Origin of the sequence: Streptomyces sp. ISL-11, assembly GCF_018614525.1 — a bacterium.
GTDB lineage: Bacteria > Actinomycetota > Actinomycetes > Streptomycetales > Streptomycetaceae > Streptomyces.
This window is the reverse complement of the sequence record NZ_JAGGOL010000077.1, coordinates 1-94,889: the sequence shown is the minus strand read 5'-3', so window position 1 is coordinate 94,889 and position 94,889 is coordinate 1. Positions and strand designations below refer to the sequence as shown.

Below are 94,889 nucleotides of genomic sequence, written 5' to 3'. Positions count from 1 at the left end.
GAAACAGAACCAAATGCTCAGTTAGACGTCATTTCAGTTGGTGTGATCTTGCGGCAGTCTGGGGTGATGACTGCTGCGCTTGTCGAGCGGATGGCATCGGAGGGACTGTGGGAGTTGTTTCAGCGGGTGGTTCCGCCGGCTCCGGCACGGCCGCAGGGCGGGGGACGGCGTCGGCGAGGTGACCGAGAGGTGCTGGCTGCGATCATCTTCGTGGCCACCTCGGGATGCACCTGAAACCAATTGCCTCCGGGCTTCGGGCTGTCGGGAGTGACCGCCTTTCGCCGGTTCACTGAGTGGACCGAGGCCCTGGTGTGGGCCAAGCTCCATCGCCTGGTCCTGGACGAACTCGGTTCCCGCGGTGACCTGGACTGGTCGCGGTGCGCGATCGACTCCGTGAGCGTCCGTGCTCTCAAAGGGGGCAACTGACGAGACCGAATCCGACCGACCGCGGCAAAAACGGATCGAAAATTCACCTGATCGTCGACCGCCGGGGCCTGCCCCTGTCGATCGGTATCTCCGCCGCGAACCCTCCACGACAGCCAGGCCCTCATTCCACTGGTCCGCGGCATCCCGCCCATCCGCTCCCGCCGTGGCCGCCGACGCCGACGGCCCGGGAAACTGCACGGAGACAAGGGCTACGACTACCAGCACCTTCGACGCTGGCTGTCATCCCGAGGCATCCGGCACCGCATCGCCCGCAAGGGCATCGAGTCCTCCCAACGACTGGGCCGGCACCGCTGGGTCGTGGAACGAACCGCGTCCTGGCTGTCCGGCTGTCGGCGACTGCACCGCCGCTACGAGCGCAAGCCCGAACACTTCCTCGCGTTCACCGCCATCGCCGCCACCCTCATATGCCACCGCAGACTCACCAACTGAAATAGCCTCTTAGTTGTCCAGCTGAGCGTTGGCTGCAGACCTCACGGCGCGGGGGTACGTGTCACCTCCCTGGCGTTCTCCCAGTGCCGGTCGAAGTACGACTGGAAGTACGCGGCGGCCTCGCTGTCCTCAATGCGCATGCCCTGCACTCGGTCGCCGACGGTGAATGCAAGGAACACCGCGCTCGTGTCCATGATGGCCATGCTCATGAGGTCGGCCTTGATGGGCCAGGTCACCTCGCGAATGCTGTAGCTGCGCAGGTGGCGGGTCTGTTCCCGGTGCCGTGCTGTCCAGTCGCCATACGCTCTGGACGAGCCGAGGCAGAACAGGCGCCGCACCGATCCGCCGTTGCGCACCCAGTTGAGTACCGCCTGGAAGTAACTCGAGAAAGCTGCAGAAGATGCGCTGAAGTCATCCGGAGTTTCAAGGCGCATGTACCAGGCGTCCATATGGCTGGGGCAGCGGTTGACGAGATATTCGACCTCCGCCAAAGCGGCACGTGGACTCCGGCGGACGCCTGGATCAAGGGCGCTGCCCAAGATGCCGGATGATCAGCGTCCTTCAGGATCGGGCATTACGCGGTCGATCCACCCCACGCCATCGCCGGCACCGTCCGTACTCCCCAGGTTCTCCCCAGGAAGTGCCGTTGCGGCGAGCCCTTGATGGCACCGGAGGTCAGCTCATTCGAGGCACTGCTTCGGGCACACCGCGTGACTTCTTGTGGCTGTTCAGGCGATGCAGTCGCAGGGCAAGCTGTAGTTCGAGGGCCCTGGTGGGGCTGTTCCAGTCGGGGCCGAGAAGGCGCGCCACTCGGTCCAGCCGCTGCACCACGGTGTTGACGTGCACGTGGAGGGCGTCCTTGGCCTTGGACAGGCTCGCGCCATGGGTGTAGTAGGTGTCGAGGGTGTGGGTCAGATCGGTGCCCCGCTGCCGGTCGTAGGCGAGCACAGGGCCGAGGAAACGCTCGACGAAGCCGTCGATGTCCGTCCGGTCGCCGAGCAGGATGCCGAGGAAACCCAGTCCGGCGATGTCGGCGCCGTCTCCGGTGCGGCCGAGCGCCTGCAGGGCGTCGAGGCAGCGGCAGGCTTCGGCGTACGCGCCCGGAAGCTGTCGGGGGCCGGTGGCCGGCCCGGCGGATCCCACGGTGACCGGCGCCCCGGCTGCCTGCCCGAGGTCCCGGGCCAGCTCCGCGGCGAGTGCACCGGGCTCCGATGACGGTACGAGGACGACGACGTGGCCGTCGCGGGCCCCCGCGAGCCCGCCCAGCGAGCGGGCCCGGCGTACGGCTTCCGCGAACAGCCGCGCACGCGGCTCTTTGCCGGTGTCCAGGGTGAGCACGGCGCAGGGCTGGGAGAGATTGAGGCCGAGCTTACGGGCGCGGATGGCAAGGCTTGCGGTGTCGTGGCGTCCGCCGTGCTGGTCGAAGGTGAGCAGATCGTCGAGGAGTTCCCCGCGGACGCGGTCCTCTGCCTCGGCGACGGTGCGGCGCAGCAGCAACAGCAGGGCGGCGACCAGGGCCGCGCGTTCGAACAGGCGCCGGTCGGCGTCGGCCAGGTCCGCGCGTCCGGTCAGGACGATGCTGCCGAGGAGCTCGGAGCCGGCCAGTACGGCGCATATCCAGGTGCCGTCCACCGGGACGGCATGGCCACCGGTGCGGGAGGCGGTGATGCCCTGGGAGGACGGGGTGAGGGGGCCGGTGCCGGCCCGGGCCATTTCGGTGCCGTCCGAGTCGTGGAGGGCGAGGCCGCCGCCGAGCAGGGCGGCGATCTCGCGCACCAGGTCGTCGACGCTTCCGCCGCGCAGGACGAGGTCGGTGAGCCGGTCGTGGGCGTCGGCGGCACGGCGGAGGGCCGTGCTGTGGGCACGGGCGGTCTCGTTGGCCGTGTTGAGCTCCACGAGGGCGGAACGGGTTTCCTCCAGCAGGCGGGCGCTGTCGATGGCGACGGCGGCGTGGTCGGCGAGCGAGGTGAGCAGCGCGATGGCGTCCGGGGGAAAGCCCCGGGTGGTGCGGTCCGCGGCGAACAGCACGCCGATGACGCGTTTGCCGACACGAAGTGGAACCCCGAGGATGCCGCGCAACCCCTCTTCCAGGACTGCTTCGTCGATGGGGCGCGTGTGGGTGAAGCGGGGGTCGGTGCGGTAATCGGCGCTGGCGTACGGACGGGCGGTCTGGGCGACCAGTCCGCCGAGGCCCTCGCCCATGCCGAGCCGCAGTTGCTGGAAACGGGCGGAGACAGAGCCGTCGGTGACCCGCATGAAGGTGTCTTTGGCGACGGGGTCGTTGAGGGTCAGATAGGCCACGTCGGTGCCGAGCAGGGTTCTGGCCCGGTGGACGATGGCGTGGAGGACCGCGTCCAGGTCACGCAGGGCGGCGAGGTCGCTCGCGGTGTCGAAGAGCGCGGCCAGTTCGGCCTCTCGTTTGCGGTGCTGGTCGAGGGTCCGCCTGATCTCCAGCGCGGCCTGTGTAGCTTCCTCCAGGAGGGACCGCTCCCCGGGCGAGAGCCGCTCGGTGGATGCGTCGGCCGACAGGCGGGTGAACTGCTCCGTGGGTGCTCCGGAGGCCAGCATGGTCAGCAGCCGCCCGAGGGACACCATCGCGCTGTGTGCCGCTGCGCGGGACGTGTGGTCGTTGACGGCGGCCATGTCGGCACTCCTTCCGTCCGGGTGCGGGAAGCCGGACGCGTGAGGGGTGCGGTCCGGTGAGGGGCAGGGCACGGCTTACCGTGTGTCGCCGATTGTCCGCCGCGTACCGTCCTCGGTGCGACGGCGGGGTGCGTCGGCTCACACGGTGTCCGGGCCGACGGCCGTCGGCCCGGGCCGGCGTGTCCGGTCGGGGGAGTCGGCCGCCATGGTGGCGGTGAGGTCCCGGCCGCGGGTTTCCTTGGCGATGGCGACGGTCACGGTGGTGACGATCGCTGCCAGGCAGAGGTACAGGGCGACGGGGACGGCGGAGCCGTACTCCCTGAGGAGTTCGACCGCGATGATCGGTGCCGGCGCGCCGGCGACGATCGAGGCGAGCTGGGAGCCCATCGACGCGCCGGAGTAGCGGACCTTGGTGTCGAACAGTTCCGTGATGAAGGCGGCCTGTGGGCCGTACATGGCGCCGTGCAGCAGCAGGCCGGCCGTCACCGCCAGGGTGATCACGGTGAACGACTCGGAGGCGAGCAGGGCGAAGAAGGCGAAGGCCCACAGTGCCATGCCGGCCGAGCCGATCAGGGTGACCGGCCTGCGGCCGACGCGGTCGGAGAGCGCGCCCCACAGGGGGATGGTGACGAAGTGGACCGCCGAGCCGATCAGTACGGCGTTCAACGCGGTGCTCTTGGGCAGTCCGAGGTGGGTGGTGACATAGACGAGGAGGAAGGCGGTGAGGACGTAGTAGGAGATGTTCTCGCCGAACCGGGTGCCGATCGCCGTGAGGACCTCCTTCCGGTTGCGGCGGAACACCTCGATCACCGGGGCCTGCTCCTTGCTGCCGCGGGCGGTGCCGGCCTGGGCCTCGGCTTGGGCGGCGAGGAAGACGGGGGACTCGGAGACGGAGACGCGGATCCATAGGCCGAGCAGCACCAGGATGCCGGAGAGCAGGAACGGGATGCGCCAGCCCCACGAGATGAAGGTTTCCTCCGACTGGACGGTGGCGAGCAGCGCGAGGACACCGGTGGCCAGGAGGTTGCCGCCCGGGGCTCCGGCCTGCGGCCACGAGGCCCAGAAGCCACGCCGCTCGTCGCCGCCGTGCTCGGAGACGATGAGGACCGCGCCGCCCCATTCGCCGCCCAGCGCGAAGCCTTGGACGAGGCGGAGCACGGTGAGCAGGATCGGTGCGCCTGCGCCGAGTGTTTCGTAGGTGGGCAGCAGGCCCATGGCGAAGGTGGCCCCGCCCATCATGAGCAGGCTGGTGACGAGCAGCTTCTTGCGGCCGATCGTGTCGCCGAAGTGCCCGAAGACCACGCCGCCCAGCGGCCTGGCGGCGAATCCGACGGCGTAGGTGATGAAGGCGATCAGGGTGCCCACGAGCGGGTCGGCGGTGGGGAAGAAGAGGGTGTTGAACACCAGCGCGGCGGCGGAGCCGTAGAGGAAGAAGTCGTACCACTCGATGGTGGTGCCGATGAGGCTCGCGCTGACGATACGGGCGATCCCGGTGGAACGGCCGGTAGTGCCGGGACCGGTGGCCGGTGAGTCGGTCATGTGTCACCAGTTTCATGTGCGGGAAGGGCCGTGTGGGCTGAAGGAAGGGAGGCGCAGGGGCTCAATTCGCTCCCCAGCCGCCGTCCAGGGGCAGGGAGGCGCCGGTGATGTAGCTGGTGTGCGGTCCACACAGCCACAGGGCGGCGGCGGCGACCTCTTCGGCTTCGAGGAGCCGCTTGACCGGGGCGCGTGAGAGCAGGACGTCGGAGAGGACGTCGCCGGCGCTGATGCCGTGGGCCGCGGCCTGATCGTGGATCTGGCTCTCGACCAGAGAGGTACGGACATAGCCGGGATTCACGCAGTTGCTGGTCACACCGTGCGGAGCGCCCTCGATGGCGGTGACCTTGCTCAAGCCCTCCAGGGCGTGCTTGGCCGTGACGTAGGCGGACTTGTACGCGCTGGCGCGAAGTCCGTGGACGCTGGAGATGTTGATCACCCGGCCCCATCCGCCGGCGTACATGTGCGGCAGCACCCGGCGGATCAGCAGGAACGGGGCTGTGACCATCACCTGCTGCATGAGGGAGAAGCGCTCCGGCGGGAATTCGGGGAGCGGAGCGACGTGCTGCAGCCCGGCGTTGTTGACGAGGATGTCGACGTCCTGGGGCAGCGTGTCGATCACGGCAGCATCAGCCAGGTCGGCGATGTGCACCCTCCCTCCGATGGCGTCGGCGACCGCTGCGGCCTTCTCGGCGTCCAGGTCGACCACGTGGACCTCGGCACCGGCCGCCGCGAGGGCGGCGGCGCATGCCAGGCCGATGCCGCTGCCGCCGCCGGTCACCAGTGCGGCGCGGCCCGACAGGTCTGTGCCGTGCGCGGCCGAGAGGGTCGAGGCGGCCGGCCTCGGCGTGTGCGGGAAGGTGAATTCGCTGGTCATGGCCGGAAACAGTAGGGTCACCGCACCGGCTCTCCTATGGGGATGACCACCACAATGACCCGCCTGAGGCTGGCGGACTCTCCTACGGGTGCCCGGAGTGGCAGGCTTTTCCGCACCGGCACACTTCCCTGAAGCCAGCACGGCCCGCCGTGACGTCGCTCGCGGCGGGTCGTGGCGCGTCAGCGGCCGAGCGGACAGGTCGTCAGGAGCGCGGCGGCGTCGGCTGTGGGCGGACGGGGCACGGTGCGACTGGCCGGCGGCATGTGGGAGTGGGCCAGCCACCCCTCCAGGGCGGTGAAGGCCGAGCGGTGGCAGGGAACGAGCGGCCTCAGCCGATCGGGGAAGGCATCCACCAGGGAGTCGGTGTGAGTACCGGCCTCGACGCGGTAGTAGCGGTGAAGCCCGCCGCGGCCCGCCCGGTGAACCATCCGGGCGTACACGTCGGAGTCCTGGCCGATGGGAAGCAGTACGTCCAGGGTGCCGTGGATGGTGATCAAGGGCTTGCCTATGCGTCCGGTCAGCGCGATCCGCTCCACGGCCCGGCGGACTTCCGCGGGGCGGAGGGCGTAGTCGTAGTCCGCGTCGCAGGCCGGGCTTCCCGTCGGGCAGTACGGAGTGCCGGCCTCGGCCGATCCGTCGAAACCGGGGTCCAGCTCCTCGCGGTAGATGCGCTGGGTGAGATCCCAGTACACCTCGTGGTGGTACGGCCACAGGAACTCCGACCCGGCCGGGTAGCCGGCGGCGTGCATCGCCTGGCCTGCCCCCTCGGCGGCGGGCCCTCCGGCCGCGTACACCGGGTAATGGCGCAGCGTGGGAGGAAGGAACGTGAGCGGGTTCGGCCCGTCGGCACGCCACAGGGTGCCTTCCCAGTCGATGCCGCCGTCGTACAGCTCGGGATGGTTCTCCAACTGCCAGCGCACCAGGTAGCCGCCGTTGGACATGCCGGTCGCCAGCGTCCTGGTGGGCGGGCGGTGGTAGCGCTGAGCGACCACGGCGCGGGCCGCGCGGGTGAGTTGGGTGAGGCGCGAGTTCCACTCGGCGATGGCGTCACCCGGCCGGTCACCGTCGCGGTGGAAGGTGAGCCCGGTGTTTCCCTTGTCGGTGGCGGCATAGGCGTAGCCGCGGGAGAGGACCCAGTCGGAGATGGCAGGGTCGTTGGCGTACTGCTCACGGTTGCCGGGGGTGCCCGCCACGACCAGGCCGCCGTTCCAGCGGTCGGGTAGGCGGATGACGAACTGGGCGTCGTGGTTCCAGCCGTGGTTGGTGTTGGTGGCAGAGGTGTCGGGGAAGTAGCCGTCGATCTGGATACCGGGCACGCCGACGGGGGCGGCCAGGGATTTCGGGGTCAGTCCTGCCCAGTCGGCGGGATCGGTGTGGCCGGATTCCACCGTTCCCGCCGTTGTGAGCTCCGCCAGGCAACCCGCCCGCTGGTGTGCGGCACCGGGGACGATGATGTGCCGCGGGCCGGCGCAGTGGCCGCCCGGTGCCGCGCCCGCAGCGGGCGGTGTGGCCGCGGCCGTCGGCACGGCGAGGTTCAGAGAGGCCAGGGACAGGAGGACCGAAGCGGCGCGCTGGCAAGGGCGCGGCCTGGGAGTGAGGTGCGAGAGCATGCAGTACCTCTGGTTCCGAAGGCAGTGACGGGCCGGAGGTTAGGCGGCCACGACAGGCTTTCGACATGGGTGCGCCCACCACGGTCGCGGCGCTCGGAACGGGTTCCACCCCCATGCGGAGCGACGGGCCGATGCTGCCCCTCCCCCGGTCTCGACAGCCTGTGCTTCGGCCAGGTCGCGGGACCCACCAGCGGCAGGATCGCCCCCAAGTGGCGTCGGCCTCCTCGTCGAGTCCCCGCCGGGCGAGGCCGACTCGTTCCGGCGGTCGCTCTGGCCGGCGGCCGGTACAGCGCCGGGTCGGCGGGAGGCGGCGTCCGGAGACTCTGCGCGGTTCAGCGATCGGGTGGGTGGGCAGGAGGGCCCGCGGGTGGAGAGGACACCCGGCAACGTACGTGGACGACACACATGTCGAGCACCCAACCGTGTGGCATCACTACGGCTGAATCGGCGTCGAGCAGCCAGCCGCCTCACCAGGTCCCACGAGGTGTGAGCGGCGGCAGCACCTCTGCACGTGCCTGCCGATGTGTGGGTCGCTTCCATGGCAAAGCGAGGCGACCTCTTCCTAGGGTCGACGCCAATTGGCCGAGCGGACACCGACCGGAGCAGCGGTTCAAGGCGGGTCGAGCCAAGCCGTTGGTGAGGAAGGCGGTCGGTGTCCCCGATGGAGAGGGACCGAATGGGTCTGGACAAGACGGTCGTGGACGCGGCCGAGGCGGTGGCGGACATCCCCGACGGGGCGTCACTAGCCGTCGGCGGATTCGGACTGTGCGGCATACCGAGCGCACTGATCAAGGCCCTGCTGCGCCGGAAGACCTCGAGGCTGGCGGTCGTCTCCAACAACTGCGGTGTGGACGACTGGGGATTGGGACTGCTCCTGCGAGCAGGCCGGATCGCCAGGACGACCAGCTCGTATGTGGGAGAGAACAAGGAGTTCGCCCGGCAGTACCTCAGCGGTGAGCTGGAGGTGGAGCTGGTGCCGCAGGGCACTCTCGCCGAGCGGCTGCGCGCAGGAGGGGCCGGAATTCCCGCCTTCTACACCACGGCGGGGGCCGGGACGCAGATCAGCGAGGGCGGCCTGCCCTGGCGGTACGGGGCGGGCGGGAGCGTCGCGGTCGCCTCACCGCCCAAGGAGACCCGTGTCTTCGGCGGGCGCGAGTACCTGCTGGAGGAGGGCATCACCACCGACTTCGCGCTGGTGCGCGCAACCATCGGCGACCGTCACGGCAACCTGGTCTTCCGTTCCTCGGCCCGTAATTTCAATCCGCTGGCGGCGATGGCCGGCCGCATCACCATCGCGGAGGTCGAGCACCTGGCCGAACCCGGAGAGCTCGACCCCGACGAGGTCCACCTGCCCGGCGTGTTCGTCCAGCGCGTGATCCGTGTGCACCCCGGCGACCCCGCGGCAGAGCGGCGGATCGAACGCCGCACGGTCCGACCCGAGCAGGAAGGCGGCGCCTGATATGGCCCTCACCCGCGAGCAGATGGCTGCCCGGGCGGCCCAGGAGCTGGCGAACGGCACGTACGTCAATCTCGGCATCGGCCTGCCCACTCTGATCCCCAACCACCTGCCGGCCGGAGTCGAGGTGGTGCTCCAATCGGAGAACGGCATTCTCGGAGTAGGGCCCTACCCGACCGAGGCCGAGATCGACAGCGACCTGATCAACGCGGGCAAGGAAACCGTGACCACGCTGCCGGGCGCCTCGTTCTTCGACTCCGCACTGTCCTTCGGCATGATCCGCGGCGGCCACATCGATACCGCCGTCCTCGGCGCCATGCAGGTATCGGCCACAGGCGACCTCGCCAACTGGATGATCCCGGGCAAGATGGTCAAAGGCATGGGCGGCGCCATGGACCTGGTGCACGGAGCCAGACGGGTCATCGTCCTCATGGAACACACGGCCAAGGACGGCAGCCCCAAGCTCGTGCGGGAATGCACCCTGCCGCTCACCGGGCGCGAGGTGGTCCAGCGCGTGATCACCGACCTCGCCGTCCTCGACGTCACACCTGAGGGATTCCGGCTCGCGGAGCTCGCGCCCGGCGTGACGGTCCAGGAAGTCAGGGCGGCCACGGCAGCCCGGCTGACCGTGCCCGACCGGCTCGCTTCGCGGTCGCTCGCCTGAGTCGATAGCACCTGCCAGGCCGGTGACACAACCCCATCGGCGGCCACCGGGAGTTGTCCCGACTGTGGCGATCCGTGCCATGTCGCCGACACTTCGTCGACACCTACGGTTCCGGACACCGGGCCGCTTCCGACCCCCGCGCGCCGGAAGCGTTCCGGGACCCCCACATGTCACCCGAGGGAGCCGCCATGTCATCACATCCCATGAAATCCACCGCAGAGCCCGGGCCCGCGCGCCGAGCCGCCGGCCCGTCGTGGCCCAAGGCCCGACGCCGACCAGCCGCGGCACTCGCCGCAGGAATGGCCGTTCTGCTGCTCGCCGCGCTGTCCGTCGTCACCATGTCCAGTCCGGCCCGCGCGGCGGCGACACCGCTAGAAGTGACGGGCTTCGGCTCCAACCCGGGCAACCTGCGCATGTTCCGTTACGCGCCCCCGGGACTGGCCGACGGACGCCCCGTCGTCGTGGCCATGCACGGCTGCACCCAGAACGCCGCCACCTATGCGGCCAACACCGGCTGGCTGCGGCTGGCCGACACGTACGAGTTCTCCGTGGTCTTCCCGCAGCAGCAGACCGCGAACAACATGAACTCGTGCTTCAACTGGTTCGAAGCCGGTGACACCCGGCGTGACTCCGGAGAAGCGCTGTCGATCAAGCAGATGGTCGACCGCGCCAAACGGGACAACGGTTCGACGAGCGCCTACGTCAGCGGCCTCTCGGCGGGGGGAGGGATGACCTCCGCCATGCTGGCGGCCTACCCCGACGTCTTCTCGGGCGGGGGAATCATCGCAGGTCTGCCCTACGGCTGCGCCAACTCGGTATCCTCCGCCTTCACCTGCATGAGTCCCGGTGTCAGCAAGAGCCCCAAGGAGTGGGGAGACAAGGTCAGGGCGGCTTTCTCGTCGTACTCCGGGCCGCGCCCGAAGGTCTCCATCTGGTACGGCACCACGGACTCGACCGTGAAACCCATGAACGGCACCGAGCTCATGGAGCAGTTCACCAACGCCAACGGCACCGATCAGGCACCCGACACCACGGACACGGTCGGAGGCTATCCCCACCGGGTCTACGGCGGCACCGTGGAGACCTACCAGATCACCGGCATGGGGCACGGCCAGCCCGTCGACCCCGGCACAGGGCCGGCCCAGTGCGGCACCGCAGCCGCCTACATCCTGGACGTGAACATCTGCTCTGCGTACCACCTTGTCCGCTTCTGGGGCATCGGCGGCAGCGCCTCGCCCACGCCGACCCCGACCGGCACGAGCACGCCGACGCCGACCAGCACGATCCCGCCCTATTCCGATACCGTCATCGGCACCGCGACCGACCACTACGTGGCCCAGCGCATCACCGTGGCCGAGTACAACAAGCTGGGCGCCGCCCACGGCTACAACACCCCCTTCCCCCTCCACCGGTGCGAGGCGGGAATGGGCCGATAAGGCCGACTGCTCGCCCATCTGACCCGCGAGGACGGAAGCTCGCGGCAGGGCATGCCGCCCAGGAAACGCCTGCCGGGCGGCATGCCCTGCCGCGTGCCCACCGGCAACAAGCGCATCCCGCCCCCGTCGCCGGGCGATCGGGGCCGGTGCCAAGCAGGTGATTGTCGACCGCCTGCGGGCCAGGCTCGTGCACTTGCGCTACAGCGCCACCCTCCCGCCCGACCGGGGCCTGTCCTTCGTCGCCGAAGGCGGCCCCGGCTACCAGCTGACCGTATCCAGCGCCTCCGGCACGCAGACGTACGTCGGAACGCTGTCGCCCGACCGGCAGACCCTCACCTTCGAGAACGTCGACCCCACACTCACAGCAAACGGCTCGACGTCAACGCTGCGGGTGGCCGTCAGCGCCTCCAGCGACGCCCCGCTGGGCGGCCACGACGGCGGGGTGCTGGTGACCGCCGTCCCGCAGACAGCACGAACGTCCATTACACCCATATCAGCGCCGGTTCCAGCGACGACACGTGATCCTGCACGCCCGCCAGGTCCTCCATGCCCAAGGCGTTGGACCTGTCCGAGCAGGTGAGGAACAGCGTCCTCGCCGTAGGCGGTTTCGGGGCGGCGGTAAGCATCGCGCACGCACGCGGCCGGGCCGGAAAACGCGGTAGCAGCCGACGCCGTGTCAGCGTTCCGGCAATCGAGTCAGGCCGAGCAGGCCACAAGCGATGGCAAAGAAGATCATCCACCCTTCGGTTTCGGCGCAGCTCATCTTGAGCTGCGCCGCGCGGCCTCCAATGAATCCCCAGGTCACGGCACCGAACAACATCAGCAAAATGTTGCCCCGTTCCTGCATCAGCCGCATCCCCGCCCACAACAGCACCGGCATGGGTGCCATCCCCACGAGACCTGTCATGACGATCTGGAAGACCGCCTCGCCGATGGCTTGACCGTAGTTGTCAGTGGTCGAGTCGGTGTTCGCCCAGTCCCGTACGGCCGTCACCGTCCAGTACATGGCGTGGCCGGCTAACGCTCCGACGACAGCGGCCTTCACGCACCGCACGATCCTCTTGCCCATCGCCTCATGCTCCTATCGCGTGACAGCGGATGCATGAGCATCCGTACTCATGCACCCGCTGCTCGCCGCCGTGGGCTTCGGCTACGCCTCCCCCTGCTCCGCTGCCGCCTGGAAGGCCGCCCCAACTGTCGTCCGACCAACCCCTAGGCTGCGACACGATCCACCGCAGAGGCGCGGCAGTCCCACGGACTCGGCCGGAGTGCCGCGCACGTGAGGAGAACGCATGGACTTTGCGTCATTCAAAGACCACCTGGCGGCCCGCGCACCGCGAGCGATGCAAGCCCTGCGTCCTCCAGCTCAGGAGGCCGACATGCAGCGCTTGCGGGGGACGCTGCGCTGCGAACTCAGCGCGGATCTGGCGGCGACCCTTCAGGAGTGTGACGGCGCATCAGAGCCCAACGGTCGATTCCTTCCCGGAAGCTACCGCCTTCTTGGGTGCGACGAAATCGTTGAGCAGTACGTCATGCTGAACACTTTGCTCGACGAGCTCGGCGAGAGCATGGTCGGCTACTGGTGGCATCCGGAATGGGTGCCCTTCGCCACCCATATCGCAAGTGACTGCCTGTTCGTCGACATGCGAGAGGGCGAAGACCATGGACGGATCGGTGAGTTCCGTCATGAAGATCACGCTGACGGCATCTGGTCGAGTTTCGCAGTCATGCTCCATGAAGTGGCGCAGGCATTGCAGTCCGGCAGGGCGGTGCGTGAGTACGTACCGACGGTCGTTGAGGGTGAGCTGGCATGGGAGTGGGCCGATTGACGGAGCATGTCGCCGCCCTCAGCACTCAGGTACTTGTCTTCTTGTAGACGCGCCGTTTTGTAAGAGCTCGTAACGCGATCTTGTTGAGGTGTGCTGGTCGAGCGTGTCGGATGTGATGTTCTGGCCGTTGATGGTCGTGTGAGCACTCGGCCGTGGATCGTGGACGACGACCTTTGGATGCGGATCAAGCCGTTGCTGCCGGCATGGCCCGGGCGATCCCCGGGACCGAAGCCGATGGACGACCGGCTGTGTCTACAAGGCATTCTGTACGTCCTGGTGAACGACATCGCCTGGCAACTTCTGCCGCTGGGCTGGGGTTCGGCTCCGGACAGACCTGCTGGCGCCGCCTGAACCGCTGGCAGCAGGCGGGCGTATTCGATCAGCTGCACCGCGCCCTGCTCGCCGAGATGAACGCGGACGGTGCGCTTGACTGGTCCCGCGCCTGCGTGGACGGTTCCCACGTCCGCGCGAAAAAGGGGGAGCGGCGACCGGTCCGTCACCGGTCGACCGGCGGAAGACGGGCAGCAAGCACCACCTGATCTGTGACGGACACGGCACGCCGCTGAAGGTGATCACCACCGCCGCGAACGTCAACGACATCACCCAGACCCTCGCGCTGGTCGACGGCATCCCGTCCGTGGCCGGACGCCCAGGACATCCGCGGCGACGCCCCGACTGTCTGCTGGGTGACAAGGCGTACGACTCCAAAGCCGTGCGACGCTCACTGCGCAGCCGTCGGATCCCGCCTGTGATATCCCGCAAGGGTGCCCCGAACATCAAGGGTCTGGGAAAGCTCCGCTACGTCGTGGAGCAGACCTTCGCGCTGCTTCACCAGTTCAAACGGCTTACCGTCCGCTGGGAACGACGCCTCGAATTACATGACGCGTTCCTCTCGCTGGCCTGCAGCCTTATCTGCTGGCGACGCCTGAGGAAACAGATAGCGTGATCGTGAGCCGGCCTTGAACAGTCCGCTGACCATGTGCGACGCGGGCGCCGTCCGCGAGGGATCATTGCGGGACCGAGCATGTCACAGGAGCACACGAAAGGACTGCCCCGATGTCGCAAGAGATTCCGAAGGCGAGCGAACTGCTGGAGAAGCATGAGGTTGATCTGCTGCGTCGCGCGCTACTGGAATGGGGCGGGCCAGCACACTGCAGCGATCAGCTCGCCGCCGGCATGGGATTCATCGACTCGCAGGATCTGCTCGACCAGGCCCTCAGGCTGCGGAATGCACTCGGCGAGGACGCCCCGCTCACACCGGCGGACTGGGCCCGGACACTCCTGGCCACAGAGATTGTCTTCGTGAGCGACCTCGCCGGGTCGGGCGTCGAATGGCCGACGACCACCGGGCGTGATGACGAGGCGACGATCACCTTGCTGCGGGTGATCCAGAGGAAGCTGGCCAGGACCGTCAGCCCGTACTACGGAAAACGTCCGAGCGTATAGCTCGGGAGGCAGCGGGACCGCCACCACTCAACCGACATACAAGATCCTGTTATGAGCTCATAGGCACCCGACCCGAGGAAGCTGTCGGGTTGCGAGTCGCGGATGCCGCACTCCCTGAAGAAGGCTGGGGGGAGATCCTCGTTCACACCGCTCGACCAGAGGTAGGTAAGCATTGGACTGACACCGGCGAAGTCCACGAAAGCCGCCACCTCAAGGGCCGGCCTGAGGGGGACACCCGCATAGTGCCCGCCCACCCCGCGCTGGTGGCCGTTCTGCGTGACCTGATCGCGCGGGACGGTCTCCAGCCTGGAGACCTGCTGTTCCCGGGCGAACGGGGTGGGCTGCTGTCCGGAAGTGTGTTCCGGCCTGCCTGGGCCGCAGCTCGCAGGGCGGTACTGGACGAGCACCAGTATCAGTCGCCCGTCGGTAAGCGTGTCTACGACCTTCGGCATCCCTGTCTGACCACCTGGCTGAACAACGGAATCCCACCCGCCCAGGGTGCCGAGTGGGCCGGCAACAGCGTCCCCGTCCTCCTGGCCGTTTACGCTCGATGCGTCACTGGACAGCTTCCGGACCTCCAGAAGCGTGTCGAGACAGCCCAAGCCTTGCCGGACTTGGCGGCCCGAACTTCGGGACCATTTCGGGACGCAGACCCGTAGAGACTCGGCTGAAGTCGGCCGAAACCGGACTCGCGTCACTCTCTGGCCAAGGTCGCGCGCTGCTGGGGAAGGGCCGGCTGAGCGCCGCCGCTGCGGGCGCCCATGCCGGCCCCTGTCGGCGGACAGCCGGATCGCGTCACCCCGCCGCGAGCAGCACCGTTCCCACCAGTGCCAGGCCCGCGCCCGCGGCCTGTACCGTGCGCAGTCGTTCGCTGAGGATGCCGCGGGCGGCGAGTGCGGTGACGACGGGGTAGAGGGAGGCGAGTACCGCGGCGACGGTCACGGGGCCGGTGCGGGCGGCGATGCTGTACGTGCCGTTGGCGGCGACGTCCGCGAGGCCGACGAAGGCGAGTGCGGGCAGCGCGGCCATGATCGCACTCCGGCCGTCGGCGGGCAGTGCCGGGGTGCCGCGGCGCACGGAGGCGTACAGTGCGGCGCCGCCGACCGCGACGTTGCACACGCGCTGGACGAACAGGGCCAGGAACAGGCCGGTCAGCGTGGTCGACGCCTCCGCGATCAGTGCCATCACCGTGCCGAAGCCGAAGGCCGCACCCAGGGTGAGGACCAGCGTCCGGCGCTGGACGGGAGCGCCGCCGCCACCGGCGGGTCCGCTGGCCAGGACGACTCCGGCGATGGCGACGGCGATGCCGGCGAACTGGGTGAGGCCGGGTCGTTCGCCGAGGGCGAGGCCGACGCCGAGGGGTACCGCGACGCCGCCGAGTGCGCCGATCGGGGCGACGACGCCCATCGGGCCGAGGGCCAGTGCGCGGTAGAAGGCGAGCATCGCGGCCGGGCCCACCACGCCCGCGGCCACCGCGAACCACAGCCGGGGCCCGGCCTCGCTCCAGCCGCCGGTGGCCACCACGACGCCGCCCAGCACCACGACGGCCAGCAGCTGCGAGACCACGACCACGGTCAGGGCGGGCAGGCGACGGGTCAGCAACCCACCGCCGAAGTCGGCGAGCCCCCACAGGAGGCTGGTGGTCAGGGCGAAGACCGCTGTCATGGGGGAGACCTCGCAGTACAGTGTGCTCAACAGGTGGTGCAGCGCACTGTAGTGCAGTTCATTGGACTGTGTCGTTAAAAATATTGGACGGAAGCTGTGACGGACCTCGACCAGCTCACCCAGTCACTCGCCCGGAACCTCAAGCGGTGGCGCGGTGAACGCAATTTCACGCTCGATGCCCTGGCGGCCCGCTCCGGGGTCAGCCGCGGCATGATCATCCAGATCGAGCAGGCCCGGACCAATCCCAGCGTCGGCACCACCGTGAAGCTCGCCGACGCGCTCGGCGTCAGCATCACGACGCTGCTCGACCAGGACCAGGGCGCGCGGGTCCGGCTCGTACCCCGGGACCAGGCGGTGCGGATGTGGGCCACGGAGGCCGGCAGCCACACCACCCTGCTCGTCGGGGCCGAGGGCCGGGGGCCGCTGGAGCTGTGGGACTGGCTCCTGGCGCCGGGCGACAGCAAGGACTCCGACCCGCACCCACCCGGCACCGTGGAGATGCTCCGGGTCACGGCCGGCGAGCTCACGCTCGTCGTGGACGGCGAGGAGCTCACCCTGCCCGCCGGCACCTCGGCGACCTTTGACGGCGGCGTCGCCCACACGTACCGCAACAGCGGTCCGGAACCGGTGGAGATGACGATGGCGGTGTCCATCCCGCCGGCGGGCTGAACCCCGGCGGGGCCGCCCGTGGTTCAGCCCGCCGGCGTCCACCGGGAGACGTCGAGGGACAGCGCGAGGGAGTGCTCGGCGAAGCCGAGACCGCGGTACAGGCGCTCGGCGTCCTCCGTCGCGTGCAGATCGACGCGCGTGACACCCTGCGCGGCGAACCACTCCAGCAGCGCCTCCGTCGTCGCCCGCGCGAGGCCGCGCCCCCGATACCGCGCGTCGGTGCATACGGTGAAGACGAACCCGAACCGCCCGGTCGGGTGCCCCGGCGCCGGCAGCCGCTCCTCGACCCGGCCCACGGCACACGCGGCCAGGTGCGGGACGCCCCCGGGGGAGTCCCCGTCGACGACGAACGCCCCGAGCCGCGGCACCGCGGCCGACAGCTGCTCGCGGGCGATCCGCTCCGCGGTGGCCTCCCAGTCGCCGGGGGCATCGGTCCCGCTCATCGTGGCGAACATCAGGCGCCGCAGCCGGACGATCTCAGTGGCGTCCTCGGGCCGCGCGAAACGGGTCGTGATCATGAACCGACGCTAACGCACCCGTCATGACGCACCCGGCGGGCCCCTACCCCAGCGACTTGAGCTCGATCGCCGGGCAGCGGTCCATCACCATGTCCAGCCCGGCCGCGCGCGTCCGCTCGTACGCCTCCTCGTCGACGACGTCCAGCTGGAACCAGACCGCCTTCGCGCCGATCGCCACCGCCTCGTCCGCGACGCCGCCGGCCAGGTCGCTGTTGACGAAGACGTCCACCACGTCGACGGGGAACGGGATCTCGGCCAGCGACGCGTACCCCTTCTCCCCGTGGACCGTCTCGGCCTTCGGGTGGACCGGCACGACCCGCTTGCCGTGGCGCCGGAGCACCTCGGCGACGCCGAAAGCCGCCCGCCGTTCATTGGTCGACAGTCCGACCACCGCCCAGGTGTCGCCGGCCTGCTCGATGATCTTCCGGATGATTCCCGTCTCCGCATACATGCCCGCTCAACGACCGGCCGGCAGGGAGCATTCCCGGCGCTGCGCATAGGGTGGGCCGGATGCAGGACCAATACCGGACGGTCGCGCGCGAAGGCGTGCACGAGATCGAGATCAACAAGTCGCGCTTCCTCTGCGCGCTCGCGCCCGCCGCGACCGAGGAGGAGGCCCAGGCGTTCATCGCGCGTATCCGCAAGGAGCACCCCACCGCCCGGCACCACTGCTTCGCCTACGTCCTCGGCGTCGACGGGTCCGTGCAGAAGGCGAGCGACGACGGCGAACCCGGCGGCACCGCCGGTGTCCCCATGCTCCAGATGCTCCTGCGCCGCGAGGTCCGGTACGTCGTGGCCGTCGTCACCCGGTACTTCGGCGGCGTCAAGCTCGGCGCCGGCGGCCTGATCCGCGCGTACGGCGGAGCCGTCGGCGAGGCGCTCGACACCCTCGGCACCGTCACGCGGCAGCGCTTCCGGCTGGCCACGGTCACCGTCGACCACCAGCGGGCCGGCAAGCTGGAGAACGACCTGCGGGCCACGGGACGGGTGGTGCGGGAGGTGCGCTACGGCGCCGAGGTGCGCATCGAGGTCGGCCTGCCCGAGGCGGATGTCGAGGGCTTCCGGTCCTGGCTCGCGGACGCCACCGCCGGCACGGCCGGCTTCGAACTCGGCGGCGAGGCGTACGGGGACGTCTGAGCGCCGGCCGGGTCAGACGTAGTCCTCCAGGCGGGCCAGCGCGTAGCCCTGCTCCGTCACCTCGTTCAGCACCAGGCGCAGCATGTCCGTCATGGTGCCGCCCCACGCACTGGGCCCGTTGAAGTGGGTGAGGATGATGTCGCCCGGGTGGAACCGCTGGTCGTCGTGGCCGTAGTCGATCCGGTCCGCGAAGGCTTCCTCGTGCCACAGCGGTGCGGCACGGGCGCCGCACTCCTCCGCGACGGCGAGGGTGTCGGCGTCGAAGTCGCCGTAGGGCGGACGGAAGAGGTCCGGCCGGACACCGATCTCCTCCTGGAGGATGCTCTGCTGGACGCAGATCTCGCTGTACTGCTCGTCGGCGTCGAGCGTGGTCATCTGCGGGTGGTGCACGGTGTGGTTGTGGATGGAGACGCCCAGCGCGTGCAGGTCGCGGAAGTAGCCGTAGTCCTCGGCCGCGGACTCGTGGGTGAGGAACGCCGAGAGCGGGACCTTGAGTTCGCGCACCATCTCCAGGAACCGCGGGTCCTTCGCGGCGCCGTCGTCGATGGTCAGGAAGGCTATCTTCTCGGACGTCGGCACATGGGTGAACGCGGGTATGAGCCCCGCCCCCTGGTCGGCCCACTCCGGTGTCGTCAGCCGCGGCTTGTCCTTGGGCGGCGGCGGTGCCACCAGGGGTACGCGATCCAGGCCCCACTTCCTCGCGGCGGCCGCCCGTGCCTCACTGCCCTGTGCCTCACCGACCCGTGCCTCGCCCATCCGCGCCTTCCCGGCCGGCGCCTGTCCGTCGTCGGACCCGGGTTTCAGCACGTCCCAGTTGGCGCAGGACACGGCGCCCGCCAGGACGAGGAGTACGGTCAGCAGCCGGCGGGCGGCGCGGCCGCGCCGTGTTCCGGATCCAGGGCGTATGAGTCGCATATTCCGGATCCTGGCAGCGGGCCGCCGTGCCCGCTCGCCCTGTACACCCACCCGTGGCGGGGAGCCGTCCCGCCACGGGCGTACGGTCAGACGGTCTCGAAGGTGACCCGCGACGAGAGGGAGGCCGCCAGGGCGTCGACGTCCTCGGCGGAGTCGGCGCCGGCCACGAAGACGGCCGAGCGGTTGAAGGAGTCCTTCACCTCTCCGATGACGTCGCCGGGCGCGACCTGGAGGTGCGCGGCGATGACGGCGGGATGGCGGGTGAGCTCCTCCCAGCCGTGCACGGCGCGCAGCCGCCCGGCCGGGGCGAACAGGAACTCGACGCGCGCGGCGCGGGAAGCGTCGGGGACCGGGGCGGGGGCGCGGCCGAGGAGGTCGTCGACGAGCGTGCCGTAGATCTCCAGCCCCGGCCGGGCGTGCTCGACCAGCGCGTGGATGTAGTCACCGCCGCCGCGGATGTGGAACTCGCCCAGCACGACGCCGGCCGCGGTCACCCACAGCTCGATGTGGAAGATGCCGTGGCTGACGCCGACGGCGGTCAGCCCCCGCGCGACGGCGTCGCGGGCCTCGTCGGCCGTCACCTTGTCCAGGCCGGAGGGCACCCGCTGGCTGGTGGAGATGAACCCGTCGGTGACGGTCTTGCGGGTCAGGGCCAGGACCTGCGGCACCCCGTCCAGGACGATGCCCTCCGCCGAGTACTCGTCACCGTCGACGAACGTCTCGACCAGGAAGGACGAGCTCGGGGGCAGCGGACTCATCGCCGGCGCGGTGGTCTCGAACTTCCGCAGCGCTGCGGCCAGTTCGCGGGGTCGTTCGACGAGGGACACGCCGATGCTGGCCAGCCCGTCGCGCGGCTTGACGATCCACGGGCCCGGACCGGTCTCCCGCATGAAGCGCTCGGCCTCCTCCGCGTTCCGGCACACGGCCGAACCCGGCTGCGGGAACCCGCTCTCGCGCAGCCGCTGCCGGCACAGGTCCTTCGTACGGATCCGCAGCACCGCCTCGGGGTCGTTGCCGGCGAGCCCCAGCTCCCGGGCGAGCACGGCCGTCGGATGCGCCGACAGCTCCCGCACCGTCAGGACCGCGTCGATCCGGGGCGGCCCGGAGGCGGCCCAGGCCCGGCAGGCCCGCGCGTCGTGCACGTCCAGCGCGACGACGTCGTCGACGAGACCAAGCTCTTCCGCCGGCGACGCCCGCAGGCTCTCGGGGGTGTCGGCGCCCAGCAGCCGCACCCCCCGCGCGCGTGCCTGCTCGCTCAGCCGCCGGATCTGGTCCCGGCCCCAGGCCGGCATCCCGGCGTGGCCCATGACGAGGAGCGTCGGATCTGCCATGTCGGCGCACTCACTTCCTCTGGTCCTTCGGCTGCCCGGCAGCCGCTCGGGTAACGAAGAGTAGCGGCTGGTGGCCGTCCACAGAGGTAGCCGGGCGCCGGTGTCGGTCGAGCGGGATCCCCGGCCGGATATTGCCCCAAGGCACACCGTGATTTCCGGCCGCGGACGTTCCTGACGGCGAATTGACGCCGGGTTACTCCGGCGCCCATTGACAACGGCAACTCCGCGCACTGACTCTGGCATTGGGTGCCCGCGCACACGTACCGTGATTCGGCGGCACACGACCCGATCATTTCCGGCGCGCACACCGGATGATCGGCACGCCGGATCGGCCCGGACCGGCACGAAGAAATCCACGCCCGGCTTCGACACTCCGATGAGTCGCGCTCTGGAGGCGCCATATGGCACTGCCGATCTCGCCGCGCTCCCGCCCGGAATTCTCCGAGGCAGCCGAGACCGAGTTGGCCGGAGTCGAGAGAGACCTGTTCCGCCGGCTGACCATGCTGACCGACGACGGCGATCTCATCGTGGTGGCCGGCATGGTCGCCGCGGGTCGGGCCGACGTCGCGGTCATCGAGAAAATCACCGCCGGCCCGGCCCCGTGGAAGGAGCGGCTCGATCCGGAGCGGCACGGTATTCCGGCCGAGGAATTCTCCCGCTTCCAGAGGCTCTGGTACCACTTCAAGGTTCCCCACGCCCGGGCGTCCCTCGTCTGGTGGTACCTCTTCTGCCTGGCACTGGGCCGCGACGACGGCGTGGACCGTGCCCTGCTGAGGATGACCGAGTGGCTCGGTCCGCCGGACGGCGACCTGAAGTCGGTCCTCGTCGGGGCCGGGGCGTCGCTCGGCCTCCCGTCGGAGGCCGTGGTCGTCACGGACGCGGAGTGCGACGACCTCGGTGCCCTGATCGCGGCGGTCCGGCTGAGGGCCCCGCTAGTCGCCGTGACGGACGTCCCGGCGGCGCTCGGCGCGGGCCGCGCGAACGGACATGACATCGTTGGCGGATATGACTTCGTTGGCGGACATGACTTCGGTGTCGGACATGACATCGTTGTCGCCGAGCGGTCCGGCGACCGGCCCCGGGGCCGCCCGGAGGACGACCGCGCGCTGTGGCTCGGCCCGGCCCCCGCGCTGCGCCCGCTGCCGGTCGCCGCCCGGCGGGCCTGGGAAGCCCTGCCCGACCAGGAGCGCGACGACCTGCTCGCGGGCTTCGAGCGGCGGGTCTCCTCCATCGAACGGGTGCGGCTCCTGCCCGATGAAACCGTCCTCGACAACCGCGGCGTCGTCCACCTGGTCGGCGCGTGTCGCGGGACACCGGTCGCCCACTGGCCGGAATCGCGTCTCCTCCTGGCGACCCTGCTGTGGTGCTGGCACGAGGCCGGCTTCGTCCTCCAGGAGCTGAACCAGTCCTTCCTCTCCTTCCCGGCGCTCGCCCTCTTCCTGGTGCGCAAGAGCAGGGAGTACGCCGCCCGCCTGCCCGGACACCCCGCGGCCGGCCCCGGGCCGACGGACCCGGCGGCCGACGGGGTGCTGGGGCTCGCCCGGCGGCTGGGCCGGCTGCGCCGGGCCGTCGAGGAGCGGTACGAGCGGTGCCTGCACTTCGACGGCAGCAACTGGGAGCGCCGCGAGTTCCTGCTGCCCCTGTCCGTCTACCGCCGCGAGCGGCCCGTTCCGGAAGGGCTCCGCGCCCATCTGTACGACCGGTTCGGCGTCGAGCTGCCCGGCCGTACGGGCGTGGCGCCCGACTGGGACCGCTTCCTGGAACTGTGCCTGGCGGCCGGCGGCACCCCGACCCGGATCATGCAGGAACTCGCCCACTGGGCGGCGAACGCCGGGGATCTGCCGGTGGACCTCGCCATTTTCACGGTGCCGCACGGCCGGAAACTGGACGAGCCGTGGACCATGGAGTTCACGGACCTGTTCTGCTACACGGGATTCCGGGACGGATTCCGGCCGGAGGACTTCGGAATCACCGCCGACCGCGTGATGATGTACAACGTCATCGCCCAGCGCATGCGCTACAACGCGGTGAAGAAGGCGCAGAATTATGCACCGGTGATGCGGTTCCCGCCGCAGGGTTTCAACCTCCCCGACATCGCCGTGGCCGAGGACGCCAATCATGGCGGTCACACCGCGGCCGGAATCCGGCTGGCCTGCCGGCTCCCCATCGCCATCACCCATCGGGGAACCGACTGGAACGGCCTCGCGGACGTCCGGCTCAATCGTGCCGCCTACAGCCGTGACAATCGTTTCCTGCCCCGCGACATGGTCATCGGCCACCGCTATACGCAATGGGCCAAGGGCATCGCGGACGCGACCTACCGGAGGGGCCTCGGCTTCGATGAGAAGTGGACGGACAAGGTCAAGGATCTCGAAATCTGATCGAGGTTTCGCATGAGCGACAAGAATTCCCGAACGGTCCGCGGCGGAACGGCCCGCGGCCGGCCGGACAGCACGTCGGCGACCGGCGCGACGGCGACCGGCGGCAGCATCGAGGAACTGCCGGGCGAAGCCGCCCTGGTGGTGCGGTGGGGCGATCGCGCCGTGAAGGTGCCGGCCCGGTGCCCGCACCGCGGCGCCCCCCTGGCCCAGGGGACCGTCAACGGCACGTTCCTGGAGTGCCCCTGGCACGGCGCGACCTTCGACCTGCGCACCGGCAGCCGGCTGCGCGGGCCGCAGTGCGCCGATCTGGCCGTCGTCGAGGACGGGCCGGGCACGGCCGGGTGAACGGCCGGCGGCCGCGCGGCCGGGCGGCACCCCCCATGAGCGACTCACGAGGAGAGGACCGCACGTGACCTACGTGATAACGCAGCCATGCGTGGACATCAAGGACGGCGCCTGCGTCGACGTCTGTCCCGTCGACTGCATCGAGGGCGAGGCCGAGGACCGGCAGCTGTTCATCGACCCCGCCCGGTGCGTCGACTGCGACCTCTGCGCCACGGTCTGCCCGGTCGACGCGATCTACCGCGAGGAGGAACTCCCCCCGGAGTGGGAGCACTTCACGGACGTCAACGCCGCGTACTTCACCGGCGGGAAGGACGAGGCGTCGTGAAACCGGAACACGCGCCGCAGGACGAGCTCTCGATCGTCCGGTGGGCGGCGGCCACCATCGGCGCGAGGACCACCTCGCTCGACATCCCGCACGGCAGAAGGCCCGTGGACATGCACGGCGCCGCCGCCAGCGGCCGCGGCCTGGTCGGCAACGGCACCATCGGCGCCGACATCATCCGCCTCCCCGCCGGCGCCGGATTCCCCCCGCACACCCACCCCGGCCACCACGTCCTCATCGTGCTCGGCGGCCTCGGCACGATCACCTACAACGGCCGGGTCCACGGCACGGAGGCCGGCGAGATCTACCTCGTCGAGGGGTCCGTCTCGCACGCCGTCGGCGCCATCACCGACCATGTGATCCTCGCCGTCGGCGCGCCGCACATGCCCGTCTCCTCCGACCGGCGCATGGAGGTCGTGGCCTACGAGGAGGTGCTGAGCGAGATCGGCAGCCTGCACTGCCTCATCTGCGACTCCAAGTCGCAGCCGCCCGACTACCTGCACGACGTCGGGTGCGCGCACTGCCCGTGCGAGGCGTGCGCGGACGTCGACGGGGCGCGGCACTGACCCCGCGGCACCCCGAGCCGCCCGCGCCACCGCGACGACGCGGCCGCGTACCGACACCGGGAGCAGCCCATGGCACCGTCCCGCTACCACGCCCATGTCACCCACCCGGGCCTGACCGCCCTCAAGGAACGGATCGGACCCGTCCGCGACGACGTCGTCGGACACCCCGTGTACCGCGGCATCACCACCCCCGGCGCCGCCCGGATCTTCATGGAACACCACGTCTTCGCCGTCTGGGACTTCATGTCCCTGCTCACCAGCCTGCAGCGGCGGCTCACGTGCGTACGGGTGCCCTGGGTGCCCGAGGGCACGGGAGCCGGCCGGCGGCTGATCAACGAGATCGTCCTGGTGGAGGAGAGCGACGAGCTCGACGACGGCTACCTCAGCCACTTCGAGCTCTACCGCGCCGCCATGGCCGACGCGGGCGCGGACACCGGCCCCGTCGACACCTTCGTCCGGGCGCTGCGCGAGGGCGTTCCGGTCACCAAGGCGCTGGAAGTCGCGCACGTGCCCCGGCCCTCCGCCGACTTCCTCACCGCCACCTGGACCGTGCTGGAGTCGGAGCCCGTGCACTGCCAGGCCGCCGTCTTCGCCTTCGGCCGCGAGGACCTGATCCCGGACATGTTCGCGCAGGTCGTCCGCATCGAGGACCCGCACGGCACGCTGACCCGTTTCAAGGACTACCTCGCCCGCCACATCGAGGTCGACGCCGACGAACACACGCCCATGGCCATGCATCTGCTCGTCGACCTGTGCGGTGACGACACCGGCAAGTGGCGGCAGTGCGCGTCCGTCGTCGAATCGGCCCTCCGTGCCCGCGCCGCCCTGTGGACGGCCGTCCTGGAAGCCGTCACCGCCTCTTCCGCCTGACCCGCCGGGTGGGGCGTGCCCGGCCGCCGGCCGAGGCAGGCCCCACCCCTGTTCGTGGAGGTCGCCACCGTCAACCTGGATAGCCGGCGCCGTCACCGCGGAGCGGCCGCCGCGGCCGCTCCGCCGAAGCGTGCCAGGACGTACAGCGCCTCCCCGGTCAGCTCGCTCTCGGCGGCGGCGGTGTTGTCGTACATGCCCAGGACATCGAACCCGTGCCCCGTCAGGTACGCCTCCAGCTCCTTGGGGAACAGCAGGCGGAAGCGGACGTGGTCGCGCAGTGGCGGCCGGCCGTCGATGTGCCAGTCGCGGGTGCGGACCAGGAGCTGGTTGCGGCGGTCGAGGCGGTAGGCGGCCTCGGCGGTGGCCGTGAAGGCGGGGGTGTCGATGGTGAAGCGCCGCTGGAGGTCCCGGCCGTCGGGGGTGGCGATGGCGTTGGGCACGTGCAGGAACAGCAGGGTGCCGGGCGCGGAGTGCGCCGCGTACGTCTCCATCACCGCGTGCAGGTCGTCGTTTCCGTGGATGTTGGAGAGCGCCCAGCCCAGGCAGGTGATCGCGGCGAAGGCGCGGCCCAGGCGGAAGGCGCGCATGTCGCCGACGCGGAAGTCGAGGCCCGGCCGCCTGTCGCGGGCGAAGGAGACCATGGCGTCCTGGTAGTCGACGCCGACGCAGTCGTAGCCGGCCCCGGTGAAGTACTCCACGTGGCGGCCGGTGCCGCAGCCGATGTCGAGCAGTGTCGTCGCACCGCCGGCCGCCGCGCCGTGCTCGGCGAAGAGCCGCCGGCACATCCCGGGGATGTCCGTCTCGGAGCTGGGGTAGATCTCCTCGTACAGCTCGGGCTGGTCGTACAGCAGGTTGCTCAGCATGGGGTCCATGGGGTTCCTTCGCCTGGCCGGGGTGCCGTCCTCGTCAGTCGGTGTCGAAGATGATCCGTGATGCCAGGGCGGTGGCCAGCGCGTCGGCGCCGTCGGGAGTGTCGGCGCCGACGACGAGGACCCCCGAGCGGCTGTAGGAGTCCCTCGCCCGCCCGATGACGTCGCCGGGGGCGACCTGGAGGTGCGCGGCGACGACGGCGGGGTGGCGGACGAGCTCCGGCCAGCCGCGGACGGCGCGCAGCCGGCCGGGCGGGGCGAGGAGGAACTCGGCGCGGGCGCTGCCGGTGGCGGCGGGCACCGGCGGGGGCACACGGCCGAGGAGGTCGTCGACGAGGGTGCCGTAGAACTCCAGTCCGGGCCGGGTGTGTTCGACCAGGGCGTGGATGTAGTCGCCGCCGCCGCGGTCGTGGAGTTCGCCCAGGACGATGCCGGAGGCCGTCAACCAGAACTCGACGTGGAAGATGCCGTGGGTGACGCCGACGGTGGTCAGCGCCCGGGCGACCGCGGTGCGGGCCTCGTCGGCGAGCGGTTCCCCCAGACCGGCCGGGACCCGCTGGCTGGTCTCGACGAACCCCGGCCCCGTGCCCTTGCGGGTCAGGGCCAGGACGTGCGGCACGCCGCCGGTCATGACGCCCTCGGCGGAGTACTCCTCGCCGTCGACGAAGGTCTCGATCAGGAAGTACGGGGACGGGGGAAGCGGGCCCAGGGCCGGCGGGGGAGAGGCGAACGCCTCCAGCGCTGCCGGGAGTTGACCGGGTCCGTCGACCAGGGAGACGCCGATGCCGGCCAGACCGTCGCGCGGCTTGACGATCCACGGGCCCGGCCCGGTCCCCCGCATGAAGCGCCCGGCCTCACCGGCGTCGCGGCACAGGGCGGTGAGCGGCTGGGGGAACCCCGCCTCGCGCAGCCGCTGCCGGCACAGGTCCTTGTTGCGGATCCGCAGGACCGCCTCCGGGTCGTTGCCGGCGAGCTTGAGCTCGGCGGCGATCAGCGCGGTGGAGTGGACGGCGAGCTCGCGGATGGTGACGACCGCGTCGACGGGCGGCCGGGTGGCCGCGGCCCACGCCCGGCATGCCTCGCCGTCGTGGACGTCGAGCACCAGCGCGTCGTCGACGAGGGCCAGGTCACGCGCCGTCGCCCTGCGGAGGTTGTCGGCGGTGTCGGCGCCCAGCAGGCGCACCCCGCGCCGCCGGGTCTGTTCGCTCAGGCGCCGTAGCTGGTCCCGGGCCCAGGGTGTCGCCGCGGTGTTGCCCATGACGAGGAGCGTTCCGTTCGACACGCCGCCCCAACTCCCTCCGCACGCGCTTCCGGACCGGGCACCCACCGAGTATGGCCCAGCCGTTCTCCCTCCGGGAGGGCCGCGGTGGTCCGGCATCCGCCAAAGCTAAACTAGTCCAAATGGCGCGTATTTGGACATATCGATTGCTGTGGATCTTCAGTCCGCCGAGCATGGTGCTCCGTGACCCCCGCAACCGACACCCGCAACCGCCATGTCTGACCGACCCGATGCCGAGGCCGGCCGCCTCGCGTTCAGCCCCCTCGACCCCCGCCGCATGCGCGCGCTCCTGCCCGACCTCGCCCCCTGGCACTCCTCCCGCGACTTCCGTCTCCTGTGGCTGGCGGGGCTGGTGACGGTCTTCGGCAGCTTCCTGACCTTCGTCGCCGTGCCGCTCCAGCTCAAGGAACTGACCGGCTCCACCTTCGCCGTCGGTGCGGTCGGCGCCGCCGAGCTCGTACCGCTGATCATCTGCGGGCTCTACGGCGGCGCGCTCGCCGATGCCCTCGACCGCCGCACCCTCATCCTGTGGACCGAGGGCGGCCTCGGTGTCCTGACCGGCGTGCTGTTCCTCAACGCCGCGCTGCCGCACCCGCCGACGTGGCCCCTGTACGTGGTCGCCGCGCTGGTCAGCGCCCTGACCGGACTCCAGCGCCCGGCCCTGCAGGCCATGGTGCCGCGCATCGTTCCGCACGAACAGCTGCCCGCCGCCACCACCTTGAACCACATGCGCTGGCAGGTCGGCGCCATCGCCGGCCCCTCCCTGGCCGGCGTGCTCATCACCTTCGCCGGTGTGCGGTGCGCCTACCTCCTCGACACCGCCTCCTACGCCGCCTCCCTCGCCCTCACCCTGGGACTGCGCCCCTCGCCCCCGTCCCCCGGCGCCCAACGGCCCTCCCTGAGCGGGGTCCTGGAGGGCGCGCGCTACGCGTGGAGTCGCAAGGAACTGCTGGGTACGTACGTGATCGACCTCGCGGCGATGTTCTTCGCCTTCCCCACCGCGATCTTCCCCTTCCTCGCCGACGACCTCGGCGCGCCCTGGTCGCTGGGCCTGATGTACGCGGCGGGCGCGGTCGGTTCCCTGCTGGTGAGCGTGACCGCCGGCTGGGCACCGCGCGTCCACCACCACGGCCGGATGGTCGTGGGCGCGGCGGCCGGCTGGGGCGCGGCGATGACCATGGCGGGCTGGATGACCGACGTCTGGCTCGTGCTGCTGTTCCTGGCCGTCGCCGGCGGCTGCGACATGGTGAGCGGCCTGTTCCGTTCGACCCTGTGGGACCAGACCATCCCCGACGAACTGCGCGGCCGTCTCGCGGGCATCGAACTGCTCTCCTACTCCGTCGGCCCTCAACTCGGCCAGGTCCGCGTGGGCGCCATGGCCGCGCTCACCGGAGTCCGCGCCTCCGTCTGGGCGGGCGGCCTGGCCTGCCTCGCCTCGGTGGGCCTGCTGGCACTCGCCCTGCCGAAACTGCTGTCCTACGACCGGCGGACCGACGAACACGCCGTCCGGATGCGCGAACGCGAGGCGGCCGTGGCCGAAGCGGCCTGAGTGCGCATCAGCGTGTGACGCCGGAGCGATGAGCCGCAACTGCCGCTCTGGGCGGGGGAAGTTACGCGGTCTGCCGCCGCATGCCGATCGTGAAGGGCTGCCGGAGGTGGTGTGGGTGCGAGGCGTTGGAGACGCCACCCGACCCGGACGGTGCTCCGGTGTGCGGTGGCGATCACGATCACGCCGGGGGTCAGCGGCGTGTGGGCCTACGCCCGCGTCGGCGCGTCGTCCGCCGACGCGAAAGCCTCGCTGCCGCGACGGCCACCGTGGCACCCGGCCGGCGCGCGCAGGGCCAGGATGGCCATGTCGTCGTGGCCGTCACTGGGCCGGGCCTCGGCGACCGCCTTGCCCAGCGCCTCCAACGACCGCCCGGCATGGGCGACCGCGACATCCGCGACCGCACCCAAGCCCTCGTCCAGGCCATGGCCCGGATGCTCGACCAGGCCGTCCGTGAACATCAGCACCGTGGCACCCGGCGGCAGCGGACACGCGTGGTCGCGCCGGGCCAGGCCCGCGTCGACCCCGATCGGCACGTCCGGCTCGGCGTCGAGCGGGCACTGCCGGCCGTCGGCGGTCACCACCACGGGCGGCGGGTGGCCGGCGCTGCTCCACAGCAGGGACCAGCCGCCCTCGCGCGGTGCGATCCGCACCACGCACACGGTCGCCATCGTCGGTTCCGTGACCGCCTCCAGGGTGCGGTCCAGGCGGCTCAGCAGGTCGCTCGGCAGCGCGCCGGAGTCGTAGGCCAGGGCGCGCAGCATGTTGCGGATCTGCGCCATCGCGGCGGCGGCCCGCACATCGTGGCCGACGACGTCGCCGACGATCAGCACTCGGACCCCGCCGGGCAGCACCAGCGCGTCGTACCAGTCGCCGCCCAGCAGCGCGGGGTCCGCCGCCGGCTGGTACATCGCCCACGACTCGAAGGGCGCGACGTCGGGCAGGCTCGGCAGCAGCAGCCGCTGGAACTGCTCGGCCCCGGCGCGCACCTGGCCGTAGAGCCGGGCGTTGTCGATGGCGACGCCCGCCGCCCCGGCCAGCGCGATCACCACCGACTCGTCGTCGGCGTCGAAGGACTCGCCGTCCCGCCGGTCGGTGAGGTACAGATTGCCGTAGACCCTGCCGCGCACGGTGATGGCGACCCCCAGCAGGGAGCGCATCGGCGGGTGGCCGGGCGGGAACCGCGCGGCCTTGGGGTGCCGGTCGATGGCCTCGACGCGCAGCGGCCGGGGGTCGCTGATGAGCAGCCCCAGAAGCCCCCGCCCGTGCGGCAGCGCGACGTCCCGCAGCCGCTCCGTCTCCTTCTCGCACAGGCCGACGGGTATGAACTCGGCCAGCTCCGTGCCCTCTTCGTCGAGCACGCCCAGAGCGCCGTAGCGGGCGCCGACCAGCTCCATCGCCGTGGTCACGATCCGGCGCAGGACCACGGGGAGCTCCAACTCCCCGCTGATCGCCACTATGGACCCCAGTAATCCGCGCATCCGCTCCTGCGCACGGGCGAATCCGGCGGGCTCGTGCCCGGGCCGGCCGAGGATGCCGTGAACCGGCCGCGCGTCGTCTGCTTCGCTTGTCGCCACTGATCAGAGACTAGTGACTCCGTGGCCGGAGCGTGGTGGATCGACGTCTCTCGCGGATTCCTCGTCGTCGTCGAGCGGACGGACCAGGAAACCGCCGTGTCCGTCGAACGTCACTTCGTGCACGAGGTCGAATCCGTCCGCCCGGCGCGGCCGGCGCAGCCGCTTGAGCGTGGCGTACACGCCGACGTCCGGCACCCGTTCGTGGCCTTCCCGCGCCGCGTTCCGTTCGAGGGCGCCGGCGACGTCCGGCGGGAACCAGTACGCCAGCACCCGCGCCCCGTGCGCGCGGCCCGCCGCGATGAGCGGCGCCCACTCCAGCGGCGACGGATTGGTGTTGTCCACCACCACCGGGACCCCCTCGCCCAGGGCCTCCTCGACCAGCCGCATCTGCCGTCGCTGCCGGTGCCGGGCCCGCCGGAAGAGGTCCTTGCTGACCACGGCGTGCGTCCCGGTGAAGGCGCGGGCGCGGAAGGTCGACTTCCCCGACGCCTGGAGTCCTACCAGGACCACGAGCTCCAGCGGGCCGGGGCGCGGCCCGGCCCCCGGGTGCCGGCCTGCGTCCGGGTCCGGCGGTCGCTGGTGCACGCGTGCTCCTTCCTGCCGGCCTCCCCGCGCCGGGCCCAGTGGCGCGGTGGGGTGAGGGCTGGTAGCTGTGGAGGGGAGGGGATTCCCGGCTGTTCCGCATCGGGGGGTCGGTGTACGGCCGGGCAGGGGACGGAATGCCGGTCGGCCCCTCGGCCCGCGGGCGTCCGCTCCCTACCGCAGCGTACGGAGCTGGTGCCCATGGCGAACGAACCCCGCCCGCCCAAGGTCAGGATCGTTACCGGTCCCCCCGAGGGAGGCCCCTTCCGGGAGACGGTCGCACACCTGCGACGGCCCCTCGACGCCGCCCTCAGGGGCGTGCGGACGTGGTGGCTGATGCACCGCGGGATCACCCGCGCGCGACGGTGGCGGAATCCGTTCGGGACCACGGTGGGGATCTGGGTCTTCGGTGTGCTGACGGCGGCCTTCGTCATCTGGGCGCTGCGGGGACTGGTGGTCGCGATCTTCTTCAACGACACCGGCGCGAAGGACAGCGGGTGGTGGTGGGGGGACTTCAACCCCGACAAGGCGTGCTCGAAGATCGGGACCTCGTGCGGGGCTGCCAACGGAGTGGTGATGCCCGTGCTCCTGCTGGCCGTCTCGACGGTGCTGTTCCTGGCCTGGCGGATCGGGCGGGTCCGCAGGTTCTGCACGCGCAAGGCGAAGACCGAAGCAGGCAGCTTCGTGCAGACGGCGGGCAGCCTCATGGACGAGGTGGTCGGACGCGACCAGCTCTGCAACGCGATCATGAACAATCTGCGGGACCGGAAGGCGCGGCGTCCGCACATCGTCGTCGCCAATGTCGGGGCGGGCAAGACCGCGCTGCTGGTGCGTCTCGCCGAGAAGCTCGCGGCCAAGGGCGCCGTCCCCATTCCCGTACGGCTGCGCGACGCCCAGGGGGACACGCTGGATTTCTGCACGCTGGCCCGGGAGCGGTTCCAGGAGATCGTGCAGCCGGTGGTGCGGTCCGACGGCGAGGTGGACCGGATCTGGCGCTGGCTGCGGCAGCGGGCCGACCGGATCGTGGTCCTCGGGGACGGCCTGGAGGAGACGCTCAGCCGCGACCACGCGAGCGGCCAGCGCGACAACCTGATCCGCAAGGCGATACGCAAGGCCGGCGAGGAAGGGCTGCCGCTGGTCATCGCCTCCCGGCCGCACGAACCGCTGCGAGCGATGCAGGCCGCCATGACCGAACTGGAGCCGCTGAGCGCGGAGGCGGCCCTGCAGTACATCGCCAGCAGCGGCAGCTGGCGCTCGGACGCTTTGCTCCTGGACCGGGTGGTGGAGGTCGCGAGGATGTCGGAGTCGCCCATCTACCTCCAGATCGCCAAGGACCTGCACCGCAGGGACCTCCTGGAGCCCCTGTGGACGGAAGGGGGGACCACGGACCCCACGCTCCACGACACGTGGGAGCTGCGGGGGGATCTGATGGAGCGGTGGCTCGACGCGCTCGTCGACGGCGACGTCCACTCCGAGCTGCCCATCGACCGGGACACCAGGTTGGCGGTGGTCGCCCACCTCTCCGCGCTGGCGTGCGTCGGGCTGGCGTCGGACCGCGCGGAGGTCGGGCTCTGGGAACTCGACCCCCGCATCGGCGGAGGGCAGGACGGAGAAGCGGACGACGGGAGCGCACCGGCCTTCCGCAACGACGAATGGAACCGGCGCGTCGCGGAGGAACTGGACTGCCAGCTGGACGGGCTGAGACGGGCGGGCGGTTCGCAGGACCCCGGCTGCCCTTCGTGCGAGTCCGCCGAAGCGGGAAGCGGAGCGAACGGCCGACCGGGGCCGGAAGGCCCCCGGACCGATCTCCGGCTCGCCGCGACGTGGGGCGCCCGGATGGGGCTGGTCCACGAGTACGGACGGAAGGCGCGCTTCCAGCACAGTGTCATGCAGGCATATCTCGGGTCCCGGTTCCTGGCGAGGGTGCTCGGCAGCCCGGTGAGAGGGTCCCCGGCCTTCGGCGTGTGCGTGGAGTCCGTACCGCCGTGGGCGCAGCTCGCGAAGGCGCACATACGCCAGGCGCTGCGGCAGGGCGGACGGGAACTCCTCATCGCCCTCACCCTGCACTCCCGCTCGCTCGACGGCCGGTGCCGATGCGACTACCGGCAGGCCGGCCCGGCCGCCTCGTGCTCGGTGTCCACCATGCGTGAGCTCCTGCGGGAGGAGGCCGGTGATCTGCTGGACGACGCGGCGCGGGCCGAGAAGCTGGGGCAGCGGTGCACCGCTGCCGGCCCCGTCGGGCGAGGCCACGACGACCGGGGCAGCGCGCGCCTGAGGGCGCTCAGGATCTACGGAGCCGCCGTGGAGATCGACAGCGTCGACGCCACGTCACGCCAGACCGAGCTCTTCGACGAGATCAGGGAACACTGGGCGGAGTTCGGATGGGGCCAGGACCCCCAGGCGCTCCGCGACGCGAAGCTCGCCCTGGTGGCGCAGTGCGGGTCGGCGGCACGCCGCGTCGCCGTCGCCGGGGGCCGCACACGGGCGTACGAGAGCCTGTTCGGCATCGGGCGATGCGAGCGTGACTACCGGGTGCGGGCCGCGATCGCGCGCGAAGCCGGAAGCGGCGGCGAGCAGGCGTACAGGGCGCTCGCGCTGTACGAGCGGCTGGAGAGCCCCCAGCACGTGGTCAGCACCGGCCGCCCCGCTTCACCGCCCGGCGAAGAGGGCGCGCGGCAGCCGTACCTGGACTGGGTGGAGGCGCAAGGGGACCGGGAGCGGCGCGCGGTGGTGCGGCTGCTGCAACGGAGGAGGGAGCGGTGCGAACGCCTGGCCGCCCATGCGGAGGCCCTGGAGGAAAGGGAGAAGTGGTACGCCAACACCATGTGCGCGTGGGCGCTCCCCATGCTCGTGGACAGCGCCATGATGACCCGTCACCTCGGCAGCCCGCGTGACGACCTGGAGAAATGGACGGCCCAGGCGGTCGACGGGGCGGGCTCGCCGAACGACACCTTCGGCCAGGGCGGCAGGTCGGCTCTGGGCGTGGCGCTCGCGCAGGGGTTCAAATACGCCGCCAACCGGCGGCTGTCCCCCCACTCCGACAGGGAAGCCCGCCAGTTCCTGGTGAAGCAGGCCCAGGACATGCTCAAGCGGAGCACCTTCTGGTACACCCGGTTGACGCTCCTGCACGCGCTGACCCTGTGGGCCCTGCCCGACGACGTGCACGAGGACCAGCCCCTCCGCGGGCACGGGGCCGATCCCGGCGGGCAGGTACGGGAGTGGCTGACGCGCGACGACGGGCAGAAGGACCACCCGCTGGTCGAGGCGGCCGGCAAGCTGGCGGTCCGCGCGCTGCAGACGCGGCGCCCCGAGCGGTTCCTGTGGATCGACGAGGCCGGGGTGGCCTCCGAGGTCGGCACCGAGGTCGGCCGTCCCGGCGAACAACGGGTCCACAACCTCTGGATCCCGCCGTCCACCGGGTGGAGCACCCTGGACCCCGCGGCCCAGCAGCTCTTGGCGGACGTCCTGATCCTGGCGGTGCTCGGCGAGCGCGGCTACCGCCCGAAGGACCTCTTCCGTCTCCTGGAGCGCTGCTCGCCCGAGGGTCGCAGGCTTCCCTCCTGCCTCAGCAGGGACCGCACCCGGCTGGACCCGGTGCGCGCCGTGGAGCGCACCTCACAGCCCGGGAGCAACTGCACGGACGAGTGCGGGATGAGGATGTGCCCGTACCCGGCCAAGGCGGAGAACCTCCGGCTGGAGTTCAGCGAGGTCTTCTGCCTGCACCAGCTCGACCTGCTGCGGGCGTGGCAGCCCCGGACGTGGCTCTTCCTGCGGTTCCGGCGGGAGGCCCCCTGGCAGCGCAGGGTGCCGGTCGCCGGCATGCGCCGCTTCTGGGACCAGATGGGCGACCGGGCCCGCGACGTCAACCCCGGCGACGACGCGCGGCCCGTCGGCCGCCGGGACCGCCGCTGAGCGGGGCGAGCGGTCCCTCCGATTGGCCGATCTTCGACTGCGGGCCGTCTTTGCCGCCTGCGGCGGCGGGCGCCCTGCGGGCGCGTCCTCAAACGCCGGACGGGCTTGATTGTGGTGCGGCTCGGCCGATTTCAGCCCGTTGGGGACCCCCAGCCACCCACTCACATGACCCGCCGGGCACGGCGTAAGCGGGCCGTTCCCCAACACGCGGAGATCGTTTTCGGGTGCCGGCCCCCGTCGGCCGAAAGAGGCCGGCGGCGTGCCGGCGTGCGCGATGATGCGGGGATGACCCTGACATCCATGTGCCTGTGCCTGGTGACCCGCCCGACCACCGCCGGCGCCGGCCGGGACGTACTGCTCGGCCGGAAGAAGCGGGGCTTCGGCGCCGGCAACGTCGTCGGCCTGGGCGGCCATGTCGAGCCCGGGGAGACGCCCTTGCGAGCCGCCGTGCGCGAACTGGCGGAGGAGTCCTCGCTCGTGGTGGCCGAGGCGGACCTCCTGCAGGCGGCGAGACTGGTCTTCCGGTTCCCGGCCCGGCCGGACTACGACCAGGAAGTGGCGGTGTTCCTCACCGACAAGGCCGAAGGCACCGTCCGGGAGTGCGACGAGATCGCGCCGGCCTGGTACCCGGTGGACGAGCTGCCGCTCGACGCGATGTGGGACGACGCGAAGCACTGGCTGGCTGAGGTGCTCGCCGGCCGGCGTGTGGAAGGGGAGTTCGTCTTCGCCGACGACAACGTGACGGTGGCGCGGTCGGACGTCCGCACGGCGCCGGTACGCGAGGACGTGCCGACGGCGGGAGAGGTCGCGTCAGGGGGCTGATCTTCGCGTCGCCACCACCACGGCCATGACCGTCAGCACCTGGAACCCCACGGCCGTGAGCGCCAGCGTCCCCGGCCCGTAGGACAGGGTGAGTCCCCCGGCCAGGCTCCCGATCGCCTGGCCGGCGTACACCGCCGAGCCGGACAGCGACAGCACCACCTGTGCCTGCTCGCCACCCGCGTTGATCAGGCACTTCTGCAGTGCGGGGTTCATGGTCCAGCCGATCAGCGACCACAGCACGACCAGCGCGAAGAGGGCGACGACGGTCGGCGCGCGGTGGGTGCCGGCGAAGGCCAGGAGCGCCAGGAGCCCCATGACCGCGAGCAGGGCGACGGAGGAGAGCAGGGCGACGCGCTCCGGGGGGAAACGGTCGATCAGCACGCCCGTCACCAGGTTGGAGACCACCCCGCACGCGCCGTAGGCGAAGAAGACGAAGGCGACGGCGCCGCCGTGCAGTCCCGCGACGTGCTGGGCGATCCACTCCAGATAGGCGTACAGGGCGAACATGCCGCAGAAGGTCAGCATGCTGACGAGCAGGACCGCCGGTACACCGGGCAGGACCGCCGCGCGGGCGCGCTCGGCGATGGGGGCCTCCGCCGTGGGAGGCACCGAGGGCAGCACGCGGGCCAGACCGAGAAGGGCGACGAGGCTGAGGAGGGCGACGAAGAGGAAGGTGGCCCGCCAGTCGGAGAAGGCGGCGATGACGGTGCCGACGGGGACGCCGAGGGCGCTGGCGATGGTGATGCCGCCGAGCACGGCGGTCAGGGCCCTGCCGCGTTCCTCGGGCGGGACGATGGCGGCGGCGGTGGCGGACGCGGCGGGCATGAACAGCGCGGTGGCCAGGGCGGCCACGACACGCGCGACCATCATGATCGCGTAGTTGGGCGCCGCTGCGGCCAGGACGTTGGCGACGACGAAGCCGGCGAGGGCGGCCAGGAGGACCCTGCGTCGGTCCCAGTTGGCGGTGCCGACGGCGATGAAGGGGGCGGTCAGCGCGTAGACGGCGGCGAAGACCGTGATGAGCAGACCGGCGGTGCCGACCGACACCGACAGGTCCTCTCCGACCGAGGACAGGACGCCGCTGATGACGAACGCGTCGGTGCCCAGCGCGAAGGAGCCGAGAGTCATCAGCAGGACCGGCCTGCGGGCCGGCGGGCTGGGGAAGAGCTTCGTCAGACCTCGTCCGCCCGGCGCCGACCCTAAACCCAAGGCTCTTCCCTTCCGCTTCCCGCGACCTCCGCGCGCCCCGCGACGCCTGCGGAGTCGGTGGCGCCCGAAGAGTCGGTGGCGCCCGCGCGTCCCGCCACGCCCCTGAGTCCCGCGATGTCGGGAAACCCCGCCCGGCTCCACAGCCACAGCGGGGTGTGCACGTCGATGGGGGCCAGGGCGGAGCCGGCCAGCACCTCCGCCCAGCTCCGGGCGACCGCGGCCCGGTGGCCCGCCGACCCCTCGAGCACATCGCTCCCGCACAGGCCGAGCCTCACCGTGGCCTGGATGACGTGCGTGTCGGGGGCGATGGTGATCAGTTCGCGGGAGGTCCACCGCACACCCGCGTACTGCTCCAGGACGTACAGCCAGTAGTTGAAGATCTTCGGGCCGGACAGGTAGGGGAACTCCGGCTTCCGGCGCACCTGCACGATGTCCCCGAGCCTGCCGATGTCCATCCCCGCCGACGTCAGCAGGCCCAGGACGTCGCCGTCCGCCGACGACTCGGCGATCCCCCGGGCGACCCGGCGCCAGATCGCGGGGTGGCGGTTCGGCTGGAGCGCGACCCGGTGCGCGAGGAGGTGCCGGGCGAGGTCCTCGGGGTCGCGTTCGAGGACCTGCGCCGGGGCGAACACCCAGCGGGACGCGGGGTCCTGGTAGGCCGCGGCGACCGCCTGCCAGAGCGCGTAGCTGTTGCGCTGGTAGTTCAGGGACATGCCCAGCGTCAGGGTGTCCAGGAGGCGCTCGGAGGGCACCACTCCGGCGAGCGCGTCCTCGGGCATGACCTCGCCGCCCAGCAGGCACTCACGGTGGGCGACCACCAGGTCCCGGACCTGCGCCAGGACGGCTGAGCCTGTCGTCACGCTACCCCTTGTCGGATGTGAGGGCGCACCTCATGGCCCCGAGGACATCCCGCCAGTACGGCTCCAGGTGTCGCTCGTCGAGAAGACCGGTCCGCCGGAGTTCCCTCTCCGCCGCGAGCAGTGCGCCGTCCGCGCCGAGCGGTGTGCGGGCCGGCATGGGAGGCATGGCCTCCACCTCGTCCGCGCAGCCCAGAACCGAACGCAGGTGGCCTTCTTCGCCCGCATAGTAGTGGAGCGATCCGCAGTGGTGGTAGTAGGAACCCAGCCTGAGGCCCAGCTCGTTGGCCACGGTCTCCTGCACCATGGTCAGGAGGATGACGTCGTACGGCATCACCCCGATCAAGGACTGGGAGCGCATGGACGCGATGCAGTCGAGGCGGCCGTCGCGGTGCAGGAACTGAAGCGATCCGAAGCAGGAGAAGTCCCTCGGCTCGTCGCGGAGATCGGCGGGGTAGATGAACCCGAGGTATGCCCTGCGGGTGGACGGGTCCCGCCTCATGAGCGCGATCAGATCCCGCAGCGGTGAGCCGGAATCGTCGCCGATGAGCCGCTGGGAGAGTCCGCAGACGAGCGTGCCGTTGTCGTCGGTGAAGGCCTTCCCGCGCGCGTTGTACGCGATCACCTGGCCGGCGTCCGCGCCCGGTGTCAGGGCCCACAGGTAGTTGGCGAAGGCGAATCCCTTGCTGGTGCGCCGGCAGGTGTCGGGAAGGAGCCGGTTCCTCGGGTCGCGTATCCGCACCGTGGGCGAGACGATTTCGAAGGTCGCCCGGTCCGCGGTCCCGAAGCCGGAGCCGACGGAGGTGCGCGACCGGGGACCGGCCACCCGGTCGCCCTCCTTCGCGAGCAGCGCCGCCAGGTGGTGGTAGGCCTCGTGGAACGACTCGAAGGTGTTCACTGCCGGACCCCCACCGCTATGGAGACCAGACTCTCGGGCAGCGATCCGTCGGCGAGCACCGTGTCGGCGCTGTAGGGGCGCCCGGTGGGCGGCACCGGAGGGCACTCGACGAACTCCGTGAGTTCCAGCCCTGCCAGCCGGAACAGCTCCTTGGTCCGGATGCGGTCGGGCGTGAAGGAGTGGACGCCCCGGACCGTCCTGCCGTTGGAGGAGACGAACTGCGTCGTGCGCGTGGTGCGGCGGCGGCCGGTGGACCACACCGAGGACGGCCAGGTGAGCACGATCCGCCCCGCGGGCGCCAGCAGTTGTGCCAGGCAGAAGACGCCGAGGGGGTAGGCCATCCCGTCGACCAGGGAACCCACGACATGGTCGTAGCCGCCGCGTTGCGCGAACAGGGCTCTGATCGGCTCCGTCATGACGTCGTCCGGAAGGTACCGGGCCATCCCGGCGCTGGACTCCTGGCACGAGTAGCCGGCCTTGCCCGTCTCCACGGCCTCGCGCAGCCAGCCCCGGCCCGCGCCCACTTCCAGCAGCCGGGACCCTTCGGACGTCCCCCGCAGGATCCGGCTCAGGTGCGGAGCCGACGCGTGGTGGAAATCGGCCGTGGTGAGCCGCAGTTCGTCGACGAAATCCTCGGCGATGTCCGAATAGCCGATACGGTTGTCGAGGTCGATGCGCCGGCAGTCCGGGTACGCATCCGACGCCTTGTGCACCTCGAATCCCTCGCGTATCACGCGGGCGAGTTCGTCGGTGTCCTCGCGGTGGGAATGATGAAGGACGAGGTGGGCCCGTTCGGCCAGTCGCGACACCTCTTCGGGAGAGATTTGATCGTCGACCAGGGCTGCGCAGAACGTCGTGGCGGAGGAAGAGAGCGCCTCCGGCGCGGGAAAGGAATCGGTTCCGGACTCCGCGGCCCCGATGTCCTTCAGTCTCTCCGCGATCTCTCTTCTGCGGGTCCCTGCGGGACCACCGATCAGAACCGGACAGGGGGCCGGGCGCGGGACGGCGTCAGTGGACATTGAAGATGACATCCCCTATTCGCGGCAGCAGGCAGAATCTGCACTTGGCACAGTCGATGCCTTCCCGGTATTCCTCGGGGCAGGCGATCTGTCGCACCTTCGGGCGGGGCCCCTCCGCGTCGGTGCCGGGCGTCCGCGGGTCCCTCACCCGGCTCACCCGCCAGCCGTCCGGAGGATCACCCATGGTGTGGTCGACGGAGGCGAAGAGCTGGAAGTTGGGCATCTGCCGGAGCTCGTCGAGCGCGGGGAGCATGCCCGGGATCGCCCAGGAACGCGTGTAGGCCCAGAACAGGTGCTGGGGCACCGCATCGGCTATGTCGCGCCACATGGCGACATACCGGTCACCGAAGAAGTCTCCGGAGGAGTGCACCCTGACGGCGACCACGGGGGGAGTCGCGCTCTTCGCGGCGTCCGCCAGTTGCAGGAGAAGAAGCCGGCCGAGCCCTTCCGGGTCCTCGCGGGCATGCCGTTCATTGGCGAACCACAACGGCCGGTTGAAATCGACCTCACCGCTGGTGTCCCCGTTGTAGCAGTTCTTGGCACACCAGTCGCTCGCACCGGGGCAGGTGCGCAAGGTCGGTAAATTCCATACGAGAACGCGACCGATGTGCCGTCCCGACGAACCCGTCTTGATGTTTCCCGGCTCAAGTGAGGGGCGGTCGACGGCGGGAGCGGAAATGCCCACAATGGGGAGGCTCCGCTGTCGTGCCAGATACTGGGCTCTCTCCTGGATCTCTCGTTCCGATGGTATGGCCCGTTTCATGTTTCCCCCGAGCAGCGCAGCCTGCATGCTCCTTGATGCCCAGGAAGCTAGCACAGGGGGTGGAGGCTGTGGAGAGTCCGGACGCCGGTTCCGCAGAAACGTTCAAGCAGATTGAACTCGTGATATTCGACTGCGACGGAGTACTGGTCGACAGTGAACGCATCGCCATGCGGGTCCACGTATTGCTGGGGGCGGAACTGGGCTGGTCGCTCACCGAGGACGAGGCGATCGAGCGGTTCATCGGGGGTTCCATGCTGTCCATCACCGATCAGATCGCCGCACGGCTGGGCGATCGAACGGCCGCGAGGTGGTGGGAGCGGTTCGTCGCCCTGCATCGCCGCGAGGTGGACACCGGCCTGTCGCCGGTCGAGGGACTGCCGGAGGCACTGGACGCGATCACGCTGCCGACCTGTGTCGCCTCCAGCGGCTCGCACGAGAAGATGATCCATACCCTCGGCCGCACCGGCCTCTACGACCGTTTCGCGGGCCGCATCTACAGCTCCACCGAGGTCGCGCGGGGCAAGCCGGCGCCGGATCTCTTCCAGTACGCGGCGCGGCGAATGGGCGTCGACCCGGCGGCGTGCGCGGTGGTCGAGGACAGCCGGCCCGGCGTCGAGGCGGCCCGCGCCGCCGGCATGCGCTGCTTCGCCTACGCCGGCGGGCTGACACCCCGGACCTGGCTCGAAGGCCCCGGCACCGTCATCTTCGACGACATGCGCGGCCTGCCGGACCTGCTGGCGGGGCGGCGACCGGCCCTGCCGGCGGGAGACGGTGACGGATGAGCCACCGCGCCCAGTGGCGGAGTGATCCCATGCCGCCGCCCGCAGGAGCCATGGGCTGGCGACTCCGGGGGCCGCGGTGGCCGGCTGCTGCCGCGGTACGGGCGGCAGCAGGCCGGAGGCGAGGCGGAGCACTGCCCCTCGCTTCCTCGGCCCGCTCACGACGGGGGCTGCGAGGCCGCCCTCTCTCCGGCGTCGGTGGATTCACCAGGTGATCGAGGCGACGCGCCGCACCGCCTCCGGATCAGCTCCGTGCCGGCGCACACTCGCCGCGACGACCTCTTCCCCCTGCCAGCATCGATCGCCGTGCAGTGATGCTCGGCCTTGCCCGCGTCCGTTCCGGTCCATATTCGGGCACGGCCACCTCCGAAGTCGCTTTCTGTATCTGTCCCAGCAGACGACCACGCCAGCGTGTCCCCTACCCAGCGATCTTGTCGCGCGCATCCCAATCAGTGGCTGAGTCGTCGCAGGACACTGGGCGGCCAATCAGTAGCATCGGCCATCACGCAGAGCGACGAGTGTCTCGGGCGCTTGATGGTTTTGCCGACGTCGTAGTGGGCGGCGGGGCGCCAGTTCTTCGAGCCCAAGGGGGCATCCTGGTCCCGGTCGGGTGGGTTTAAGGGCGTGCAGATCTTTAACTCGTCTTTTTGGCCTTGGTTTGAGTGGGGTCGGAAGCGAGGAACGTCGCGACGTCGGCTGGCGTACGGAGGCGGGCGGTGGAGGCGTTGATGTGGCGGCCGTGTGTTTCCAGGAGGGGGGCGGATCTCCTGTTTCGCACGGCTGATGGTCATCGCGATGACGTCGAAGAGTTGGCCGAGGAGGTTCATGGTGGCGAGTTTGCGCAGGTGGAGCACGGTGGCCAGGGTCCGGTCAGCTGGAGTGAGCTTGGCTTTGGCGCCTGTACCGGGGGCGACCAGGCGCTCGTGTCCGCGTACGGGCGGGCGCGACAGGATTACACACCCAAATCCTTGGGTGTGAGGATCACCCGTATCAGCTGCCGCGCCCTCGCCCCCTGATGTAGATATGTAGATATCACTTCAGCGAATAGTTGAGTTTCCATTCGAAGAGCGCGGCTCAATGCAACCAAGGGCCCCATGCTGGGCGCGGGCGTATTGGCTTGAACCTGTGCGTGAGCGCACTGCTATGCGCCCCCGCCGGGCACCTTCCCGCATAGGGGGATCAGGGAAATAATGGCCACGTTGTGCAAAGGCGTGGAAGGAGAGGATCGTTGAAGTCCTCACTGGCTCCCATCCCTCACGACCTGACAGGCCGGACCGCGCTGGTCACTGGCGGCGGAAAAGGAGTGGGTGCAGCTATCAGCCGGACGCTGGCCCGACGGGGCGCGCACGTGGTGGTCAACTATTTCCATTCCCCGTCCGCTGCCGAGAGTACGGTGGAAGCGATCCGTGCGTTCGGCGGCTCCGCGAGATCGGCACGAGCCAGCGTGGCCAAGCCCGAGCAGGTCACCTCCCTCATCGAAGACATCGGGACGCGAGAGGGAGGCTTGGACATTCTGGTGAACAACGCCGCACGCGGGGTGCTGACCTCCTCCGAGAAGCTGACCGAGCGGGATTGGGAACTGGCCTTCGCCACAAACGTGCACGGGGCGCGTGCCTGTGCGCTGCGGGCCGCTCCGCTGCTGGCAGCCGGCAATGGCGCGGCCATCGTCAACGTCTCCTCCATCGGTGCCGGCCTGGCCATGGACAACTACATGTTGGTGGGAGTGTGCAAAGCGGCTTTGGAAGCCCTCACCCGCTACCTGGCAGCCGACCTGGGGCCTCAAGGCGTAAGGGTCAACACCGCGTCAGCCGGTCTGCTGGGCAACGCTACGGCTGACCTGTTCCCCGGCGCGCAGGCACTGAGGCACACCTGTACCACCGCCACACCGCTGGGACGCCTTGGTACCGAAGAGGACCTCGCCCAGTTGGTGGCCTTCCTCGCCTCCCCGCAAGCCGGCTGGATCTCAGGACAGTCCTATCTTGCCGACGGCGGCCTGTCCGTCGGCCGGGCCATGCTCACTCCTGGCCCCAACACGTCCGCCGCGCCGACGAGAGCGGCGTACACCGGGTCCGCGGGCGATCAGTCTCCATGGCCGGCAGGCCCGCGGCCGGCCTGAACACCGGGTGAATCTGCAGCCAGGTACCCGCCGTAGGCGGTCCCTTCGCGCCGTGGACGCCTACCGGAAACGAGGCTGTCGCTCATACGGCCCGTGGTGGGTGCGGTCGGGAATGTCGCGAGCTGTGGCGCAGCGACGTTGACCGCCGGGACTTCTGGGCGGCTCGGCGGTGGACTTCTCTTTGCGCAGTGGTGGCGGGCCGGTCCGTGGCGCTCGCTCGCGGATGCCTGAGGAGGAATCGAGTTGTCGTCCACTATGGCCGGGTACGCCTGGCCGACGCGTTGGCACGCTGTCGTGATCTGGAACAGCGGACCTGCTGTCCGGCGTGCTCACGAGGCACTGGCTTGAGATCCGCAGACCCGCGCGGTGCCGCTTCCGCCGTCGTCCGGGGTCGTTCGCTCAGGAGCGGTGGACAGCGCCCCCGGTTTTGAGGTCCATCCCCGTCAGCTGCAGCGAGAAGGATCAAGAGGGAGGTCACATAATGGCCACGCAGCGTCCGGTGCGTATCGCGAACTTTTCCGGGGCTATGGGAGACAGGTTCGACGCCTTCGAGCAGGCCATCCATGGCGAACCCGTCGACGTGGTGTTCGGTGATTACATGACTGAGGCGTTCGATTCGATGCTGATCGCTGCGTTCCTCAGTCGTTCGCAGAACTGGGAGAATTTCTATGCGGAGTTGTTCATGCAGCAACTCCTGCCGCAGCTGGAGGCCGTCGCCCGGAAGGGCATCAAGGTCGTCACCAACGCCGGCGTGTTCAACCCGAGGGGCATGGCCAGGGCTATCCGTGCCGCAGTGGCGCAGCGGGGACTCGGCCTGAAGGTCGCCTACATCACTGGTGACGATCTACGCGAGGAGGCCGCCGGGCTGCTCGCCCGCGGTCAGCTGGTCAACATGGACACGGGTGCCCCCTTGGCTTGTCATGCGCGGGGTCTGCTCGCGCTCAACGCCTACCTGGGCGGCTGGGGCATCAAGGCTGCCCTGGACGAAGGCGCGGACATCGTGATCACCGGCAGGGTGGCGGATGCGTCACTGGTCACCGGTCCTGCCGCTTGGTGGCATGGCTGGCGACGGATCGATCTGGACAAGATCGCCGGGGCGATGGCAGCCGGTCACGTCTTGGAGTGCGGCCCGCAGGCCACTGGCGGCAACTTCTCCGGGTTCACCCGGATCGAGGACAACATCCTGCCCGGCTTTCCGATCGCCGAGATCGCTCAGGACGGCAGCTCCGTTATCACCAAACAGGCTGCACAAGGCGGCGCGGTCACGGTGGACACCGTAACCGCTCAGCTGCTGTACGAGATTCAGGGCCCTCTTTACCTCAATGCCGACGTGACCTGGCACACGAACTCCGTCTCTCTCACCCAGGAGGGGCCTGATCGCGTACGCATCACCGGTGCCCGGGGCAGCGCCCCATCCACGACCACGAAAGTGAACATCGATTTCCAGGACGGCTATCGTAGCGCGGTCTGGATCTTCCCGACGGGCCTCCAGATCGAGGAGAAGGTCGCCATCCTCAAAGCCCAGGCATCCCGAGCGGCCCGGGACCATCAAATCGACGCACTGAAGGTCTTCGTGTGCGGGCAGCCGGTCGAGGATCCAAGAGACCAGTGGCAGGCCACCGTGCCCGTCCAGATCGTCGTGGCCGCGCCCTCCAAGGAGACAGTCTCCCAATTCATCGCCCAGCTCACTTCCTATTGGCTCGGCAGCTTTCCCGGGTTCTACACCGAGATCACCCGGGTCTACACCGATGCCCCTCAACCCCGCATCGACTACAGGGCGGCCCTGGTGCGCCAGGACGCCCTGAAGCACCAAGTGCATTTGCCCGACGGCCGTGTCCTGCACATCGCCCCACCCCCCGGAGCCCAGCCGTTCACCGGCCAGCCCGCGGTGCCTGCCACCCCGCCGGCGGAACCGGGCGCCTTCGGCCCGACGGTCCACCGCCCGCTGGGCGAGGTGGCGTACGCTCGTGTGGGCGACAAGGGTGCCCACGCCAACCTGGGCGTGTGGGTCAGCGACCCAACCGCCTATCCTTGGCTCGCCTCCTACCTGACAGTCGCCGAGCTGCGACGGCTGCTGGGTATTGAGGGCGTCGACGTGGAGAGGTATGAACAACCCCTGCTCCACGGTATCTCCTTCGTCTTGAAGGGCTACTTCAGCCCCAGCGGCTCAGCCAACCTCGACCTGGACCAGATCGGCAAGTCCCTGGGTGAGTTCCTGCGCGCCCGCCACGTGGATATCCCGGCTTCGCTGCTGACCCCGGCACACTGACTTCCGAGAGCATGGCGACCACGGCAGCGACGCCTTCCGGTCGGACACCGCTGCCATCGCCGGCGTAGCGTCCGGCCGCGTGGTGGACCATGACGAGCCGCGATCCCTTGTCGAGTGCTGCCGGTCCATTCCCGTCGCGCCCGTTGGATTGGTTCAGGTGATGAAGTCCTGCACGATCTCGTCGAGGCATCGCTCGACGATGGCGGCAATCGTCAAGGCCGGGTTGACCGCCGCGGTGGATCCCGGCATCAGGGCGCCGTCGAGACAGTACAGGCCTGAATATCCGTGCAACCGGCCGTAAGCGTCGGTGGCTTTGCCCAGCACGACCCCTCCGACCGGATGGGCTGTCACGGAGTACCCAGGCACCGGAGGAATGACGATGGCGCCGGAGGGAAAGTGACGCGCCACCTCTCGCACGAGGTCGCCGACGGCATGGCGGGCCGTGATGTCATTTCCGGCACTCCACTCGAGCCGCGTGTTGGCGGCCTTGGCGGAGTATGCCCACCGTCCGAAGTGGTCACTGATGCCCATGCCGATGCAGGCGAGCAGCCCAGCTCCGCTCGGTACGGGGAGGGGGGCGTGCATGACGCTCGCCGTGCCCTCACGGTTGCGGAGGAGAACGGCCGGGGGCCCGCCCTGTGGAGCACAGGTCGGTTGCGGAGCCGTCTGGAGGAGCAGCAGTTGGTCACCGTTGGTGCCCCACTGGGCACCAACGGAGTCGAGCAGGCGGGGCAGAGCGCCAGTATCACGGGCGGTCACCAGCATCCGTGGGGACTGGACGCCGGCGGCGAGGACAAGCTTGTCGCAGATCAGGACCAGTCGTTCGCGGACTGCTCCACTGCGGGTCAGCTGGGTGACGCAGACGCGGTACCGGCCCTGGGAGTCCTGGGTGATACCGGTGGCCATGTGCAAGGGCCGGACCACCGTCTTGCCGGTAGCCTCCGCGCGGGCAAGATAGGTCCGGTCCACGCTCATCTTGGCGCCGCTGTTGCAGCCGGTGAAGTGGTACTGGCCCACAGTGGCCGCCGGTTTTCGGTCACCGTTGAGTTCGGCCCGGATCACATCGAAGTCGTAGTTGCCCATTACCTGTTCGGCTGGAAGGCCGGATTCCTGGGCTGCGAGATGCCAGAGCCGGTTCGAGCGGTACTGGTCATGGGCAAGGAGATCCTCGGGGAACGGTGCGGCAATCAGCCGCCGCCGAGCCCGTGGGTAGTAAATGCGGTCGAGTTCGCCATAGTCGATCTCGGCGGGGAAGAGATGATGGAAGGGGCCAGGTGCGGGCTGGGCCAGCACTCCGCCGTATACCAGCGTGCTGCCACCGACTCCCGCCCCGCACATGATCACGACGTTCTTCTGCGGTAGGACCTCCAGCAGTCCGGTGGAGCGTGGGAGCGCTGTCGCTATGGCGCGATACACGCATGACAGCAAAGGCACGCCTGTTGGCGGAAAGGGGGACGAGTCCTGGCCCAGCCAGACCAGGTGCCTGTCGAGCGACGGTAGGCGCGGAAAGGTATTCCCGGTCGGCGTGATAGGCCAGCGACGGCCACGTTCGAGCACGACGTTCCTGATTCCTGCCTCAGCGAGCCGGAAGGCGGTGATGCTACCGCCCAGCCCCGACCCGATAATCACCACGCGGTGGTGTTCTTCGCGACCCTTGTTCGCATGGCTCACCCAAGCGGAAGCTCCATGATTAGGTCTATCGTCATTTTTGCCCTGAGGCTCGATCGGTTCGGGCGGTGCGTCGTGCCCACCCTCTGGTGCGGAGCGAGCCGTCCTGTGCCGCATAAATCCTCCCAAGAGGTGCTTGCTCTGCGCGCGGTGAGGCTTGTGCCGGCGCCGGACAAACGGGTCGCGCGGACAGCCATGAATCACTCATGTCTGCCTATCGGGGGCCCCTGCCGGCCGTCTCGGACAAGGATGCTGCCAAGGAAAAAGCCCAAGGCTGTCGGCACGGCTGTCCGAGGTGGCGTGCCGGGCGGTCCCGCTGCGCGGGAACGTCCGTAATCCAGCTCAAGGCGACTGCGCGGGCGGGCCACCGGCTGCCGGGCCTACAGTCTTCGACTGTCCCGATCCGTGCAGGGGCAAGGGGGACGCCTCAGTCGCCCAGGTAGTCGTGCACGACCTGGGCCGGGCTGAGGGTGAGGTCGGTGAGGATGTGGCCGGCGGAGACGACCTCCAGGACGGGCAGGTCGGCGAGCGGGGCCAGTGCGTGGGCGAAGAGCTGCAGTCGTGCCGGGCCGGTGAAGGCACTCTTGACCGTGAGGTCGGTGATCCGGGTGCGGACCAGCTCGCAGATGCGCGGGGACCCGTCGTAATGGGGCACGGTTTTGAGCATGAAGGTGGGTACACAGAGGTGCGCGCGGGCCTCCTCCAGGTCCATCGGATGGTGCTTGTAGCCCATGGTGGCCGTCGCCACCCGCAAAGAGCCGTAGTCCAGGGTGCCGACCAGGGTGTCGGAGTCGAGGTAGAGCCGGGGCGAACCGGACTTCTTCGGGTAGGCGCTGAGCTCACGTCCGCTGGAGATCGCCGGGACGCTGTCGACGTACACCGCCAGGCTGAATTCGCCCAGCTCGTCCTGATGCTCGACAGAGATGTGATGCGCTGCTTCCGTGTAGGTGCCCAGACCCGTCACGTCGGGCATCCGCGTGATCTCGAAGCGGGCCAGCGGGACGGTGACGGTCAGCGGCTCCGGCACGACCCGCCGCAGTACCTTGAGGTCGGTACGGTAGGTGATGCTCAGGTATTCGCGGTTGGTGAAGCGGTACTGGGTGGAGGGGTAGGCGGGCGAGTTCAATGGGGTGGTCAGCTGCCGCGCGACATCTTCCAGGCGCATGGGTCATCTCCTTGGAGCCGTAGTTGTGACTTCCGCGGCCCGGACAGCCATGACGGCGGCGCCCGAGGGTCGGGTACCGCTGCCTTCGGTCCCCGGACAGGTCTGTTGAGGGGTCCACGCCCCGCGACCAGTCGGCGCCGGGCATCCCGCCTGCGTGGCGGCCTTACGGGCTTGAGATCCCTGTACCGGGGCCTTCCCCGTGCGAGGGTGTGCGGCGGAGCCTGCTGATGTCATCCCGGACGAAGGGGCCCAGCGCGCCCATGAAGTCCTCGTGGCAGTCCACGAAGCTGACGTGGCCGGCACCGGGGATAACCGTCAGCTTTCCGTTGGGCAGCTTCCGCGCTGCGCGTACCCCCTGCGATACCGGGAGCAGCCAGTCGGTGAGCCCCCACACGACCAGGGCGGGCACTTCGATGTCCTTCAGCCGGCCGGTCACGATGAGGCGGGGGTCCTGTCCCGTCAATCCTGTCCCTTGCCGCAGCACTTCGATGGAGGTGCGCAGTGGCGTCCGTGAGCGGCTCAGCCTCATCTGGCTGAGCCACGTCAGCGGTGGTACGCGCCAAGGCTGCTGCAAGAGCAGGGCGCCCGACAACGTGGCCAGGGCACCGAACCCAGGCAGCGTGGCAGCCGTCGACAGCACATCAGCCACGCGTGCCGGGATGAGCGACGAGGCGATCAACAAGGGGTTGATCGCGCGACCGAGTCCGGCGGCGTCGACCAGCGCCAGACGGGTCACGCGGTGCGGGTACGTCAGCGTCAGATAGGCCGCCACCGCGCCGCCGAAGGAGTGGCCGACGAGGGTGACCTCCTCCACCTCGACAGCGTCCAGGAACGCGGCGACGAAGGAGGCGAGATGATCGGGGCGTACATCGTGCACGGGGCTGGTGCCACCCAGGCCCGGCAGTACCAGTGCCAGCGTGCGGTTGGTCAGGGCGAGATCCTGCATGATGCGCCACCAGCTGCGGGCGTTCTCGGCGAGGCCGGGTAGCAGGAGCACCGGGGGGCCCGCGCCGATTTCGTAGTACAGGGTCGACACACCATGTACCAGAACCCGTCGCTCTGTTGGCTGCTCGTTCGCCACAGGTTCCTCCTGTCGACTGCGCGGTCGCCGCTCGGAGGAGACTGCGCAAGGGGTGTTTCGGCTGACTGACCTAAGGGAACCAAAGTTCGGATTTGACGGTGTCGCGCCCAGCCAGCCACATCCCCAGTGCCTCCCGCGTGCCGTACACCTTGGGCAGACCTGGCAGACGGGGGAGTGCGGACAGAAGGAGGCTGTCGGTGGGTACGGGAGAGAATCGCAGGGCGCGCCGGTTCAGCAGCAGGCTCAGCATCAGACCGTCCCGGTAGATGCTGGTGGCGATCGGGCCGGGGATGTCGCGTGTGCGGCCCAGGCCTCGCACAATGTCCTGGTGGTGGATGGCGAGGTCGCCCAGCACGATCACGGCGCAGAGGCGGCTGGTGAGAGCCGGGGCGGCCGCCCAGTCCCGGGCCATCCGTATCAGTTCCTCCGGGGGGAGCCGCCTGGCCCAATCGACATGGGCCTGGTTGGCAGCGTTCACACAGGGCCCGTGGGGCAGGTAGGACTGCACCAAGCGGTCCACGCCGATGAGGTGGCCGAGCACGTCCCGGGGGGCCCAGCCGACGCAGAGCGTGCGGCCGGTGTTGAATTCGTCCCCGGTCAGCCCCTCCAGGGTGTCGAGGAGGCGGAACCGCTCCGCACGCAGCTCCGATTCAAAGGGTAAATTCAGCATTGACCAGCCTCGTTCTCTTGCCGGGCGCTCCTCGGATGTTGGCGTACGTCCCCGGATCTTCCGCCCCGACCGCGTAGTGGTCGCTGTGGCGAAGACCGGAGAGTGGCCTTGGCGGAGCACGTCTTCACGAACCCGACGCGCTGAACAGGTCTTCGAAACTCTGCCGCAGCAAGTGATGGAACATTTTCGTGTCCGTGATCGCCGCGGGATCGAGATTGGTCCCGATACCGCACATGTTGCCGTGGGACGCGGTCGTGATGTTGGCTGCGGCGGGTCCTCTGGCAACCCACGGCACCGCATCGACGATCCGTGCGCCCGTGACATAGGTGTCCTGGCTGAGGCCGGGGACGCTGGTGACGACGAGATCGATACTCTTCGCCAGGAGCGGTGCGCACATGCCGATGAGAGAGCGCGGAATCCAGGAGCTGACGCCGGCCAGCGCCGGGTACATGTCCTGGATCAGGTCGCCTCGTGCTCGTACGACCGAGCGGTGGACGGCCTGCATGCGCGCGAGAGGGCCCATGTCGCCCACAGGACCGGCGATCCGCACCGCGGCTACGAAGTTCCCGCCCCCGGTCTGGAACGGCTCGCGGATGCTGACCGGAAGCATGACCGGGATGGACTTCAGGTGCAGACCGTGATGTACGTGGTACTTGTGGAACGCGCCGAGAATCGCTGCCAGGTAGGCGGAGGTCACGGAAACGCCGGCGCTCTTTCCAGCGGCTTTGAGGTCCGCCAGCGGAACGGACACCAGCCCGCAGCGGAGCTCAAGGCTGCGCTTCCGCAGAAGCGGCGAGGGCATCACGGGGGAGACGACCTGCCCCAGGTGCCTGCCCAGACGCAGAGCGCGCTCGCCGGCGTCCTGTGGCGCCGACAGGGAGCGGATCGCCTCGCCGGCCATCGACATCACCGCCGTCCTGACGTTACGGATGGCGGAGCGAGCGTTGGATTCCGGTTCCACGGCTTTCCCCGCACCGGACGCCGTGTGCCGGAAGGCCGCTGTGTGGGCGGGGGAGGGCCTCCCTGCTTCCGGGGACTGCGGGAGCAGCTCGCGCATGGCGATCTGGATCCCGAGGGCGTCGCCGATGGCGTGATGCCACTTCAGCACGACAGCGGCCCGTCCGTCGTCATACCCCTCCACCAAGGTGGCCTCCCACAACGGGTGGCCCCGGTCAAGCGCGGCTGATGCCCGCCATTCGACCAGGTCGAGAAGTTCCCGGAGCCCGCCCGGCGCGGGCAGGTACACCCGGTGGACATGCCGGCTGAGCCGGAATTCCGTATCCGGGGACCAGACGGGAATCCCGACTTGCCAGGAATCGACCACGCGGTGGCGCAACCGGGGCAGCGCGCGTGTCATCCAGTCACAACCGGCAAGGAAACCGCTCCAGTCGGGCGCCCGGTCCAGGAACCAGACCCACACCACCTCGAGCCGTAGCCGGGCGTCTGACCCCATGCGCCAGAAAAGTGTGTCCATGCCGCTCAACGGTCCGGGAGACGTCCATCCGTCGACCGGCCTCATGTCAGTCATCTGTGCTCCCCGGAGTCGTCGAATGGGCTGGAACCCGCAGTGGTGGCACCTCTCCCGTTACGCGATGGCGCTGCTCATCCATCAGAACTCCTGTCAGTCGTCGGCACGGCACTGCCCAGGCAACGCCGTGTATCCGGCCCGCGCCCGCGGAGAATCCCAGGGGCTTGGGGCTTGGGGCTTGGGGCTTGGGCTTGGGTCAGGCGGTCAGTGCGACCAGCTGCTCCGATCGCCACCAGACCGCTCCTTGCAAGCGGGTGTTGAAGCGGAGAAAGGCGCTGGGAAGGAGGCTCATTCCAGGAGTCGAGGAGAAGAACTCGCCGGTTCGGTGCTCCAACGCAGGGTCGCTCGCCAGCCGCAGCGGCATGAGCGCCCCCTCCGCTGGACTGTGCACGAACGGCGTGTGCGCTCCTGCGGCGAACAACCGGCCGATCAGTGGTGCATCCGTGGCGAGCTTGGTGGCCACCATTCCGGGGCATACCGCGTTGGCCGCTACTCCTCTGTCGCGCCATCGTTTCGCGGCCTCCTGCGCGAAGAGCACGTTGAGCATCTTCGAGCGGGCGTAGACCGCCATGGAGCCGACCGTTCCGTACGCATCGGGCCGGGCGAAGGTGAGTGGGTCGATCCACATCACGCCCCGGTGGGACTCGGAGGCGATCATGACGATGCGTGAGGGCATTCCGCGTTCCAACAGGTCCAGCAGCAGGTTGGTCAGGAGGAAGGGGCCCAGGTGGTTCGTCGCGATCATCCTGTCGAATCCTTCGGCACTGACGGCGGGGCGAGGATCGTGGATTCCCGCGTTGTTCACCAGGACGTCCACGCGCGGGTAGCGGCTGTGCAGTTCGTCGGCGACCCGCCGGACATCCGCGAGCGCGGAGACGTCGGCCTCGAAGAGATCGATCTCGGCCTTCGGCGCGCACTTCCTCAGCTCTCCGACCGTCGCCTTGCCCTTGACCGGGTTCCGGCAGACGATCGCCAGCCGCGCGTTCTTCAAGGCCAGTCCCCGAGCGATTTCCTTACCGATCCCCGAAGTCGCTCCGGTGACGACGCAGACCTTTCCGTCCATACTGTCCTCCTACTCGGCCTTCAGCGTCCCGCTGGCGAGCCCTGCCACCGGCAGGCAGGCGGCGCGAACGATCCGCCGGCCAGGTGTGTCGTGCGGCACCAGAGCGTGCGGTAAGAACGCCGGGAACCGCGCCGTGTGCCCGGGCTGCCGCGCGGGCGTCTCCGAAATCGCCGCCCTGGACCGTGACGGCGCAGCCCGCGGTCATCTCGATGCGCCGGACATGTCGAGGGCCTGCACACTGGAGATCTCCAGAAGGAGCCGATCGTCGGCCGTGCACGCCCGGTACGTGCCGTCGCGGTCCACAGAGACCACCAGCGTGTGCCCGTACCGGGCCAGCAGCTCCCGGTCGTTGGCGCCCTCCGTGTAGAGGTCCAGACGTTCGATGGAGCGAGGGATGAGAAGGGGCTGCTTTCCCGACGCGTCCGGGCGAAGGGCTGCCGTGCGAAGAGAGGCACAGGTCAGCAGTGGCGCTGTGGTAGCGCTGCGCAGGTAGGGCCGGCTGACGAGCCGGGGGGTCCATGTGCCGTGGGCCGAATCGGCCGCCACTTGGCAGTGCGACAGGTTGCGGAAGATGCCGCGCAGGGAGACCGGGCCGTCGTCGCCGGCGTAGGGGTCGACGGCGGGAGTCGTGCCGGACGTTTCCGGCGGCCTCCAGCGACGGGGCGCAGGGAGGTGTCCCCTTGCCAGGAGCACCTGGGTGTGGAAGTTGCGGAGTGCGCCGTGGCGCAGGCGGCCGTCCGGAGCCAGCGTGTCGGAGTGGATGCTCACTTCCACAGCGATCGGCTGCTCCGTGTGGTCCGTACCGGCCAGCAACCGGGCCTTGACGCGCAAGGGGGTGGGCTTGCGACGGTTGAAAGGCCTGATGAACGTCTCGAACTCGGCGTGCCGGAATCCTTGAGTGACTGTCCCGGGCACCAGTGACTCCGCGGCGTGTGCGGCGATGTCGAGCATGAACGTGGCAGGAACGGTGGGCTTCCCGTGCACCAGATGATCGAAGAGGTAGCTGTCGCGGGCGTCCATGTCCCAGCTCGCGCTCCGCTGCGAGGGGCTGGTGTGGTTGGTGACCCACGGGGGCCGCTGGCGGCACAACCTCGGGTCGGGAGGACCTTGGTGCACCAGGGCGGGATCGTGTTTGCGCAGGCGTTCACGCTCGTGCTTGCCGAGATAGGTCGATGTGCCTCCCAGGAGAGCGGCAGTGCCGAGTTCGCTGATGAATTGCGCCGTCCCCTCGGCCGTGGGGATCGGAGTGAAGAGCGCTTCGCGGGCGATCTGTTCCTGGAGCACGGGGTCCGCTCCCATACCTGCCTGGGCCCACATGCCGAAGCCGATGGTGATCTCGGGGGTCGGCCCGAGCAGCTCTGCGGTCCCCTCCAGGTAGGCGTTGCCGGCGGCGTAGTCGGTGTCCCCGGGAATGCCGGCCACTGCGGAGTGTGACCCGATGTTGCACCACAGGGCGGGCGGGTGGTCGCGCAGGGCGGACGTGACGTTGTGGTGGCCGAGCACCTTGGTGTCGCGGACGCGGCGGAAGGTGTCCAGGTTCTTGTTCGCGAGCAGGGTGGAAGCTACCTGTCCGGCGGCATGGATGACGAAGTCGACACGGCCGTCACAGCGCAGCACACGCCCCATGGCCTGGTCGACAGCGGCCGGGTCCCGGATGTCGCAGCTGATGTACTCCACTCGGTCGGCCCCGAACCGGCTCTTGAGGTCGTGCACCGCGCGGTGCACGTTGCGGGCTTTGAGTAGCGCGTCGACGCGCCCGACCACTTGGCGGGGCGGCAGGCCGGGGTGGGTCTCGCGCACGCGGTGCAGCAGCCGGCTGCGCAAGTGCGGTAGCCGGTCATCGCTGACGGCGAGGACGTCGGGCGGTACGGGGAGGTCGGACGTACGGCCCAGAAGCCAGAGTTTGGGTCGGACGTGCTCGGACAGAGCGGTGAGCAGACACTGAGTGATGCCGCCGACTCCACCGGTTACCACACCGATGGAGGTGTCATGGATCGGCAGCTGTGGTGAAGACGCCAGAGAGGGAAGCGGAGCCGGGTGGAGCGTCTCGATCCGGCGTTCACCGCGGAAGTAGTAGACGATGGGCACCGGGGCCGGGCGTGCGGTCAGCTCCCGCCCGGCGCGGACGAGCAGGCCCTGTGTGAGGGGCTCGTCGGTTGCGATGACGAGCGCAGCCGTGCCTGGTTTCTCCCACCGGAGGCTCTTGACGAACCCTGTGAACAGGGCCGTGAGCGGATTGTGGAAGGTGCCGGCTTTGATCCCGGTCAGCAACACAACGAGCGAGCTGTCCGTCCGCCACCTGGACCACAGACGCTGAGTGACGAGGAAAAGCATGTCATGGACGGCCAGGCAGCGCCTCAGATCGCCCTCGCCCACCTCGCAGATGACGGTGAGATGCGGAGCCGCGGTGGCAAGGCCCGGGAACCGGCGGTCGAGTGAGGCTGGTTCGCGCAGTTCGTCAATGCCGTTGACGTCGGGCACGGTGACCACAACAGCGTCGGCGTCCTCCAGGTCCGACCGGATCGGCGCACCGGTCTCGGCACAACCGAGCAGGACCACGCCCCGCCGCGGCAGCCGGGGGCGCGCCTGTACCAAGCTGCCCGCCTCTGCGGTGGCAGGGCGAAGGGTGAGTTCCTTGGCGTAGCGCGTGGTCAGCCACCGTGGCCGCGGGGCGGCCCGCGCCGCGTCGCCGGGGCTGCTGGGCTCGACGGTCACCACTGTGACGTTCCGCTCGTCGGACAGCGGACAAGGCAATGCCCCGGTCTCCACGGCGCGCAGGAGGCCGACGACGTGGTCGGCGGCGAGATAGCTGCGCGTTCGCACTCCAGGGCCACGGCCGCCAGGTGGTTCCTGCCCGGCGCCGAACGACAACCGTGCGAGCACCGGCCAGTGGTGCCGTTCGGCTGAACGGGCGCTGGCCAACGCGAGCAGGAAGGCGCCCTCCGCGAGGGTAGCGGCGCCCTGGCCGAACAGTGCGCCGTTCTCGGGAGTGCTATTACCGTTGACCGCGAGTACCAGAGCCAGCTCCAGCTCCCCTGTACGCAGGTAGCGATGTGCTGTTTTGAGTGCCATGAGCGAGCTGTCGACACCCGCGTCGATCGCCATGGTCGGACCGTGGAGGTCGTAACGCGCCGCGATCCGCGAGGCGATGACATTCGGCATCACTCCCGCCTGGGAGTCCTCGGTGCAGGCGGGGAACTTTTGCCGGATCTTCTCCACTTCCCGGGCCGCCCGTTCGAAGGCGGGGCGGTCGCCGTAGCGCTCGAGGACTCCGGTCACATCCGCCGCGTAGCAGCGCATCGCCGTGCTCGTGAGTTTGCTGGGGAAACCCGTGTGTGCCGCGATCACACCGGTGCTCTCGCGCAGACTCGCCCACATCTCACCATGCGCTTCCACGAATCTGGCCGCCACCTGCAGCGCCATCAACTGGCATGGATCGACGGCGGAGACCGTACGGCCGGACAGCCGCACCTCGGCCGGCCCGGGCGCCGGGTAGGGGTCGGGAAACCGGGCGTCCACTTCAGGAGCCGTCCCGCGCAGCCATTCCTGAATGCGGGTCGGCGATGGGCCGCCCGGTACCTGGGCACTCCACCCCACCAGCACCAGCGAGCCGGCATCCGGAAGGCTGGGCGGCTGAGAACGCAGCTCCGTGCCGTCCGGACGGTCGGTCACGAGCAGGTGCGCGTTCGTGCCACCGAATCCGAAGGCCGAAATCCCCACGGTCCGTCCGCCTTCCGGCTTCGAGGGGAAAGGAATGGGGCTGTGCGGCACTCGCAGTCCCGGTGTGTCAGTGGCCTTCTCCGGTTCCGGCGCACCGAGCTGTCCCGGTACCCATTGGCTGCGCAGTGCCAGCAGCGCGTGAATGAGCGAGAAGGCCCCGGCCACCCACCCGGTGTGTCCGAAGACGGGCTTGTTGCTGCTGCACAGCTGGCCCTCCGGCGACCCGAGCGCGGTGATCGCCTCCGACTCCACGACGTCACCTGCCGGCGTGCCTGTTCCGTGGGCGATGATCCAGTCGACGGTTTCAGCATGGACGCCACTGACCGAGCGGGCGCGCTGTATGGCGCGCCGTTGCCCCGACGTGTTGGGCGCGGAGATCGACTTGCCGCGACCGTCCGCGGCTGCCCCGAAGCCGACCAGCACTCCGTGGATGGTGTCCTTGTCGGCGACCGCCCGTTCCAGGGTCTTCAGAGCGACCACTGCCGAGCCGTCACTGAACACGGTCCCGTCCGCCGACGCACTGAAAGCGCGGACGCGGTCAGCCTTGGACAGACCACTGAGCTTGGAGAACATCACCGAAGCCGTCGGATCAAGCACGTGGAAGCCCCCGCAGTAGGCGACCTCGCAGTCGCCTGCGAGCAATGCCTTGGCGCCGAGGTCCACCGCGTAGAGGGACGATGCGCAGGCGGTGTCCACCACTACGGATTCGACGACTTGCTCGGTGATTCCGGTCAACGCGGCCCGTACGGCTCGGTCCGGCGCCGCCTCCCGGAGAGGGACCGCGTTTCGGTAGTGCTCCATGAGAGCGGTACGGACCTCATCGCTCCCCTCCCCGTCCGCGGCGGCGGCGCGGGAGAGGGTGTTCACCAGCATCGCCTGGACGAGGCTCTGACTGCCACCCGGCCACGCCCCGATGTAGGCCCCGCAACGGTCCCTGGGAGAGAGCCGCACATCTTCACGTGCCTGCAGAACGGCGTGGCGCAGCCAGCGCACCGCCTGGTCCCGGCAGGGCCCGCCGTCCTTCTCCTCTGCCTCCCGCAGAGCGGGATGTGGCCGCAGGTCGTGGAGATAACCCGCCCTGCGGGCGTAGGTACGATCCACCACCTGGGGGTCCGATGACCAGAAGTTGGCCAGCTCGAACCGGTCCCCGGGCTCGCTGAAAACGTCCCGTGTTCCATTGAGCAACCGCCAGACCTCGCCGGGACTTGAGGCGCCGGGCACCGCGACACCCATCCCGACCACAGCAATCAACTGCTCCGGCCGACTGATGGCGGTCATCGGCGCATGTCCTCTACGATTCCGGCGAGCTGTTCGAGGGTCGTGGCCTGCAGCCGTTGCTGGGGCGGAAGCTCAGGGAGCCCGTACAGCTGTCGGACGCGCTCGAAGAGCGCGATCTGTTTGAGCGAGTCCACGCCGAGGTCCGCCTCCAGGTCGATGTCGGGAGTCAGCATCTCCACGGGAAACCCCAGGTCGTCGGCGTAGACCTTGGTCAGTTCATCGATCAGCCGGGAGCCATCCGGCAGCTCTTCCTCCTTCTCCTCCTGTGCGGGCGCCTCGGCGCGGGTCGCGAAGCTCTGATCGGCGAACGCCGCACCGGCGGCAACTTCAGACGGCGGCCACTGGACGGAGATGCCGGCCGCCGACAGGCCTTTGAGTGTCTCGTCGGGGCCACCGCGCGTCGGCAGCAACGGCACGGCGATCGCCGAGGACGGAAGGGATGAATGAACGATCCTGCTCAGTGCCTGACGGGCGCCGACCTCGATGAAGACCCTGATGCCGTCGCGAAACAGGGTGAGAAGGCCGTCATAGAAGTGAACGGGCGTCACCATGTTCCGATTGATGACTTCCCGAGCATCCGCCGCGGAGCGAACGAAGCGGCCGAGCGTGGGGGAGAACACCGGCACCCTCGGCTCGTTCAGCACCACATCCGCGCTTGCTTTGACGAAGAGGTCCGCCGCTGGGTACATGAGCGGGTTGTGGAAGGCATACCTCGCCTTCAGGCGGGTGGTCCGAATGTCCAGGCCGGCGGCCACCTTCTCCACCTCTGCCAGAGAAGATGCCGGCCCGGAGAGCACGGACTGATCCGGTCCGTTGTCGATCGCCACACACAGTCGCGGCTCGTCAAGCACAGCCACGAGGTGGCGGGCGCGCCCTGCGGACATGTTCAATGCCACCAGACCACCCTCGACCGGTTCGACTCGGCGAGGTGCCTCGACACGGAGGCAGGCCAGGCGGGTCACGTCGGCGACTGAGATCGTCCCCGCCGCCGACAGGGCGGCGAACTCACCGAAACTATGGCCGACCAGCAGATCGGCCCGCACTCCCAACTGGACGAGGATTTCGAACGCCGCCGCGTTGATGGCGTAAATGGCGAGGTCGACCACGTCACCGTTCTGGACGAGGAGCTCATCCAGCGGTGGTGCGTCCCGCTTCAGCAGCAGGGGAGAGACCGGCCCGTGGTCGTACTGGGCAGCTACGTCGTCCACCGTCTCCAGGGCTACGGCGGCGCTCGGGAAGTGATGTACCCACTCGCCGAGGACCCCTGGCAGGTAGGCTCCTTGCCCAGGGAACAACAATGCGGTACTAGGCTCCATCGACGGGGTCCCTTCTTCATCGCAGGAGACAGGGGGCCACGGATTGTCATGTTGACGGCGGCCGAGGCAGCAGCTCGGGCTGCCTGGGTCGCGATGTTTGGCAGTGTCTTGGCCGAACGCCATGTCAACGACGAGGCCCTTCGGCTCTCGGGTGGTGCTCTAGGGCAGACTCTTGGCGAAGCCCGATGCCGATCCCGACTCCGTCTCTCCCGGCCATTGGCGCACGCCGCTCCTCACCCGGGCCACGGAGCCGCTACCGAGTGCCGGAAGACCCCCATGGGTGGTCGGCGCATTGGACCTGGTGAGAATGCTGATCGTGCTGCCCGGCACTCTGAACGTTGCTTGACCGCAGACGCGCCGATGTCCGGCCGACCCAGGGGAGTGATAGACGTCCGTCGCGTTACGACGGGGCCGTCGAGGGGCTGAAGTGCACCCACCCGATTGCCGATCAGTACTCCAGGAATTGGCAACCAACGCAGCCCTCAGAGCCTCATTGGACATGCTTCACCTGCCCGTTTCAGGAGAAGCGCCGACAGAGCGCCGTCACATCTCCGAGGCATCCTTCACTAAGCGCACGATGAAAAGGAGAGTTCGCGTTCAAGGGTCCTCCCGCGGGGACGCCCGAGGGAGGTTAGACGCAGGTCGCCACTCAGCGAGCGAAGCCCTGAGGTTTAAAGTTACGACGGATGGGCCGGTCCGCGGAAGGGCGCATTCTGGGTAAATGGTGGACCGGAGGGCGCATGCAGGGGTGGTGGACAGACAGCAGAGGGCGCTCAGACCTGGAAGGCGGAAATGGCGCGCCTTACCTTGGTTGCCGTTGCCATCCCAAAATCCGAGCCGCGAGGTGGTTGCGCGGAAAAGTGTTCCATACTGGGGGATTGGTTTGATTCTACTCCCGCTGAGGGGCGGCTTGTTACTGATAGGCCCCCGCCTAAGGATGCTGGGGGGCGCGCCGAGAAAGAGGCACCGATACAGGAAGTCGCCTAATAGTACGTTATTAAGTCTGCCGATCTTTCCTGTTGAGGGGACGTGGTCGCGTTTGAGACTCAGGGAAGGCCCCAGGCGGTTCCTGGCGCATCGCGCTGGAAGCCCAGCTGTCGCCCATCACCGATGCGGACATCACCGCCCGCACCCAGCGGATGCGCGAGCACGGCGTCGCGGCGTGCTGGTTCAGCGACCGCCCCGCGCCCTCCGGGGCTGGGCACCGTCCCTGCGCACGCTGGCCCGCGAACAGGACGGCGGCCCCTTGGCCCGTGAGGGCAACGCGGCCAGCCGCGCGCGGGCCCTGCGCAAGGCGGTCGAGGCGGAAACAAGCCGAAGGCTGCGGCGATGCGGGAGGAAGCCGGGCGTCGGCGCGGCGTGCGGCGGGCCATCGCCTACCTGAACCGCGAGCACTCTCTGACGGCCACGGTGGGCTGGAGCGTGGCCGACCTGTGCTGGGTAGGCGGCATCCCGCTGGTCGACGGGGAAGGAGTGCCGGTGGCGTGTTCAATCCCTCCCAGCACGACGAGGGGCGCCGTCATGGACGTGGGACGGCCAGGGGGTCGCGCCCCTGGCCGTCGGTAGCGGCCGTCGGCGGTTGAGCGGCAGGGGCGCGGTCCTTCTCGCCAGGCGGACGAGAGTCGCGACGCCGCCTACCAGGAGGGCGAAGCCCATGAGGGATCGCGCCGTGGGCGGCAGATAGTCCGCGTGGGCCGAGTTGTAGGCGAAGTGCGTCAGCATGGAGGGCCATACGACGCCGACCTGTCGGTAGACGAGGACGTATCCGCACATCCACACCAGGCCCAGGGCGAGCGCGCCGTACCCGTAGTAGAGATGGAAGGGGACGCGCAGCGCGACCAGCACCGCGAGCTGTGCCTGCCAGCACCAGCGGAGGCGGGTCATCACCGCCATCGGCAAGGCGAGCAGCAGGGTTTCCTCGACGAGGGCGCTGTGGAGGTTGGCCACGAACTGGTCGCCGGCGCTCGACCGGTGCGCAGGAGTGTAGTCCGGCGCTGGGAAGAGCCGCATCACCTCGAAGCCGACCCACATGCCCAGGTAGGCGACCGCTGTGGCACCCAGCCCGCCGTACGGGAAGGGGCGCCGCGTCCTGAGCGCGAGGCCCAGGTCGGCAGTGCGGTGGCCGAGCCACCAGCGGGCGAGCAGCAGGGCCGCCGCCGCGACGATGAAGCCTGCCTTCATGCCGGGGAGGTAGCGCACGGTCCAGGCGGGGAGGTCGATGCCGCCGGTCAGCAGGATCTGGACGGCGCAGATGGTCGCCAATCCGAAGGCGAGCAGGAAACCCGCGATGATCAGGCACCAGTCGCGTGTCGCGGACGGCCTGCCGGTGGGATAGGGACGGGGGTGGGGGGAGCTGTGGGGCATGGGGAGGCTTCTGTGTGGTGGGAGGAGTGGGGATGAGCCTACGCGATTGCGTCAGACTGTGACTGCGGTCACCGGAGCCACTTCCCGGGCGCGCTGCTGGTGGTCACACGGCAGACGGCGGGCTTCCCGGGGCCAGGCGACGTGTCCTCGGCGACCACCCGGACGCCGTCGAGCAGGATCCAGCAGCGGACCACCCCCTTGCCGGCAGGGGTCACCTCCACGTGAACCTCCTGGCCCGTGTTGGCGCAGACCCCCTTGCTCCAGGGGAGCGCCAGAGGAGCAGGCACAGATTGCCCCTGGAGCGACGTGCTGGCTCAACTTGGTTGCGAGCTCAACCAGGTAGCGGGTCCGTCTGATATTCAGCCAGATTCGAGGCCGTCGAGGACTGTCAGGGGGGCCGTAGGCCATCGCGGAGCGACGCTCGATGAGCGCCCTTGGCCGGCCGTGGCGCTCCCGCCCCCTTTAGAGGCCGGGCGGATCCGCTTCTGTGCCTTGAGCGCTCTGGTCGGCCCGACTGGCCGACCAGAGCGCTCAAGGGAAGTGCTGGGCGGAGCGGTCGCTGGAGGCGCGGTACCCGCCCCGGCGTCCGGTCAGCGGGGGGCGAGGAGCTCGAGCGTGTCGATCACGCGGTTCGAGAAGCCCCACTCGTTGTCGTACCACGCGACCACCTTGACGTGGCGGCCGTCGACGCGGGTGAGGGCCGAGTCAAAGATCGACGAGGCGGGATTGCCCGTGATGTCGGACGACACGAGCGGGTCGTCCGAGTACTCGAGGATGCCGGCGAGCGGCCCCTCCGCTGCGGCACGGTACGCCGCCAGCACGTCGTCGCGCGTCACGTCGCGGGCGACGGCCGCGTTGAGTTCGACGATCGAACCCACCGGCACCGGTACGCGGATCGAGTCGCCCGACAGCTTGCCTTCGAGGTTGGGCAGCACCAGGCCGATCGCCTTGGCAGCGCCGGTCGTGGTCGGCACGATGTTGATGCCGGCGGCCCGGGCGCGACGGGCGTCGCGGTGCGGACCGTCCTGCAGGTTCTGCTCCTGCGTGTAGGCGTGCACCGTCGTCATGAACCCGTGCTCGATGCCGGCGAGTTCGTCGAGGACCGCTGCCAGCGGCGCGAGCGCGTTGGTGGTGCAGGAGGCGTTCGAGACGACCGTGTGCACGGCCGGGTCGTAGGCGTCGGTGTTGACCCCGAATGCGAGCGTGACGTCGGCGTCGTCCGACGGCGCACTGACGAGCACTTTCTCCGCGCCCGCGTCGAGGTGGGCGCGGGCAGCCTTGGCCGAGGTGAAGCGGCCGGTGGCTTCCAGGACGATGTCGACGCCGAGTTCGGCCCACGGCAGCTGCGCCGGTTCGCGCTCGGCCAGCACCGTGATCCGACGGCCGTCGACGACGAGGGCGTCCCCGTCGACGGTCACCGGACGTCCGAGCCGGCCGGCTGTGCTGTCGTAGGCGAGCAGCCGGGCGAGCGTTGCGGGCTCCGTCAGGTCGTTGACGGCGACGACCTCGAGGGCGCTATCGCGTTCGAGCAGTGCGCGCAGCACATTGCGTCCGATGCGGCCGAATCCGTTGATGGCGATGCGAGTCATGAGTGATGTCCCTTCCGTTCGCCACCAGGCTCGCCCGCGGCTCGCGCCACTGACAGTGGCGGGATCGCCATGGTTCAAAAGGATCCCGCCACGGTGCTATTCGCCCCGGGTGAAGGTGCGCCGGTACTCGCTTGGTGTGGTGCCGAGGATGCGCTGGAAGTGCAGGCGCAGGTTCGCGCCGGTGCCAAGGCCGACGTCGGCGGCGATCTGTTCGACGCTGCGCTGCGACCGCTCGAGCAGTTCGCGGGCCAGGTCGATGCGGGCGCGCATCACCCACTGCATCGGCGTGTAGCCGGTCTCCTCGACGAAGCGTCGGGAGAACGTGCGCGGCGAGACCTCGGCCTGCCGCGCCAGTATGTCGAGGGTGAGGGGCTCGCCGAGCCGGTGCAGCGCCCACTCGCGGGTAGCGCCGAAGCGCTCGCCGAGCGGCTCGGGGACGCTGCGCGGCACGTACTGGGCCTGGCCGCCGCTGCGGTAGGGGGCTGCGACCAGGCGGCGGGCCGCGTGGTTGGACGCGGCCACACCGAGGTCGCCGCGCAGGATGTGCAGGCACAGGTCGATGCCGGAGGCGGCGCCGGCCGAGGTGAGCACGCTGCCCTCGTCGACGAACAGCACGTTCTCGTCGACCTGGACGAGCGGATGTCTGACCACGAGTTCCCGTGTGTAGTGCCAGTGCGTCGTGGCGCGCCTGCCGTCGAGCAGGCCCGTGGCGGCGAGCGCGAAGGCGCCCGTCGAGATGGCGGCGAGCCGCGCGCCCCGAGCGTGGGCGGCGATCAGTGCGTCGACGACGGCCTGCGGAGGGTCGTCGCGGTCCGGGAACCGGTAACCGGGGACGAAGACGATGTCGGCCCACGCAAGCGCGTCGAGGCCGTGGGCGACGTAGTACGACAGGCCATCGCCGCCGGTCACGAGACCGGGTGTCGCCCCGCACACCCGCACCTCGTACGGCATGCTCGTGCGGGTCGTGAAAACCTGCGCGGGAATTCCGACATCGAGCGACTTCGCACCCTCGAGCACAAGGACAGCGACGCGATGCAGGCGGGAGGCTGGCATGGGAAAGAGGCTACGTGGGGCGTGACTTCTATACGCCCCACTGCGTGGGCCGGGCAGACGACACCGGCCGGGCTGTCTTCACATTGCGCTGGAGGTCTGGAGACCTGTCAGCAGCCGACACCGACCGGTGGCTCACCGACGACTCCGCCACCTACCGACAGACGGCCGGGCACTTCATCCGCTGGGCTCGCACCAACAAGCTCACCACTATCCATTCCCCGCCGTCCGCTGGAACGGCCCCACTCAGCCGCTCGTTGACGAGCATCGCTGGAACGTCGCACGTCGGCTCCTGCATGACGACACCCTCAAACCCGAAGACCGCCTCGCAGGACTGCTTCTTCTCCTCTATGCACAAAGGCCGTCGGCGATCCATCGGTTGACCACGGGGGACGTCGAGGTCGACGCCGAGGAAGCACGTCTTCATCTCGGCAACGCGCCCGTCCACTTGCCTGGACCCGTCGCCGAACTGGCCCGCGTGGTCGCCGCGAACCCAAGGGCCACGCGACCATCGGGGCCTTGGCCCCGTCTCCATGGCTCTTCCCCGGCGGCCGGCCCGGACGACCGATCAGCACCACACAACTGACACAGCGGCTCAACCAGCTCGGAATCCGGCCGAACCAGACCCGCAGCACCGCGCTCTTCCAGCTCGCCACCGAGATCCCCGCCGAGATCCTCGCCCGCACCCTGGGCATTCACACCGACGTCGCCGTCGCCTGGCAACGGCTCTCCGCAGGCGACTGGGCCACCTACGCCGCCGAAGTCAGCCGACGGCGGGACTCCTCATGCCAAGGCACGGGGTCAGCCCAAACTGACAGAGCCATTCGAGACATAACCAAGGTCGATCGGCGGCACAGGCGGACCATCCGTCCGCACTCCAGCAAGCAATTCCGGCAGCTGCGGCGGCCACAACGGCTCCGTGCCACCGGACAGGTCATCCGGCGTCCACCATCGCCAGCGAAGGATCTTGTCTGCCGCATGAGAGGCGGCGAGGTCGCCAACTGGCTCCCGGCGAGGGGCATGCGCGAGGAAGAGGTGCTCGTGCTGCCGGACTGGGATTCCGGCTCGCGTGAAGTCGTGTTCCCAGAGACAGAACACAGCTCCGACCTCGATATCGGTCCACCCGGTCTCCTCACGCAACTCGCGCTCGGCTGCCTGAAGCGGCGTCTCGCCGGGATCCATGCCACCACCTGGCATCGCCCAGTGGACGCCGACTTCCTCGTTGTCATACCGGAGCATGAAGACCGCTCCGGCCGGGTCCAAGACCGCGACTCTGGCTGCTTGTCTAGGGGTCCGCATCGGCACACCCTGCCAAAGCCCCCGCAGCCCTGTCGATCAAGAACCGGCTCAGGCATTCAGACAGTTCCAATACCCGACGTCACCATTACATCTCACGCCTCACTCGGGTGCCAAACTGCGCGCAGTGATGGACCGCGTTCTGTCCGGTGCTGACGTGGCTGGTGCTGACATCGAGTACCGTGCTGGGTTGGTGCTGACCCAGAGCGCGGAGGAGCGGAAAACATGCAGGTCGGAGTCCCGGCGTGAGAATGCTGCACACCTCCGACTGGCACCTGGGGCGGTCCTTCCACCGGATCGGCCTGCTCCGCGCCCAGCGCGACTTCATCGATCACCTCGTCGCGGCCGTGGACGAGCACCGGGTCGACGTCGTGCTCGTCGCCGGGGACATCTATGACCGGGCCGTGCCGCCGCTCGCCGCCGTCGAGCTGTTCGACGAGGCCCTGCACCGGCTCGCCGACGCCGGCGTCCCCACCGTCATGATCTCCGGCAACCACGACTCGCCGCGCCGCCTCGGCGTCGGCGCCGGCCTCATCGAGCGCGCCGGCATCCACCTGCGGACCGACCCGGCCGCCTGCGGCACCCCCGTCCTGCTCGCCGACGCCCACGGCGACGTCGCCTTCTACGGGCTGCCCTACCTGGAGCCCGCCCTCGTACGGGAGCGGCTCGGCGCGCCCCGCGGCGGGCACACCGCTGTCCTGGAGGCCGCAATGGAGCGGGTCCGCGCGGACCTCGCCGCGCGGCCCGCCGGCACCCGGTCCGTCGTCCTCGCGCACGCCTTCGTCACCGGCGGCACCCCCAGCGACAGCGAGCGCGACATCACCGTCGGCGGTGTCGCCTCCGTCCCCGCCGAGGTCTTCGACGGCGTCGACTACACCGCCCTCGGCCACCTCCACGGCTGCCAGACCCTAGGCGAGCGCGTCCGGTACTCCGGTTCCCCGCTCGCCTACTCCTTCTCCGAGAGCGACCACCGCAAGACCATGTGGCTGATCGACCTCGACGCCGCGGGCACCGTCACCGCCGAACGGATCGACTGCCCCGTGCCCCGGCCCCTCGCCCGCCTCCGCGGCCGCCTCGACGACCTCCTGAAGGACCCCGCGCTCGACCGGCACGAACCGGCATGGGTCGAGGCCACCCTCACCGACCCCGATCGCCCCGACGAACCCATGGCGCGCCTCGCCGCCCGCTTCCCGCACGTGGTGAGCCTCGTCCTGGAACCCGACCGGGCCCCCGAGGACCCGCTCGCCTCCTACGCCCAGCGGCTCCGCGGCCGCGACGACCGGGAGATCACCGAGGACTTCGTCGCCCACGTGCGCGGCGGACGCGGGCCCGACGCGAGCGAGCGCGAGGTGCTGACCGCCGCCCTCGACGCCGTGCGCCTGGCCGAGACCGCCGGAGAGGGGGCCCGATGAGGCTGCACCGGCTCGCGATCACCGCCTTCGGCCCGTTCGGCGCCACCCAGACCGTCGACTTCGACGAGCTGTCCACCGCCGGCCTCTTCCTCCTGCACGGCCCCACCGGCGCCGGCAAGACCTCCGTCCTCGACGCCGTCTGCTACGCCCTCTACGGCGGCGTGCCCGGCGCCCGCCAGAGCAGCGGCCCGGCCCTGCGCAGCGACCACGCCGCCCCCGGGACGCTCACCGAGGTGACGCTCGACCTCACCATCGGCGGCCGCCGCCTGGAGATCACCCGGCGGCCCGAACAACTGCGCCCCAAGAAGCGCGGCACCGGCTACACCCGGGAGAAGGCGTACAGCGCACTGCGCGAACGCGCCGACGACGGCCAGTGGGACGGCCTGAGCCGCTCCCACCAGGAGATCGGCGAGGAGATCGGGCAGCTCCTCGGCATGAGCCGCGAACAGTTCTGCCAGGTCGTCCTCCTGCCGCAGGGCGACTTCGCCCGCTTCCTGCGCGCCGAGGACGGCGCCCGCGGCAAGCTCCTCGGCAGGCTCTTCGACACCGGCCGCTTCGCCGCGGTCGAGGACCGCCTCGCGGAGCTGCGCCGCGCCGCCGAGCAGCAGGTGCGCACCGGCGACGAGCGGCTGCTCGCCCTGGGCCACCGGATGCGGCAGGCCGCGGCGGACCCGACGCTGCCCGAGGTGGGCACGCCCTCGCCGTCCGGCGCGGATCCCTCCGGTCCGCGGCCGGACACCCCCGCCCGCGGCCGCGCCACCGTCCCGGGCCCCCGCGCCACCGACCCGGGTGACGCCGGCCGCACCGCCGCGCCGCAGCGGCGCCCTTCCTCCCGCGCCGCCGCCACCGCCGACCAGGCGCTCGCCCCCGGCGACGCGGGTCTGGCCGACGCCGTGCTGGAGTGGGCGGCCCTGGCCCGTACGAACGCGCGCGAGCGGCGCGACATCGCCGCCGCGGCGGCCCGCGCGGCCGAGGAGTCCCACCGCGCCGCGCGGCAGCGGGCGGAGGAGACGCGCGAGCTGCACCGTCTCCAGCGCCGGCACACCGAGGCGCGCCGACGTGCCGACGCCCTGGAGGAGAAGCGCGCGGAAGGGGAGCGGCTCGGTGAGCGTCTGGAGCGCGCCCGGGCCGCCGAATCCGTTGTTCCGCTCCTGGAGGCGCGCGAGCGGGCCGAGCGCGCGCACCGCGCGGCGGCAGCCGCCGAGGCGACGGCGCGGGCGGTACTGCCCGCCGCACACCGGGACGGCGGCACCCAGGCGCTGGCCGTGCTGGAGCGACGGCTCCACGAGGAACTCGGTTCCCTCTCCGCCGCCCGCCGGGCCGAGGAGCGGGCCGCCGGCCTCGCCGCCGAGCGCCACCGGCTGGAGCGGGACGCCCGCCGCGACGAGGAGGTCCTCGCCGACGCGGAGCACTGGCTCGCCGACTGGGACACCAGGCGCGCCGCCCATGAGCTGCGCGTCGCGACCGCGCTGGAGGCGGTCACCCGGGCGGCCCGGCTCGAAGGCGAGCTGGCCCCCGCCCGGCAGCGGCTCGACGCGGCCCGCGAGCGCGACCGGCTGGCCGGCGAGGTCCAGGAAGCCGAGCGACGGCTCAGCGACGCGCGGGAGGAGGCCAACGCCGCCCGCGAGCACTGGCTGGAGCTCAAGGAGCGGCGCCTGCTCGGCTTCGCCGCCGAACTGGCGGCCGGACTGAGCGCGGGCGAGGCGTGCAAGGTGTGCGGCGCCACCGAGCACCCCGCCCCGGCACCGACCACGCCCGACCACGTCGACCGCGCGGACGAGGAACGCGCGCTCCGCGACTTCGAGCGGGCCGACGCCGTACGCGAGACGGCCGGCCGGCGGCTCGACGAGGTGCGCGCCTCCCTCGCCGCGGCCACGGCCGGCGCGGGCACGGCCGGCGTCGGCGAACTGGCCGCGCTCGCCGAGGCCGCCCGGCGAGAACACGCCGAGGCACGGGACGCCGGGGCCGACGTCCACGCCGCGGGCCAGGCACTGAAAGCCGCCGAACGCGAACACGAGCTGCGCCGCGAGGAGCGGCAGGCAGCACAGCTGCGGATCTCCGCACGCGCGGACAGCAAGGACCGCCTCGACGGTGAACTGGCCGAGCTGGAGGAGGAATTGCGGCGGGCGCGCGGTGGCGCGGACACCGTGGCGCGCCGTGCGGAACTGCTGGAGCGGCAGCTGACGTCCCTCACCGACGCGGCCGAGGCCGTACGGCGGGCGGAGGACGCGGCGACGCGCCTGAAGGAGGCCGACGCCCGGCTCGCCGACGCCGCCTACCGCGCGGGCTTCGACGCCCCGCACCTCGCGGCGGCCGCCGTGCTCTCCGGCGCCGAGCAGCGGGAGCTGCTGCACCGCCTCGACCGAGGGCGGCAGGAGGAGGCCGAGGTCGCCGCCGAACTGGCCGACCCGGCGGTCATGTCCGCCGCCGCACGGCCTCCGGCCGATCCGGCGGCCGCCGAGGCCGCCGAGGAGGCCGCGACCCTCGCGCTGCGGCACACCTCCGCCGAGGAGTCCGCCGCCCGCACCCGCTGCGCCGACCTCGACCGGCTCTCCGCGCAGGCCGTCGCCGACGCCCGCGGCCTCGCGCCGCTGCGCGAGGAGCACCACCGCGTAGCCGGCCTGGCGGCGCTCGCCGCCGGCACCTCCGCGCACAACGAGCGGAAGATGCGCCTGGAGTCCTACGTCCTCGCCGCCCGGCTCGAACAGGTCGCGGCCGCCGCGACCGTACGCCTGCGGCGGATGTCCTCCGGCCGCTACACCCTCGTCCACTCCGACGCCCGCACCGGAGCCCGCCGTTCGGGCCTGGGCCTGCACGTCATCGACGCCTGGACCGGCAGTGAGCGCGACACCGCGACGCTCTCCGGCGGGGAGACGTTCTTCGCCTCCCTCGCCCTCGCGCTCGGGCTCGCCGACGTGGTCACCGAGGAGGCAGGCGGCGTGCGGCTGGACACCCTCTTCATCGACGAGGGCTTCGGCAGCCTCGACGAGCAGACCCTGGACGAGGTGCTGGACGTGCTGGACTCCCTGCGCGAACGCGACCGCACCGTCGGCATCGTGAGCCACGTGGCCGACCTGCGGCAGCGCATCCCCGCGCAGCTCCAGGTCGTCAAGGAGCGCTCGGGCTCCGCGGTACGGCACCGCACGGCGGGCGCCTCGGTCAGCGGCTGAGCGCCCGCCGGGCGAGCGGTGAGGAGTAGACGACGCTCGTGGTCACCGAGCCGAGCGCGCCGATCCGGCCGGCGACCTCCTCCAGGTGCCGCATCGAACGCGCCGCCACCTTGATCACGAAGCAGTCGTCGCCCGTGACGTGGTGCGCCTCCAGCACTTCGGGCGTCGTCGCCAACAGGTCGTGGAACGGCTTGTAATTGCCGTTCGGATAGCGAAGGCGCACGAACGCGAGCACCGGCAGCCCCAGCTTCTCCGGGTCCACGACAGCGGTGTACCCGCCGATGACGCCCGCCTCCTCCAGCCGGCGGACCCGTTCGGTCACGGCGCTGGCGGACATGTTCACGGTGCGCGCCAACTCCGCGAAGCCCGCACGGCCATTGCTCTGCAGGGCGTCGAGTATGCGCCAGTCGGTGGCGTCGGGGGAATAGCCGGTCATGGGCGATGTCTAGCAGGGGATCCCCGGCTGAACAAGGGGTTTGCCGGGGATCCCACATCCATGACGCGGCATCGACCGCGCCCGGGGCCGTCAGGGAATCCCCGTGCGCAGGTCGCGCACCGCCGGGGAAACCCCGGCCGGACACCGGTTTTCCCGGGGATCGCCCCTTCGCCGGCGCGGCTTCCGACCGTAGATTTTTCGTCATGAACACCACCGCTTCCCGACCCGCCGCCCCCGCCCCCGCCAGCGCCGTCCTCGCCGCCCCGCCCGCCGCGCCCGACGCCGCCGCGGCCTACTTCGCCGCCCGCCTCGCCTTCCACACCGACGTCGCCGACGTCCACACCGCGCTGACCGCCGGCGCCACGGACTTCGTCGTCGTCGACTCCCGCTCGACGGAGTCCTGGGACCAGGGGCACGTCCCCGGCGCCCTGCACCTGCCCACCGCGCGGATCCCCGCCGACGCGGCACGGCTCCTCGACCCAGCCGTCCCGGTCGTCGTGTACTGCTGGGGACCCGGCTGCGACGGTGCCACCCGCGCCGCCCTCGCCCTCGCCCGCCTGGGCTACCGCGTCAAGGAGATGCTCGGCGGCATCGAGTACTGGATCCGCGAGGGCTACGCCGTCGAGACCTGGGAGGGCCCCCGACAGCTCCCGGCCGACCCGCTGACCGCGCCGATCGGCGCGGACGACTGCGGATGCTGAGCTCCTCACCACGCCGGTAACGGCTCGGCGACGCCTCTGTCGACGCCGGTACTGTCCCGGTACCGTGAACTCATGCCGGCACTCAACATCGAATTCACCGAAGAGGAACTCGCGGCCATCCGCGAGGCCGCTGCCGCCGACGGCAAGAGCATCAAGGCATACGTGCACGACCTGTCCGTGCGCGAACAGCAGCGGCGCCGCTTCGTCGAGCGTGCCGCGAAGTTCTGGAACGAACACATAGAGGAATTCGACGCCGCCTTCCCCGAGGAGGCGCCGCGGTCCGAAGGCGGTGCGGCCGCCTGATGTCGCTGCTCATCGACCTGCCCTGGCTCCTGGGAGTCCAGGAGCAGAAGCTGTACGAAGAGCCGGCCGTCCACGACTACACCGCGCTCGCCGCGGCGGTCTCCCGGCACGCCTTCGACGTCGCGAAGTTCGACCACGAGCCCGACGCCGCCTGGCGCGCCGCGGCCCTGATGCACACGCTCGTCCGGCTCCAGCCGCTCCCGGTGCGCAGCAGCCTCTACGCGTGCATGGTCGTCGTCGCCTACATGGCCGCCGCGGGCGAGGGCATCGACCCGCCGTACGGCTCCATAGTCGACCTGGCCCGGGACATCAAGGAGTACCGGGTCGACGTCTACGAATGCGCGGACCGCATCCGCGCCTGGCGGATCTGACCGCGACCGTGCGGCGGGCGGGCGGGCCCGCGAGGGGACGCCCGCCCGCCGGCGCCCGTCAGAGGACCGACAGCTCCGCCACCAGGTCGTCCAGCCCCAGCGACCCCTGCGACAGCGCCGCCATGTGCCACGCCTTCGCGTCGAACGCGTCGCCGTGAGCCTTGCGGGCCGCCTCGCGCCCGGCCAGCCAGGCCCGCTCGCCGAGCTTGTAGCCGATCGCCTGCGCCGGCATGCCGAGGTAGCGCACCAGCTCGCTCTCGACGTAGTCCGCCGGGCGGCCGCTGTGCAGGCCGCTGAACTCCCGGGCCAGCTCCGGCGTCCAGCGCTCCCCGGGGTGGAAGGGCGAGTGGCCGGGGATCTCCAGCTCCAGGTGCATGCCGATGTCCACGATCACCCGCACCGCGCGCATCATCTGCGCGTCCAGGTAGCCCAGCCGCCGCTCGGCGTCGGTCAGGTAACCCAGCTCGTCCATCAGCCGCTCCGCGTACAGCGCCCAGCCCTCGCAATTGGCGCTGACCCCGCCGATCGTCGTCTGGTAGCGCGAGAGCCGGTCCGCCACGTGCACCCACTGGGCCAGCTGGAGGTGATGACCCGGCACACCCTCGTGGTACCAGGTGGACACCAGGTCGTACACCGGGAAGCGGGTCTCGCCCATGGTCGGCAGCCAGGTGCGGCCGGGGCGGGAAAAGTCCTCGGACGGCTCGGAGTAGTACGGGGCCGCGGCGCCGCCCGGCGGGGCGATGCGCGACTCCACGACCTTGACGCGCTCGGCGAGGTCGAAGTGCGTGCCGTCCAGCGCCTCGATCGTCTCGTCCATCAGCTCCTGGAGCCAGACCCGCGCCTCCTCGACACCCTCGATGTGCTGCCCGTGGACGTCGAGATGGGCCAGCGCCTCCCACGGCGTCCGCGCGCCCGGCAGGACCTTCTCCGCCTCCTCGCGCATCTCGCCCAGCAGGCGGTGGAACTCCGACCAGCCGTACGCGTACGCCTCGTCCAGGTCCAGGTCCGTGCCGTTCCAGTAGCGCGACCAGAGGGCGTACCGCTCGCGCCCGACCACGTCGGGCGCGCCCGCCACGGCCGGTGCGTAGACGTCGCGCAGCCAGTCGCGCAGCGCGACCAGCCCCCCGGTCGCGGCCAGGGCGCTCTCCCTCAGCTCGGCCCGCAGCGCCTCGGGCCCCTCCGCGGCGAACTCCGCGAACCAGCCGCCGTCCGTGCCGATCCACTCGCCCAACTGGTCCAGGTTGGTGGCGACCTGGCGCGGCCCGCCCGGCAGCTTGCGGTCGAGGCCCTCGGCCAGCGCGGCCCGGTAGCTCTCCAGTGCCGCCGGTACGGCCCGCAGCCGTTCGGCGACCGCCGCCCAGTCCTCGGCGGTGTCGACCGGCATCATGGTGAACACCTCGCGCACCGCGTGCAGCGGCGAGTGGATGTTGCTGACCACGCGCAGCGGCTCGCCCGCCTCGTGGACGGCCAGTTCGGCGGTCAGCCGCTCCCGCAGCAGCCGGGCGCAGCGCCGCTCGATGTCGCTGTCCGCGCCCGGCGTCCGCTCCGCCTCGGCGAGCTCGCCCAGGGTCGTACGCGCCAGCTCGGCGAGGGCGTCCCCGCCCGCGGGGGAGAAGTCCGGCAGCCGCCGCGCGGACTCCGCCACGCCGAGGAAGGTACCGGTGATGGGGTCGAGTCGGACGTAGGCGTCGACGTAGGCGTCGGCGACCTGACGCGGCAGCGTGCTGTTGATGGTGTTCGGCATATGGTCATCTTCGTACGGCGGAAGCCACCCCGTCATGGGCATTTATGGGTCAGCCGAAAGCGCAGGTCAGGGCCTCGGGGGGAGCGGGGGGACGCCCGCGGGAACGGGTGCCGGCGCGAGGCGGGCGGTGATGACCAGGGTGCCCTCCTCGATCTGGTAGTCCAGCGGCAGGTCCAGCGCGCGCATCGCCGCGACCATCCCGGTGTTGGACGCCTGCGTGACGGCGTAGACGCTCGCGCAGCCCGCTTCCACGGCCAGCGCCATCAGCCGCGCCAGCAGCTCGCCGCCGACCCCGCGCCGCTGCCACGCGTCCTCGACGAGCAGTGCGATCTCGGTCTCCTCGCCGTCCCACAGCAGATGGCCGAGCGCCACCAGCCGGCCGGAGGCCGTGTACGCGGCCAGGGTCCGGCCGAAGCGCGGGCTCAGCAGATGGCGCAGATAGCGGTCGGCGTCGCCGACGGGACCGTGGTAGCGCAGGGCGAGCGTCGAGGAGGAGCAGCGCTCGTGCATCTCGCGCGCCGCGTCGAGGTCGCCGCCGTCGGCACGGCGGACGGTGATCTCGTTGCCCTCGGGCAGCGTCAGCACATCGCTGCGCGGCGGCACCCGGGGGCCGAGCCGGGCGTCCAGCTCGACCAGGGCCCGGGCGCGCGCGAACTCGGTGGGGGTGAACGGCAGATACGGGCGCTCGACGGTGATCGACCCGCCCGAGGGGTCGCGCAGCCGCATCACCGTTCCCTCCCAGACGCCCTCCGCCGGTACGGGCTCGGCCGGGGCGCCGCCGTGCGGGCGGCGGGCGGGCACGGAGCGGATCGTGCAGCGGCCGAAGAGCTGCCGCAGCGCCAGCGGCAGTTCCGCGGCGTCGAGCGCGGTACGGGTGGCGAGGTTGAGCACCCGGGTCGGGGCGTCGACCAGGTCGTGTGCGTCGGCGCGTTCCAGCCAGGTCCCGCTGCCGCCGCCGTGCGCGGCCGCGCCGGCGAGCTCGGTGGCGGTCAGCCGTTCCGGGGCGCGCAGCAGCAGCTCGTCGACGGCGCCGTCGGCCAGCGGATGCGTCTGGAGGGCCAGGATGTCGACCCCGTGCCGGGCCAGCGCCAGGCACAGCGCGGCCAGACTGCCGGGCCGGTCGCGCACGGTCGTCCGCATCCGCCACAGTGTCGTGCCGCCGGCCGTGTCGGGCGCGGCGTCGTGGGCGGGGGGCGTGCCGTGGCCGGCCGGAGCGGGGCGGTGGCGCCGGGTCCACCACATGTGGAATCCGGAGACGGCCAGCAGGGCGGCGGCCGAGGTGGCGAGGACGACCGGTCCGTCGGGGACGTGCACCACCGTGTCGGCCACGCAGTCGGCGGCGGCCACCGCCGTGAACAGGGCGGCCAGTTCGACCAGGTCCCGGCGCCAGTTGTGCGGGCGGTGAGAGGGCTTGGTGGAGATCTCGTCCGTCATGCCCCCACCCTGACCGAACGGTGTTGCGTGATCACGAACAGCTTGTGACCGATGGGTAAAAGGACGCCTCTTGTCGGCAACGCCCGATTCTAACTATGGCCTCAAGGCGGTCTGACAGACATGACGGACCGCGTCTTGACTGGCAGTTGCCGACCCCGACCCCGAGCCCGCGCGGAGCGCACAACCGGCCGTCGTCCCCATACACCGCGAGGGCCGGCTCACCTCCGCCTGCGCGGAGCGCACGAACTGACCGGCCTCGGCGCGCGCAAGGACTCCGGCTCACCTCCGCCTGCGCGGAGCGCACCCTTCGCGACCTGCGGGGTTCTAAGGGCTTTGATAGTTCATGCCTCAGCTGGTCAGGGTCTCGACGTGGATGGCGAGGACACCGAGGGCCTCTTTCTCAGCCGGGTAGATGTCGCGGCACGCGGACAACAGGTCATCGCGGGTCATGCCTTCGCTGCCGATAGTGGTGTTGTTCTCGGCATCCAGCATGGCCTCGAACGACGGGTAACGGTTGACCTTGGTGACGCGGGTGCGGACGGAGGCGTCGCCCGAGGCGAACCGCAGTACCTGCCCTGGGGCGAGCTTGCGCATGCTCGGGTAGCCGACGCGGACCTCGATGGTCTTGCGACCGCTGGCAATCAGTTCCAGGTAGGGCTTACGGATGTTGATCACGCGCTCATCAGTGTCTGACTCGGCCATTGCAGGACTCTCTCTCCTTCACTGGGCGGCGGGCAGCGTGAATCGGTCGGCAGATGTCAGCCCGTCCGGCGCTTGAGGACATCACCGCGCACCGGTGGTGCGCACGACACGCCTGCAGCGCCCGCTCACCGCCTAGCCGGCGACCTCGCCCGCCCGCAGGTCGGCGAGTGCGTCCTCCACGCCCCGGTGGAAGGTCGGATAGGCGTAGATCATGTGCCGCAGCGCCTCGACGGGCACCCCCGCCTGGACGGCCACCGCGAGGCCGTACATCACCTCGCCGCCCGCCGGCCCCGCCGCCGTCGCGCCGACGAGGACGCCCCGGTCGAGGTCCTCCACCAGCTTGACCAGGCCGTCGTTGCCCGCCTTGTGGATCCAGCCGCGCGCCGAGGACGGCACCCGCGCCAGGCCCGTCCCCACCCGCATCCCCTTCTCGCGCGCCTGTCGTTCGGTCAGGCCCACGGCGCCGACCTCCGGGTCGGTGAAGGTCACGCGGGGCAGGGCGCGGTAGTCGGCGTCGGGGCCGGGCTCGCCGAGCACGGCCCGTACGACGATCTCCGCCTGGTACATCGAGATGTGCGTGAACGCGCCGTGCCCGGTCACGTCGCCCACGCCCCACAGCGCGGGCGCCGCCAGCAGCCGGCCGTCCACCTTCAGCGACCTCGCGCCCGGGTCCAGGCCCACGGTCTCCAGGCCCAGGCCGGAGAGGTCCACCCGGCGGCCCGTGGACACCAGCAGCCGGTCGGCCGTCAGCTCCGAGCCGTCCTCCAGGGAGAGGGTGAAGGTGTCCGCGTCATGCCGCGCCCCGTTCGCCCGCGCCCCCGTCCGCACGGTCAGGCCCTCGCGGCGCAGGACCTTCTCCAGCAGCTCACCGGCCTCCGGCTCCTCGGCCGGGAGCAGCCCGTCCGTGGCCTCCACGATCTCCACGTGCGTGCCGAACCGGGCGTACGCCTGGGCCAGCTCCAGGCCGATCGCGCCGCCGCCGAGCACGATCAGCGAGCGCGGCGCCTCCTTGGCGGAGACCGCCTCCCGGTTGGTCCAGTACGGCACGTCGGCGAGGCCGGGCACCGGGGGCGCCGCGGGCTTGGTGCCCGTCGCGATCACCACCCCGAGCCGGGCCGCGAACACCGTGCCGTCCGCCCCGGTCCCTCCGGACGTGCCGGTGACCTCGACCCGGCCGGGGCCCGTCAGCCTGCCGTGCCCGCGCACCAGACGGCCGCCCTTGCCGGTGAACCGGTCGGCGGCCACCTGGTCGTTCCAGTCGTCCGTGGCCTCGTCGCGGATCCGGGCGGCCACCGGCGCCCAGTCGGGCGTCACCCGCGCCGACCCGGCCATGCCGGGCACGCGCCCCGCCTCGGCCAGCAGGTTCGCGGCGCGGATCATCATCTTGCTGGGCACACAACCCCAGTACGGGCACTCGCCGCCGACCAGCTCCGCCTCGACGCCTACGACGCTCAGCCCGGCCTCGGCCAGCCGGCCGGCCACGTGCTCACCACCCGGGCCCATGCCGATGACGACGACATCCACCTGTTCGGCCATGGCACCGCACCTCCCGCTCACGTCGCTGGGTGCTTCCCACCATCCCACCCGCCACTGACACCGTCACTGTCCGACGCGCCTGGGCGGGAGCCTCCGGCCGTCAGCGCGAGGTGTCGAGGATGACGCGGGCGACGAGCGCCGGGTCGTCGTTCATCGGGACGTGCCCGCAGCCGGGCAGCCGGACGAGCCGGGCGGCCGGGATCACCTGCTTGGCGCGGAGGCCCTGGCGGCGTACGAGCAGGCGGTCGTTGCTGCCCCAGGCGATGGTGACGGGCACGTCCGGGACGTCGTGCGTGAAGCGCACCGACCGGCCGGCGGCCAGCGTGGCGCCGAAGCCGGTCGCCCCGCGCAGCGCCTCGGTCTCGGCGATCACGGCATCGGGCGAACGCCGGGCGGGCCGCGCGTAGATGGGGCTGACCAGTGCCGCCCGGCCGACCGCCGTCCGGGCCATTCTCGCCACGGTGCGCGGCGGCAGGGTCACGGCCCCGCGCCGCATCCCGAGCAGGACCCCGAAGGCGTAACGGCGTTCGGCCTCGGTCCAGAAGCCGGCGGGGGAGAGGGCGGTGACGGACCGTACGAGCTTCTCGTGCCCGAGCTGCAGCGCGAGCAGCCCGCCCAGGGAGTTGCCCGCGATGTGCGGCCGCTCCACGCCGAGTGCCTCGAACAGCGCGCCGAGCACGGGAGTCACCCCCGCCAGCCCGTACTCGACCCCGTCGGGCAGTGCGGGCGACCGGCCGAACCCCGGCAGATCGACGGCGATGACGTCCCGCTCGGCGGCGAGGACGCCGGCGACCGGGTCCCACGCCTGGAGGTGGTGCCCGATCCCGTGCAGCAGCACCAAGGGCTCGCCGCCGCCGTGCCGTTCGTAGGACACCTCGACCGTGCGCTGTCCGCCGGGGGTCTCGATGGGGAAGGCGACCGTGTCGGCCATGGGACGGCTCCTCGTCATCCGCGGTGGTGCTGACTGCCGAGCTGTCGAGACAGGATGTCAGCAACGATTACCGCTGGGTAGACCTTGCCCGTTCTCCGTCCGTCCGGGTCCTCCCCGCGCGGGGCGCGCCGTCCGGGTGACCGTGCGCTTGCGAGGCGTACGGCGGGACCGCACAGTGACACGGACAGTCGCGTTCCGTACGGGATCGATCACGAGGAGCGAGTGATGACCGCACGCCAGCGGAAGGTCAAGAAGCGCAGCAGGCCGGCTCCCGCACAGGACGCGCGGGTCGGCGCGCCCGCCGTCCGGCGCCTGGCCGGGCCCGCGGACGCGCGGCGGATCGCCCGGGGCCACGCCACGGACGCCGGCCGGTACGCCCGCTCCGTCCTGGCGGCCGTCATCAGCACGGCCTCCTCCCCGGCCCGCCAGGCGGGCCGCACCACCGCGGTGACCTCGGGCATCCTGTACTCGCTGAAGCGGAACGGCACGATCCTGGAGAGGTCCAGCACCTACTCCCTCTCCGCCTACGTCCCCGCGACCATGGCCAAGGCCATCGGCGCGGGCGACACCGTCGTGCTCCGCACCTACCGCCGCCGGCCCAAGCCCGGGGCGCCCGGTGCCCGCTACCGCGTGGCCAGGGCGCTGTGAGACGGCACGGCGGGACGGCCGTCGCCTTGTAGGTCCGTACGAACGGAGCCGGGGCGCCGACCTGCGCGAACCGCCTATAGACTCTGGACACGTGACTGCTGCGTCTTTGAAGCCCCGCATCCCCAACGTCCTCGCCGGCCGCTACGCCTCCACCGAGCTGGCCGTCCTGTGGTCCCCCGAGTACAAGGTCAAGCTGGAGCGGAAGCTCTGGCTCGCCGTGCTCCGCGCCCAGAAGGACCTGGGGATCGAGGTGCCCGACGCCGCGCTCGCCGACTACGAGCGGGTCCTGGACCAGGTCGACCTGGCCTCCATCGCCGAGCGCGAGAAGGTCACCCGCCACGACGTGAAGGCCCGGATCGAGGAGTTCAACGCCCTCGCCGGCCACGAGCAGGTCCACAAGGGCATGACCTCCCGCGACCTCACCGAGAACGTCGAGCAGCTGCAGATCCGGCTGTCCCTGGAGCTCGTGCGCGACCGTGCCGTCGCCGTCCTGACCCGCCTGGGCCGGCTCGCCGGTGAGCACGCGGAGCTGGTCATGGCCGGCCGCTCGCACAACGTGGCCGCCCAGGCCACCACCCTCGGCAAGCGCTTCGCCACCACCGCCGACGAGCTGCTGGTCGCCTACGGGCGCCTGGAGGAGCTCCTCGGCCGCTACCCGCTGCGCGGCATCAAGGGCCCGGTCGGCACCGCCCAGGACATGCTCGACCTGCTGGGCGGCGACGCCGCGAAGCTGGACGAGCTGGAACACCGGATCGCGGGCCACCTCGGCTTCGCCCAGGCCTTCACCTCCGTCGGCCAGGTCTACCCGCGCTCGCTCGACTACGACGTGGTCACCGCGCTGGTGCAGCTGGCCGCCGCCCCGTCCTCGCTCGCCAAGACCATCCGCCTGATGGCCGGGCACGAGCTGGTCACCGAGGGCTTCAAGCCGGGCCAGGTCGGCTCGTCCGCGATGCCGCACAAGATGAACACCCGCTCCTGCGAGCGCGTCAACGGCCTCATGGTCATCCTGCGCGGCTACGCCTCGATGACCGGCGAGCTGGCCGGCGACCAGTGGAACGAGGGCGACGTCTCCTGCTCCGTGGTGCGCCGCGTCGCCCTGCCGGACGCGTTCTTCGCGCTCGACGGCCTGCTGGAGACCTTCCTCACCGTCCTCGACGAGTTCGGCGCCTTCCCCGCCGTGGTCGCCCGCGAGCTGGACCGCTACCTCCCCTTCCTCGCCACCACCAAGGTGCTGATGGGCGCCGTACGGGCCGGCGTCGGCCGCGAGGTCGCACACGAGGCGATCAAGGAGCACGCCGTGGCCTCCGCCCTGGCGATGCGCGAGCGCGGCGCCGAGCGCAACGAGCTGCTCGACAAGCTCGCGGCCGACGAGCGCATCCCGCTGGACCGCGCGGGCCTGGACGCCCTGATGGCCGACAAGCTGTCCTTCACCGGTGCCGCCGCCGACCAGGTCGCCCTGGTCGTCTCCCGCATCGAGGAGATCGCCAAGCAGCACCCGGAGGCGGCCGCGTACGCGCCGGGGGCAATCCTCTGACCCCCGAGGAGCTGGAGGCCGCCCGCGACCGGTTCGTACCGGACGTGGTCGCGGACGGCCTCCGCGTGCTGTTCTGCGGCATCAACCCCGGCCTGATGTCGGCGGCCACCGGCCACCACTTCGCCCGGCCGGGCAACCGCTTCTGGCCCGTCCTGCACGCCTCGGGCTTCACACCGCGCCTGCTGCGCCCCGCCGAGGAACGGGAGCTGCTCGACCACGGGCTCGGCATCACCAACGTCGTCGCTCGGGCGTCCGCGCGCGCCGACGAACTGAGCGACGCCGAGTTCCGCGAGGGCGGCCGCATCCTCACCGAGAAGGTGGAGTTGCTGCGGCCCCGCTGGCTCGCGGTCGTCGGGATCACCGCCTACCGCGTCGCCTTCGGCGACAAGCACGCGAGGATAGGCCCCCAGGAACGGACCATCGGCACCACCCGTGTCTGGGCCCTGCCGAACCCCAGCGGGCTCAACGCGCATTGGCCGCTGCCGAAAATGGCGGAGGAGTTCGGGCGGCTGCGCGCCGCGGCCATCTCCTGACGGCGTCAGGCCCAGGCGGTGTCCGGCGGGCCATGTGAGCGGGCGATTGTGGGCTGTGTCGTGCGCACCATCGCTGCGCGGTGGTGTCCTCAAACGCCGGACGGGCTTGATTGTGGCTGAGCTCAGCCACAATCAAGCCCGTCTGGGGGCACCTCCCAGCGGTAGCTGGGGGAGATTGAGGACGCGCCCGCAGGGCGCCCGCCGCCGCAGGCGGCGAAGGCGGTCCGCAGCCGAAGATCCACCGAACACTGCCCAGGCGCCAGGCGTTCACGCGTCCCGGCGGCGCAGCGCCCACCAGCCCGCCGCCACCGCGCAGCCCGCCCACAGCGCCGTCACCCCGAGCCCCGGCCACGCCCCCAGCGCACCCTCGGGCGCCGCGTGCAGGATCTGCTGGCCGGCCCGGTCCGGCAGGAACTGGGCGAACCTGCCCACCGCGGAGCCGGGGTTCCCGCCGAGCACCGGTGAGAGGAAGCAGACCAGCGGCACGAGCAGCCCGATCGTGCCCACGGTGCCGCGCAGCACGGCCGCCGTCCCCGCGGACAGGGCGGTGAGCAGCGCCAGGTGGAGGCCGCAGCCGGCCACCGCGCGCAGCGCCCCGGGCGCGCCGAGCCCCAGCCCCCGGTCGCCGAGGGCCCCTTGGCCCAGGAGCAACCCGCACACCCCCGGCGAGCAGCCCGGCGGCGAGCGCGAGACCGGTGGTGACGGCGAGCTTGGCGGCGTACAGCAGGTCCGCACGGTGGCCGCCGGGGACTCCCTGCTGTTCCCCTCCGCGTTGCGGCGGCTCGCGGCGCCGCGGGGCAACGAGCGGGCCTGCGCGGCGATGGAGCGGGCGGCGCTGACCGCCCGGGAGGCCGAGGTGCTGCGGCTGATGACGCGCGGCATGTCCAACCCGGAGATCGCGCGCACCCTGCTGCTGGGCACCGAGACCGTCAAGACGCACGTCAGCGCGGTGCTGGCGAAGCTGGGGGCGCGGGACCGGACCCAGGCGGTGATCGCGGCCTACGAGTCGGGGTTCGTCACCCCGGGCTGAGGGCCCCGTGGAGAACGCGGTTTCGCGCTCAGGTGATCGCACCGTAGTATGTACACGCGCCGCTAGCTCAGTTGGCTAGAGCGGCTGACTCTTAATCAGCAGGTCCGGGGTTCGAGTCCCTGGTGGCGCACGGACAACGGCGAGGGCCCTCACGACACGTGGGGGCCCTCGCCGCATGCGCGCGGAGACCCGCCCGGGCTCCGCCGAGGCTCGCCGGTCCGGTCCGCACCCGATACGATCCGGCCAGACAGCAAAGGGCGCGCAAAGCGAGGAGGCGGCACGTTGGGGCGGCTCACCGGTGGGGATCCGTCTCTGTTGCGGCGGATCAATTCGGCCGTGGTGCTGCACGCGCTCCGCGCGGCGGCCACGCCCGCCTCGCCCACCCTCACCGACCTGGTCAAGGTGACCGGGCTGTCCCGGCCGACCGTCGAGGGCGTGATCGAGGGGCTCATCGACTCCGGCCTGGTGGTGGAGGTGCCCGCCGAGGAGGGCGAGGCCCGGCGCCAGGGCCGCCCGGCACGGCGCTTCCGCTTCCGGGTGGAGGCCGGCCACCTGCTGGGCATCGAGATCGGGCCGCACCGGATCGCGGTGCTGATGGCCGATCTGGGCGGGCGCGTCATGGGTTCGGCGTCCCTTGCGGTGCCGGCGACGGCGTCGGCGGACGAACGGCTGGAGGGCGTCCGGGAGGCGGTCGCCGACCTGCTGCGGCGCTCGGGCGTGCCGCGCGGCCAGTTGCGGGCGGTGGGCGTGGCCACGCCCGGCATCGTGGAGGCCGACGGGACCGTACGGCTGGGCACCGCCCTGCCGGGCTGGACCGGGCTGCCGCTCGGGGAGCGGCTCCGGCAGTCGTTCCGATGTCCGGTCCTCGTGGAGAACGACGCGAACGCGGCCGCCGTGGCCGAGCACTGGAAGGGCGCGGCCACGGCCTCGGACGACGTGGTGTTCGTCCTGGCCGGGCTGAGCCCGGGCGCCGGGTCGCTGATCGGCGGGCGGCTGCACCGGGGTTACGGGGGCGCGGCCGGCGAGATCGGCGCGCTGCACCTGCTGGGCCGGGAGGCCACCCCCGAAGAGGTGCTGTCCACCACGGGCGAGCCCCTGCACCCCCTGGACGAGGCCCAGGTGGCGCGGGTGTTCGCGCTCGCCCGCGCGGGCGAGGAGCGGGCCGGGGCGGCCGTGGAGCGGTTCATGCGACGGCTGGTGCACGACGTGGCGGCGCTGGTGCTGGCCCTCGACCCGGAGCTGGTCGTGGTCGGCGGCTGGGCCGCGGGGCTCGATGGTGTCCTGGAGCCGCTGCGCGAGGAGCTGTCCCGCTACTGCCTGCGGCCGCCGCGGGTGGCGCAATCCCTGCTGGGCGAGGCGGCGGTGGCGACGGGCGCGCTGCGGCTGGCTCTCGACCACGTGGAGGAGCAGCTGTTCGCGGTCGAGAGCACGGTCACGGCGCGGCGCTGAACGCCGCTCCTCAGCTCGCCACCAGCTGCATCCCGGCGTCGCCGAACGTCAGCCGGCAGGTGTCGGCCCGGTAGGTGGCCACGGCCACGGCGGCGGTGCGGCCGGCCGCGAAATAGCGGGTGGTGACGACCAGTACGGGGGCACCCGGCAGCCGGTCGAGCTGCTTGGCGTCGTCGGCGCGGGCGGAGCCGAGCTCCACCGCCTGGTCCTGGCCCTCCAGTTCGAGGCGCCGGAGCTCGTGGAGCACCAGGCGGGCACGGGCCGGGCCGGACATCGCCTGCAGGTCGCCGAGGCCGGGGACGGTGCTCGCCGGTACGTACAGCAGCTCGGCGGCGACGGGCTGGCCGTGGGTGCGGCGGGAGCGGCGGACGGTGTGCACGCTCTCGCCGGCGGCCGTGTCCAGGAAGCGGGCGACCGCGGCGGGCGGTGCCGCCTCCGTGCTGCCGACGGGCTCCCCAGGTGTCGGTGGCGCCACCGGGCCAGGAGTGCTCGGGATCGCCGACGGCCACGCCTACGCGGGGCGGGGCGACGGTGGTGCCGACGCCGCGGCGGCGCTGGAGCCGCCCTTCCAGTTCCAGCTGTTCGAGCGCCTGGCGGAGCGTGGCCCGCGCGACGCCGAAGCGGGCCGCGAGTTCGCGTTCGTTCGGCAGGATCTCGCCCACCGCGAACTCGGAGTCGAGTGCGTCGGTGAGCACGGTCTTCAGGTGCCAGTACTTCGGCTCCGGCACCGTTTCCAGCTGCGTGGTCCCCACCCTGATCCTCCGCAATGGCTTTTCGCGCGCTTCTTTATTAAAGGTTGTTGCAGTATGCCTGCGACCATAGGGCGGCGCACAGACTTGGTCAAGACCAATGACATCTTTGCCGGAAGCGTCGTATACGGTCGTCGATCATCGGATGGTGTGACTGGAGGTAGGGCGATGGGCCAGGTCACGGTGGTCACGGGCGGCGGCAGGGGCATCGGCGCGGCGGTCGCGCTGCGGCTGGCCCGGGCCGGACACGCCGTCGGCATCGGGTACGAGCGGGCGCGCGACGCCGCCGAGGAGACGGCGCGGGCCGTGCGGGCCGAGGGCGTGGAGTGTGTGACCGTACGGGCCGACACCAGCGTCGAGAGCGACGTCGACACCCTCTTCGACGTCGTCAAGGAGCGGCTGGGGCCGGTCACCGGACTGGTCAACAACGCCGGTATCACCGGCCTGCTGGGCCGGTTCACCGAGACGCCGGTGGAGCGGATGCGCCGCGTCGTGGACGTCAACGTGACGGGAGCGCTGATCTGCGCCCGGCGAGCGGCCCTGGAGCTGTCGACCCGTCACGGCGGGCCGGGCGGCGCGATAGTGAACATCTCCTCCGGCGCCGCCACGCTGGGCAGCCCCGGCGAGTACGTGCACTACGCGGCGAGCAAGGCGGCCGTGGACGCCATGACGACGGGCCTGTCCAAGGAGCTCGCCGTGGAGGGCATCCGCGTCAACTCCGTACAGCCCGGCATGATCGTCACCGACATCCACGCCGCGATGGGCGACCCGGAGCGGCCGTGGCGCAATCCGGAGCGGGTACCGCTGGGCCGGCCCGGCGAGCCGGACGAGGTCGCGGCGGCCGTCGCCTGGCTGCTGTCGCCCGAGGCGTCGTACACCACGGGAGCGGTGCTGCGGGTGGCCGGCGGGCTGTGACGGCCCGGCACGCCGCCGGGGCACGTCCGAAGGGCCCGGCCGGCGACGGCCTACGCGAGTGCCGTGAGCTTGTCGGGGTTGCGCTGGAGGTAGATGCCCGTGATCCGCCCGTCGGCCACCTCGACGGAGCAGACGGTGTCCGGGCGGCCCCGCGACAGGATGAGCACGCCGGGGGCGCCGTTGATCTCCATGAAGCGGAGCTCCGGCTCGGCCACGCTCGTCCGGGCCACCGCGAACAGGAACCGCCCGACCTTGTCGGCGCTCTCGATGACGCGCAGCGGCCCCTTCGTCCTCCCGCCGCTGTCGCCGACGAGGCGCACGTCCGGGGCGAGCAGTTCCAGCAGTTGCTCGATGCTGCCGCCGGTGGCGGCGGCGAGGAACCGCTCGGTGAGGTCGCGCCGCTGCGCCGGGTCGACCGCGAAGCGCGGCCGGCGCTCGTCGACATGGCGCCGGGCGCGGCCGGCGAGCTGACGGACCGCCGTCTCCGAGCGGTCGAGGGTGGCGGCGATCTCCCGGAAGGGGAAGCCGAACGCCTCGCGCAGGACGAAGACCGCGCGCTCCAGCGGCGAGAGCGACTCCAGGACGACGAGCACGGCGAGCGAGACGGAGTCGGCCAGCACGGCCCGCTCCGCGGTGTCGGGGACGGTGGCGCCGAAGTCGGTGGCGATCGGCTCGGGAACCCACGGCCCCACGTACGCCTCGTTCCGGGACCGCACCTGTCGCAGCCGGTCGATGGCCAGCCGGGTGGTGATCCGCACCAGATAGCCGCGCGCGTCACGGACCTCGTCCCGCTCGGCCCCGGCCCAGCGCAGCCACGCCTCCTGCACCACGTCCTCGGCGTCCGCGACCCGGCCGAGCATGCGATAGGCCACGCCGGTCAGGATGGTGCGGTGTTCCTCGAAGGTGCCGAGGGCGGTGTCAGGTGCGGTCACGGCTCCATCCCAGCGGACCCGGCCGACGGTTGTCCATATGAGGCGCCTCTCACCCCGGCGCGGAGGTCAGCCGTCCGACCGCTTCCACCCGGTGACGCGGCCGGTCTCCGTGCCGCCGCCGGGGGTCACCCAGAACGCCGTTCCCAGCTCGGCGCTGAAGTGCGCGCCGGTCCGGCCGTCCCCCGAGGAGCGCCCGGTCAGGCGCCTGCCGATCCAAGGGCCCAGGTGTTCGCGGGCGAAGCGGGCGTCGGACGTGCGCCGGGCGACCCAGCCGGGGCGTACGAACGGCGGGAGCGGCTCCCGCCAGTCGTACTCCGCAGGATGCCCGAGCGCCTGCCAGACGGCCTCGGCCACCCGGCGGTGGCCCTCCGCGTTCAGGTGCAGCCGGTCCTCGGCCCACATCCGGGGATCGCCCAGCACCTCGGCGCCGAAGAGGTCCACGACCAGCGCGCCGTGCCGTTCGGCCAGCTCGTCCAGGAAGCCGAAGAGCCGCTCCATGCGCGGCCGGAACCGCTCCAGGACCGGCCCCTGCCGGCCGGGGCTGCGCATCAGGACCAGCTGCCGGCAACTCGGCGCGAGCCGGTCCACGGCCTCCGCCAGCCGCGCGCACACCAGGTCAACGTCGCACTTCGGCCGCAGCACGTCGTTGAGACCGCCGACCAGCGTGACCAGGTCCGCGCCCATCGCGGCGGCGGGGCCGGCCTGCTCGTCGGCGATCTGGCCGATCAGCTTCCCGCGCACGGCGAGGTTGGCGTAGCGGAAGCCGTCCGCGCGCGACGCCAGCCGCGCCGCGAGCAGATCGGCCCAGCCGCGGTACGAGCCGTCGGGCAGCGCGTCCGACATGCCCTCGGTGAAGGAGTCGCCGACCGCGACGTAACTGGTGTACGTAGCATTCATTTGCATGGCGGGGTGATCCTACCGAAAGCGGCCGCCGCGGGGCGGCGGGCCCTCATGCCCGCCGGCCCACCAGCTCCCGCAGGACGTCCTCCAGGGTGACCAGGCCCGCCAGGCGGCCGTTCTCGCCGATGACCGCCGCGAGGTGGGTACCGGTGCCGCTCATCGCGGTGATCACATCGTCCAGCGGGGTCGCCGCGCGGACCGTCGCGACGCGGCGCATCCGCTGCACCGGGAACGGCACGTCCCGCCGCTCGGCGTCCAGGGCGTCCTTGACGTGCAGGTAGCCCAGGATGCGGCCCGCGTCGTCGATGACGGGGAAGCGGGAGAAGCCGGAGGCCGCCGACAGCCGCTCCAGACCCTCGGGGGTCATGCCGAGGGGCGCGGAGACGACGCGTTCGACGGGGGTCACCACGTCCTTGACGGGACGGGTGCCCAGCTCCAGGGCGTCCCGCAGCCGCTCGGTGGCCCGCTCGTCGAGCAGGCCCGCCGCGCTGGAGTCGGAGACGATCCGGGCGAGCTGGTCGTCGGAGTAGGTCGAGGCGACCTCGTTCTTCGGCTCGACCCGCAACAGCTTCAGCAGGCCGTTCGCCAGCGCGTTGATCGTGAAGACCACCGGGCGCAGGGCCCGCGCCAGGCCGGCCAGCGGCGGGCCGAGCAGCAGGGCGGTGCGGACCGGTTCGGCCAGCGCGATGTTCTTCGGGACCATCTCGCCGAAGAGCATGTGCAGGTACGTCGCCACGGCCAGCGCGATCACGAACGACACCGGGTGGATCAGGCCTTGCGGGATCCCGACCGTGTGGAAGACGGGCTCCAGCAGGTGGGCGATGGCCGGTTCGGCGACCACACCGAGCACCAGCGTGCACAGCGTGATGCCGAGCTGGGCGGCCGCCATCAGCGCCGAGACGTGCCGCAGGCCCCACAGCACGCTGTCGGCCCGCCGGTCGCCCCGGTCGGCGAACGGTTCGATCTGACTGCGGCGCACCGAGATCATGGCGAACTCGGCACCCACGAAGAAGGCGTTGACGACGAGCGTCGCCAGACCGATGAGGAGCTGGACGAAGGTCATCGGCCGGCCTCCTCGTCCTCGGGCGCCGGCTGTCCGGGCGGCGGCGCCGTCAGGCGCACCCGCGCCGCGCGCCGGCCGGAGGCGTCGACGACCTCGGCGCGCCAGCCCGCCACCTCGACGGTGTCGCCCTCGGCCGGGATCCGGCCGAGCTCGGTGGCGATCAGGCCGGCCAGCGTCTCGTACGGACCGTCCGGCGCCCGCAGCCCGATGATCTCCAGCTGGTCGGTGCGCACCGCGCCGTCCGCGTCGTAGAGCGGGCGGCCCTCCGCGTCCGTACCGGCCGGGGCCAGGTCGGGGAGCTCGTGCGGGTCGTGCTCGTCGCGGACCTCGCCGACGACCTCCTCGACGATGTCCTCCAGGGTGACCACACCTGCCGTGCCGCCGTACTCGTCGATGACGACGGCCATCGTGCGCTTGCCCGACAGCCGGTCCAGCAGCCTGTCCACGGTCAGCGACTCCGGTACGAGCAGGGGCTCGCGCAGCATCGCGGTGACCGGGTGGTGGCGGCGTGCCTCGGCGGGGATCGCCACGACGTCCTTGATGTGGGCGATGCCGATGACGGTGTCCAGATTGCCGCGGTAGACGGGGAAGCGGGACAACCCGGTGGCCCGGGTGGCGTTGGCGACGTCCTCGGCGGTGGTCTGTGCGTCGAGCGCGGTGACCTGGACGCGGGGCGTCATCACGTTCTCGGCCGTCAGCTCGGAGAGGTTCAGCGTCCGGATGAACAGTTCGGCGGTGTCCGCCTCCAGCGCGCCCTCCTTGGCGGAGTGCCGGGCGAGCGCGGCGAGCTCCTGCGGCCCGCGCGCGGAGGCCAGCTCCTCGGCGGGCTCCAGGCCCATGCGGTGCAGGGTCCGGTTCGCGGTGTTGTTGAGGTGGCGGATCAGCGGCCGGAACGCGCCGCTGAACGTGCGCTGCGCCCCGGCGACCCTCTTCGCCACCGGCAGCGGGCGCGAGATCGCCCAGTTCTTGGGGACCAGCTCGCCCACGACCATCAGCACGACGGTGGAGAGCACGGTGCCCAGCACCAGGGCGGTGGAGGAGGCCATGGAGGGGGAGAGCCCGAGTGCCTCCGCCGGGCCGGTCAGCAGCGCCGCGATGGACGGCTTGGAGATCATGCCGATGATCAGGCCGGTGACGGTGATACCGAGCTGGGCGCCGGAGAGCTGGAAGGTGAGGCCGCGTACGGCCTTGAGCGCGCTCTCCGCGCCCCGGTCGCCGTTCTCGGCGGCCCGTTCCAGCTCGGCGCGCTCGACGGTGGTGAGGGAGAACTCCGCCGCGACGAACACGGCACAGGCCAGCGTCAGCAGCAGGGCCACCACCAGAAGCAGCACTTCGGTCATCGGTTCACCTCCGTCCCATGGTCGGGCAGAGGCGGAAGGATCGCGCGATGTCGGCTACTGGGAGGCTCGCCCATGGGCGGACGCTCACACCTTTCAACTGGGGGTTCGGATGACTGTAAGAGAACATGCCGAAAGAACTACTGTCCATTCATGGTAAAGGATCGGCAAAGCGGGGCGGTCGTGCTCGCGCCTGTGAACGCCGCGATGCGGGCGTGTCGCGCTGCTGGTGCCGGTTACGTGCTCCGGGGCGCCCGGCAGCCGGTTCGGCTCCAGGCGGTGCGCTCCAGTGGTCCGCGCGCTCGCGCGGCGGGACGAAGGGCAGGCCGGCCTATCGGAGGGGCCATCCGGTTCGGGGTCGTTTCCGCCCGCCGCCGGTGTTCGTGAGCCGGTTCACCGAGCGTCCGGCTCCGCCGGGCGCAGCGCGACGCCCAGGACGAACTCCGACGCGGGCGTCGGCACCCCGCCCTGCGGGATCCGCAGCCTGCGGTAGTCGCCCAGCTCGAACCCCGCCGCCTCGATCGACGCCAGCGGGTCGCGCGCCGTGTGGCAGCCGCCGAACAGCAGCGGCCACACCGTGCGGTCCAGCGCCCGCTGGGTGGTCGCCAGCACCGGACCGCGGGCGCGCCCGTGCTCGAAGAACCGCAGCTCACCGCCCGGCCGGAGGACCCGCCGCAACTCCGCCAGCGTCCGCCGCACGTCCCGTACCGAACACAGCACCAGCGAGACCACCGCCGCGTCGAACGCCTCGCTCTTGACGGGCAGCGCCTCCGCCGTGCCCGGCACCACGTCCACCGGCACCCCGGCCCGTACCGCGGCCTCCACCGCCAGTCTGCGCAACCGCCGTTCGGGTTCGATCGCCACCACCTCGGAGACGGTGCCCGGATAATGCGTGAAGTTCAGGCCGTTGCCCGCGCCGATCTCGATCACCCGGCCCGACAGGCCGGCCAGCAATCGCCGCCGGTGCTCGGCCACTCCGCCGCGCTCGTCGACGATCGGGCTCAGTCTGGCGTAGACGCGGGCGAAGACCGGATGGTGCACGGCGTCGTGCGGTGTCCTGGGACTCCGGAGCGGCATGACGGACCCCTTCCCGGGGAGGCGACGGCTATCGGGAGTCTTCCCCTCGCCGCGGCCCGTCGCACCGCCGGCGCGGGTGACCCTTTCCGCACCGCCGGTGAGAACCGTCAGCCCCGCATCGTCGCCGTGAACACGCCGGCGTCCCAGACACCGCACAGCTCCGGCGCCAGCCAGAGCGGCGCCGCCTTGCGGAAGTCGGCCGGCGGGAGCGCCCCCGCACCCTCGGGAACCGCGCCCAGCAGCGGGGCGTCCGCGACCTCGGGCAGGTCGGCGAGGTTGCACAGGGACGCGAGGTCGGGGTCGGCGGGCCAGCTGCCGATGACGACCCCCTCGCAGCGCAGGCCGCGCGAGCGCAGGGCCTCGGCCGTCAGCGCCGTGGTGTTCAGGGTGCCCAGACCCGCCTGGGCGACGATCAGGACGGGCGCGCGCAGCAGGCGCGCCACGTCCGCGAACGTGGCGCCCTCCTCGTCCATCCGTACGAGCAGCCCACCGGCGCCCTCGACCAGTACCAGGTCGTGGGTGCCGGCCAGCTTCGCCGCCGCCTCCTCGACCTCATGCGGCCGCACCGGCGCCCGGCCCGCCCGGAGCGCGGCCGTCGCGGGCGCCAACGGCTCGGGGTACCGCGCCAGTTCGACGTCCGTCACCGGGCCGGCCAGCCGCAGCACCTCGGCGACGTCCCCCGGCTCGTCCGGCGCGACACCGGTCTGCGCGGGCTTGACCACGGCGACCGAGCGGCCGGCGGCCAGCGCGGCCGCCGCGATCGCCGCGGTCACCACGGTCTTGCCGACCTCGGTGCCGGTGCCGGTGACGACGAGTACGGACATGGTTCTGCCTCCTCAACGCGCCTCGCGGCGCGGTTCGTACGGATGGTGTGGGGGCCGCCACCCGGCCCGGCGGTCCGCGGCCGGGCGGCGGCCCGGTGACTCACGGCGCGCCGGAGCCACCGGCGACAGCCGGGGAGTGCTCGCCGCGCTCGGTCATCCCTCCCGCGCCGCAGCGCACACCGCCGCGCAGATCCGCGCCACGTCCTCGTCCTCCGTGACGTACGGCGGCATCGTGTAGATCAGATCGCGGAACGGCCGCACCCACACGCCCTCGCGGACCGCGGCGCGCGTCGCGGCCGCCACGTCCACCTCGTGGTCGAGCTGTACGACACCGATGGCGCCGAGCACCCGGACGTCCCGTACCCCCGGCAGCGCGGCCGCGGCGGCCAGGCCGTCACGCAGCCCGGTCCCGATCCGCTTGACCTCCGTGCGCCAGTCCCGCGACAGCAGCAGGTCGATGGACGCGCACGCGACGGCGGCCGCCAGGGGGTTGGCCATGAACGTGGGGCCGTGCGCCAGCACCGGTACCTCGCCCCGCGAGATGCCGTCCGCCACCCGCGGCGTGCACAGCGTCGCCGCCATCGACAGATAGCCGCCGGTCAGCGCCTTGCCGACGCACATCACATCCGGGGTGATCCCGGCGTGGTCCGCGGCGAACAGTTCTCCCGTGCGGCCGAAGCCGGTCGCGATCTCGTCCAGGATCAGCAGGACGTCGTGCTCGTCGCACGCCTCCCGCAGCACCCGCAGGTAGCCCGGGTCGTGGAAGCGCATCCCGCCCGCGCCCTGCACCACCGGCTCGATGATCACGGCCGCCACCTCATGGGCGTGCCGGGCGACCAGGTCCCGCAGGTGCGCCGCGTACGCCGGGTCCGTACCGGCGTCGAAGCCGTCCGGCGGCGCGTCGGCGAAGAGCTGCCGCGGCAGCGCGCCCGACCACAGCTCGTGCATCCCGCCGTCCGGGTCGCACACCGCCATCGGCTGCCAGGTGTCCCCGTGATAGCCGCCGCGCCAGGTCATCAGGCGCCGCTTCTCCGGCCGGCCGACCGAGCGCCAGTACTGCAGGCACATCTTCACGGCGACCTCGACCGACACCGAACCGGAGTCGGAGAGGAAGACGTGTTCGAGCCCCTCGGGGGTGATCTCCACCAGGCGCGCGGCCAGCCGCACGGCGGGCTCGTGGGTGAGCCCGCCGAACATCACATGGCTCATCCGTCCCAGCTGCGCCTGCGCCGCCTCGTTGAGCACCGGGTGGTTGTAGCCGTGGACGGCGGACCACCACGACGACATCCCGTCGATCAACTCGCGCGAGCCGTGCGCCGGTTCGGCCAGCCGCAGCCGCACCCCCGCCGCGGACTCCACGACCAGCGGCTCCTGGCGGCCCGGCATCGGGCCGTAGGGGTGCCAGACGTGTTGCCGGTCGAGGGCTAGCAGCTCCCCGACGGGCAGCGCGGGGGCAGCCGGCTCAGGCATTGGGCGGCAGCTCCGTACCCGCTCCGCGGCGCCGGACGGCGACCAGGTCCGTACGGACCTCACCGGCCGGGGCCGGGATCTCCGCCGCCGGGGGAGCGGACTCCGCCGGGCACGCCCCGGCCTCGCCGCCGTCACCGCACGGCCCGCAGCCGCCTCCGCCGTGCCCGCCGCAGCCGCCGGCCAGGGCGTCGGCGCGGTGCTGGGGCAGCGTCGTGGTGCCGGCGCCCTCGACCTCGAAGCCCGCGTCCTCGATCATCGCCAGGTCGGCCTTGCCCTCCTGGCCCTCGCTGGTCAGGTAGTCACCGAGGAAGATCGAGTTGGCCAGGTGCAGCGCGAGCGGCTGCATCGACCGCAGGTGCACCTCGCGCCCGCCGGCCAGCCGGACCTCCACGTCCGGGCAGACGAAGCGGACCATCGCCAGGATGCGCAGTGCGCGCTGCGGCGTGAGGTTCCACTCCTTGGCCAGCGGCGTCCCCTCGAAGGGGATGAGGAAGTTGACCGGCACCGAGTCGGGGTCCAGCTCGCGCAGCGAGAAGACCACGTCCACCAGGTCCTCGTCGCTCTCGCCCATGCCCGCGATCAGCCCCGAGCAGGCGGACATGCCCGCCGCCTGGGCCTGCTGCACGGTCTGGACGCGGTCGGCGTAGGTGTGCGTGGTGGTGATGTCGCCGTACGTGGCCTCGGAGGTGTTGAGGTTGTGGTTGTAGGCGTCGGCGCCGGCCGCGCGCAGCCGCTCGGCCTGTCCGTCGGAGAGCAGTCCGAGGCAGGCGCACACCTCGACGTCCTCGTTCTGTTCCTTGATCGCCTCGATGGTCTTCGAGACCCGGTCGACGTCCCGGTCCGTCGGGCCGCGGCCGCTCGCCACCAGACAGACCCGCTTGGCGCCGCCGGCGACGCCCGCGGCCGCCGCCTTCGAGGCGTCCTCGGGCTTGAGCCAGGTGTACTTCAGGATCTCGGCCTTGGAGCCGAGCCGCTGCGAGCAGTACGAGCAGTCCTCGGGGCAGAGCCCCGACTTGAGGTTGACCAGATAGTTGAGCTTCACTCGGCGCCCGAACCACTCGCGGCGCACCTTGCCCGCCGCGGCCACCACATCGAGCAGCTCGTCGTCGGAGGTCGCCAGCACGGCGAGCGCCTCTTCGCGGGTCGGCAGCTCGCGCCGCAGCCCCTTCTCCACCAGAGTGTTCAGCAGGTCCATGGTCGAGATCCTTACGTACCCCACCGCCCCGGGCCATAGAGGGATCGCACAACAGGGGCCGTTCGAGGTGTGTGTATTGCCACACTCTGACCAGGTGGGACGCGGGCTACCTTCTATGCAGTTTCCTTTGAGGCCCGTTGGGACCGCACATCTGTGGAGCCTGCACACACCTCCTCCGGAGACCGCGCGGACCCCTGCCCGAAGACCCGCCAGCACGCGACAGCACGCGAAGGACGGCCGATGCCCCAGCAGGACCCGTTCGACTGGATCGACCGGCACCACGCGCGGCGCCTCGACGACGGGCTGGTGCGGACCCTGCGGCCGCGACCGGCCGACTCGCCGCTGATCGACCTGGCCGGGAACGACTACCTGGGCCTGACCCGCCACCCGGAGGTCACCGAGGCCGCCGCCGAGGCCGCCCGCCGCTGGGGCGGCGGCGCGACCGGCTCCCGGCTGGTGACCGGCAGCACCGAACTGCACGCCCGGCTGGAGACGGAGCTCGCCGGCTTCTGCGGCTTCGAGGCCGCGCTCGTCTTCTCCTCCGGCTACGCCGCGAACCTGGCCGCCGTGACCGCGCTGTGCGCCCCGGCCGGCCCCGCCGATTCCGCAGGCCCCGCCCGCCCGGGAACCCTGCTGGTCTCCGACGCGGGCAACCACGCCTCCCTCATCGACGGCTGCCGCCTGGCCCGCGCCGGCACCGCCGTCGTCCCGCACGCCGCGCCGGACGTGGTCCGCAAGACGCTGGAGGCCCACGGCGGGCCGGCCCTCGTCGTCACCGACTCCGTCTTCTCCGTCGACGGCGACGCGGCGCCGCTCGCCGCGCTCGCCGGCGCCTGCCGGGCGCACGGCGCCGCTCTCCTGGTGGACGACGCGCACGGCCTGGGCGTCCTGGGCGACGGCGGCCGCGGTGCCCTCCACGCGGCGCAGCTCGCGGGCGCGCCGGACGTGGTCGCCACCGTCACGCTGTCGAAGTCGCTGGGCAGCCAGGGCGGCGCGGTCCTCGGCCCCGCCCGGGTGATCCGGCACCTCGTCAGCAACGCCCGCACCTTCATCTTCGACACCGGCCTCGCCCCGGCGGCCGTCGGCGCGGCCCTCGCGAGCCTCACGGTGCTGCGC

At 71.1% G+C, this 94,889-nt stretch carries 78 protein-coding genes, 1 tRNA gene and 4 pseudogenes; 33 read left to right on the top strand and 50 right to left on the bottom strand.

Annotated elements, in window-relative coordinates:
- The first annotated feature begins 66 nt into the window (after nucleotides 1-66).
- A pseudogene (locus tag J7E86_RS17450) lies at nucleotides 67-876 on the top strand (IS5 family transposase).
- Between the two features lie 41 nt (nucleotides 877-917).
- Here J7E86_RS17450 and J7E86_RS17445 read toward each other — a convergent pair.
- The 5 genes from J7E86_RS17445 to J7E86_RS17425 form a co-directional block, all read right to left on the bottom strand.
- Nucleotides 918-1,367, bottom strand: a complete 450-nt coding sequence (locus tag J7E86_RS17445; RefSeq protein ID WP_215082613.1) for a hypothetical protein — start codon at nucleotides 1,365-1,367, stop codon at nucleotides 918-920.
- Between the two features lie 184 nt (nucleotides 1,368-1,551).
- Complete coding sequence (locus tag J7E86_RS17440; RefSeq protein WP_215082612.1) at nucleotides 1,552-3,519, bottom strand: GAF domain-containing protein; 1,968 nt, start codon at nucleotides 3,517-3,519, stop codon at nucleotides 1,552-1,554.
- A gap of 138 nt (nucleotides 3,520-3,657) precedes the next feature.
- Nucleotides 3,658-5,058, bottom strand: a complete 1,401-nt coding sequence (locus J7E86_RS17435) for an MFS transporter (protein WP_215082611.1) — start codon at nucleotides 5,056-5,058, stop codon at nucleotides 3,658-3,660.
- Between the two features lie 61 nt (nucleotides 5,059-5,119).
- Entirely contained in the window at nucleotides 5,120-5,932 is an 813-nt protein-coding gene (locus J7E86_RS17430) for a 3-hydroxybutyrate dehydrogenase (RefSeq protein ID WP_215082610.1), read from the bottom strand.
- A 179-nt stretch (nucleotides 5,933-6,111) separates the two neighbouring features.
- Nucleotides 6,112-7,542 (bottom strand): 3-hydroxybutyrate oligomer hydrolase family protein, encoded by a 1,431-nt coding sequence (locus tag J7E86_RS17425; RefSeq protein ID WP_215082609.1) that lies wholly within the window; start codon nucleotides 7,540-7,542, stop codon nucleotides 6,112-6,114.
- 676 nt (nucleotides 7,543-8,218) lie between these two features.
- Here J7E86_RS17425 and J7E86_RS17420 point away from each other — a divergent pair.
- The 3 genes from J7E86_RS17420 to J7E86_RS17410 all read left to right on the top strand — a co-directional run bounded on the left by J7E86_RS17420 (nucleotide 8,219) and on the right by J7E86_RS17410 (nucleotide 11,098).
- Complete coding sequence (locus tag J7E86_RS17420) at nucleotides 8,219-9,001, top strand: CoA transferase subunit A (RefSeq protein WP_215082608.1); 783 nt, start codon at nucleotides 8,219-8,221, stop codon at nucleotides 8,999-9,001.
- Nucleotide 9,002: 1 nt separating this feature from the next.
- Complete coding sequence (locus tag J7E86_RS17415; protein WP_215082607.1) at nucleotides 9,003-9,662, top strand: CoA transferase subunit B; 660 nt, start codon at nucleotides 9,003-9,005, stop codon at nucleotides 9,660-9,662.
- Nucleotides 9,663-9,961: 299 nt separating this feature from the next.
- Nucleotides 9,962-11,098: a PHB depolymerase family esterase gene (locus tag J7E86_RS17410; protein ID WP_215082606.1), complete on the top strand. Its 1,137-nt coding sequence runs from the start codon at nucleotides 9,962-9,964 to the stop codon at nucleotides 11,096-11,098.
- Between the two features lie 258 nt (nucleotides 11,099-11,356).
- Here J7E86_RS17410 and J7E86_RS17405 read toward each other — a convergent pair whose 3' ends face one another.
- Entirely contained in the window at nucleotides 11,357-11,581 is a 225-nt protein-coding gene (locus J7E86_RS17405) for a hypothetical protein (protein WP_215082605.1), read from the bottom strand.
- A 193-nt stretch (nucleotides 11,582-11,774) separates the two neighbouring features.
- A complete protein-coding gene (locus J7E86_RS17400) occupies nucleotides 11,775-12,167 on the bottom strand; it encodes a hypothetical protein (protein WP_215082604.1) in 393 nt (130 codons plus the stop codon).
- Nucleotides 12,168-12,390: 223 nt separating this feature from the next.
- Here J7E86_RS17400 and J7E86_RS17395 point away from each other — a divergent pair, with 223 nt between their 5' ends.
- From J7E86_RS17395 to J7E86_RS17385, 3 genes and pseudogenes are all read left to right on the top strand, one after another.
- Entirely contained in the window at nucleotides 12,391-12,927 is a 537-nt protein-coding gene (locus tag J7E86_RS17395) for an SMI1/KNR4 family protein (RefSeq protein WP_215082603.1), read from the top strand.
- 177 nt (nucleotides 12,928-13,104) lie between these two features.
- Nucleotides 13,105-13,873: pseudogene (locus tag J7E86_RS17390) on the top strand (IS5 family transposase).
- Nucleotides 13,874-13,983: 110 nt separating this feature from the next.
- On the top strand, nucleotides 13,984-14,373 hold the full coding sequence (locus tag J7E86_RS17385; RefSeq protein WP_215082602.1) for a hypothetical protein: 390 nt from the start codon (nucleotides 13,984-13,986) through the stop codon (nucleotides 14,371-14,373).
- Between the two features lie 795 nt (nucleotides 14,374-15,168).
- On the opposite strand, the gene J7E86_RS17380 is transcribed toward J7E86_RS17385, so the two are convergent.
- The gene (locus J7E86_RS17380) at nucleotides 15,169-16,038 is read right to left on the bottom strand and encodes an EamA family transporter (RefSeq protein ID WP_215082601.1); all 870 of its coding nucleotides are present in this window, start codon (nucleotides 16,036-16,038) and stop codon (nucleotides 15,169-15,171) included.
- 96 nt (nucleotides 16,039-16,134) lie between these two features.
- Between J7E86_RS17380 and J7E86_RS17375 the strand changes: the two genes are divergently transcribed.
- On the top strand, nucleotides 16,135-16,707 hold the full coding sequence (locus tag J7E86_RS17375; RefSeq protein WP_215082600.1) for an XRE family transcriptional regulator: 573 nt from the start codon (nucleotides 16,135-16,137) through the stop codon (nucleotides 16,705-16,707).
- Between the two features lie 23 nt (nucleotides 16,708-16,730).
- Here the strand turns inward: J7E86_RS17375 and J7E86_RS17370 are convergent, their stop codons facing one another.
- Nucleotides 16,731-17,225 carry a GNAT family N-acetyltransferase gene (locus tag J7E86_RS17370; RefSeq protein ID WP_215082599.1) on the bottom strand — a complete coding sequence of 165 codons (495 nt, stop codon included), beginning with the start codon at nucleotides 17,223-17,225 and terminating at the stop codon, nucleotides 16,731-16,733.
- Between the two features lie 43 nt (nucleotides 17,226-17,268).
- Nucleotides 17,269-17,676, bottom strand: coding sequence for a CoA-binding protein (locus J7E86_RS17365; protein WP_215082598.1), 408 nt, complete (start codon nucleotides 17,674-17,676; stop codon nucleotides 17,269-17,271).
- Between the two features lie 59 nt (nucleotides 17,677-17,735).
- Between J7E86_RS17365 and J7E86_RS17360 the strand changes: the two genes are divergently transcribed.
- Complete coding sequence (locus J7E86_RS17360) at nucleotides 17,736-18,362, top strand: YigZ family protein (protein ID WP_215082597.1); 627 nt, start codon at nucleotides 17,736-17,738, stop codon at nucleotides 18,360-18,362.
- A gap of 12 nt (nucleotides 18,363-18,374) precedes the next feature.
- Here the strand turns inward: J7E86_RS17360 and J7E86_RS17355 are convergent, their stop codons facing one another.
- Nucleotides 18,375-19,277, bottom strand: a complete 903-nt coding sequence (locus tag J7E86_RS17355; protein WP_215082596.1) for a polysaccharide deacetylase family protein — start codon at nucleotides 19,275-19,277, stop codon at nucleotides 18,375-18,377.
- Between the two features lie 86 nt (nucleotides 19,278-19,363).
- Nucleotides 19,364-20,608: an ATP-grasp domain-containing protein gene (locus tag J7E86_RS17350; RefSeq protein ID WP_215082595.1), complete on the bottom strand. Its 1,245-nt coding sequence runs from the start codon at nucleotides 20,606-20,608 to the stop codon at nucleotides 19,364-19,366.
- Between the two features lie 401 nt (nucleotides 20,609-21,009).
- Between J7E86_RS17350 and J7E86_RS17345 the strand changes: the two genes are divergently transcribed.
- The 5 genes from J7E86_RS17345 to J7E86_RS17325 all read left to right on the top strand — a co-directional run bounded on the left by J7E86_RS17345 (nucleotide 21,010) and on the right by J7E86_RS17325 (nucleotide 25,092).
- Nucleotides 21,010-22,989, top strand: a complete 1,980-nt coding sequence (locus J7E86_RS17345) for a hypothetical protein (RefSeq protein WP_215082594.1) — start codon at nucleotides 21,010-21,012, stop codon at nucleotides 22,987-22,989.
- A 12-nt stretch (nucleotides 22,990-23,001) separates the two neighbouring features.
- Nucleotides 23,002-23,334, top strand: coding sequence for a Rieske 2Fe-2S domain-containing protein (locus J7E86_RS17340; protein WP_215082593.1), 333 nt, complete (start codon nucleotides 23,002-23,004; stop codon nucleotides 23,332-23,334).
- 64 nt (nucleotides 23,335-23,398) lie between these two features.
- Nucleotides 23,399-23,659 (top strand): 4Fe-4S binding protein, encoded by a 261-nt coding sequence (locus J7E86_RS17335; RefSeq protein ID WP_215082592.1) that lies wholly within the window; start codon nucleotides 23,399-23,401, stop codon nucleotides 23,657-23,659.
- Nucleotides 23,656-24,222, top strand: coding sequence for a cupin domain-containing protein (locus J7E86_RS17330; protein ID WP_308312625.1), 567 nt, complete (start codon nucleotides 23,656-23,658; stop codon nucleotides 24,220-24,222). The genes J7E86_RS17335 and J7E86_RS17330 overlap by 4 nt, the downstream gene beginning before the upstream one ends.
- Before the next feature lie 69 nt (nucleotides 24,223-24,291).
- Nucleotides 24,292-25,092, top strand: coding sequence for a DUF3050 domain-containing protein (locus J7E86_RS17325; RefSeq protein WP_215082591.1), 801 nt, complete (start codon nucleotides 24,292-24,294; stop codon nucleotides 25,090-25,092).
- Nucleotides 25,093-25,184: 92 nt separating this feature from the next.
- On the opposite strand, the gene J7E86_RS17320 is transcribed toward J7E86_RS17325, so the two are convergent.
- Nucleotides 25,185-25,964 carry a trans-aconitate 2-methyltransferase gene (locus J7E86_RS17320; protein WP_215082590.1) on the bottom strand — a complete coding sequence of 260 codons (780 nt, stop codon included), beginning with the start codon at nucleotides 25,962-25,964 and terminating at the stop codon, nucleotides 25,185-25,187.
- A gap of 34 nt (nucleotides 25,965-25,998) precedes the next feature.
- Nucleotides 25,999-27,243 (bottom strand): ATP-grasp domain-containing protein, encoded by a 1,245-nt coding sequence (locus J7E86_RS17315; protein WP_215082589.1) that lies wholly within the window; start codon nucleotides 27,241-27,243, stop codon nucleotides 25,999-26,001.
- 274 nt (nucleotides 27,244-27,517) lie between these two features.
- On the opposite strand from J7E86_RS17315, the gene J7E86_RS17310 reads away from it, so the two are divergent.
- Nucleotides 27,518-28,789 carry an MFS transporter gene (locus J7E86_RS17310; RefSeq protein WP_215082618.1) on the top strand — a complete coding sequence of 424 codons (1,272 nt, stop codon included), beginning with the start codon at nucleotides 27,518-27,520 and terminating at the stop codon, nucleotides 28,787-28,789.
- 206 nt (nucleotides 28,790-28,995) lie between these two features.
- Here J7E86_RS17310 and J7E86_RS17305 read toward each other — a convergent pair whose 3' ends face one another.
- Together J7E86_RS17305 and J7E86_RS17300 are read right to left on the bottom strand one after the other, a co-directional pair.
- Nucleotides 28,996-30,363, bottom strand: coding sequence for a SpoIIE family protein phosphatase (locus tag J7E86_RS17305; RefSeq protein WP_308312624.1), 1,368 nt, complete (start codon nucleotides 30,361-30,363; stop codon nucleotides 28,996-28,998).
- A 3-nt stretch (nucleotides 30,364-30,366) separates the two neighbouring features.
- Nucleotides 30,367-30,948, bottom strand: a complete 582-nt coding sequence (locus J7E86_RS17300) for an ATP-binding protein (RefSeq protein ID WP_308312623.1) — start codon at nucleotides 30,946-30,948, stop codon at nucleotides 30,367-30,369.
- A 198-nt stretch (nucleotides 30,949-31,146) separates the two neighbouring features.
- Here J7E86_RS17300 and J7E86_RS17295 point away from each other — a divergent pair, with 198 nt between their 5' ends.
- Entirely contained in the window at nucleotides 31,147-34,857 is a 3,711-nt protein-coding gene (locus J7E86_RS17295) for an NACHT domain-containing protein (protein ID WP_215082588.1), read from the top strand.
- Nucleotides 34,858-35,142: 285 nt separating this feature from the next.
- Nucleotides 35,143-35,679, top strand: coding sequence for an 8-oxo-dGTP diphosphatase (locus J7E86_RS17290; protein ID WP_215082587.1), 537 nt, complete (start codon nucleotides 35,143-35,145; stop codon nucleotides 35,677-35,679).
- Here J7E86_RS17290 and J7E86_RS17285 read toward each other — a convergent pair.
- The 5 genes from J7E86_RS17285 to J7E86_RS17265 form a co-directional block, all read right to left on the bottom strand.
- Complete coding sequence (locus J7E86_RS17285; RefSeq protein ID WP_215082586.1) at nucleotides 35,668-36,807, bottom strand: MFS transporter; 1,140 nt, start codon at nucleotides 36,805-36,807, stop codon at nucleotides 35,668-35,670. The two genes, J7E86_RS17290 and J7E86_RS17285, sit on opposite strands and share 12 nt — an antisense overlap.
- A 71-nt stretch (nucleotides 36,808-36,878) precedes the next feature.
- Nucleotides 36,879-37,748 (bottom strand): hypothetical protein, encoded by an 870-nt coding sequence (locus J7E86_RS17280; protein WP_215082585.1) that lies wholly within the window; start codon nucleotides 37,746-37,748, stop codon nucleotides 36,879-36,881.
- Between the two features lies 1 nt (nucleotide 37,749).
- Nucleotides 37,750-38,643, bottom strand: coding sequence for a thymidylate synthase (locus tag J7E86_RS31900; protein WP_215082584.1), 894 nt, complete (start codon nucleotides 38,641-38,643; stop codon nucleotides 37,750-37,752).
- Nucleotides 38,640-39,452: a class I SAM-dependent methyltransferase gene (locus J7E86_RS17270; protein WP_215082583.1), complete on the bottom strand. Its 813-nt coding sequence runs from the start codon at nucleotides 39,450-39,452 to the stop codon at nucleotides 38,640-38,642. Before J7E86_RS17270 ends, J7E86_RS31900 begins: the two co-directional genes overlap by 4 nt.
- A 199-nt stretch (nucleotides 39,453-39,651) precedes the next feature.
- Nucleotides 39,652-40,236: a hypothetical protein gene (locus J7E86_RS17265; RefSeq protein ID WP_215082582.1), complete on the bottom strand. Its 585-nt coding sequence runs from the start codon at nucleotides 40,234-40,236 to the stop codon at nucleotides 39,652-39,654.
- 257 nt (nucleotides 40,237-40,493) lie between these two features.
- Here J7E86_RS17265 and J7E86_RS17260 point away from each other — a divergent pair, with 257 nt between their 5' ends.
- From J7E86_RS17260 to J7E86_RS17250, 3 genes are all read left to right on the top strand, one after another.
- A complete protein-coding gene (locus tag J7E86_RS17260; RefSeq protein WP_308312622.1) occupies nucleotides 40,494-41,207 on the top strand; it encodes an HAD family hydrolase in 714 nt (237 codons plus the stop codon).
- A 1,225-nt stretch (nucleotides 41,208-42,432) separates the two neighbouring features.
- Nucleotides 42,433-43,320 carry an SDR family oxidoreductase gene (locus J7E86_RS17255; RefSeq protein ID WP_215082580.1) on the top strand — a complete coding sequence of 296 codons (888 nt, stop codon included), beginning with the start codon at nucleotides 42,433-42,435 and terminating at the stop codon, nucleotides 43,318-43,320.
- A 481-nt stretch (nucleotides 43,321-43,801) separates the two neighbouring features.
- Nucleotides 43,802-45,589, top strand: a complete 1,788-nt coding sequence (locus J7E86_RS17250) for an acyclic terpene utilization AtuA family protein (RefSeq protein WP_215082579.1) — start codon at nucleotides 43,802-43,804, stop codon at nucleotides 45,587-45,589.
- 153 nt (nucleotides 45,590-45,742) lie between these two features.
- Here the strand turns inward: J7E86_RS17250 and J7E86_RS31895 are convergent, their stop codons facing one another.
- From J7E86_RS31895 to J7E86_RS17185, 13 genes are all read right to left on the bottom strand, one after another.
- On the bottom strand, nucleotides 45,743-47,260 hold the full coding sequence (locus J7E86_RS31895) for a GMC oxidoreductase (protein ID WP_215082578.1): 1,518 nt from the start codon (nucleotides 47,258-47,260) through the stop codon (nucleotides 45,743-45,745).
- Nucleotides 47,261-47,684: 424 nt separating this feature from the next.
- Complete coding sequence (locus J7E86_RS17240) at nucleotides 47,685-48,422, bottom strand: acetoacetate decarboxylase (RefSeq protein WP_215082577.1); 738 nt, start codon at nucleotides 48,420-48,422, stop codon at nucleotides 47,685-47,687.
- A 163-nt stretch (nucleotides 48,423-48,585) separates the two neighbouring features.
- Nucleotides 48,586-49,458 (bottom strand): alpha/beta fold hydrolase, encoded by an 873-nt coding sequence (locus J7E86_RS17235; protein WP_215082576.1) that lies wholly within the window; start codon nucleotides 49,456-49,458, stop codon nucleotides 48,586-48,588.
- 115 nt (nucleotides 49,459-49,573) lie between these two features.
- Complete coding sequence (locus tag J7E86_RS17230; protein WP_215082575.1) at nucleotides 49,574-50,173, bottom strand: maleylpyruvate isomerase family mycothiol-dependent enzyme; 600 nt, start codon at nucleotides 50,171-50,173, stop codon at nucleotides 49,574-49,576.
- A gap of 124 nt (nucleotides 50,174-50,297) precedes the next feature.
- Nucleotides 50,298-51,647, bottom strand: a complete 1,350-nt coding sequence (locus J7E86_RS17225) for a wax ester/triacylglycerol synthase domain-containing protein (RefSeq protein WP_215082574.1) — start codon at nucleotides 51,645-51,647, stop codon at nucleotides 50,298-50,300.
- Nucleotides 51,648-51,897: 250 nt separating this feature from the next.
- Entirely contained in the window at nucleotides 51,898-52,764 is an 867-nt protein-coding gene (locus tag J7E86_RS17220) for an SDR family NAD(P)-dependent oxidoreductase (protein WP_215082573.1), read from the bottom strand.
- Nucleotides 52,765-52,965: 201 nt separating this feature from the next.
- Nucleotides 52,966-57,762, bottom strand: coding sequence for an SDR family oxidoreductase (locus tag J7E86_RS17215; RefSeq protein WP_215082572.1), 4,797 nt, complete (start codon nucleotides 57,760-57,762; stop codon nucleotides 52,966-52,968).
- The gene (locus J7E86_RS17210; protein WP_215082571.1) at nucleotides 57,759-59,078 is read right to left on the bottom strand and encodes an acyltransferase domain-containing protein; all 1,320 of its coding nucleotides are present in this window, start codon (nucleotides 59,076-59,078) and stop codon (nucleotides 57,759-57,761) included. The genes J7E86_RS17215 and J7E86_RS17210 overlap by 4 nt, the downstream gene beginning before the upstream one ends.
- Before the next feature lie 1,488 nt (nucleotides 59,079-60,566).
- Entirely contained in the window at nucleotides 60,567-61,442 is an 876-nt protein-coding gene (locus J7E86_RS17205) for a CPBP family intramembrane glutamic endopeptidase (protein WP_215082570.1), read from the bottom strand.
- A 68-nt stretch (nucleotides 61,443-61,510) separates the two neighbouring features.
- Nucleotides 61,511-61,663, bottom strand: a complete 153-nt coding sequence (locus J7E86_RS17200; RefSeq protein WP_215082621.1) for a hypothetical protein — start codon at nucleotides 61,661-61,663, stop codon at nucleotides 61,511-61,513.
- Between the two features lie 369 nt (nucleotides 61,664-62,032).
- Entirely contained in the window at nucleotides 62,033-63,031 is a 999-nt protein-coding gene (gene gap, locus J7E86_RS17195; RefSeq protein WP_215082569.1) for a type I glyceraldehyde-3-phosphate dehydrogenase, read from the bottom strand.
- 96 nt (nucleotides 63,032-63,127) lie between these two features.
- On the bottom strand, nucleotides 63,128-64,084 hold the full coding sequence (locus J7E86_RS17190) for a GlxA family transcriptional regulator (protein ID WP_215082568.1): 957 nt from the start codon (nucleotides 64,082-64,084) through the stop codon (nucleotides 63,128-63,130).
- Nucleotides 64,085-64,882: 798 nt separating this feature from the next.
- Nucleotides 64,883-65,380, bottom strand: coding sequence for an NUDIX hydrolase (locus J7E86_RS17185; RefSeq protein WP_215082567.1), 498 nt, complete (start codon nucleotides 65,378-65,380; stop codon nucleotides 64,883-64,885).
- A gap of 242 nt (nucleotides 65,381-65,622) precedes the next feature.
- On the opposite strand from J7E86_RS17185, the gene J7E86_RS17180 reads away from it, so the two are divergent.
- Entirely contained in the window at nucleotides 65,623-66,789 is a 1,167-nt protein-coding gene (locus J7E86_RS17180; protein WP_215082566.1) for an exonuclease SbcCD subunit D, read from the top strand.
- A complete protein-coding gene (locus tag J7E86_RS17175) occupies nucleotides 66,786-69,959 on the top strand; it encodes an AAA family ATPase (RefSeq protein WP_215082565.1) in 3,174 nt (1,057 codons plus the stop codon). Before J7E86_RS17180 ends, J7E86_RS17175 begins: the two co-directional genes overlap by 4 nt.
- Here J7E86_RS17175 and J7E86_RS17170 read toward each other — a convergent pair.
- A complete protein-coding gene (locus J7E86_RS17170; RefSeq protein WP_215082564.1) occupies nucleotides 69,949-70,395 on the bottom strand; it encodes an Lrp/AsnC family transcriptional regulator in 447 nt (148 codons plus the stop codon). The genes J7E86_RS17175 and J7E86_RS17170 overlap by 11 nt on opposite strands.
- 203 nt (nucleotides 70,396-70,598) lie before the next feature.
- Here J7E86_RS17170 and J7E86_RS17165 point away from each other — a divergent pair, with 203 nt between their 5' ends.
- From J7E86_RS17165 to J7E86_RS17155, 3 genes are all read left to right on the top strand, one after another.
- The gene (locus J7E86_RS17165) at nucleotides 70,599-71,096 is read left to right on the top strand and encodes a rhodanese-like domain-containing protein (RefSeq protein WP_215082563.1); all 498 of its coding nucleotides are present in this window, start codon (nucleotides 70,599-70,601) and stop codon (nucleotides 71,094-71,096) included.
- A gap of 72 nt (nucleotides 71,097-71,168) precedes the next feature.
- The gene (locus J7E86_RS17160) at nucleotides 71,169-71,399 is read left to right on the top strand and encodes a hypothetical protein (RefSeq protein WP_215082562.1); all 231 of its coding nucleotides are present in this window, start codon (nucleotides 71,169-71,171) and stop codon (nucleotides 71,397-71,399) included.
- Entirely contained in the window at nucleotides 71,399-71,770 is a 372-nt protein-coding gene (locus tag J7E86_RS17155; protein ID WP_087929196.1) for a toxin Doc, read from the top strand. The genes J7E86_RS17160 and J7E86_RS17155 overlap by 1 nt, the downstream gene beginning before the upstream one ends.
- A 58-nt stretch (nucleotides 71,771-71,828) precedes the next feature.
- Here J7E86_RS17155 and J7E86_RS17150 read toward each other — a convergent pair whose 3' ends face one another.
- The 5 genes from J7E86_RS17150 to J7E86_RS17130 all read right to left on the bottom strand — a co-directional run bounded on the left by J7E86_RS17150 (nucleotide 71,829) and on the right by J7E86_RS17130 (nucleotide 78,117).
- Nucleotides 71,829-73,514, bottom strand: a complete 1,686-nt coding sequence (locus J7E86_RS17150) for a DUF885 domain-containing protein (RefSeq protein ID WP_215082561.1) — start codon at nucleotides 73,512-73,514, stop codon at nucleotides 71,829-71,831.
- A gap of 66 nt (nucleotides 73,515-73,580) precedes the next feature.
- Entirely contained in the window at nucleotides 73,581-74,948 is a 1,368-nt protein-coding gene (locus J7E86_RS17145; protein WP_215082560.1) for a GNAT family N-acetyltransferase, read from the bottom strand.
- Between the two features lie 348 nt (nucleotides 74,949-75,296).
- Entirely contained in the window at nucleotides 75,297-75,650 is a 354-nt protein-coding gene (locus J7E86_RS17140) for an ASCH domain-containing protein (protein WP_215082559.1), read from the bottom strand.
- A 132-nt stretch (nucleotides 75,651-75,782) separates the two neighbouring features.
- Nucleotides 75,783-77,186 carry an NAD(P)/FAD-dependent oxidoreductase gene (locus J7E86_RS17135; protein WP_215082558.1) on the bottom strand — a complete coding sequence of 468 codons (1,404 nt, stop codon included), beginning with the start codon at nucleotides 77,184-77,186 and terminating at the stop codon, nucleotides 75,783-75,785.
- A 100-nt stretch (nucleotides 77,187-77,286) separates the two neighbouring features.
- Complete coding sequence (locus J7E86_RS17130; protein ID WP_215082557.1) at nucleotides 77,287-78,117, bottom strand: alpha/beta fold hydrolase; 831 nt, start codon at nucleotides 78,115-78,117, stop codon at nucleotides 77,287-77,289.
- A gap of 225 nt (nucleotides 78,118-78,342) precedes the next feature.
- Between J7E86_RS17130 and J7E86_RS17125 the strand changes: the two genes are divergently transcribed.
- The 3 genes from J7E86_RS17125 (at nucleotide 78,343) to mug (ending at nucleotide 80,832) form a co-directional block, all read left to right on the top strand.
- Nucleotides 78,343-78,765 carry a hypothetical protein gene (locus J7E86_RS17125; protein ID WP_215082556.1) on the top strand — a complete coding sequence of 141 codons (423 nt, stop codon included), beginning with the start codon at nucleotides 78,343-78,345 and terminating at the stop codon, nucleotides 78,763-78,765.
- Nucleotides 78,766-78,856: 91 nt separating this feature from the next.
- Nucleotides 78,857-80,299, top strand: coding sequence for an adenylosuccinate lyase (gene purB, locus J7E86_RS17120; RefSeq protein ID WP_215082555.1), 1,443 nt, complete (start codon nucleotides 78,857-78,859; stop codon nucleotides 80,297-80,299).
- Nucleotides 80,296-80,832: a G/U mismatch-specific DNA glycosylase gene (gene mug, locus J7E86_RS17115; RefSeq protein WP_215082615.1), complete on the top strand. Its 537-nt coding sequence runs from the start codon at nucleotides 80,296-80,298 to the stop codon at nucleotides 80,830-80,832. The genes purB and mug overlap by 4 nt, the downstream gene beginning before the upstream one ends.
- A 267-nt stretch (nucleotides 80,833-81,099) precedes the next feature.
- Here the strand turns inward: mug and J7E86_RS17110 are convergent, their stop codons facing one another.
- Nucleotides 81,100-81,483: a hypothetical protein gene (locus J7E86_RS17110; protein WP_215082620.1), complete on the bottom strand. Its 384-nt coding sequence runs from the start codon at nucleotides 81,481-81,483 to the stop codon at nucleotides 81,100-81,102.
- Between the two features lie 67 nt (nucleotides 81,484-81,550).
- On the opposite strand from J7E86_RS17110, the pseudogene J7E86_RS17105 reads away from it, so the two are divergent.
- From J7E86_RS17105 to J7E86_RS17095, 3 genes and pseudogenes are all read left to right on the top strand, one after another.
- A pseudogene (locus tag J7E86_RS17105) lies at nucleotides 81,551-81,862 on the top strand (response regulator transcription factor); the annotation flags it as partial.
- A 56-nt stretch (nucleotides 81,863-81,918) separates the two neighbouring features.
- Nucleotides 81,919-81,992, top strand: a tRNA-Lys gene (locus J7E86_RS17100).
- 152 nt (nucleotides 81,993-82,144) lie between these two features.
- Nucleotides 82,145-83,311, top strand: a complete 1,167-nt coding sequence (locus tag J7E86_RS17095) for an ROK family protein (RefSeq protein ID WP_215082554.1) — start codon at nucleotides 82,145-82,147, stop codon at nucleotides 83,309-83,311.
- A gap of 10 nt (nucleotides 83,312-83,321) precedes the next feature.
- Here J7E86_RS17095 and J7E86_RS17090 read toward each other — a convergent pair.
- Nucleotides 83,322-84,063: pseudogene (locus J7E86_RS17090) on the bottom strand (GntR family transcriptional regulator).
- 165 nt (nucleotides 84,064-84,228) lie between these two features.
- Between J7E86_RS17090 and J7E86_RS17085 the strand changes: the two are divergent.
- Nucleotides 84,229-84,975, top strand: coding sequence for an SDR family oxidoreductase (locus tag J7E86_RS17085; RefSeq protein ID WP_215082614.1), 747 nt, complete (start codon nucleotides 84,229-84,231; stop codon nucleotides 84,973-84,975).
- Between the two features lie 50 nt (nucleotides 84,976-85,025).
- On the opposite strand, the gene J7E86_RS17080 is transcribed toward J7E86_RS17085, so the two are convergent.
- From J7E86_RS17080 to bioB, 8 genes are all read right to left on the bottom strand, one after another.
- Nucleotides 85,026-85,907: an RNA polymerase sigma-70 factor gene (locus J7E86_RS17080; protein WP_215082553.1), complete on the bottom strand. Its 882-nt coding sequence runs from the start codon at nucleotides 85,905-85,907 to the stop codon at nucleotides 85,026-85,028.
- A gap of 66 nt (nucleotides 85,908-85,973) precedes the next feature.
- Nucleotides 85,974-86,810, bottom strand: a complete 837-nt coding sequence (locus J7E86_RS17075) for an SGNH/GDSL hydrolase family protein (RefSeq protein ID WP_215082552.1) — start codon at nucleotides 86,808-86,810, stop codon at nucleotides 85,974-85,976.
- Nucleotides 86,811-86,856: 46 nt separating this feature from the next.
- Nucleotides 86,857-87,870: a hemolysin family protein gene (locus J7E86_RS17070; RefSeq protein ID WP_215082551.1), complete on the bottom strand. Its 1,014-nt coding sequence runs from the start codon at nucleotides 87,868-87,870 to the stop codon at nucleotides 86,857-86,859.
- Nucleotides 87,867-89,210, bottom strand: coding sequence for a hemolysin family protein (locus tag J7E86_RS17065; protein WP_215082550.1), 1,344 nt, complete (start codon nucleotides 89,208-89,210; stop codon nucleotides 87,867-87,869). The genes J7E86_RS17070 and J7E86_RS17065 overlap by 4 nt, the downstream gene beginning before the upstream one ends.
- Before the next feature lie 390 nt (nucleotides 89,211-89,600).
- Nucleotides 89,601-90,284: a class I SAM-dependent methyltransferase gene (locus J7E86_RS17060; RefSeq protein WP_215082549.1), complete on the bottom strand. Its 684-nt coding sequence runs from the start codon at nucleotides 90,282-90,284 to the stop codon at nucleotides 89,601-89,603.
- Nucleotides 90,285-90,391: 107 nt separating this feature from the next.
- Nucleotides 90,392-91,108, bottom strand: a complete 717-nt coding sequence (gene bioD, locus J7E86_RS17055; protein WP_215082548.1) for a dethiobiotin synthase — start codon at nucleotides 91,106-91,108, stop codon at nucleotides 90,392-90,394.
- A gap of 153 nt (nucleotides 91,109-91,261) precedes the next feature.
- Nucleotides 91,262-92,578 (bottom strand): adenosylmethionine--8-amino-7-oxononanoate transaminase, encoded by a 1,317-nt coding sequence (locus J7E86_RS17050; RefSeq protein ID WP_215082547.1) that lies wholly within the window; start codon nucleotides 92,576-92,578, stop codon nucleotides 91,262-91,264.
- Nucleotides 92,571-93,773 (bottom strand): biotin synthase BioB, encoded by a 1,203-nt coding sequence (bioB, locus tag J7E86_RS17045; protein WP_215082546.1) that lies wholly within the window; start codon nucleotides 93,771-93,773, stop codon nucleotides 92,571-92,573. Before bioB ends, J7E86_RS17050 begins: the two co-directional genes overlap by 8 nt.
- 240 nt (nucleotides 93,774-94,013) lie before the next feature.
- On the opposite strand from bioB, the gene J7E86_RS17040 reads away from it, so the two are divergent.
- A partial coding sequence (locus J7E86_RS17040) for an aminotransferase class I/II-fold pyridoxal phosphate-dependent enzyme (RefSeq protein WP_215082545.1) occupies nucleotides 94,014-94,889 on the top strand: 876 nt, incomplete at its 3' end.

What these genes read in the sequence shown, in the direction of transcription:
- J7E86_RS17440 (WP_215082612.1), bottom strand. Translation starts at nt 3,519, where the DNA reads ATGGCCGCCGTCAACGACCACACGTCCCGCGCAGCGGCACACAGCGCG.
- J7E86_RS17435 (WP_215082611.1), bottom strand. Translation starts at nt 5,058, where the DNA reads ATGACCGACTCACCGGCCACCGGTCCCGGCACTACCGGCCGTTCCACC.
- J7E86_RS17430 (WP_215082610.1), bottom strand. Translation starts at nt 5,932, where the DNA reads ATGACCAGCGAATTCACCTTCCCGCACACGCCGAGGCCGGCCGCCTCG.
- J7E86_RS17425 (WP_215082609.1), bottom strand. Translation starts at nt 7,542, where the DNA reads ATGCTCTCGCACCTCACTCCCAGGCCGCGCCCTTGCCAGCGCGCCGCT.
- J7E86_RS17420 (WP_215082608.1), top strand. Translation starts at nt 8,219, where the DNA reads ATGGGTCTGGACAAGACGGTCGTGGACGCGGCCGAGGCGGTGGCGGAC.
- J7E86_RS17415 (WP_215082607.1), top strand. Translation starts at nt 9,003, where the DNA reads ATGGCCCTCACCCGCGAGCAGATGGCTGCCCGGGCGGCCCAGGAGCTG.
- J7E86_RS17410 (WP_215082606.1), top strand. Translation starts at nt 9,962, where the DNA reads ATGGCCGTTCTGCTGCTCGCCGCGCTGTCCGTCGTCACCATGTCCAGT.
- J7E86_RS17405 (WP_215082605.1), bottom strand. Translation starts at nt 11,581, where the DNA reads ATGGACGTTCGTGCTGTCTGCGGGACGGCGGTCACCAGCACCCCGCCG.
- J7E86_RS17400 (WP_215082604.1), bottom strand. Translation starts at nt 12,167, where the DNA reads ATGGGCAAGAGGATCGTGCGGTGCGTGAAGGCCGCTGTCGTCGGAGCG.
- J7E86_RS17395 (WP_215082603.1), top strand. Translation starts at nt 12,391, where the DNA reads ATGGACTTTGCGTCATTCAAAGACCACCTGGCGGCCCGCGCACCGCGA.
- J7E86_RS17385 (WP_215082602.1), top strand. Translation starts at nt 13,984, where the DNA reads ATGTCGCAAGAGATTCCGAAGGCGAGCGAACTGCTGGAGAAGCATGAG.
- J7E86_RS17380 (WP_215082601.1), bottom strand. Translation starts at nt 16,038, where the DNA reads ATGACAGCGGTCTTCGCCCTGACCACCAGCCTCCTGTGGGGGCTCGCC.
- J7E86_RS17370 (WP_215082599.1), bottom strand. Translation starts at nt 17,225, where the DNA reads ATGATCACGACCCGTTTCGCGCGGCCCGAGGACGCCACTGAGATCGTC.
- J7E86_RS17365 (WP_215082598.1), bottom strand. Translation starts at nt 17,676, where the DNA reads ATGTATGCGGAGACGGGAATCATCCGGAAGATCATCGAGCAGGCCGGC.
- J7E86_RS17360 (WP_215082597.1), top strand. Translation starts at nt 17,736, where the DNA reads ATGCAGGACCAATACCGGACGGTCGCGCGCGAAGGCGTGCACGAGATC.
- J7E86_RS17355 (WP_215082596.1), bottom strand. Translation starts at nt 19,277, where the DNA reads ATGCGACTCATACGCCCTGGATCCGGAACACGGCGCGGCCGCGCCGCC.
- J7E86_RS17350 (WP_215082595.1), bottom strand. Translation starts at nt 20,608, where the DNA reads ATGGCAGATCCGACGCTCCTCGTCATGGGCCACGCCGGGATGCCGGCC.
- J7E86_RS17345 (WP_215082594.1), top strand. Translation starts at nt 21,010, where the DNA reads ATGGCACTGCCGATCTCGCCGCGCTCCCGCCCGGAATTCTCCGAGGCA.
- J7E86_RS17340 (WP_215082593.1), top strand. Translation starts at nt 23,002, where the DNA reads ATGAGCGACAAGAATTCCCGAACGGTCCGCGGCGGAACGGCCCGCGGC.
- J7E86_RS17325 (WP_215082591.1), top strand. Translation starts at nt 24,292, where the DNA reads ATGGCACCGTCCCGCTACCACGCCCATGTCACCCACCCGGGCCTGACC.
- J7E86_RS17320 (WP_215082590.1), bottom strand. Translation starts at nt 25,964, where the DNA reads ATGGACCCCATGCTGAGCAACCTGCTGTACGACCAGCCCGAGCTGTAC.
- J7E86_RS17310 (WP_215082618.1), top strand. Translation starts at nt 27,518, where the DNA reads ATGCGCGCGCTCCTGCCCGACCTCGCCCCCTGGCACTCCTCCCGCGAC.
- J7E86_RS17295 (WP_215082588.1), top strand. Translation starts at nt 31,147, where the DNA reads ATGGCGAACGAACCCCGCCCGCCCAAGGTCAGGATCGTTACCGGTCCC.
- J7E86_RS17290 (WP_215082587.1), top strand. Translation starts at nt 35,143, where the DNA reads ATGACCCTGACATCCATGTGCCTGTGCCTGGTGACCCGCCCGACCACC.
- J7E86_RS17285 (WP_215082586.1), bottom strand. Translation starts at nt 36,807, where the DNA reads ATGACTCTCGGCTCCTTCGCGCTGGGCACCGACGCGTTCGTCATCAGC.
- J7E86_RS17250 (WP_215082579.1), top strand. Translation starts at nt 43,802, where the DNA reads ATGGCCACGCAGCGTCCGGTGCGTATCGCGAACTTTTCCGGGGCTATG.
- J7E86_RS17240 (WP_215082577.1), bottom strand. Translation starts at nt 48,422, where the DNA reads ATGCGCCTGGAAGATGTCGCGCGGCAGCTGACCACCCCATTGAACTCG.
- J7E86_RS17230 (WP_215082575.1), bottom strand. Translation starts at nt 50,173, where the DNA reads ATGCTGAATTTACCCTTTGAATCGGAGCTGCGTGCGGAGCGGTTCCGC.
- J7E86_RS17225 (WP_215082574.1), bottom strand. Translation starts at nt 51,647, where the DNA reads ATGGACACACTTTTCTGGCGCATGGGGTCAGACGCCCGGCTACGGCTC.
- J7E86_RS17220 (WP_215082573.1), bottom strand. Translation starts at nt 52,764, where the DNA reads ATGGACGGAAAGGTCTGCGTCGTCACCGGAGCGACTTCGGGGATCGGT.
- J7E86_RS17215 (WP_215082572.1), bottom strand. Translation starts at nt 57,762, where the DNA reads ATGACCGCCATCAGTCGGCCGGAGCAGTTGATTGCTGTGGTCGGGATG.
- J7E86_RS17210 (WP_215082571.1), bottom strand. Translation starts at nt 59,078, where the DNA reads ATGGAGCCTAGTACCGCATTGTTGTTCCCTGGGCAAGGAGCCTACCTG.
- J7E86_RS17205 (WP_215082570.1), bottom strand. Translation starts at nt 61,442, where the DNA reads ATGCCCCACAGCTCCCCCCACCCCCGTCCCTATCCCACCGGCAGGCCG.
- gap (WP_215082569.1), bottom strand. Translation starts at nt 63,031, where the DNA reads ATGACTCGCATCGCCATCAACGGATTCGGCCGCATCGGACGCAATGTG.
- J7E86_RS17190 (WP_215082568.1), bottom strand. Translation starts at nt 64,084, where the DNA reads ATGCCAGCCTCCCGCCTGCATCGCGTCGCTGTCCTTGTGCTCGAGGGT.
- J7E86_RS17185 (WP_215082567.1), bottom strand. Translation starts at nt 65,380, where the DNA reads ATGCGGACCCCTAGACAAGCAGCCAGAGTCGCGGTCTTGGACCCGGCC.
- J7E86_RS17175 (WP_215082565.1), top strand. Translation starts at nt 66,786, where the DNA reads ATGAGGCTGCACCGGCTCGCGATCACCGCCTTCGGCCCGTTCGGCGCC.
- J7E86_RS17170 (WP_215082564.1), bottom strand. Translation starts at nt 70,395, where the DNA reads ATGACCGGCTATTCCCCCGACGCCACCGACTGGCGCATACTCGACGCC.
- J7E86_RS17165 (WP_215082563.1), top strand. Translation starts at nt 70,599, where the DNA reads ATGAACACCACCGCTTCCCGACCCGCCGCCCCCGCCCCCGCCAGCGCC.
- J7E86_RS17160 (WP_215082562.1), top strand. Translation starts at nt 71,169, where the DNA reads ATGCCGGCACTCAACATCGAATTCACCGAAGAGGAACTCGCGGCCATC.
- J7E86_RS17155 (WP_087929196.1), top strand. Translation starts at nt 71,399, where the DNA reads ATGTCGCTGCTCATCGACCTGCCCTGGCTCCTGGGAGTCCAGGAGCAG.
- J7E86_RS17150 (WP_215082561.1), bottom strand. Translation starts at nt 73,514, where the DNA reads ATGCCGAACACCATCAACAGCACGCTGCCGCGTCAGGTCGCCGACGCC.
- J7E86_RS17145 (WP_215082560.1), bottom strand. Translation starts at nt 74,948, where the DNA reads ATGACGGACGAGATCTCCACCAAGCCCTCTCACCGCCCGCACAACTGG.
- J7E86_RS17140 (WP_215082559.1), bottom strand. Translation starts at nt 75,650, where the DNA reads ATGGCCGAGTCAGACACTGATGAGCGCGTGATCAACATCCGTAAGCCC.
- J7E86_RS17135 (WP_215082558.1), bottom strand. Translation starts at nt 77,186, where the DNA reads ATGGCCGAACAGGTGGATGTCGTCGTCATCGGCATGGGCCCGGGTGGT.
- J7E86_RS17130 (WP_215082557.1), bottom strand. Translation starts at nt 78,117, where the DNA reads ATGGCCGACACGGTCGCCTTCCCCATCGAGACCCCCGGCGGACAGCGC.
- J7E86_RS17125 (WP_215082556.1), top strand. Translation starts at nt 78,343, where the DNA reads ATGACCGCACGCCAGCGGAAGGTCAAGAAGCGCAGCAGGCCGGCTCCC.
- J7E86_RS17085 (WP_215082614.1), top strand. Translation starts at nt 84,229, where the DNA reads ATGGGCCAGGTCACGGTGGTCACGGGCGGCGGCAGGGGCATCGGCGCG.
- J7E86_RS17075 (WP_215082552.1), bottom strand. Translation starts at nt 86,810, where the DNA reads ATGCAAATGAATGCTACGTACACCAGTTACGTCGCGGTCGGCGACTCC.
- J7E86_RS17070 (WP_215082551.1), bottom strand. Translation starts at nt 87,870, where the DNA reads ATGACCTTCGTCCAGCTCCTCATCGGTCTGGCGACGCTCGTCGTCAAC.
- J7E86_RS17065 (WP_215082550.1), bottom strand. Translation starts at nt 89,210, where the DNA reads ATGACCGAAGTGCTGCTTCTGGTGGTGGCCCTGCTGCTGACGCTGGCC.
- J7E86_RS17060 (WP_215082549.1), bottom strand. Translation starts at nt 90,284, where the DNA reads ATGCCGCTCCGGAGTCCCAGGACACCGCACGACGCCGTGCACCATCCG.
- bioD (WP_215082548.1), bottom strand. Translation starts at nt 91,108, where the DNA reads ATGTCCGTACTCGTCGTCACCGGCACCGGCACCGAGGTCGGCAAGACC.
- J7E86_RS17050 (WP_215082547.1), bottom strand. Translation starts at nt 92,578, where the DNA reads ATGCCTGAGCCGGCTGCCCCCGCGCTGCCCGTCGGGGAGCTGCTAGCC.
- bioB (WP_215082546.1), bottom strand. Translation starts at nt 93,773, where the DNA reads ATGGACCTGCTGAACACTCTGGTGGAGAAGGGGCTGCGGCGCGAGCTG.